Below are 113755 nucleotides of genomic sequence, written 5' to 3' on the forward strand. Positions count from 1 at the left end.
GCCTCGTCGATCGTGATCGCGCGCATCACGGCGCCAATGGCCTCCTGGTCGAATACGCGCTTCTGGTAGGCGGCATCCGCCGCGCCAAGGCGCTTGTCGCGTTCATTCCCGAAGCGCTTGGTGGCTTCCGCCAGGTTCTGGTGCAGCTCGTCGATGCGCGCGCGCAGCGTCAGCAGTTGTTCCTTCACGAACGGCAGCAGGGCGGCGCCGAACTTCAGGCCTTCGAGCTGGGTGCGCAGCACATACAGTTCCTGGTGCTGGGTAGCGATGTCCGAGAACAGCGCGCTGCGCTTGTCGGTCAGGTGCTTGCCGAAGAAACCGACACTGTTGAATTGTTCGTTGAGCTGCTGGGTGCGTCCCTGCACCGATTGCAGCGCGGCCGGCATCTTGGCGATGCGGTCGGCGTAAACACCCATGCGTTCGTCGACCAGCGCCACCAGCGCATCGGTGAGGTGGCGCAGCTGGATCAGCGACGCGCCGCCGGCGCGCCAGCGACCAAAGAAATCCTTCTCGATATGACGGCCGATATGGCGCGCCATCTCGAGCCGCGCATTGCCCTTGACCTCATAGAACTTGCGCACCCCACCCAGGGTCCGGTAGGTATCGTCGAAGACCTTGGCCAGGCGCGTATTGAGCGCCGACACCCAGGTAGTCTGCTCGAGAGTCGGGTCCGCCTTGATCTCGGGCACGAGGAGGCTGACGATCTGCTTCCAGTATTCCGGGCTCGGCTTCCAGTTCGCGTTGCGCGCGTCGTCCTCGAGAATGCCGCTTTCCAGCATCAGGTGGGCGTCGGTCAGCAGCAGCGACTGGGCGGTTTCGGGTTGGCGTGCCTGCGCGCCCCAGTCTTTTTCCACCGGTTCATCAGCATAGCCCTCACCCTGGCGGAAATTGTTGAACATCAGCTGGCGCGCCGCCTGCTCGGCAAAGCCATAGGCCAGGTATTCCTTGATTTCCTGCTCCGGCACGACCACGCGCTTGATGCCGAACGACAGGAACAGCTTGGCGCGGGCCTTGCCGATGTCCTCGTCGCTCTCGAAGTTCTTGATATCGTTCTCGCCTTTTTCCGCACGCCCCAGGCCTTCCCACTCCTTGTTCAGGGTTTTCTGGTAGATGAACTCGGCAACGATGTTCGGCACTTCCGACTCGACATCGAACTGGATATTGTGCTCATTGATATTGTTTACCAAGTAACAGCCGTTGAAATATGTGGCATGCTCCATTGGGGTTCCATCCAGCAAGTTCACCGGATGGTATTTGCCAACCGCCATCGCGTTCAGCTCGGACAGCGCGGCATAGCCGTTCGCATAATAGTTCTCGAAGCCAGCCACGTTCTTCACGCGTTTGGAATTCTTTTCTGGCAGCAGTGCGTACACCAGGATGCGGTACTGTTCGTAATGCGGATACTTGTGGCGGATCTGCGCGACCGCGTCGACCACCGAACCGCTGCCAGTGCCGCCGGCCAGGCCGCAAACCACGTGAATGGTCACGCCGACTTTGCCGGGACTGGCCTCGAGCTCCCTGACGCGGCCTTCCAACGCCTTGACGAAGCTGGATGCGTTCTGCGCGAAGACGAGACGGCCCAGCTTGCGGCGCTGGGCCGCGCCGGCCGTGCTCGGGTTGACGAAATCGAACACGCTGCGCGGCTCGACCCATTTCTTCAGGCCAGGGAATGAGTCGGGGTCGTCCAGCACCGGGCGTACATTGCTGGCGGTGTTGATCAGGTATTCGCTGCGGTTCAGGCCGACGTCCTTGCCGAGCACCTTCCACTCTTCCTTCTTGTCCAGCTCATCATTGGACGTGTCGATGTAGAGATAGCCGAAGCGGGCCAGCGAACGGTCCGGTTCCTGCGTGTCCTTGTTACGCTCGATGGTCTTGCGAATCTGGCGGATAATCTTGCCGCCGCTGCCGCCGAGGCCGATGATCAGGTGGTTGTGAGACATATCAGTTTTCCGTCTGGTAGTAGGGTGCGCGCCGCAGGCGGCTTATTCGTGGGCCAGCTTGATCTTCAGGAACAGCTTGCTGTCGGCCTTGCCGCTGGTCTTCTTGACGACGTACGAGGCCACCTGCCCACCGTCGCCCGGCGCCGGGTCTTCGCTGAAGGTGATCGCCTTCGAGGTATAGGCCGGGGCGGCGCAGGTTGCCGCGTCGTCCTTGTAGGTGATCGCCTTCGAGGTATAGCCGCTCGAGCCGTTGTCGGCCAGCAGCGGCGTGCCCGGCAGCGACTTTCCGCAGCTACCGTGGTCGACGCCGGCCACCAGGTCGGGCTGCGACTTGCCGAGCAGCTCATTGACGCCGCCGCGCATCGGGGTCGGCGACAGGAATACCAGCAGGTGTTCGGTGCCAGGGGTGGCGTCGAACTCGAACGCACCGCGGCTCGGCAGGAACACCGTGCCCATCGCATTCACGTAGTTATCCTGACCGGCCACCGGGAAGATCTGCGACAGCTGGCCATGCGGATCCTGGTTCAGGACATAGACGTAGGACGGGCGGTTGACCTTGACGCCGAGCTGGAAGCGGTCGCCGTTCCGGAAAGTACGGCTGGCCAGCACGTCGCTCGTGCTGCCGTCGGCGTTCTTCAGGCGAATGAAATAGCTGGCGCCGATCTGGCGTGCAGCCAGCGCTTTTTTCGGCTTGGCGGCGCTGTCCTGCCTGGCTGCCACGACCGGCTTGGCTTCGGTGCTCTTTTGCGCGGTAGATGCCGCGACAACATTGCCGTCTTCACCGAAAAACAGCGACTTGGCAGTGTAGCCATCCTGGGCCGCCGATGCGCCCGACAGGAGCAGAAGGCTGGCGGCAGCGAATGCGTATTTCATGTGAGTTCCTATTAGATGTATTGGCGCGTCAGAAGCGGTTGAGGATGGCGGTCTCGGTGGCGAAATGGCGCGGCACCTGCGTCATCCGTGCGCGACTCACTTTTCGCGCCATGTCGCTGGTAAATTGACGGGCTCGGTCAAACGCCGGCTCGACATGTCCTTTTTCTTCTTCCAGGAAAGCGAAGAAGGCCTGGGTGAAATACGATCCTTTGAGCTCGCGGTTACCGAGCATGAAGGTGCCGTTGCTTTCCGGCGCCAGCGACAATTCACCTTCGCTGGTCGCGGTGATGATGGCGTAGGCGCGATCGCCGGCAATATCAGCCTTGTCCTGCCGGACCTCGCCCGGTTGCGGCCGATCGTCGACGAACCGGATGGCCTTGGTGGTGTACGCGGCCCCGGTCCAGGACTGCAGCGGCAGGCCGGCGCGCTCGACCCGGCCACCATTGGCCGCCAGAATGTAACCGCCGCTTTGATCGGGGAAGCCGCGCAGCATGTCGCCGCTATAGCAGGTATCGATGAAGATGCGGGTGTTGCGAGTCGGTTTGCGCGCCAGATTCTGCACCAGCGTATCGGCCACCGACGTGCGCTGCAGATTGAGTTCCTGCTCGGTCCTGTCCGCGCCACCGGCGTTCGAATCCCATGCCACGATGGACATCTTGCGCTGATCGCCGCCCCTGGAGGTCGGCAATGGCGCGTTGCCATGGCTCGAGATATACACGAACAGCTGGTCTTGCGGGCGCAGCGTACGTTCGATCCTGCCAAGCTCGCGCTCGATGGCGGCCTTGGTGGCGCTGGACCCGAGCAGCTCGGTGACCTGGTAGCCCGCGCCGCGCGCCGCCTTCACCACCACCCGCGCGTCGTCCTCCCCCGGCACCGCCGATATCCGCGTATGGTCCTTGAAGGTATTGATGCCGACCACCAGGGCGATATTGCGGGCCGGCGCGCGGCGCTCGGCTTCCGACAGCGAGGCAACTTGCTGCTCGCGCACCTCGTCCTCGATGCGCTTGACGCGCACATCGGCCGGATAGAACGGCGAGGTCGACTTGATACCGACCACCGACTGGACAATCATGAATGCACGATCGACCTCGTCTTCGTTGGCATAGCTGCCGACGAGCTGCACCCTTCCAACCAGGTCGCGCTTGATGGTGGCGCCAGGCAGGCCGTGCTGGCGCAGCTTGGCCTGGATCGACTGCATCAGAGACTCGGGAACGTTGTAGGCGTAATAGGCATGCTGGTAGCCGTGCAGCTGGTTCGCGGCGCAGCCGGACAGAACGAGCGCCACCGCCACGACGGCGGCGCGCAGAAATGCGGATGTAATCATGGTATGGGGCCGGGGACGGCCGCACGCGGGCCGCGCCCGGCCATCCCGGCATTCAAGAAAGGCAGGTCAGGAAACAGTGACGTTCTTCGTCATCGTGACAGGCGATTTGCCGCCTGCCGATGCGCTCATGATCACGCGATAGACGGCGCCTGCCGGGGCCTCTGCCGACACCGGGAACGACAACTTCTCGACCGAACGGCCGGCTTCGACGGTGCGCTCGATCCGCGCCTCGTTCGGAATCTGGATTTCGACCTCGGTACCGTCGGTCGTCACGAACAGCTTGCGCTCGAAGACCACCGGGGCTTCGGCATCGGTTGGTGTCAGGACATCGTAGGTGGTATCGATCGCCAGCCGCTCACCCGGCCTGACCGATACAGGCACGCTCACGTCCTGCAAATGGACGAGCACGCCTTGGTTGGCTTTATAGTTGTGTTCCTTTTTCACCTGGGCCAGCGACTTGCCCGGATCGCGTACCAGGCTCGATGCGGTGATCCAGTTCGGATTCTGCTTGGTGCAGGTGTCGACCGCGGTGTAATAAGCGGTGGCCCATCCCGCAGCCAGACCGCCGGCAGCGCCCAGCAGGGCGGCTTTGCCAGCTTTCTCCTTATTGCCGGTCAACAAGGCGCCGCCCAGGCCGGAAAACAGGCCGATTGCAGCGCCTTTGACGGCCAAGCGGCGCTGCTCTCCCGTCGTGCAGGCATCCAGATCGGCATAAGCCGATTCTTGCGCCAGCGCCGGCACTGCAACAAGATTGAAACCAACAATAGCTAGCGCAACGCTCGCGGCGTATTTGATGACCTTCATGGCTTTACTCCCTGGTTTTATCTTTGTTTCGGCATAGCACTGTGTTGCCAGTGTTTTACCTAATTTTGACAGGAGTATCACACATATATATTTTAAGAAACTATCCAATAGTCACAAGCGGGTTGCATGTAACTGGTTTTCCCAAAAAATTGTTCAATATCTGCCTGAGATACAACAGTATTGGTCAGCGATACTGATACAACGGCCTTTGCACCACGATCGGCCGAATATCGAGCCGCACGTTATACACCGAATACGCTTCGCTGAACGCCGACTGGTAACCCACGCTCTCGCTCACGCGACTGAGCTTGAACTCGAAGCCCAGGTCGGGCCGCTCGGCGTTCGGGCTGTCCAGCGACAGGCCGATCGCGTCGACCTGGTCGCTGTCGATCAGCTTGGCCATCAGGTCGACCACCGTGCCGTTGCCGAGGATGTCGGCCGAGAACAGCGGGCCGCGCCAGTAAGGTTTCTTGGCGTCGACCTTGCCATGCGCCTTCTCGGGCGCCGGCATGAAGGTCTTGGTGGCCAGGTTGAAGCGGTCGCCATTGTCGAGGTAACTGAGGCGCCCGTTGGCGAGATTGAAGCTGCCGTCGCGGGTGGCGGCCTCGCTCAGGTCGACCAGCAGCGCGCCGCGGTAGCCGATCACCTCGACGTCGCGCCTGGCATTGACCACCATCGCCGTGTTCTCGTCGATCCCCAGGCCGATCTTGTAGCCCTTGGCCAGCATGGCCGGCAGCATGCGCGCGAAGCGCCCGCGCACCAGCAGGTGCTGGTCGATGAAGACGTCGTCGCCGATGAAGCCCAGGCCGCGCGTGATCTGGCGGCCGTCGTCGACGCCATGCTGGAGGGTGGACAGGATCGAGCGCGGGTGGCCGAACATGGTGCTGCTCATGATGGCGGCGCCGGCGCTCGAGCCGGCGATCACGCCGCCGCGCCGGTACATGTCCCACAGGGCGTCCAGCACCCGGGTGTTGCTGCCGTCGGCCCGGCGCAGGACGCCCGTGATGCGCCCCTGGTCGCCGCCCGAGAAATACGCGCCGCCGGCCGTGCGCACGGCTTCGGCCAGCTTGGGATCGTCGGCCGCGGCGCGGCCGTCGGCGCCGTCCAGGCGCTCGGCGACCGGGACGAAGAAGGCGTCGGCGCCATAGCGGTTCAGGCGCTCGACGAGATAATTGCCGGCGCGTTCAGGGCTCGCCGAGGCGGAGGCGAACACGGCGACGCGTGCGCCTTTGCCACCCGCGAGTTCGACGATACGTTCCCACACGGCATCATTGTCGGCGCGCAGGGCGCCGCCGATGATGACGAGCGAACCTTTCGGTGGCTTCGGTTCCGCGTCGGCGGCATGGCTGGCACTGCTCGCCAGCAATGCCAACGCGAGAATGGCATGGACGACGATCTGGAGCATAAGACTTCCTCTGATGAGCCATCAGCGTAAGCCTGATTCCAGATTCACGTCGCCATGTTGAGTCCGCTCAGGACAAATAGATGTTGGGAAAATACCGCTCCATCAATGTCTCTGGACGCAACGGTGGGGTAAAGCCGAAGCGCGCGTAGAGTTCGTGCGAGTCGGTGGTGGCCAGGGTGAAGCGGCGCAGTTTCTGCAGGCTGGGGTGGCGCAGCACCACGCCGATCAGTTGCTTGCCGTAGCCGTTCCCGCGGTACTCGGGCACGACGAACACGTCCACCAGGTTGGCAAAGGTGGCGTAGTCGGTGATCACGCGCGCGAACGCGATCTGGCGGCCGTCGAGGTAGCCGCCGAAGCACAGCGAATTCTCGATGGCGCGCTCGACGATCGGACGGGAAATGCCCACGGCCCAGGTCGACTGCTCACTGAGGAAGCGGTAGATCATCGGGATATCGAGCCGGGACTGGTCGGTACTGACCTGGAAGCTGGAATCGTTCGTAATCATTGGGCTTGCAAAGCTGGCAAAAAAACCATTCTAGCGCCGTTTGGCCCCATATCGGTTTCGATTGCGCTCTGCAGCGGGCTTTTTTTCGCTAGCTTTCTCCAGGTAATCTGCCCTCCGGAAGACGTAGCGGCGACGCGGTTTATAATCTTCGAATCCCCAACCGGAATTCCACCATGACCGAACAATTCTCCAAAAAAGCCGAAGCCTGGTCGGCCCGCTTCTCCGAACCCGTCTCCGATCTCGTCAAGCGCTACACCGCGTCCGTGTTCTTCGACAAGCGCCTGGCGCAATACGACATCCAGGGCTCGCTGGCGCACGCCGAGATGCTGGCGGCCCAGGGCATCATCAGCGAACATGATCGCGCCGAGATCGAACGCGGCATGGCCCAGATCCGGTCCGAGATCGAGGCCGGCAGCTTCGAATGGCTGCTCGACCTGGAAGACGTGCACCTGAACATCGAGAAGCGCCTGACCGAACTGGTCGGCGATGCCGGCAAGCGCCTGCACACCGGCCGCTCGCGCAACGACCAGGTCGCGACTGACATCCGCCTGTACGTGCGCGCCGCCATCGACGACATCCTGGCCCTGCTGAACGGCCTGCGCGGCGCCCTGACCGACCTGGCCGAACGCCACGCCGACACCATCATGCCGGGCTTCACCCACCTGCAGGTGGCGCAGCCGATCACCTTCGGCCATCACATGCTGGCCTATGTCGAGATGTTCGGCCGCGACGCCGAGCGCATGCAGGATGCGCGCCGCCGCGTCAACCGCCTGCCGCTGGGCGCCGCCGCCCTGGCCGGCACCACCTTCCCGATCGACCGCCTGCGCGTGGCCAAGACGCTGGGCTTCGACGACGTCTGCCACAACTCGCTGGACGCCGTGTCCGACCGCGACTTCGCCATCGAATTCACCGCTGCCGCATCGATCCTGATGATGCACGTCTCGCGCTTCTCGGAAGAGCTGGTGATGTGGATCAGCCCGCGCATCGGCTTCATCGACATCGCCGACCGCTTCTGCACCGGCTCGTCGATCATGCCGCAAAAGAAAAACCCGGACGTGCCGGAACTGGCGCGCGGCAAGACCGGCCGCGTCTACGGTCACCTGACCGGCCTGTTGACCCTGATGAAAGGCCAGCCGCTGGCCTACAACAAGGACAACCAGGAAGACAAGGAGCCGCTGTTCGACACCATCGACACCGTCCTTGATACGCTGCGCATCTTCACCGACATGGCGTCGGGCATCACGGTCAAGGCCGACAATATGCGCTCGGCGGCGCTGCAGGGCTACGCCACGGCGACCGACCTGGCCGACTACCTGGTCAAGAAAGGCCTGCCGTTCCGCGACGCCCACGAAGCCGTGGCGCATGCGGTGCGCGCCTGCGACCAGGCGGGCTGCGACCTGTCCGAGATGTCGCTCGAGACGCTGCAGGGCTTCTCGCCGCTGATCGAGCAGGACGTGTTCGAAGTCCTGACCCTCGAGGGTTCTGTGGCGGCGCGCGACCACGTGGGAGGCACCGCGCCGAACCAGGTGCGCGCGGCTATCGTGCGCGTGCGCCAGCAGCTGGCAGAGTAATCTACACCATTGCAGCGGGCCGGCGCTTTTCGCGTCCCGGCCCGCTTTTCATTTCTACTACCGATAGCTGAACCAATGACCGCCCTACCCGCACGCGACTACGCCGCCTTCCTGTTCGACATGGACGGCACCATCCTCACTTCGATCATCGCCGCCGAGCGCGTCTGGGCCGCCTGGGCCCGCAGCCACGGCCTGGACGTCGACGTCTTCCTGCCGACCATCCACGGCAAGCGCAGCATCGACACGGTGCGCAGCGTCGGCCTGCCCGATATCGATGCGGAAGCCGAGGCGCAGCGCATCACGCTGGCCGAGATCGAGGATGTCGAGGGCATCGAGGCGATCGCCGGCGTGGCGGCTTTCCTCGCCACCCTGCCGGCCGACCGCTGGGCCATCGTCACGTCGGCCCCGCGCGCGCTGGCCGAGGCGCGCATCGCCGCGGCCGGGCTGCCGACGCCGCCGGTGATGGTGGCCGCCGAAGACGTCCAGCGCGGCAAGCCGGCGCCGGATCCCTTCCTGCTGGGCGCCGAAAAGCTGGGCATGCGCCCGCAGGACTGCCTGGTGTTCGAGGATACGCTGGCCGGCCTGCAATCGGCCGAGGCGGCCGGGATGGACAGCATCGTCGTCACCGCCACCCATCACCAGCCGCTCGAGACGAAGGTCACCGGCGTGCCGGACTACGACGACCTGCGCGCCATCCGCACGCCGGAAGGCCTGCTGCGCTTGCAGCGTACGCGCTCCTGAATCGTGCTCCTGCATGATTCCGAACGTGGTCCCATAGTACGAACGACCGCATTATGGAGAAGGATCATGCAGCGCTACGCCAACCGAAGCGGCCATTCCGGCGTCGTCGCCTATGAGCTCGGGGCCGACTCGATCACGGTGAAATTCACGGGAGGCGACCGCTACCTGTACGACGTAGGCAGCACCGGCGCCGACCATATCGCGCGGATGCGCGAACTGGCGCGCGAAGGTCATGGCCTGTCGACCTACATCAGCCAGCATGTGCGCGACCGTTACGCGCGCAAGCTGGACTGAGGCCGGGCGCTAGGCGTCGCGTTTCGGATATGGCGTCCCGTCCTTGTGCAGATAGGCGTTCGACGCCTGCTCATAGCGCATGTCGATGTCCGCATAGGTCACCACGTCGGCCTTGTTGCGCGACCCGATCACGAGAAACACGCCCGGTCCCCAGCTGCGATTGACCAGCTGGTGGCCATTCGGACGCCCGGCCGGGAAAGCGGCGTGGTCGCCCGCGCGCATCACGGTCTCTCCCTCATCCGTGATGAGCACGAGTTCCCCCGAGATGACCGTGACGAATTCGTCCTCGTGCGAGTGCCAGTGGCGCTGCGACGATGCGGCGCCAGGCTGCAGCTCGACCAGGTTGACGCCGAATTGCGTCAGGCCGCCTGCATCGCCCAGCGCCTGGCGCGTGCGGCCGTCCACCGCCTCATGAAATGGCGCCGGATAGCCGGTGCCGCTCAACACCGGAATACTGTTCAGATCGAGTCTCGACATCGCACGTCCTTTCGGCTGCCCTGAATGAGTGAGGCGCGCGCTCAGGCGCGCTTCAGTACCAGCGTCAGGATATCGTAGCTCGCCACCAGCTCGTCGCGCTGGTTCGTCACCTGCACGTCCCACGCCACCACGCCCTGTCCCCTGCCCTGCTCGTCCGCGCGGTTGCGGTCGACCTTGCGCTTGCAGGTCAGGCGCGCGCGGATGGTGTCGCCGATCGCCACCGGCGCCACGAAGCGCAGGTTGTCCAGGCCGTAGTTGGCCAGCACCGGGCCCGGCGCCGGCGACACGAACAGGCCGGCCGCCGCCGACAGCACGAAGTAGCCGTGCGCGATGCGCTGGCCGAACTGCGTGTCTTTCGCCGCGATCTCGTCGAAGTGCATGTAGAAGTAGTCGCCCGAGACGCCGCCGAAATTGACGATGTCGGCTTCGCTCACCGTGCGGCGGTGCGTCAAGAGAGAGTGGCCCATCTCCAGGTCTTCGAAGTAGCGGCGGAACGGATGGATCTCGCTTTCCTTGACGGCGCCACCGCGCACGTACTCGCCAGTGACCGCTCCCAGCATGGTCGGCGAACCCTGCACCGCCGCGCGCTGCAGGAAGTGCTTGACGGCGCGGATGCCGCCCAGCTCCTCGCCGCCACCGGCGCGGCCCGGACCGCCGTGCTTCAGTTGCGGCAGCGGCGAGCCGTGGCCGGTGCTGTCCACCGCGGCTTCACGGTCCAGGATCAGCACGCGGCCATGCGAGGCCGCGGCAACCGGCACCGCATGCGCCGCGATTGCCGGGTCCCTGGTGGCGAGCGTCGTCACCAGGCTGCCCTTGCCGCGCGCGGCCAGCTCCAGCGCTTCGTCGATGTCGCGGTAAGTCATCAGGGTGCTGACCGGGCCGAAGGCTTCCACGTCGTGCACGGCGTCGTTGTCCATGGCGTTGCGGCACAGCAGCAAGGTCGGCGCGAAGAAGGCGCCGCTGGCGACGTTGTCGCCGACCGGATTGAAGCCGTCGCGCGCGCTGAACAGGACCTCGTTGCCGCGCGCGAGCAGCTCCACCCGCTCGCTGACGTCGCGGTGCTGGTCTTTCGAGGCCAGCGCGCCCATGCGCACGCCCTCCACTTTCGGATTGCCGACCGTAATCTTCGCCAGGCGTTCGCGCAGGCGTGCGCCGACCGTATCGACCAGCATTTCCGGCACGATCACGCGCCGGATCGCGGTGCACTTCTGGCCGGCCTTGCCGGTCATTTCGCGCGCCACTTCCTTCACGAACAGGTCGAACTCCGGGTCGTCGGGCGTGACGTCCGGCGCCAGGATCGCGCAGTTGAGCGAGTCGGCTTCGGCCGTGAACGGCACCGATGCGCGGATCAGGTTCTGGTTCGAACGCAGCTTGGCGGCGGTGTCGGCCGAGCCGGTGAAGGTGACGGCGTCGAATCCTCCCAGGCGATCGAGCAGGTCGCCGGTGCTGCCGATTACGAGCTGCAGCGCGCCGTCGGGCAGCAGATTCGACGCCATCATCATCCTGACCACGGCATGGGTCAGGTAGCTGGTGGCGGTGGCCGGCTTGGCGATGCAGGGCATGGCCGCCAGGAAGCTCGGCGCGAATTTTTCGAGCAGGCCCCAGATCGGGAAATTGAAGGCATTGATGTGCACCGCCACGCCGCCGCGCGGCACCAGGATGTGGGTGCCGGCGAAGCCGCCGCGCTTGCCCAGCGCCATGGCCGGGCCTTCGTGCAACACGTTCGACGACGGCAGCTCGCGCGAGCCCATGCTGGCATAGGCGAACAGGGTGCCGATGCCGCCTTCGACGTCGACCCAGCTGTCCTGGCGTGTGGCGCCGGTCAGGTGCGAGATGTCATACAGTTCTTCCTTGCGCTCCATGAGGTAGAGCGCCAGCGCCTTCAGGCATTGCGCCCGCTTCTGGAAGTCGAGACGCATCAGGCTCTTGTTGCCCGTCTTGCGCGCGAATGTGAGCGCCTCGTCGAAATCGATCTTCTCCGCATGCGTGTGATAGATCAGCGCGTCGTCGAGGGCGCTGTGCAGCGCGGTGTGCGCTTCCTGGCCGTGCCAGCGGCCGGCGATCAGGCTTTGTAGTGTCGGGATGTCACCCATGTTCTGTCTCCTCGTTTATCTCTTCAGACTCTCGGCTTGTGCATGCCGTCAGCGTCGAATGCGATGCGTTGTCTGTCCGGCTCCACTTCGGTATCCGCCTCGACCTCACGCATGGTCTGCAGCGAGCGCACGGCCAATTCGTGGTACTGGCGGGTGCCGAAGCTCTTCCATTGCACGTCTTCGTCCGTGAGTTCGCGCATCACCTTGGCCGGTGTGCCCATCACCATCGAGCGTGGCGGAATCACCATGCCTGCCTTCACGAAACTCATCGCGGCCACGATCGATTCTTCGCCGACGACAGCCTTGTCCATCACGACGGCGTTCATGCCGACCATCGCGTTGCGCTTGACGCGGCAGCCGTGCAGCACGGCGCCGTGGCCGATATGGCCGTCGACCTCGACGACGGTGTCTTCGCCCGGGAAACCATGCATCACGCAAGTATCCTGCAGGTTGGCGCCCTCTTCCAGGATCAGGCGGCCGAAGTCGCCGCGCAGCGAGGCCAGCGGCCCGATATAGCAACGCGGGCCGACGATCACGTCGCCGATCAATACCGCCGACGGGTGGACGTAGGCGCTCGGATGCACGACCGGACGCACGCCGTCGATTTCGTACACTTTTACCATCGATTACACCCGCTCCACGATCAGGGCGATGCCCTGGCCGACGCCGATGCACATCGTGCACAGGGCGTAGCGGCCACCCGTGCGGTGCAACTGGTTCACGGCCGTCATCACCAGGCGCGCACCGGAGGCGCCCAGCGGATGGCCGATGGCGATCGCGCCGCCGTTCGGGTTGACGCGAATGTCGTCGTCCGCCAGGCCGAGGGCGCGCGTGACGGCCAGGCCCTGGGCGGCGAAGGCTTCGTTCAGCTCGATCACGTCCATCTGGTCGAGCGAGAGGCCGGTCTGGGCCAGCAGCTTTTTCACGGCCGGCGTCGGTCCATAACCCATGATGCGCGGCGCCAGGCCAGCGGTGGCCATGCCGACCACGCGTGCGCGTGGCGTCAAGCCGTGGCGGCCGGCGGCTTCGCTCGACGCCAGCAGCAGTGCGCAGGCGCCGTCGTTCAGGCTCGAGGCATTGCCGGCGCTGACCGAGCCGTCCGGCGTCACCACGCCCTTCAATTTGGCCAGCGCTTCGATGCTGGTGTCGGGGCGCGGCTGCTCGTCGGTGTCGACCACGCGCGACTCGCCTTTCTTGAGGGCCACCGTCACCGGCACAATCTCGTCCCTGAAGAATCCCGCTTCGTTCGCGCGCGCCCAGCGCTGCTGGCTGCGCAGGGCGAAGGCATCCTGGTCGGCACGGGCGATGCCGAATTCGCGCGCCACGTTCTCGGCGGTCTCGGGCATCGAGTCGATGCCGTACTTCGCCTTCATCGCCGGGTTGACGAAGCGCCAGCCGAGGGTCGTGTCTTCGATCTTCGCCGCGCGCGAGAACGCGCTGTCGGCCTTGCCCATCACGAACGGCGCCCGGGTCATGCTTTCGACACCGCCGGCGATCACGAGTTGCGCCTCGCCGGCCTTGATGGCGCGCGCGGCGGTGCCCACGGCGTCCATGCCCGAGCCGCACAGGCGGTTGATGGTGTTGGCCGGCACGTCTTGCGGCAGGCCGGCCAGCAGCGCGGCCATGCGGCCGACGTTGCGGTTGTCTTCGCCGGCCTGGTTGGCGCAGCCGTAGAACAGGTCGTCGACCGCCGTCCAGTCGACATCCTTGTTGCGGGCCATCAGCGCCGCGATCGGCAGCGCGCCAAGATCGTCGGCGCGGATGCTGGACAGGGCGCCGCCGTAGCGGCCGAAGGGGGTGCGGACGGCGTCAACGATGAAGGCGTCGATCATGAAAATCTCCAGTTATGGTTTTGGACGGCGGTCGACCACGCGCCTGGCCTTGCCGGTCAGGGTGCGCTCGATGCCTTGCGGCGGCAGCAGGGTCACGCGGGTGGTCACGCCGACATAGGTCTTGATGCAGTGCTGGAGGTCGCGGCACAGCGCGTCGACGCTGTCCGAAGGCAGGCTTGAATCACGCAGCTCGCCCAGCACCTCGAGCGTGTCGAGATGGCCGTCGCGCGCCACCACCAGCTGGTACTGCGGCGCCAGTGCCGGCATCTTGAGAATCAATTCTTCGATCTGGCTCGGGAACACGTTCACGCCGCGGATGATCAGCATATCGTCCGAACGGCCGGTAATGCGGCCCATGCGGCGCATCGCACGCGAGGTCGGCGCCAGCAAACGGGTCAGGTCGCGCGTGCGGTAGCGGATGATGGGCAGCGCTTCCTTGGTGAGCGAGGTGAACACCAGTTCTCCTTCTTCACCGTCCGGCAGCACTTCGCCGGTGTCGGGGTCGATGATCTCGGGATAAAAATGGTCTTCCCAGATCACGGGGCCGTCCTTGCTCTCGATGCATTCGCTGGCCACGCCCGGCCCCATCACTTCGGACAGGCCATAAATGTCGACCGCATCGATGCCGGCGCGCGCCTCGATCTCGCGCCGCATCGCGTCGGTCCATGGTTCGGCGCCGAAGATGCCGACCTTCAGCGACGAGGTGGCAGGGTCGATGCCCTGGCGCGTAAACTCCTCGACGATATTGAGCATGTACGAGGGCGTGACCATGATGATCGATGGCTTGAAGTCGCAGATCAGCTGCACCTGCTTCTCGGTCTGGCCGCCCGACATCGGGATCACGGTGCAGCCCAGGCGCTCGGCGCCGTAGTGGGCGCCCAGGCCGCCGGTGAACAGGCCATAGCCGTAGGAGATGTGCACCAGGTCGCCCCTGCGCCCGCCGGCGGCGCGGATCGAGCGCGCCACGACGCTGGCCCAGGTGTCGATGTCGTTCTGCGTGTAGCCGACCACGGTCGGCTTGCCGGTGGTGCCCGACGAAGCGTGCACGCGCACCACCTGCTCGCGCGGCACGGCGAACAGGCCGAACGGGTAGTTGTCGCGCAGCGTCTTTTTCTCGGTGAACGGGAATTTGGCCAGGTCGGCCAGCGTCTTCAGGTCGCTCGGGTGCACCCCGGCTTCGTCGAACGCGGCGCGGTAGTGCGGCACGTTGTCGTAGGCGTGCTTGAGCGTCCACTGCAGGCGCTGCAGCTGGAGCGCCTGCAGCTCGTCGCGGCTGGCGCGTTCGATCGGTTCCAGCTCGCCATCAAGCGGAATGCGTTGGACCATCTCGATCTCCTTTATACGTGTTGATTCACGCGTCCAGCGGCACCAGGGTGCCGGCGACGCGGTGCGACTTGCCCCGGAACAGCGCGATCGTGCGCCCGTCCTGGTCCGTCACGGCGACGTCGTAGACGCCGGTCTTGCCCTGCAGCGCCTGCTCCACCGCCTCGGCCACCAGCACGTCGCCGGGACGCCCGGGAGCGAGGTAGTCGATGCTGCAGCCGGCGCCGACGGTATTGAAGTTGTGCGAGTTGCAGGCGAAGGCGAAGGCGCTGTCGGCCAGCATGAAGATGTAGCCGCCGTGGCAGGTGGCGTGGCCGTTGAGCATGTCGTCGCGCACCTTCATCGACATGCGCGCATAGCCGGGCCGGATCTCGAGCAGCTGCATGCCCAGGCCCTGGCTGGCCGGATCGCGTTCGTACATCGTGCGGCCGGCCAGCTCGGCCAGCCGTTGTGCGCTACTGTGCATGAAAACGCGCTCCCTGCGGGTCAAACGCCAGCTTGCGGCGCAATAGCGGCGAGACGCGGTAGCGGTCTTCGCCATAGGTGGCGGCCAGGTTGGCCAGCACGGTGACGACCTGGCGCAGGCCGATCGTGTCGGCCCAGGCCAGCGGGCCGCGTGGGTAGTTCACGCCCTTCTGCATCGCGATGTCGACCGCGCGGGCGCTGCACACGCCCTGGTTGACGGCGTCGGCCGCCTCGTTGGCCAGCATCGCCACGGTGCGCATCACGGCCATGCCGGGCACGTCGTCCAGCCGCGTCACGGCGAAGCCGGCGGCCTGGAACAGCCCGACCGCGGCCTGCCACGCACTATCGCTGCACTGGTCAGCGCGCGCCAGCGCGATGCGGGTGGCGCCCGCCGGGTCGAGCAGCAGGTCGAACAGGATCGTGTCGCGGTGGCCGTCGGCCTCGGCGCGCTCGGTGGCGCTGCGGCCATCGGTCAGGTAGATCGCGGCGCCTTCGCAATACAGGCCGGGCGCGGCCTCGATGGCGACCGGTTCCAGGCCGGCGCCGCGCAGGCGACCGGCGACCGCATCGACCGCACCTCGCGCACCGGCGTAGCGCACCGCCGACGGCTTGCTGCCTGCCGCCTCGGTCTGCGGCGCCGGCTTCGGGACATCGTCGCCATAGCGGTAGAAGCCGCGCCCCGTCTTGCGGCCCAGGAAGCCGGCGCTGACGAGTTCCTGCTGCAGGATCGAGGGCGTGAAGCGCGGGTCGTTGTAATAGGCGGCGAACACCGAGTTGGTGACCGAGAAGTTGACGTCGTGGCCGATCAGGTCCATCAGCTCGAAGGGCCCCATGCGGAATCCGCCGCAGTCGCGCATCACGGCGTCCAGCGTCGCCACGTCGGCGGCTTGCTCGAGCAGCAGGCGCAGGGCTTCGGCGTAATACGGCCGGGCCACGCGGTTGACGATGAAGCCGGGCGTCGACTTGGCGTGCACCGGGCTCTTGCCCCAGCTTTCCGCAACGGCGTGGACGACGTTCGCGACGTCGCGGCTCGTCGCCAGGCCGCTGATCACTTCCACCAGCGCCATCAGCGGCACCGGATTAAAGAAGTGCATGCCGACCAGGCGTTCGGGGTGCCGTAGTTGCGCGCCGATCGCCGTGACCGAGATCGAGGAGGTATTGGTGGCCAGGATGCAGTGCCGGCCGACGACGCCTTCGAGTTCGGCGAACAGGGCGCGCTTGGCGTCCAGGTTCTCGACGATGGCCTCGATCACGAGGACGGCGCCGGCGGCTTCCTGCAGTGACGCGATCAGCTTGAGGCGTTCGCGCGCCAGGTCGGATTCGACCGCGCCCATGCGGCCCTTCTCGACCAGCTTCGCATAGGTCTTGCCGATCTCGAGGATGGCCTTGTCGGCGGCGTCAGGCCGGGTATCGAACAGCAGGACCTGGTGGCCGGCGGTGGCCGCCACCTGGGCGATGCCGGCGCCCATGGCGCCGCTGCCGATCACCGCGACCGTGCTGCCTGGAGGGATGGCGTGCATGCTCACTCTCCCTTGAAGTGCGGCGTGCGCTTGGCCATGAAGGCGGCGACGCCTTCACGGTAATCGTGGCTGTAGCCGAGTTCGCGCATCATGCCGGCCTCGAGCTGCAACTGGTCTTCGAGCGAGTTGGCTTGGCTGGCCTGGAAGGCTTTCTTGGTGAAGGCCAGCCCTTTTGTCGGCGCGGCGGCGAAGTGCTCGGCCATCGCCATTGCTTCAATCATCAGGGCTTCGTCGGGCACGCAGCGCCAGATCAGGCCCCACTCCTCGGCTTTCTCGGCGCTGAGCTTTTCGCCCAGCATGGCCAGGCCCATGGCGCGGGCATGGCCGATCAGGCGCGGCAGGTGCCAGGTGCCGCCGGTGTCCGGGATCAGGCCCAGTTTGCTGAAGGCTTCGATGAAGCTGGCCGATTTGGCGGCCAGCACGATGTCGCAGGCCAGCGCCAGGTTGGCGCCGGCGCCGGCGGCCACGCCGTTGACGGCGCAGATGACCGGCATCGGCAGGTTCTTCAGGGCGAGCACCAGCGGGGCATAGAATTTTTCGACCGATTCGCCCAGGTCGACGCTGGGCGCGCCGGGGTCGACGGCGCGGTCGGACAAGTCCTGGCCGGCGCAAAAGCCGCGGCCGGCGCCGGTCAGGACCAGCACGCGGACCGATTTGTCGGCCTGCACGCGTTGCAGCGCATCGCGCACTTCGAGGTGCATGGCCTGGGTGAAGCTGTTCAGGCGGTCGGGACGGCTCAGCGTCAGGAGCGCGATGCCGTTTTCGATCTTGAACCCGATGGATTCGTAAGTCATGTCTGTCTCCGTTATTGGTTTCATGACGTCTCGATGCTCACTCGTGGATGTCGAAGTCGACGACGACCTTGTCGGTGACCGGGAAGCTCTGGCAGCTCAGCACGAAGCCGCGCGCCACTTCGTAGTCTTCGAGCGCGTAGTTCACGTCCATCTCGACTTCGCCATCGAGCACCTTGCAGCGGCAGGTCGAGCACACGCCGCCCTTGCACGAGTAGCGCATGTCCAGCCCGGCGCGCAGGCCGGCGTCCAGCAGCGATTCCTTGTCCTTGTCCATTGTGAAGCTGGCGGCGCTGCCGTCCATGATCACGGTCACTTCGGTCAGGTTTCGTGCCTCCGCTTGCGCGGCGCGCGGCTTGCGCTCGCGCGTTGGCGCGCTGGCGGCGAACAGTTCGATCCGGATCTGCTCCTTCGGCAGGCCGGCTTCCTGCAGCGCGCGCGAGACGCCGTGCATCATGTCTTCCGGGCCGCAGATGAAGGCGACGTCGATGTCCTTGATGTCGATCCAGTGGCGCAGGAACTGGCTGCACTTGTCTTCGGTGATGCGGCCGTTGAACAGCTCGATGTCCTGCTGCTCGCGGCTCATCACGTACACCAGGCGCAGGCGCCCCATGTACTGGTCCTTCAGGTCGGTCAGTTCATCCCGGAAGATCACGCTCGACGAAGCGCGGTTGCCGTAGACGATGGTGAAGCGGCTCTCGGGCTCGGCCTGCAGCGTGGTCTTCACGATCGACAGGATCGGCGTGATGCCGCTGCCGGCGGCGAAGGCCAGGTAATGGCGGCTGCTCGCGGCGTCGAGCGGCACGTTGAAGTTGCCGCTGGGCGGCATCACGTCCAGCGTGGCGCCGGGCTGCAGGCTGTCGTTGGCCCAGCCCGAGAACAGGCCGCCGCTGCAGCGCTTGATCGCCACCCGCAGCTGCGCGTCCTGCACGGCCGAGCAGATCGAGTACGAGCGGCGCACGTCTTCGCCGTCGATGGTGGTGCGCAGCGTCAGGTACTGGCCCTGGCGGTAGGCGAAGGTGTCCTTCAGCTCGGGCGGGACGTCGAAGGTGACGGCGATGGCGTCGCGCGTCTCGTGCTTCACCTTCGAGACGGTCAGTGGATAGAACTTGCTCATGCTGGCCTCATTGGACAACTCAGTGGCATTTGAAGTAGTCGAACGGCTCGCGGCAGTCGAGGCACTTGTACAGCGCCTTGCATGGGGTCGAGCCGAACTCGCTGGTCAGTTGGGTGTGCGGCGAGCTACAGTGCGGGCAGGCGACGTCGGGCGCGGCGCGGCGGCGGATGCCGGCGTGCAGGCCGCTGATGTCGATCGCCTGCTGCACCGGCGGCGCGATGCCGTAGCCTTTCAATGCCGCCTTGCCGGCCGCGCTCATCCAGTCGGTGGTCCAGGCGGGCGACAGGCGGCTCTCGATGCGGACCTCCTCGACGCCATGCGCGTTCAAGGCTGCGCTGACCGAATCGGCGATCACCCCCATCGCCGGGCAGCCGGAGTAGGTCGGCGTGATCGTGACCACGCATGCCTCGCCTTCCAGGCGCACGGCGCGCACGATGCCGAGGTCGACCACCGAGATCACCGGGATCTCCGGATCGGCGACCTCGCCGAGCCATTCCCACACCTGTTCGACCGAGACGTCGAGCGCGGTCATTACCAGGCCGCTCCGGGATAGGCGCGCTGCAGGAACTGCATCTCGGCCAGGATGAAGCCGAGGCGTTCGCTGTGGCGGCCCTGCTTGCCGCCGCGCTGCATCCAGGCGTCCGGCGACGGCATGGCCAGGGTGGCGTCGGCGAAGACCTCGGCCATGTGGTCGAGGGACTGCTTGCGCAGCAGCTCCACGGCCGGCGCCACGCCCTGCTCCACCATCGCGTTGTCGATCTCGTCGTAGAAGAACATCTCGCCGCTGTACATCCACAGCTCGTCGAGCGCCGTTTGCATCATGGCGCGGCTCTTGTCGGTGCCGTCGCCCAGGCGCACCACCAGGTCGCCGCTGCGGCGCAGGTGGTAGGTGATTTCCTTGATCGACTTGGCGGCGATTTCGCGGACGCGCTCGTCGCTCGAGCGGGTCAAGCCGTCCATCAGGAAGTAGTGCCAGGTGTCGAACAGGAATTGGCGCATCAAGGTGTCGGCGTAACTGCCATTGGGCTGCTCGACCAGCAGGCAGTTGCGGTACTCGATGGCGTCGCGGAGAAAAGCCAGCCGGTCTTCGTCGCGGCCCCTGCCTTCGAGTTCGCCCGCATACGTCAGCCACATGCGGGTCTGGCCCAGCAGGTCGAGGGCGACGTTGGACAGCGCCATGTCTTCTTCGAGCGCGGGGCCCTTGCCGACCAGCTGGCACAGTTGCTGCGACAGGATCAGGGCGTTGTCGCCCTGGCGCAGCAGGTACTGGAATTTGGCGTCCATCGCATTGGTCTCCACAGGGCTCACAGGTTCTTGACTTCTTCCGGCATCGGGAAGAAGGTCGGGTGGCGGTAGACCTTGCTGTTGGCCGGCTCGAACAGCGCTTCCTTGTCGGAAGGGCTGCTGGCGACGATGTCGGCGGCGCGCGCGACCCAGATCGAGACGCCTTCGTTGCGGCGGGTGTAGACGTCGCGGGCGTTGTCGATCGCCATCTCGGCGTCAGGGGCGTGCAGGCTGCCGACGTGCTTGTGGGCGAGGCCGTGCTGGCTGCGGATGAAGACTTCCCACAGGGGCCATTCTTTGCTCATTGTTGTCTCCGTTATTGCGGTGTGCGGGCGTCGGTCGGACGCGTGGACGGCGGAGCCGTCCACCCCACGGATTTCCGGCTGTTTTTATGCTGCGGTTTTTTTGACGGCTTGCTTGTCGGCGTGGGCGACCAGGGCGTCGCGGAACCATTCGCCGTCGTCCCAGGCTTTCACGCGCGTTCGCAGGCGCTCGCGGTTGCAGGGGCCGTTGCCCTTCAGGACGTTGTGGAACTCGGACCAGTCGATCTCGCCGAAATCGTAGGAGCCGCGTTCGGCGTTCCATTTGAGGTCGGGATCGGGAATCGTCAGGCCCAGGTATTCGGCTTGCGGCACGGTCTGGTCGACCATGCGCTGGCGCAGCTCATCGTTCGAGAACAGCTTGATGCGCCAGGCCGTCGATTGCGCGCTGTTGACCGATTCGGCGTCCGACGGACCGAACATCATCAAGGACGGCCACCACCAGCGGTTGAGCGCATCCTGGGCCATCGCCTTCTGCTCCGGCGTGCCCCTGGCCAGCGCCATCATGATGTCGTAGCCCTGGCGCGCGTGGAAGGATTCTTCCTTGCAGACGCGGACCATGGCGCGCGCATACGGCCCATACGAGCAGCGGCACAGCGGGATCTGGTTGATGATCGCCGAGCCGTCGACCAGCCAGCCGATCGCGCCCATGTCGGCCCAGCTCAGGGTCGGATAGTTGAAGATGCTCGAGTACTTGGCCTTACCGGCATGCAGGGCCTGCAGCAGCTCGTCGCGCGAGACGCCCAGCGTCTCGGCGGCGCTGTACAGGTACAGGCCGTGGCCGGCCTCGTCCTGGATCTTGGCCAGCAGGACCGACTTGCGCTGCAGGGTCGGCGCGCGCGTCACCCAGTTGCCTTCCGGGAGCTGGCCGACGATCTCGGAATGCGCGTGCTGCGAAATCTGGCGGATCAGCGTCTTGCGGTACGCTTCCGGCATCCAGTCCTTCGGTTCGATCTTGATCCCGGCGTCGATGCGCGCCTGGAACGCCTGCTCTTCGGCGCTCATGTCCTGTTCTGTGCGGACTTTCTTGAGGCCGGTCTCCACCATCTGTGCGTACATAGCTTCCCCCGTGGTTCTCACCAATTGCAAACCCGTCCAAATCATAATACGATACAAAAAACTTGATGTACACAATAATTTTGAATCATATCGCAGCACCAAAAATTGACCGGAATCATGAAACGACTGTCCAGCACTGAGTGGATCGCCCACGACCTGGCCCTCGATCCGCCGCGCCACAAGTCGCTGGTGGTGACCGTGTGCGGGGACACGATTGCCCCGCACGGCGGCGCCTTCTGGCTGGGCAGCATGATCGAGCTGGTGGGCCCGCTGGGCGTCGGCGACCGGCTGATGCGCACCAGCGTGTTCCGCCTGGTGCAGGAAGGCTGGCTGACGGCCAGCCGCGAAGGCCGGCGCAGCCGCTATGCGATCGAGCCGAAGGCGCTGCCGCGCTTCGAACGCGCCAACCGCCGCATCTATTCGGCGCCGGGCCTGGACTGGGACGGGCGCTGGACCTTCGTGCTGGCGCCGCATAGCAAGAGCGGCAGCATCGACAGCGAACTGCGCACCCTGCTGCGCAAGGAACTCGAGTGGGAGGGTTTCGCGATGCTGGCGACGGGGGTGATGGCGCATCCGGCGCCCGAGCGCGACACGCTGCGCGAGATCCTGGCGCGCGCGGAGGCCACCGAGAAGGTGTTCGTGTGCCAGGTCGACGAGCTGCCCGGCATGGACGCGCGTCCGCTGCCCGAGCTGGTGGGCGACTGCTGGAACCTGGATGCGGTGGTGGGCGCCTATCGCGGCTTCATCGACCGCTTCGCGCCGCTGCCCGACATGCTGGGCAAGGACGACGTGACGCCCGAGCATGCGTTCGCGATCCGCACCCTGCTGATCCACGCCTACCGCCGCGTGCAGTTGCACGACCCGATGCTGCCGCTGGCCCTGCTGCCGCAGCCGTGGCCCGGGGCCGACGCCTATGCGCTGGCGCGCGAGATCTACCGCCTGTGCCACGCGCGCGCCGAGGAGCACGTGCTGGCGATGCTGCGCAAGGAAGACGCGGCGACGCCCGAGGCTGACGCCGCCTATTACGGCCGCTTCGGCGGATTGCGGGACTGAGACCCGGCGCACAAGAGCACGTCCAAAAGCGGGTATCATCGATGCTTTGACGCCTTTCCCAACACAGGACAACACCATGTCTATCAAGATCAGCAGCCAATTCGACGCTGGCGCCATCGAGGTCGTGAACGCCACCAGCGCCAACGCCATCGACCTGAACATCCGCAAGGACTCGCACGCCGACATCATCCAGTGGTTCTACTTCCGCCTGCAGGGCGCGCAGGGCGAAGCCTGCACCATCCGCCTGCTCAACGCCGGCAAGGCCGCCTATCCGGCCGGCTGGGAAGGCTACCAGGCGATGGCGAGCTACGACCGCGTGAACTGGTTCCGCGTGCCGACCACGTTCGATGGCCAGGTGCTCACCATCGAGCACACCCCGGGCATGGACAGCGTCTACTACGCTTATTTCGAGCCGTATTCGTGGGAGCGCCACCTTGAGTTGCTCGACCGCGCCCAGATGTCTGAAAACGTGCGCATGCTCGACCTGGGCTCGACCGTCGACGGCCGCGACCTGAACATGCTGGTGATCGGCGAGCCGGCCGAAGGTAAAAAGAAAGTGTGGGTGATCGCACGCCAGCACCCGGGCGAGACGATGGCCGAATGGTTCGTCGAGGGCATGCTCGACGCGCTGCTCGATCCGGCCCACCCGTTCGGGCGCCAGCTGCTGAAAGAGTCGGTGTTCTACGTGGTGCCGAACATGAACCCGGACGGCTCGGTGCGCGGCAACCTGCGCACCAACGCAGCCGGCGCGAACCTGAACCGCGAGTGGCTCAATCCGAGCATGGAGCGCAGCCCCGAGGTGTTCCTGGTGCTGCAGAAGATGCACGAGACCGGTGTCGACCTGTGCCTGGACGTGCACGGCGACGAAGGCCTGCCCTATGTGTTCGTGGCCGGCAGCGAATCGCTGCCGAACTTCACGCAGGAGCAAGGCGAAGCGCAGGACCGCTTCATCGCCGACTTCAAGATCGCCAGCCCGGACTTCCAGGACGTGCACGGCTACGGCGCCACGCCGTACACCGCAGAAACCCTGACCATGGGTTCGCCGCACATCACCCACGCCTTCGGCTGCCTGTCGCTGACGCTGGAACTGCCGTTCAAGGACAACGCCAACGATCCGGATCCGCAAGTCGGCTGGGATGGCGCCCGCAGTGCGCGCCTGGGCGCGGCGGTGCTGCAGCCGGTGCTGAACGCGATCCGCGCGATCAAGTAAGCACGCCCCACTGTCGCGACGACGCCCCGCATGGCGGGGCGTTTTTTATTGGCGCCTGGGTCAGAGCGCCGCGCCGAACGGGGCCAGGCGCATGGCAGATACCGACCGTCTGCAGGGCGATCAGGAGCGCGACCGGCCTGGCCCACAGTCCCCCGCCAGCTCAGGCGGATCTAGCCGGCCATCGGATCGGCCATCGACCCGTGCGGGATGCCCAGCGCCTTGGGCAGGCCGTGGGTGAACATGGCGATGCCGAAGACGCAGCGCAGCAGGGCAATCCCGCACGGCGGTGCGTTCAGAGTGCGACGCCCAGATGGGTGTTGACCCAGGCGTTCGCATCCGCGCTGCTGTCGAAGTGCAGGGTCGCGATCGCGGTTTTATCGGACGCGAGGAAGGTGGCGTACACCTTGCGGCTGTCCGCACCGCTCGAGCTGAGCAGATCGGATTGCGGGGCCAGCTCGACGGTGGCCACCAGGTCGAGATTGAGCAGCACCGTCTTGGGGCTGCTTTCCTTGTCGATGCGGACGAATCGGCCCATGGCGCTCTCCTCTTCAGTTGCCGGCCACGACCATCTTCTCGATCAGGATCGAGCCGGTGGTCTTGTTGCCGCGTACGAGGGTGTCGTTACCGACGGCAACGATTTGCTGGAACATCTCACGCATATTGCCGGCGATGGTGATCTCTTCGACCGGATACTGGATGACGCCGTTCTCGACCCAGTAGCCCGACGCGCCGCGCGAATAGTCGCCGGTCACGTAGTTGACGCCCTGGCCCATCAGCTCGGTGACCAGGAGGCCCGTGCCGAGTTTGCGCAGCATGCCTTCGAAATCGTCGCTGCGGCGGGTGTCCCTGGAGACGATCTCGAGATTGTGCGAGCCGCCGGCATTGCCGGTGGTTTGCATGCCCAGCTTGCGCGCCGAGTAAGACGACAGGAAGTACCCCTGCAGCACGCCGTCGGCGATCACCTTGCGGCGCACGGTCTTGACGCCCTCTTCGTCGAACGGCGCCGAGCCGACCGCGCCGATCAGGTGCGGGTCTTCGACGATCTGGATGTGCGACGGGAACACCTGCTTGCCCAGGGTATCGAGCAGGAAGGTCGACTTGCGGTACAGCGCGCCGCCCGACACCGCTTGCACGAAGGCGCCCAGCAGGCCGGCGGCCAGCGGCGCCTCGAACAGCACCGGGCAGGTGCGGGTATTCAGTTTGCGCGCGTTCAGGCGCGCCAGCGCGCGCTCGGCGGCGTAGCGGCCCACTTTCTCGGGCTTGGCCAGTTCCTTGGGATTGCGCGACGAGGTGTACCAGTCGTCGCGCTGCATCTGATTGCCCTTGCCGGCGATCGGCGCCACCGAGATCGTGTGGCGCGAGAATGGATAGCCGCCGATGAAGCCGCGCGAGTTGGCGCCGACGAAATGCGATTGCTGGACGTAGACGCTGGCGCCTTCGCTGTTGGTGATGCGCTTGTCGACCTCGAAGGCGGCGTTTTCGCAGCGCTTGGCCAGCTCCACCGCTTCTTCGGTGCTGATCTGCCACGGGTAGAACAGGCGCAGGTCGCGCGGCGCGAGCTCGAGGAGATCGGCATCGGGCAGGCCGGCGCAATCATCCTCGGCGGTGAAACGGGCGATGTTGGCCGCCGCCTCGACGGTCGCCTTGAGCGAAGAGGTCGAGAAATCGGAGGTGCTGGCATTGCCGCGGCGCTGGCCCACATAGACGGTGACGCCCAGGCCCTTGTCCTTGTTTTGCTCGATCGTCTCGATGTTGCCTTTACGCACAGAAACCGACAAACCGCTCCCTTCGCTGATCTCGACCGAGGCGTCGGTCGCGCCCTGCTCGCGGGCGAACGCCAGCACGTCGCGCGCCAGCTGTTTGAGCTGATCCTGGGTGTGGGTAAAAGCGTTGTCGTTCATAGGTGTTTTTCGTGGCAGGCCCTAAAACAGTTATCATAGCAGCCGTTTACAGTTTTCACTGATCGGCCCCGCGCCAATCAAATCCATTCATATCATGCCTAATCCAAATCGCGGCTCGGTCGGCTTCCAGTCGAACGAGTTCGAACCCGAATACGACCGTCCTTCCAAGTCGGAACTCAAGCGCCAGTCGAACGAGCTGCAAAAGCTCGGCGAGCAACTGGTCGACGCGCCACGCGACCGCGTCAAGCGCGTGCCGATGCCGGAAGACGTGCGCGATGTCATCCTCGAAACCCAGACCATCACCAACCACGAAGGCCGCCGCCGCGCCCTGCAATTCGTGGGCAAGAAGATGCGCACCCTGGACGAGGAAGAAGTCGCCGCCATCCAGCGCGCCATCGACAGCTGGAAAGGCGCCTCGAAGTCCGAGACCGCCGCCCTGCACGCGCTCGAGCGCCGCCGCGAGAAGCTGCTGGCCGACGACAAGGCCCTGACCGTCCTGCTCGAAGAAAATCCCGAGCTCGACGTCCAGCACCTGCGCACCCTGATCCGCAACGCGCGCAAGGAAGTGGCCGAATCCAAGCCGCCGAAGGCCTACCGCGAGATCTTCCAGATCCTGAAGGACCTGAGCAAGAAGAAGAAAGCCGACGCCGACGCCGAAGAAGAAGGCAACGATGACGAATCCGACGACGAGTAATCAGGAGTTGGTGATCGGCCTGGTGTCGGTTTCCGACCGCGCCAGCGGCGGCGTGTACGAAGACAAGGGCATCCCGGCGCTGAACGAGTGGCTGGCGGGAGCGGTCACCACGCCATTTCGCGTCGAAACCCGGTTGATCCCCGACGACCGCGCCAGTATCGAAGCGACCCTGGTCGACCTGGTGGACAGCGCGCGCTGCCACCTGGTGCTGACCACCGGCGGCACCGGTCCGGCGCGGCGCGACGTCACACCCGAGGCCACGCTGGCGGTCGCCACCAAGGAGATGCCCGGCTTCGGCGAGCAGATGCGCCAGATCAGCCTGCGCTTCGTGCCGACCGCGATCCTGTCGCGCCAGACCGCGGTGATCCGCGAAACGGCGGACCACGCGGCCCTGATCATGAACCTGCCCGGCCAGCCGAAGTCGATCAAGGAAACCCTCGAAGGGCTGAAGGACGACGCCGGCAACACGGTCGTCGGCGGCATCTTCGCGGCCGTCCCCTATTGCATCGACCTGATCGGCGGCCCGTACATGGAAACCAATCCGGCGGTGAGCAAGACTTTCCGCCCCAAATCGGCATTGCGTCCGCCTGTCGCCTAACTGAAGGAAGCCATGAGCCAGCTGCTTGAGCATATCGAGATCGAAACCGCGCCGAACCCGTCCATTGCCATCGTCTGGCTGCACGGCCTGGGCGCCGACGGCAACGACTTCGTGCCGATCGTGCGCGAACTGGACTTGTCGGGCCTGCCCGGCATCCGCTTCGTGTTCCCGCATGCGAACACGATGCCGGTCACGATCAACGGCGGCTACGTGATGCGCTCGTGGTACGACATCGTCGCCACCGACCTGGTCCGGCGCGAAGACGAAGCCGGCCTGCGCGCCTCGCAGCTGCAGGTCGAGGCGCTGATCGCGCGCGAAAAGGCGCGCGGCATCCCGGCCTCGCGCATCATCCTGGCCGGCTTCTCGCAGGGCTGCGCGATGACCTTGCAGACCGGCCTGCGCCACCCGGAACCGCTGGCCGGCATGATGTGCCTGTCGGGCTACCTGCCGCTGGCGGGCGTGGCCGGCGCCGAGCGCATTGACGCCAGCCTGGCCACGCCGATCTTCATGGCGCATGGCGTGCAGGATCCGGTGGTGCCGTTCGCGCGCGCGGAAGATTCGCGCAAGGTGCTCGAGTCGCTCGGCTACCAGGTCGAGTGGCATGCCTACCAGATGCAGCACACGCTGTGCCTGGAAGAGGTGCAGGACATCGCCAAGTGGATTCGCAAGGTCGTCGCCTGACACCCGGCTCCATCGGCGGCGCGGTCACGTCGACAGCGCCGCCTCCACCGCATCGCTCAGGCGCGACACGATCTCCGACAGATCCGCCGGCGTCGCAATGAAGGGCGGCGCCAGCAGCACATGGTCGCCGTGCTGCCCATCGATCGTTCCCCCCATCGGATAGACCAGCAGGCCGCGCGCCATCGCCTCGGCCTTGATCGCCGCGTGCAGCTTGCGCTCGGGCGCGAACGGCTCCTTGGTCTCGCGGTCGCGCACGAACTCCAGCGCCAGCAGCAGCCCGCGGCCGCGGATGTCGCCGACATGCTCGTGCACCCCGAACACGTCGCCCAGCATGCGGCGCAGCACCGCGCCGCGGCTGCGCACCCGCGCCAGCAGGTCGTCGCGCTCGATCACCTGCTGCACCGCCAGCGCCGCGCTAGCCGCGACCGGATGGCCGATATAGGTGTGCCCGTGCTGGAACATGCCGCTGCGGCTGCGCAGGCATTCGACGATCGCCTTGTGCGCCAGCACCGCGCCGATCGGCTGGTAGCCGGCGCCCAGGCCCTTGGCCACGGCCACGATGTCGGGCGCCACGCCGTCCTGCTCGATCGCGTACATGGTGCCGGTGCGGCCCATGCCGCACATGACTTCGTCGGCGATGAACAGGATGCGATGACGGTCGCAGATCTCGCGCACGCCCTGGAAATAGCCCGGCGTGGGCGGAATCGCGCCGCCGGTCGCCCCCACCACCGGCTCGGCCACGAAGGCGATGATGTTCTCGGGGCCGGCGCGCAGGATGGTGGTCTCCAGTTCGTCCAGCAGGCCGGCGGTGTAGTCGTCGACGCTGACGCCGTCGGCGCGGCCGCGGTACTCGTAGCAGGCCGACACCCGCAGCGCATCCTTCAACAGCGGGGCGAAGGCGCGCCGCCGCCACTCGTTGCCGCCCACGCCCAGCGCGCCCAGCGTGTTGCCGTGATAGCTCTGGCGCCGCGCCAGGAAGCGGGTGCGCTGCGGTTCGCCCATCTCGACCCAGTACTGGCGCGCCAGCTTGAGCGCGGTCTCCATCGCCTCGGAGCCGCCGGAGACGAAATAGACGCCTCCCATGTCTTCCGGCCCGCCGTCGACCAAGCGCGCGGCCAGTTGCTCGGCCACGTCGGTGGTGAAGAAGGCGGTGTGGGCATAGGCGCAGCGGTCGATCTGGCGGTGCATGGCGGCGATCACGTCCGGGTGGCCGTGGCCCAGCGAAGAGACGGCGGCGCCGCTGCTGGCGTCGATATAGGTCTTGCCGTTGGTGTCGACGAGCGTAATGCCCTCGCCGCCGGCCGCGAGGGGCGGCACCTGGCGCAGACTGCGGTGGATGATGTGGCTCATGAAAGCTTACCTCCGATCTCCGATAGGGACGACACTTGACGATAAGCGCGGGAGAGCCGGCTTCTTTTGATTTTTAGCGCAGGCCGTGCGAATATTTTCTTGGGATCACTATTGGAACAACACATGAGCGAGCGCCTGGGCCCCATTCCCGACCATGAACTGAACGACGCCCAGCGCGCCGCCGCGCGGGAAATCGTCGCCGGCCCGCGCGGCGCCGTCTACGGCCCCTTCGTGCCGCTGCTGCGCAGTCCCGAGCTGATGAGCCATGCGCAGCGCATGGGCGAGTACCTGCGCTACCGCAGCGCGATCGGGGTGCGCCTGTCGGAGCTGGCGATCCTGGTCACGGCGCGCCAGTGGGACCAGCAGGTGGAGTGGGCGATCCATGCGCCGATCGCGGCCCAGGTGGGAATTCCGTCGTCGGTCATCGCGGCCATCGCGGCGCGCGAGCGGCCGGGCGACATGCTGGTGGACGAGGCGGTGGTGCACGACTTCTGCATCGAGCTGCACGAGCACAAGGCGGTGTCGGACCGGGTGTATGCCGACGCGCTCGCGCTGTTCGGCGATCAGGGCGTGGTCGACCTCATCGGGATCAACGGCTACTACACCCTGCTCGCGATGGTGATGAACACGGCGCGCACCAGCGTGCCCGAGGAGGGCGCGTGGCGCATGCCGGATTAGGGTTGAAGGTGTACTTGGACCCCCGCCTTCGCGGGGGCGACGCTTATTTCGGAAACGCCACCACTTCGGCCTGCTGCTCGCCCAGGCCCGCGATTCCCAGGCGCAGCTGGTCGCCCTTTTTCAGGAAGCGCTGCGGCGAGCGGCCCATGCCCACGCCCGGCGGGGTGCCGGTGGTGATGATGTCGCCCGGCTCCAGTGTCATGAAGCGCGACACGTAGCTGACGATCTGCGCCACGCTGAAGATCATGCTGCCCGTGTTCCCGGTCTGCATGCGCTTGCCGTTCAGTTCCAGATACAAGTCGAGGTCTTGCACGTCGTAGATCTCGTCGCGCGTGACCAGGAAGGGGCCGACCGGGCCGAAGGTGTCGCAGCCTTTGCCTTTATCCCACTGCGAGCCCATCTCGAACTGGAAGGCGCGCTCCGAGACGTCGTTGACCACGCAGTAGCCGGCCACGTACTTCAGCGCTTCTTCTTCGCTCACGTACTGTGCGCGGGTGCCGATGATGACGCCCAGTTCGACTTCCCAGTCGGTCTTCTTCGAGCCTTTCGGCAGCACGATCGCATCGTCAGGGCCGTTCAGGGAGCTGGTCGCCTTGGTGAAGAACACCGGCTCGCTCGGGGTGATGGATTTGGTTTCGGCGACGTGGTCGGCGTAGTTCATGCCGATGCCGATGAATTTGCCGACGCCCTTGACCGGCACGCCCAGGCGCGGATTGCCGCGCACCAGCGGCAGGGTCTTGTGGTCGATCTTCGCCAGCTTGCGCAGCGCCTTGTCGCCCAACACCGACGCATCGATGTCGTCGATGATGCCGGACAGGTCGCGCAGGCGGCCCTCTTCGTCGAACAGGCCCGGCTTCTCTTTGCCCGGGCGGCCATAGCGCACCAATCTCATGATTCTTCCTCGGTCGTGAACGCGCGGACCGTGGCGGTCCGCGTCAAACCGGCGATGATACCAAGGATCGGCTATTGAAGGATCGGCTATTGAAGGATCGGCTATTGACTGAGCAGATAGGCGCTGATGTCGATCGCATCGCGCTCGCTCACGCCCATGTTCGGCATCGCGTTGTCCGGATCGATCGCCTGCGGATCCATGATCCAGCGCACCAGGTTGTCCTGGGTATTGGGCACCTTGCCGGCGATGTAGCGGCGCTCGGCCATGTCGCCGAGCGGACGGCCGACGTACACCTTCGAGCCGGCGATGCTCGGCACCGTATGGCAGGAGTGGCAGGCGTACTGGGTCAGCGCGATCTTGCCGCGTTCGGGGTCGCCCTGGATGCCGGGCGCCGGCCGCGTCGGGCCGCAGGCCGCCAGCAGCACGGCGAGCGCCGTCATGGCCGGGATGCGTGCTGCGCTCATGGCTGCTCTCCTTGCGTAACGGTTGCGGGTGCGTCCCCGGGCGCCGTCATGCGCCGGAAATCGTCCGTCGTCATGTTCGGCATGGCCGACACGAACGCCACCACCGCCCAGATATCGTTGTCGCTCAGGTGATATTCCCAGGCCGGCATGCCGCTCATCTTGATGCCGTTGCGCGTGATCCAGTACAGCTCGCGCGTTTCCCAATTGAGGTCGGCGTCCACCAGCGGCCCGGGCACCGGCTGCATGCTCATGCCCTGCTGGAGCGGCGCGACGCCCGGCCCGCCGTGGCACTGGATGCAGTTGGCCCCGTAGACGGCGGCGCCGCGCCGCACCTGCTCCGGCGCGCCAAGTCCGGCGGGCACCTGGATGTCGTGCGCATGGTTCTGCACCGAGTACTGCAGGCCTTCCTCGAACACGGTGTAGATCAGCGGGTAGTGCTGCGCGGTCGCGGCGATATTGTAGAAACCGCCGCGCAGGACGATCAGGCCGATGACGGCGCCGATCAGCCCTGCCCCCAGCAGGGTCAGCACCATGGTCTTGACGATAAGTCGTGCGCGATTGGATAGCATAACCTAGGGCGTTCAGTTAAAAAAATGACATCTAATTTCTTGTATTATAAAAGCCACTGCTTTTTCACGAAAAACCAACCGTGCGCATGAATATCTGTCAATACGGCCGTCCTTTCCTTTTACGCGCCAGCGCCATGCTGCTGTGCGCGCTGCTGGCGAGCGGCTGCGGCAGCCAGGACAAGCCGAGCCGTGTCGAAGGGGGCGATCCGGAGCGCGGTCGCCTGCTGGCCCAGCAATACCAGTGCGCGGCCTGCCATTTCATTCCCGAGGTGCAGGGCACGAACGGCGACGCCGGCCCGTCGCTGCAGTACATGGGCCGCCTGAGTTATATCGCAGGCAGCATCCCGAACCAGCCCGAGAACATGGTCCGCTTCCTGCGGAACCCGCCCGCGGTCAAGCCCGGCACGCTGATGCCGGCGCTCGGCATTTCCGAAGAAGAGGCGCGCCATATGGCGGCCTTCATGTACACCCTGAAATGAACGACCTGCAATCCGTCCTCCATCCGGCCGGCGCCGACGCCGCCATCATCCACCAGTTCAGCTGGGTGCTGTTCGTCGGCGGCACGCTGATCTTCATCTTCGTGATGGCCTTGCTGACCCTGGCCATGCGGCGCCAGGCGCGCCCGATCCGGCCCGCCATCTGGATCTTCGGCGCCGGCATCGCCTTCCCGGTCGTGGTGCTCACTGCCCTCCTGGCCTGGAGCACCTGGCGCAGCGCGCAGCTGGCGCCGCAGACCTCGCACGATGCGCTGACGATCTCGGTCACCGGCAAGATGTGGTGGTGGGAGGTGCGCTACCGCGACCCGGCCACCAATCGCGAGATCATCAGCGCCAATGAGATCCACATCCCGGTCGGCGAATCGGTCTACCTCGGATTGACCGCGTCCGACGTGATCCACAGCCTGTGGGTGCCGTCGCTGGCCGGCAAGCGCGACATGATCCCGGGCCGCGTCACCGGCCTGACCCTGCGCGCCGACAAGCCGGGCGTCTACCGCGGCCAGTGCGCCGAATACTGCGGCGAGCAGCACGCGCGCATGGCCTTCCACGTGATCGCCCTGCCGCGCCCCGAATTCGACGCCTGGCTGGCGCGCCAGGCGGCGCCAAGCCTGCCGGCCGACACCACCGTGCTGCAGCGCGGCCGCGAGGCCTTCCTGGCGCAGCAATGCCAGGCCTGCCACACGATCCGCGGCGTCACCGACGTGCCGCCGTTCTCGGAGCAGGCAAGGATCGCCGACACGTCGCGCCTGGGGCCCGACCTGACCCACGTCGGCAGCCGCCGCGAGATCGCGGCCGGCACCCTGCGCAACCACCGCGGCACGCTGGCCGGCTGGATCGCCGACCCGCAAGCCATCAAGCCAGGCGTGTTCATGCCGCCTTCACAAGACCTGGACGGCGAAACCCTGCGCGCGCTGGCCACCTACCTCGAGCACCTGAAATGACGACGCGCGACGACGCTTTGCCGAATCCCCTGCCCCGCCCACCGCTGGAGCTGACCCGCCTCGAACAGATCTGGGAAACGCCCAGCGGCTGGCGCTTCTTCAAGTCGGTCAACAACACCAATATCGGCCTGATGTACATCGGGACGGCGATCCTGTTCTTCATCCTGGCCGGCATCCTGGCCCTGATCATGCGGGTGCAGCTGGCGGTGCCGGACAACGACCTGGTGGCCGCCAGCACCTACAACCAGATCTTCACGATGCACGGCACCGTGATGATGTTCCTGTTCGCGATCCCGATCGTCGAGGCGATCGCGGTCTACCTGCTGCCCAATATGCTGGGCGCGCGCGATCTGCCTTTCCCCCGATTGTCGGCCTACGCCTTCTGGGCCTATGCCTTCGGCGGCCTGGCCTTCTTCTGCACCCTGTTCTGGGGCCTGGCGCCGGACGGCGGCTGGTTCATGTATCCGCCGCTGACCGGCATGAAGTATTCGCCCGGCCTGAACGCCGACTTCTGGCTGCTGGGGATCGGCTTCATCGAGATCTCGGCGATCGCCGGCGCGATCGAGCTGATCGTCGGCATCCTGTTCACCCGCGCGCCGGGCATGACCCTGCGCCGCATGCCGGTGTATGCCTGGGCCATGCTGGTGGTGGGCGTGATGATCATCATCGCCTTCCCGGCCGTGATCGCCGGCACCGCGCTGCTCGAACTCGAGCGCGCCTTCAACATGCCGATCTTCGATGCCGAGCGCGGCGGCGACCCGCTGATCTGGCAGCACCTGTTCTGGTTCTTCGGCCATCCCGAGGTCTACATCATCTTCCTGCCGGCGGCCGGCATGATCTCGACCATGATCCCGACCATCGCCCAGAACCGCCTGGTGGGACGGCGCGTGATCGTGGTGGCGCTGGTCGGCGTCGGCATCTTCAGTTTCGGCCTGTGGGCCCACCACATGTTCACCGCCGGCCTGGGCGTGCTCGAGATGAGCCTGATCTCGGCGGCCAGCATGGCGGTGGCGATCCCCACCGGCATCCAGGTGTTCGGCTGGATCGCCACCTTATGGAGTGGCCGCATCAAGCTGAATGCGCCTACTCTATTCATGCTCGGCTTCATGTTCATCTTCGTGCTGGGCGGGCTGACCGGCGTGATGGTGGCCGTGATCCCGTTCGACTGGCAGGTGCACGACACCTATTTCATCGTGGCCCACCTGCATTACGTGCTGATCGGCGGCATGGTGTTCCCGGTGTTCGCCGCCATCTATTACTGGCTGCCGCTCATCAACGGCAACCAGATGTCGGAGCGCTGGGCCAAATGGATCTTCGCGCTGCTGTTCGGCGGCTTCAACATCACCTTCTTCCCGATGCACATCACGGGCCTGTACGGCATGCCGCGCCGGGTCTACACCTACTCGCACGAGATGGGCTGGGACTGGCTCAATATGCTCTCGACCGTCGGCGCCTTCATGTTCGCCCTCGGCATCGTGGCCATGATCGTCGACGCCACCCGCACCCTGCGCCGGCCAACCAAGGAAGTCGGCAATCCGTGGAACGCGGCGACGCTCGAGTGGCTGCCGTCCGAGGACTACGGCAACCGCAGCATCCCGATCGTCACGTCCGACGATCCGCTGTGGGACCAGCCGACCCTGTCGAAGGAGGTCGAAGAAGGCCGCCACTACCTGCCCAATACCGTCACCGGCCGCCGCGAGACGATCGCCACCAGCCCGGTGAGCGCGACGCCCAACTACCTGATGATCCTGCCCGGCGACAGCTGGCTGACCGTGATCGGCGCCGCCGGCACGGCCGGCTTCTTCCTGCTGCTGACCGTGAAGGCGATGGTGCTGGCCTCGATTTGCGGCGTCATCGCCGTCGCCTGCATCATCGGCTGGCTGTGGCAATCGGACCGCAGCGTCAACATGACCCACGCCCCGATCGGCGGCGGCATCAAGCTGCCGATCGGCGCGGTCGGCGTCGCCTCGCATTCGTGGTGGGGCACCTTCATCATGCTGATCGTGATCTACGGGATCTTCTGGTCTTTCGCCTACACCTACATCCACACCTCGATGCGGCTCGAGATCTGTCCGCCGCCGGGCGCCTCGCTGCCCGATGGAACGTACACCATCGCCGCCGCCGCCCTGCTGCTGCTTGGCTCCGCCCTGGTCTGGTTCAGTGGCCGCCTGAAGGGCCACGGCATGGCCTGGACGACACTCGCGGCGCTGGCCTGCACCACGGCCGCCTTCCTGCTCGACGTGCACAGCTGGCGCCTGGTGCATCTCGATGGCACCAAGGATGCCTGGAACGCCTCGATCGCGATCATGCTCGGTTTCCAGGGCGTGATGCTGTTCGTGCTGCTGCTGGCCGCGCCCTACCTGTGCGTGCGCGCCTGGCGCGGCCTTGTCAAGCCCGAAAACCGCGCCACGCGCGACAATATCGCGCTGATCTGGCATTACGTGACCCTGCAGGGCATCACCGCCATGGTGGTGATCCGCGGCCTGCTGCTGGTGATGGATTGAACATGGACGACCGATTCTTCCGGCGCGCCACGCGCGCCTCGCTTCCCCTCCTGGCCTGGGCCGCGCACTTTGGCTTCAGCTATATCGTGGCCGCGGCCCAGTGCACGCCGGGCGCCTGGCGGCCGGAAGGGCCGAACCCGTGGCTGCTGGGCGGCGCCACGCTGCTGGCGCTGGCCGTCTGCGTGTGGAGCGGCGCCGCCGCCGGCAAGCGCCTGCGGCTGGGCTCGACCGAGTTCGTGGATTACGTGGCGGCGGCCAGCGCGGTGCTGGCCTTCGTGGCGATCGCGTGGACCGGGATGCCGGTCCTGCTGGTCAGTGGATGCGCCTGACGGCGCATCAACCCGCGTCCGGCGCCACGCGCCAGATCACGTTGCCGACGTCGTCGGCCACCAGCACCGCGCCCTTCCTGTCGACCGCGACGCCGACCGGCCGGCCATGGGCCTCGCCATCCTGGTTGACGAAGCCGGTCAGCATGTCGACCGGCTTGCCGTTCGGCCGGCCATCCTTGAACGGCACGAACACGACGTTGTAGCCCGAGCGCGGCTTGCGGTTCCAGGAGCCGTGGTTGCCGACGATGGCGCCGTTCCTGTACTGCCCCGGCAGCAGCGATCCTTCGTAGAATGCCAGGCCCAGCGGGGCCACGTGGGCGCCCAGCGCGTAATCCGGCACGATCGCCTTTTCCACCAGGTCGGGACGCGGCGGCTTGACGCGCGTGTCGACGTGCTTGCCGAAGTAGCTGTACGGCCAGCCATAGAAACCGCCATCCTTCACCGAGGTCAGGTAGTCCGGCACCAGGTCGCTGCCGATCAGGTCGCGCTCGTTCACCACGGTCCACAACACGCCGGTCTCGGGCTGCCAGGCCATGCCGTTCGGATTGCGCAGGCCCGACGCGAACACGCGCGTCTTGCCGCTGGCGAGGTCGATCTCCAGGATCGCGGCCCGGTCCTGCTCCTGGTCCATGCCGTTCTCGGCGACGTTGCTGTTCGAGCCCGTGGTCGCGTACAGCTTCGTGCCGTCCTTGCTGGCGATGATGTTCTTGGTCCAGTGGTGGTTCAGCGGACCGCCCGGCAGCGGCGCCACCTGCTGCGGTTTGTCGAGGATTTCGGTCACCCCCTCCTTGTACGGAAAGCGCACCACCGCATCGGTATTGGCCACGTACAGCGTGTCGCCCACCAGCGCCATGCCGAACGGCGAATTCAGGTCTTTCAGGAACACGCGTTTCAGCTCGGCCACGCCGTCGCCATCGGCGTCGCGCAGCAGGCTGATACGGTTCGCGCTCGGCACGCCGGCGCCGGCGCGCGCCATGACCTTGCCCGTCACCCAGTTGCCGATGCCGCTCTTCGCCGGACGCTGCGGCGCATTGGTCTCGGCCACCAGCACGTCGCCGTTCGGGAGCACATAGACCCAGCGCGGATGGTCGAGCGCGGTGGCGAAGGCGTTCACCGCCAGGCCGGGCGCCGGGACCGGCGTCGTGTTCGCCGGCCAGCCTTTGGCCGGGGCGATGTGGACGGTCGGGATCAGGGTCTTGTTCGGCTCCTTCAGGGTCGGCTGCGAACCCATGTCGGCGCCGGCCGGCAAGGTCGATTTGTCGCCGCAGGCGGCCAGCAGGAGCATGGCGCCTGCGCACATGAACGGGAGTGGTTTGCGCATGACTTTCCCCAAGAGTATGGACTGGGGAAGTGTATATGACAAAGCCACCCATGCACGTTACGGCTGAGAACGCTCAGCCGTGCGCCGGCGCGCGAACCGCCACAGGCCGGGCAGCTGGATCGCCACCAGCAGGGCAAACGCGGCGCGATAGGCTTCCGGCGGCGCGCGGCCGAGCAGGTCGGGCTGCCACAGGCCGATCACCAGCCCGAAGCCGGCCTGCACCAGGAAGGCGCCGATGAAGATCAGGAGGTTCAGGAAAGTCGCGGCGCGTCCCGTCAGTTCGCGCGGCATCGACTGCGCCACGATGGCGTACTCGATGCCGGTGATCGTGCCCACCAGCGTGAACATCACCGACAGCATCGCGACACCGGGCCGGTAGCCGATGACCATGGCCGCCTGCACCAGCACGAAGAACGTGATGCCGGCCGCCGCCACGTCGAGCGGCGGCATACCGCGCCGCCCGGCCCATTCGGTGACCATGCCGACCGCGATCGCGCCGAACACCACCGCCGCCATCCCCAGGTAGAGCAGATAGGCGACCGCGGGCTCGGGGTAGCGCCCCACATCGGACAGCCAGCGCCCGACCCACAGGCCCTGCACGCCGAAGAACACCGCATGCGGGATCAAGACCAGCGAGGCGACCGCGCGAAAGCTCGGCGCGCGCCAGACTTCGCGCAGGGCCGGCAGCAGCGGACCGCGCTGCGCGGCCGGTCCCTCGGCCTTCGGGTACAGCAGCGCGATCAACAACCCGGTGCAGGCCACCAGCGCCGCCAGCAGGCAGAACAGGCCGCGCCAGTCGGTGTATTCCAGCACGGCGCGCACCGGCATGGTGGCGCTGGCGGCGCCCATGCCGCCGACCGCGATCAGGTAGCCGTGCACCGACGGCAGCCGGTTCGGAGCGATCCAGGTGGAGATCGCCTTGACCGCCGCCATGAAGCAGCCGCCCAGGCCGCAGCCCATGATGGCGCGCGCCGCCAGCAGGCCATAGAAGCCGCTGCAGTTTGCGAACAGCAGCGCGCCGCAGGACGCGAGCAGCATCATCGCCACCTGCACCCGGCGCGGCCCGTAGCGGTCCAGCGCCATCCCGACCGGCAGCTGGACCAGGGCGAAGGCGAAGAAGAAGGCGCTGGTCAGCAGCCCGAGCTTGCTAGGGGTGAGCGCCAGCGCGCCCACCAGGTGCGAGGCCAGCACCGCGTTCACGTTGCGCAGCAGCGAAGACAGGAAGTGCCCCAGCGCGAACGGCAGGAACACGTAGAAGAACACCCCCACGCCGGACAGGCGCAGGGGCGCTACGGACGCCAGGGCGCCTGGTTGCATCGTCGGACCCGCGCCTGGCATCAGGCCGCGTCGGGCTGGGCTTCGCCGCGCTGGCCGGCCGGCACCAGCGGGATCACCCGTCCGCCGGGGCCGCGCAGCGGGCCGCCGCTTTCCACTTCGAAGAAGAAGCGGTCGCGCCCGAACGCGGGCTTCAAATGATCGAGCCAGGTGGCGTTGGGGTCGAACTTGGCGAAGAACGGACGGCGCACCCAATCGGGATTGCGCGCCTGCAGGAACTGCAGGGCGAACAGCTTTTCGCCATTGATGGTCACCACCCCGTCGATCACGACCTTGCCGGGGAAGGCGCTCATCGACGGCCCGCGCACGGTGCGCGACAGGCCCGAGACCATCGAATAGGCTTCCTGGAAGATCTCGTGGGCGCGCGCCAGCGGCAGCGCGAAGTAGTCGCGCGGGCCGGTGTCGCGCTCGACGAACATGTAATAGGGAATGGCGCCCAGGCGCACGCCGGTGGTCCACAGTTCGGCCCAGCTCTTCGGGTCTTCGTTGATGTGGCGGATCAGCGGGCCCTGCATGCGCAGGGTGGCGCCGGTGCCGACGATGCGCTTGACCGCCTGCTGGGCTACGGCCGCGCGCAGTTCGACCGCGTGGTTGTAGTGGCCCATGATGGCCAGGTTCTTCCCGCTCGCCACCACTTTCTCGAACAGCCGCATCAGGTCGTCGCTGTCCTTGTCCGACACGAAGCGCTGCGGCCAATAGGCGACCGACTTGGTGCCGATGCGGATGTTCTGGATGTGGGCCAGCTCGGGCGCCAGCAGGGGTTCGAGGAATTCGGCCAGCGAACGGGTGTTCATGATCATCGGGTCGCCGCCGGTGATCAGGACGTCGGTCACGTCCGGATGCATCTTGAGGTAGGACACCAGCTCGCCGCACTCGCGCGCGTCGAACTTCATCTCGTCCATGCCGACGAACTGCGGCCAGCGGAAGCAGAAGGTGCAGTAGGCGTGGCAGGTCTGGCCGGCGCTGGGGAAGAACAGCACGGTCTCCTTGTACTTGTGCTGCAGGCCCTTGAGCGGCGCATCGTTCACGCGCGGGACGTTGTGCGTCATCTGGCCGGCCGGGTGCGGATTCATGCGCATGCGGATGTCGTGCACCAGGCGCGCGATGGCGGCGTCGTCCTTCTTGTGCAGCACCAGCTCGCGCAGCTGCTCGTATTCATGGGCCGGCAGCATGTCGCGGTGCGGGAAGGTCAGGCGGTAGATCGGATCGTCGGGCACGCGCTTCCAGTCGATCAGCTCATCCATCACATAGGCATTGGTGCGAAACGGCAGCACGTGCGATACCACTTGTACGGCTTCCTGCAGCTCGGGCGTGAGCCATTCCCATTGGCGCGCAGTCACAATGGACTGGCGCGTATATGGCTTGAACTTGGAAGGCGTCGATGCAGTCGTGGTCACGAGAATTCTCCAGTGAGATGACAGGCGGCAAGTTGCCGGGAAGCACTCATATTAGGGAGCCTGTATGCAACAGGAATTGCCTTCCATCAACCTCACTGTTGCTCGGACCGTGTTTAGAACAAACCCGCGACGCGACCTGGCGAAATGAGGCAAGGACACAACGCGACCGGCTCGCAGCTCCTGCCGTTGTGCGAACGCAATCCGGCACCGTCACGGCTCGGTACATTAGTGCGTGCACTTGAGAAATATCCTACCGAACACACCCGAAAGGAAAGCCATCCATGAAGATGATCGCCACCGCCGCCGCCCTCTGCCTGGGGCTGGCCGCCACCGCCGCCCACGCCAACGAACCGACCGCGAAGGACGCCATCGCGATGGCCGAGCGCGGCGCCACCGTCATCAAGACCAAGGGCAAGGCCGAGATGATGAGACTCATCAACGCCAAGGATCCGAGCTTCGTCCAGGGCTCGCTGTACGTCGACCTGCGCGACGTCAAGACCGGCATCGTGCTGGCCCATCCGTACAACCCGTCGATCGTCGGCAAGGACCTGACCGATGTGCCCGATGCGAACGGCAAGAAATACCGGCGCGAGATCATCGAGCTGGCTGCGGCCAAGGGCAAGGGCTGGGTCGACTACCAGTACAAGAACCCGACCACCGGCAAGATCGAGCCGAAGACCACCTATATCCTGCTGGTCGACGACGTGGTGCTGGAAGCCGGCATCTACAAGAAGTGATTGCCGTTGGCGTGCGGTGGACGTTGAATCCGTCCGCCGCACGCGTCTCTAGGAGTGACTCCCATGCTGAACAAACTGCGGATCGGCCAGAAACTGCTGCTGGCCCCGGGACTCGTGCTCGTCCTGCTGACCCTGCTTTCGGCGGCCGCCTACTATGGCATGGTGCGCCAGAATGCCTCGCTCGAACACATGGTGCAGGTGCGCGCCGCGCGCCTGCAGGCGGTGGCCGACGTCGCCGGCGAAGCGCGCTTCGCGCATGCCAACGCCTACCAGCTGCTAGCCTGGGTCAACGGCAGCTTCGCCCAGAACCGGCTGAGCGCCCTGACCGCCGACATCCAGCGCAGGCACGCCGCCATCGGCGACCAGCTGGGCAAGTTCGCGCAGGAGGCCGAACAGCACGAGCGCGCGCCGATCGAGGCCTCGCAAGCGGCGCTGGCGCGCTACCGCAAGGCGGTCGGCGAGACGATCGAGATGGCCTCGGTCGACCAGTCGATCGCCACCAACTCGATGCAGAAGGCCGAGCAGCAGTTCGTCGCGCTCGACGCCGAACTGACGCGCCTGGCCCAGCTCGAGAAAAAGATGAGCGAGGATGCCCACGCCGCCGCCAAGGCCGAGTTCCGCAGCCTGGGCTTGAGCATGGCCGGCCTGGTGCTGCTGTCGATCGGGCTGTCGCTGGCGGTGACGATGCTGGTGCGGCGCTCGATGCTGGGCGGGATCAACGCGATCGCGCGCACGGTCGGCGAACTGGCCGAAGGCCGGCTCGACGCGCCGCCCTTGCAGGCGAAAGGCCGCGACGAGATCGACGACACCGCACGGGCGCTGGACCACACCATCGCGCGCCTGAACGCCGCCCTGCACAGCGTGATGAACGCGGTGCGCTCGATCGACACCGCGTCGCAGGAAATCGCCAGCGGCAACCTCGACCTCTCGACCCGCACCGAGATGCAGGCCGGCTCGCTCGAGCAGACCGCCAGCACCATGGAGACCCTGACCACGGCGGTCAAGGACAATGCCAGCAATGCGCGCCAGGCCTCGGAGCTGGCGGCGCAAGCGTCGCAACTGGCGTCGCGCGGCGGCCAGGCGGTGCAGCAGGCGGTGACGACGATGGAATCGATCCAGGCCAGCTCGCGCAAGATCGTCGAGATCATCGGCGTCATCGACGGCATCTCGTTCCAGACCAATATCCTGGCCCTGAACGCGGCGGTGGAAGCGGCGCGGGCCGGCGAACAGGGACGCGGCTTCGCGGTGGTGGCCTCCGAGGTGCGCACCCTGGCCCAGCGCTCGGCGGCGGCGGCCAAGGAAATCAAGGGCCTGATCGCCGATTCGGTGAACATCATCGAGCGCGGCAACGCTTCGGTCAGCGAGGCCGGCGCCAGCATGGGCGACATCGTGTCCTCGGTGCGCCAGGTGAACGACATCATCGGCCGCATCAGCATCGCCAGCACCGAGCAGGCCGACGGCATCGCCGAGGTCAATCGCGCGGTCGGGCAGATGGACGGCATGACCCAGCAGAACGCGGCCCTGGTCGAACAGGCCGCGGCGGCGGCCGAAAGCCTGCACGAGCAGACCGTGAACCTGGCGAAGGCGGTGGCGATCTTCCGCGTCGCGCCCGGCCTGGACGCCGATGCGGCGGGCGTCGAAACGCAAGAGGAGACGAGCGCGGAAGAAGCGCCGGAATCCGGCTTCCAGGGCGTGGGCGAACGGCGCGCATCGGGCAGCGCGATGCGCGGCGGTCCGGTGCGCGCCCTGCCCGCGGCGCCCGCGGCGCCCACGCGGCGGCGCGCCTGAAGCGTGGTTCGGCTAGCGGAACGGCCGGCTGACGAAACGCGAGCCGGCCAGCCCGAACCGCCACGGCACGTCGACCGCCTTCGAGATGCCGATGCGCGGTCCTGCCACCAGCGACAGACCGGGCTCGGCCGGCAGCAGTTCGAATGGTCGTTCCGACAACGCCATGCCGTTGTGCGCACGGGTCACGCCCAGCGCCTGGCACAGCTTGCCCGGCCCGGAACACAGCAGGCGCTCGTCCAGCGCGTCGCGCCGCGCGCGCATGAGGTCCAGGCCCGCCACCGGCTCCAGCGCCCGGATCAGGACCCCGGCGCCGTGCCCGGCCTCCTGGCACACGAAATTCAGGCACCAGTGGATGCCGTACGACCGGTAGACATAGGCATGCGCGGGCGGCCCGAACATCGACGCATTGCGCTCGGTCGGCCCGGAATACGCGTGCGAGGCCGGGTCTTCATGGTCATAGGCTTCGGTCTCGACAATCCGGCCGCCGACGCCGTCGACCAGCACCGTGACGCCGATCAGCTGCTGCGCGACGACGTCCGCCGGCTTCGAGAAATCGATCCCTGCAATTGTAGAAATAGCCATGCGCCGATTCTAGCGCGGGACAGCATGACCCGCCGTTTTGGTGAAATTGACACAAGAATAGAGTGATAATGGCATTGCCTTGCTGCAATAACGAAATGACTCGGGTATAGTGGCAGCGTCCTCCGCATTTCCGCGAAGCCTATTCGCGCCTCCATCTCCATGAACACCGTCGTCGAGCCCATTCCGCAGATCGACCAGGTCGATGCCCTGATCAAATCGATCCGCATCCCGCCTCGGCCCAGCCTGCTCGCCGACCTGCAACGCGAACTGGCGGCGGAAGATCCGTCGCTGGACGCCATCGGCAAGATCGTGGCGAGCGACGTCGGCATGTCCGGCGCCCTCCTGAAACTTGCCAATTCGGCCATCTATGGCGGCCGGCGCAAGGCCAAGTCGATCGAACAGGCCATCCTGTTCCTCGGCATTAACCAGGTCGCGGCCATGATGACCGGCCTGCTGGCGCGCCAGGCGATTCCCGCCAACAGCGCGGCCCTGGCCAGCTTCTGGGACATCTCCACCCGCCGCGCGCAGGCGATGGTGTTCCTGTCGCGCCGCCTGCGCATGGGCGAAGCGGACGTGGCCCACACCTTCGGCCTGTTCTGCGACACCGGCGTGCCGCTGCTGATGGAGCGTTTCAAGGATTACAACGTCACCTATGGCGCGGCCTCGCTCGAAGCGGTCCGTCCGTTCACCGCGCTCGAAGTCGAGCGCCACGACACCAGCCACGCCGCCGTCGGCTGCCTGCTGGCGCGTAACTGGGGGCTGTCGGACCACGTGTCGTGGGCCATCCTGCACCACCATGACTACGCCGTGATCGAAGACGCGTCGACGGCATCGCCGGTGCGCTCGCTGGTCGCGCTGTCGCTGCTGGCCGAGAACGCGATCTGCCGCTACCAGGGCCACGCCGAATCGACCGAGTGGAACAAGGGCGGCGCCGCGGCCTGCGCCTATCTGGGATTGTCGAGCGAAGAAACCGCCGAGATCCTGGACGAATTGCTGGAAGCCTTCCACGAGGATTGAAGGCTTTTGACTTCTGCCTGACGCGAGCGGATACTGGGATGTAAATACCCGCGCGTACAGGGAGGAGACATGAAGCGCCTCGTGACCGGACTGCTGTCGCTGTCCCTGCTGCTGGGCGGCTGCGCCAGCACCGCTCCCACCTCCCCGCCATCATCCGCGCTGTTCGCCGACGAGCGTTTCGCGCCGCCGTCCGAACCGGTCGGCGCGCAGGGCCTGTTCACGCTCAGCCCCGCGATGCGCGATTACCTGCACAGCGCCGCCTTCACCCAGCGCCTGCGCAGCAAGGGCATGCGCCATGGCCTGCTGGACGCGCTGTACAGCAAGACCGACCTGAAACTCGAATACGAATCGCGCATCACGCGCACCGCCAGCGAAACCTATGAGGCGCGCATGGGCAACTGCCTGTCGCTGGTCATCATGACGGCCGCCTTCGCGAAGGAACTCGGCATGCCGGTGCGCTTCCAGAGCGTGGAGGTCGCGGACAGCTGGAGCCGCACCGCCGGCATCTACCTGTCGAGCGCCCACATCAACATCGGCCTGGGGCAGCATGCGTCCGAGGTCTTGCGCGGTTACGATCCCGAGCGGGTGCTGGTGGTCGACTTCATCCCGCGCGAGGAAGCGGCGAGCCTGCGCACCCGCGAGCTGGAAGAAGAAGACGTCGTCGCCCTCTACCTGAACAACCGCGCCGCCGAGGCGCTGATACAGGACCGTATCATTGACGCCTACTGGTGGGCGCGCGCGGCGGTGGCGGCGCGTCCCGGCACGGCGACCACGCTCAATACGCTGGCCGTGATCTACCACCGCCACGGCGAGCTGGCGCTGGCCGAGCGCGCCTATCAGGCCGCGCTGGCGCGCGAGCCCGAGAACCTGGCGGTGCTGCGCAACCTGGAGCCGCTGCTGGTGACGCTGGGCCGGCCGCTGGAAGCGCAGGCGCTGGCCAAACGCATCGCCGCGATCGAGCCGACGCCGCCGTACCACTATTTCGACAAGGGCATGGCGGCGCTCAAGGCGGGCGACTTCGACGCGGCCGTGGCGCTCTTCGCGCGCGAGGTGAAACGCTCGCCCTACAACGACGAGTTCAGGTTCTGGCTGGGAATCGCGCACCTCAAGCTCGGGCATCTGGGCGACGCGCGCGAGCATATCGCGCTGGCGGTCGATCACAGCACGCGGGGGGATATGCGCGAGGTGTATTCGGCCAAGCTGGCGCATTTAAGAAGGGTGGCGACGACGGGGACGCGGCTGCGCTGACCGCGCCGCCCGCCATGCCGGCGTCATCAGAACAGCGGCGACTGCGATACCGTCGGGCCGCGCTGCTCGTCGCCCCGTAGTCGCGACCAGACATCCAGCTTCTGCTCGAACGACATCGCCATATGCGCCGGCGAACTCGATGGCAACACGACGGTGCGATAGCCAGCCGCTGCGAATTGCGGCGCGAACTTGCCCGAGGCCTGGCCGTTGAAACCGACCGTGACAAGCCGCGGACACAGTTCCCGCAGTCGGTCGAAGTCATTGGCGGCGGGTTTGCGGATCGCCGAATCCAGGCTGCCGACCCGCTCGCATTCGCCCAGCACGTCCCACAGCCCGACGCCATGCGCCAGCAGGCGCGGCAGGCGCTCGGCGTAAGGCAGGGCCGCCAGGTCCTCGCCCACGACGCTGGAGATCAGGCGCCAGAACTGGTTGCGCGGATGGGCGTAGTACTGGCCCGCAGCCAGCGAGGCGGCGCCGGGAAAGCTGCCCAGGACGAGAATGCGTACGTTCGCGTCGAGAACCGGCGCCAGACCGATGAGAGTGGGAACAGTTGCATTCTGCATGGATGCATTGTAGCGGCCGGCCCGAATAACGCCTTGAAACTCTGTAGCGAAGGTGCTACCTTAGTAGCACCGCCCAGGATGACGCATACCATGTCGACAACATCACTCAAGCTTCCCGATGAGCTCAAGCAACGCGCAGTCAACGCTGCGCAGGAACTAGGCATCAGTCCCCACGCATTCATGGTGGACGCGATCCGCCAGGCCGCCCACGCTGTCGAGCAACGTGCGGCCTTCGTTACGCAGGCGCGTGAAGCAAGGACGGAAATGCTGGCACAAGGAGATGGGCATGCGGCCGAGGACGTTCGGGCGTATCTGCGCCGGCGGCTCGAAGACGGCCAGGTTGACAGGCCGCCCAAAAAACCATGGCGAGAATAAGCTATTCCCGTCGTGCGCTGGCCGATCTTGAACGTATCAGCGACTTTCTCGCGCCGGAAGGCGCGGGTGCGCAGCTTGAAGCACTCGATTTGATTGACGAAGCGGTGGCGGTGCTCGTCCGGCACCCACTCATCGGTCGTCTGGCAGAGCATGATTTACGTGAACTCATCATCTCGCAGGCGAAGACCGGATACATCGCCCTCTACAGCTATGAAGCGGAACAGGATGCCATCCTGATTCTCGCCATCCGACACCAGAGAGAAGTTGGCTTCTACGGCTAGCGCTCGATCGCATCCACCGCGCTAAATCCGGCTGCCGTGGATGGCAGCCGGCTACAACAAGCGGTTTTACTTGATCCACACCGCGTAATTATTCCCCGACGTCTGCAACGTCCACCCACTGCCCGCCGGACTCCAGCTGTTCGGCCCGATCTTCATCGCCAGCTGGCGCGTATTGCCGCTGATGATCGCCGCATACAGCCCCTGGGTCGCCTGCTGGATCGCCACCGGCGACGTCGAATGCACGCCTGCCGTACGGCGTGCCGCCATCAGCGCCGCAATCGGCGTCTTGAGGTTCCAGTTATAGATGTGCGGGTAGTACACGGTCGGGATGCCCGGATGGCTCAGCACATAGGCATACCCTTCCATCACCGAGCCGCACGGCACCGACCAGTGATTCTGGCCGTTGCCGCAGCTTTCGGACGGACCGGTGTCGTGGTTGTCGACGAAGGTCACCGCCATCGCCGGCCACCAGCCCAGCGCGCCCTGCGGCTTGCCGGACGCATCGCGCAGGCGCCAGTAATTGCCGTTGGCCAGCGCATCGTTGAGCAAGCCCTTGGTGGTGAAATCGAAGGCGCCGCAGCTACTCCCGGTGCCGTCGATCCAGTTCATGATCTGCTGGCGGTGGGCATCGATATTGTTCAGGTTCAGGTCGGTCCACAACTCGCCCACGCAGAACTCGGCGCCGAAGGCGTTCGCATACTGCCCGGCATAGCTCGGGCTGAAGCCCTTCACGTAATCGAAGCGAATGCCGCTGAAGCCGACCGGCTTGAGAGTGTGGTTGAGCCAGCCGATGATGCCGTTCTGGACTTCGCCCACGTTGCGATGGTCGATGTCGCGGGCGGCACTGAAGCCGTCGCCGGTGTCCGGGTTACCAAGCCCGCAATTGCACTCATCGTTATTGACGATGGCGTGCGTGGTCCAGTTCGGGTTGGTGAGATCCGACCACCCGGTGCTGCCCACGCGGTGGTTGACCACGATGTCGGCCACCGCCTTGATGCCATTATTGGTGAAGGCCCGCACCACATTGGTCAGCTCGGCCGAGCTGCCGTAGCGCGAACTGAGCACATTGAGCTGGCGCGGCAGGTAACCCTCGGCCGCCGCCGAGTCGGAAGGCGGTGGGAACCAGACGTGGGAGAACCCCATCGTTTTCAGGTCGGCCACGTTGGCGTGCAGCGTGTTATACCAGTTGGGGCTGCTGTAATTGGCGGAGTGCCAGTGAAAGCCCTGCAGCAGGACGGCCTGACTGTTGCCGGACTGGGCCGGCGGGGTCGCGGCGCCGGCGCCGGCGCACATGCCCATGACGCCTGCCGCGAGCATGGCGGTGATGCTCTTCTTCATGCTTTGTCTCCTTTTGTTTTGTGCGGTTCGAATGGATTTCTTCAACATCGCTTGGCGCCGACGCGCTTCTGCAAGACATACTGAGTAGGTTAATTACTTATTTCTTGAAATCATCTACGCAGTTGGCGAACTCGGCAGGGAAAGTCTCGTCCCGCCTCCTCAATGTGTCAATTGAATCCGGGTGAAATGTGTAGTTTTGCTACACCAAGCAAAAAAAAGCGGCGGTACGCTCGCACGCACCGCCGCAAAGGGCAAACAATCTGCCAGGAGGTAAGGAATCAGATCAACGCTGGGCCAGCGTCGTGCTTTCCGCCTGCGGCGCATCCCAGCCGCCGCCCAGCGACCGGATCAGCGCCACGGTGGTCAGCGCACGGTCACCGCGTAGCTGCACCGCGCTGCGTTCCACTGCCGCCAGGTTGCGCTGCGCGTCGAGCAGTTCCAGGTAGCTCGACCGGCCCGCGTCATACAGCTTCTGCGCCAGGTCGGCCGAACGGCGCGCCGAGACCACGGCGGCGTCGATCTGGGCCGACTGGCCGGCCAGGATGCGCAGGCCGGCCAGGCTGTCCTCGACTTCGGCGAACGCCACCAGCACGCTCTGGCGGTAGGCGCCGACCGATTCCTCGAGCGCGGCTTCGCTGCGCACCACGTTGTTGCGGTTGCGGCCACCGTCGATCAGCGGCATGGAGGCCAGCGCGCCGACCACCCATGAACGGCTGCTCCATTTGAAGACCTCGGAGAACACGCTGCCCACGCCGCCGCCGTCGGCGCTGATGGTCAGCGCCGGGAACATGGCGCCGCGCGCCACGCCGATGCGGGCGTTGGCCGCTTCCATCGCGCGCTGGGCGGCGACGATGTCGGGCCGGCGCTCCAGCAGCGACGACGGCAGGCCGGCAGGAATCGCCGGCATCAGGCTCGCATCGAGCAGCGGGCTCGGGCCGGCCACGTAGTCGGCCGCCGGTTTGCCCAGCAAGACGGCAAGCGCGTGCTCGGTGGTGGCGCGCTGGCGCTGCACGCCGATCGCCTCGGCGCGCGCCGTGGCCAGCTCGGTGCGGGCGCGCGACAGGTCGAATTCGCCGATGTCGCCCAGGTCGAAGCGGCGCTGGGTCACCTTCACGCTCTCTTCGCGCAGGCGCACGGTCTGGTCCACCGTCACGAGTTCGGCGTCCAGCGCGCGCAGCCTGAAATAGGTCTGGGCCACGTCGGCCTGCAGCGCCAGCAGCACCGAGCGGAAGTTCGCCTCGGAGGTTGCCGCGTCGCCGCGCGCCGCCGACACGCTGGCCGCCACGCGGCCGAACAGGTCGACCTCGTAGCTGGCCGACAGGCGCGCCGTGTAGCTGGTGTGGGCCTCGGTATCGCTGCCCTGCGCCTGGCCCGACTCCAGCGGCGACAGGCGCGCGCGCTTGGCGCCGATGCCGATGCCCACTTGCGGAATGCGGTCGGCTTCGGCGATGCCGGCGATGGCCCGCGCCTGCTTGACGCGGCTGGCCGCGACCGACAGGTTGGCGTTGTTGGCGGCGGCTTCCTCGATCAGCGCGGTGAGCGCCGGGTCGTTGAAGGCCAGCCACCACTGGCCACGCGACTGGGCTTCGGCCGGCTGCGCCGGCTTCCAGCGCGCGCCGTCGATGCCCGCCACTTCCACGTCGGCCGCCTTGGGGGCCTGCGATTCGCGGAAGGCGGCCGGGGTCGCCACTTGCGGCTGCACGAAATCGGGCGTGGCGCAGGCGGTCAGCAACAAGGCTGCCAGCAACGGGGCTACGCCGCGTCGAATGAATGGATTATTCATCTCAATGTACTCCTTCCGCGTTGTGCGCCACGGCGGGCGCCTTCGCAGGTTTTTCAAAGCGCTTGGCCAGCATGCGCAGCAGCACGTAGAACAGCGGCGTCAGGAACAGGCCGAAGAAGGTCACGCCCAGCATGCCCCAGAACACGGCGATGCCGATCGCGTGGCGCATCTCGGCGCCGGCGCCGCTCGAGAACACCAGCGGCACCACGCCGGCGATGAAGGCGATCGACGTCATCAGGATCGGACGCAGACGCAGGCGGCTTGCCTCCAGGGCGGCGTCGATCACGCTGCGGCCGTGGTCTTCGAGTTCGCGCGCGAATTCCACGATCAGGATCGCGTTCTTCGAGGCCAGCCCCACCAGCACGAACAGGGCGATCTGGGTGAAGACATTGTTGTCGCCACCCGACAGCTTCACGCCGGCCAGCGCGCACAGGATGGACATCGGCACGATCAGGATCACCGACAGCGGCAGGGTCCAGCTTTCGTACTGGGCGGCCAGCACCAGAAACACCAGCAGCACGCACAGCGGGAACACATAGATCATGGTGTTACCCGACAGGATGTCCTGGTAGGTCAGCTCGGTCCATTCGTACGACACGCCCTTCGGCAGCGTCTCTTTCGCGATCTGTTCCATGATGGCTTGCGCCTGGCCCGACGACACGCCGGGCGCCGCGCCGCCATTCATCTCGGCCGACACGTAGCCGTTGTAACGCGTCACGCGGTCCGGACCATAGGTGTCCTTCACGCGCATCACCGACGACAGCGGAATCATCTCGCCGCTGTTGCTGCGCACCTTCAGCTGCTCGATCTGCTCGCGGTGCGAACGGAACTCGGCGTCGGCCTGCACGCGCACCTGGTAGGTACGGCCGAACTGGTTGAAGTCGTTGACGTACACCGAACCCAGGTTGACCTGCAAGGTCTGGTTGATCTCGGACAGCGGCACGCCCAGCTGCTTGGCTTTCACGCGGTCGATGTCGGCGAACAGCTGCGGCACGTTGATCTGGAAGCCCGAGAACACGCCGGCCAGCTCCGGGGTCTGCCAGGCGCGTGCCTGCAGCGCCTGCACCGCGTTGTTCAACTCGTCATAGCCGACGTTGCCGCGGTCTTCGATCATCATCTTGAAGCCGCCGGTGGTGCCCAGGCCGTTCACCGGCGGTGGCGACAGCACCAGCACGAAGGCGTCTTCGACGGCGCCCATGCGCTTGTTGATCTCGGCCGCGATGGCGTCCGCGCTCATGTCCTTGCCCTTGCGATCCTTGAACGGCTTCAGGCTGGTGAACACGATGCCGGCGTTCGGCGCATTGGTGAAGCCGTTGATCGACAGGCCCGGGAAGGCGATCGACGATTCCACGCCCGGGATCTCCTTGGCGATCGCCGACATCTGGCGGATCACGGCTTCGGTGCGGTCGAGCGAAGCGGCGTCCGGCAACTGGGCGAAGCCGATCAGGTAGGCTTTATCCTGCTGCGGCACGAAGCCCGGCGGCACTGCCTTGAACATGAACACTGCGGCCACGGCCAGCGCCAGGTAGACGCCGATGGCGGCGGTCTTGCGGCGCAGGACGCCCTTCACGCCGCCTTCGTACTTCTCGGACGAACGGGCGAAGAAGCGGTTGAACACCGCAAAGAAACGCCCCAGGACTGCGTCGATCATGCGCGTCAGGCGGTCCTTCGGCGCGTGATGCGGCTGCAGGATCGAGGCCGACAGCGCCGGCGCCAGGGTCAGCGACACGAAGGCCGAAATCACGGTCGAAATCGCGATGGTCAGGGCGAACTGGCGGTAGAACTGGCCGGTCAGGCCCGCGACGAAGGCGATCGGCACGAACACGGCGCACAGCACCAGCGCGATCGCGATGATCGGGCCGCTCACTTCCTTCATCGCCTGGATGGTCGCGTCATGCGGCGTCAAGCCGTTGGCGATATTGCGCTCGACGTTTTCCACCACCACGATCGCGTCGTCGACCACGATGCCGATCGCCAGCACCAGGCCGAACAGCGACAAGGTGTTGATCGAGAAACCGAAGGCCAGCATCACGGCGAAGGTGCCGACCACCGAGACCGGCACCGCCAGCAGCGGGATGATCGAAGCGCGCCAGGTTTGCAGGAAGATGATGACGACCAGCGCCACCAGCACCACGGCTTCGAGCAGGGTCTTGATCACCGAATCGATCGACTCGCGCACGAACTGGGTCGGGTCATACACGATCGAATACTCGACGCCCTGCGGGAAGTCCTTCGCCAGCGCATCCATCGTGGCGCGCACGTTGGCCGACAACTGCAGGTCGTTGGCGCCCGGGGCGGCGAAGATCGGAATCGCCACCGCCGACTTGTTGTTCAGCAGCGAGCGCAGCGCATACGAGCTGGAACCGAGTTCCAGGCGCGCCACGTCCTTCAGCAGGGTCGTGCCGCCGTCGGCATTGGTCTTGAGGACGATGTCGCCGAATTCCTCGACGGACTGCAGGCGGCCCACCGTGTTGACGGTCAGCTGGAAGTCGGCGTCCTTGGCCGGCCCCTGGCCGATCACGCCGGCCGCGACCTGCACATTCTGCTCGCGGATCGCCGCGACCACGTCGCCCGCGGTCAGGTTACGCTCGGCCACCTTCTGCGGATCGAGCCAGACCCGCATCGCGTATTCGCCGGAACCGAACAGCTGCACCTCGCCCATGCCCTCGATGCGGGCCAGCTGGTCCTTGACGTTCAGCACCGCGTAGTTGCGCAGGTACAGGTCATCATATTGACCGTTGGGCGAATTCAGGTGCACCACCATGGTGATGTTGGGCGACGACTTCACCGTGGTCACGCCGATCTGGCGCACCTCTTCCGGCAGGCGCGGCAAGGCGCGCTGGACCCGGTTCTGCACCGCGGTCTCGGCCTGCTCGACGTTGGTGCCGATCTTGAAGGTGACGGTCAGCATCAGCGCGCCGTCCGATGTGTTTTGCGAGGACATGTACAGCATGTCCTCGACGCCGTTGATCTGTTCTTCCAGTGGCGTGGCCACGGTTTCGGCGATCACCTTCGGGTTCGCGCCCGGATACTGGGCGCGCACCACCACCGACGGCGGCACCACTTCCGGGTATTCCGAGATCGGCAGCTGGAAGATCGAAATCAGGCCGCCGACGAAGATGATCACCGACAGCACCGCCGCGAAGATCGGCTTGTCGACAAAGAATCTGGAAAAGTTCATGTTCGATTACTCCTTGACGTCGGCCAGCGCCACTTTGGCGTCCTTGGCTGCCGGGGCTGCGGCCGCAGGGGCCACCATCGGCACGGTTTGCGCGGCGATCGGCGCGCCGGGACGCACGCGCTGCAGGCCGTTGACGACGATCTTTTCGCCCGGCTTCAAGCCGTCGCGCACCACGCGCAGGCCATCGTCGAGCGGTCCGAGCTTGACGGCGCGGTACTCGGCCTTGCCGTCCTTGTCGACCACGTACACGAACTTGCGGTCCTGGTCGGTGTTGATGGCGCGGTCCTGGATCAAGATCTGCTGGCTCGGCGCGCCGCCGGCGATCTGCACGCGGGCGAACAGGCCGGGCGCCAGCTGGCGGTCGGCATTGGCCAGGGTGGCGCGCATGCGCACGCTGCCGCTGCGGCTGTCGAGCTGGTTGTCGACGAATTCCAGCTTGCCGCTGTGCGGGAAGCCTTCTTCGCCGGCCAGGCCGACCTTCACGTCGACCGGCTGGCCGGCATGGGTGCGGCGGCTCACGCGCAGATAAGTGCTTTCGTCGCCGTCGAAGCTGGCATAGATGCGGTCCAGCGACACCACCGAGGTCAGCACGGCGCTGGCATCGACCAGGTTGCCGAGGGTGATTTCGGCTTTCGAGACGCGGCCGTCGATCGGCGCGGTGACGCGGGTATAGGCCAGGTTCAGGCGCGCGGCTTCGTACTCGGCGGCGGCGGCGCGGGCGCTGGCGTCGAGCTCCTTCTGGCCGGCGTCGCGTTCGTCGAATTCGCGCTGGGCGATGGCTTTGTCAAGCAGCAGGCGCTCGGCGCGCTGCAGTTCCAGGCGCGCCAGGTCGGCCCTGGCGCGGGCGGCGGCCGCGGCGGCCTGGGTGCGGTCGGCCTCGGCCTGGTAAGGACGCGGGTCGATCACGAAGAGGACGTCGCCTTTCTTGACTTCGGCGCCGGGCTTGAAGTTGACGGCGGTGATGTAGCCCGAGACGCGCGAACGGATCTCGACCACGTCGATCGCTTCCAGGCGGCCCGAGAATTCCTGGGTCTCGAGGACGGGCTTTTGCACGACCACGGCGGCGGACACCGGCGGCGCGGGCGGCGCTGCCGGTGCATCGTTGCTGTTGGCGTCGGCGCAGCCGGTCAGGCCGGCGCCGACGAGTCCACTGAGCGCCAGTGCGGCCACGATCACGCGCAGGTTGCCCGGTAGTTTGCCCTGTTTTGGCTGGTTATTCATGATTAACCTTTCTTATTAACGACGATTGAAAAGACAATAAAACCCCGTCCGGCGTCGTCGACCTGTCGAGTCGAGCGAAACGCTGGCGAAAAACATCCCCTTCCGCGCCGTGGCGCGGAAAAAATCAGGAAATAAGTGAAACGCGGCCGGTCAGTTCATGCCGGCGGCGCCGGGCCTAGCCCCGTGGACAGTCGCGCGCTGCGTGCAACTGCCGGCCCTGTGCCTGCTCGTTGTGATTCATGGCGACCCTCCATTTTCGATTGACTCTTACTTACCCATCAAGACTGCATGAGACGCAGTTACAATGGGTCCCCCACCGGTGCGCCAGGCACGGTGTCTTGCGATACGCTTGCTGTATCCGGCGTGGCCGGGATCAGGTGGTTGATGCTGAGGTGTCAGGCGCCTCCACGCCCTTCCAGCCGCGCGAGGAAGCTGGAAATCTCGAGCATCGCCTGCACCTTGCAGGCGCATTCGTTGCGCCCGTTCGGATCCTGCAGGTCGGGTGCGGCCATGCGGCGCACGGTGGTGCAAATGCCGGCGTTGATCAGTTTGGCGCCGTATTGTTCAGCCTCGTCGCGTAATGGATCGTCTTCGGCCGACAGGATCAGCGCCGGCGCGAGGTTCTTGAGACGGCTCGAGTGCAGCGGCGCCGCATACGGATGCGAGCGGTCGGCCGCATGCGGCAGGTAGCCGCGGTAGGCGGCCGCGCATACGGTGGCCGCCTTCTCGCGATCGGCGCAATAGGTCATCTGGCGCATCGAACCGGTGGAGAGCGCCGGGTCGAGCATCGGCATGACCAGGATCTGGCCGGCCAGGGCCGGGCCGCCGCGGTCGCGCGACATCAGCGCGCATACCGCCGCCAGGTTGGCGCCGGCTTCGATGCCGGCCGTCACCAGGAGCTTGCCGCTCCAGCCCAGCTTGGTCTTGTTCTTCTTGGCCCACTGCAGCACCGCATGGGCGTCCTCGACCGCGGCCGGGAACGGACTCACGGTCGCCAGCGTATAGGTCGAAGCCAGCACCAGCGGCAGGTGGTCGCATTCGGCGAGGCTGCGCAGGAAGTCGTCGCACTCGTCCAGGTCGCCGCTGTCGAAGCCGCCGCCGTGGAAGTACACCACCAGCAGGTCGCGCTTGGCGACCGGGCCCGCGGCATACAGCCGCGCGGCCAGGGGACCGGTGGCGCCGCCTACCTCGAGGTCGCGTACCTTGAGGCTGCGGTCGACGGCGTCCAGCACGGCGCTCATCGGGCGGCTCCCTGTTTCTGGAGCTGGACGATGCGCTCGTCGACGTCGGCGCAATCGCCGGCGCAGCTCATCTGCATTTCCAGGGACAGCGCATGGAAACCACGCGCCTCGGCGCCGGCGGCGCGCGAGTAGGCATCGGTGCAGAGCAGTGCCGCCAGTGCGACGCCGCTCAGGGCGACTGCTACCGTGGTAAAGATTCCGTTCTGAATGTTCCGATGGCTCATGGCCGGCTCCGTCTTCCTGGTCAATACATTGTTGCGATGCACACATAATAGTCTTCATCTACAATCAGATAAAGATGGCAATACCGAATTGATTGTTCGGATTGCTGAACAATCGCACTGTTTTAATCCGAAGAAGACGATATGAACAAACTCCAGGCCATGGAAGTATTCGTGCAAGTGGTCGACGCCGGCAGCTTCACGCGTGCCGCCGAGACCCTGCAATTGCCCAAGGCAACGGTGTCGACCCTGGTACAGGCGCTGGAAACCTCGCTCGCCTCCAAGCTCTTGCACCGCACCACGCGCCATGTGTCGGTGACCTCGGACGGCGCCGCCTATTACGAGCGCTGCGTGCGCATCCTGTCCGACGTGCGCGACGCCGAGGAATCGCTGTCGCGCCACCGCTTCAGCCCCAGCGGACGGCTGCGGGTGGATGCGCCGACCGGCCTGTCGGCCGAGATCCTGATTCCCGCCCTGCCCGACTTCTTCGAGCGCTATCCGGACATCACGCTCGAACTCGGCACCACCGACCGCCCGGTCGACCTGGTCGAGGAAGGCGTCGATTGCGCCGTGCGCGGCGGGGAATTGCTCGATACCAATCTCATTGCACGTCGGGTCGGGGTGATCAACTTCGTCACCTGCGCCTCCCCCGCCTATGTGGAACGCTACGGCATGCCGATGCACCCGCGCGACCTGGAGCGGCACCGCTGCGTGAATTATTTCTCGGCGAGGAATGGCAAGATCTCCAGCTGGGACTACACCCGCGACGGCGAGCGCATCGACATGACCTTGCCCGGCGTGATCGCCCTGAACGATTCGAGCGCTTATATCCAGGCCGGCCTGTCGGGGCTGGGCGTGATCAATATGACGGATTATCTGCTCAACGAGCACTTGGCCACCGGCAAGATGGTGCGCCTGCTGCCCGAATGGCGCTGCGACCCGCTGCCGGTGCACGTCGTCTATCCACACAACCGCCACCTGTCGGCCAAGGTGCGGGTGTTCGTCGAATGGATCTCGGAACTGTTCGCGAACCATCCGAACCTGCGCCTGCAGCCGGCCGACACCGCGGCGCCCGTGCCGGCGCTGCCGTCGAATGCGCGGCAGACGGGACAAGGCGACTGAAGCGGGCGTAGAATCGGCGACACAATAACCGGAGACCGCCGTTATGGAATTTTCCTCTACGTCGCGCGATATCGACGTGTTGCTGGCCCGCTATGCCGAGAGCCACCGCAATCCCGTCAACGAACTGATCCACTTCGTCTGCATCCCCGCCATCGTGTTCAGCCTGCTGGGCATTCTGTGGGCAATTCATCCGTTCGTGGCCCTGGCTGTCGTGGGCGCCGCGCTGGTCTATTACACCAAGCTGTCCAGGCCGTTCGCGTTTGGGATGGCGGCGATGGCCGCCGTGATGCTGGGGCTGCTGAACATGCTGCCGGAAGGCACCGTGCTGGTGACCTCGATCGGGGTGTTCGTGCTGGCCTGGATCGGGCAATTCATCGGCCACCATATCGAGGGCAAGAAACCATCGTTCTTCGACGACCTGCGCTTCCTGCTGATCGGGCCATTATTCGTGCTGAGCTTTCTGTATCGGCGAATGCGGCTGGCCTATTGATCACCCGACGGCGATGTTGCGCTTTTGATACAGCGGAGCGCCCCGCCGCCGTAAAAGATGCCGGCAGGAACAAAGCGGGAGGACTATACTCCCGCGAATGTCTTCTCCCGTCCTCTTCATCATCGCCTCACTGATCTGGGGCTCGACCTTCTGGGCCATCACCTTACAGCTGGGACACACCGCTCCCGCCGTGTCGGTGGCCTACCGTTTCTTCCTGGCCGCCGCCGCCCTGTTCGCCATCTGCCTGGTGCGCCGCGACAGCCTGCGCCTGCCCTGGCGCACCCATCGCTGGATGGCGCTGCAGGGCGGGCTGACCTTCGGCATCTCGTATATCTGCACCTACGAATCGGAGCAGCACATCGTCTCTGGCCTGGTGGCGGTGATGTTCGCGCTGATGGTGTTCTGGACGCCGATCTGGAGTCGAATCTTCTTTGGCACCGAGGTCAAGGGACGCACCTGGGCCTGCGGCGGCATCGCCACCGTCGGCGTGGCCCTGCTGTTCTGGCACTCGATCAGCGACGCCTGGCAAGAATTGAAGACGGGCGGCGACGGCCATTTCCTGGCCGGCGTGGTGCTGGCGCTGGCCGCCACCCTGGCCAGCTCGGCCGGCAGCATCGTGGTCAACAAGGTCAAGGAACAATCGTCCAACCTGCCGCTGACGATGGCCTGGTCGATGTTGTGGGGCGCGTCGATGGTGGCGGTATGGTCGCTTGCCAACGGCAATGCCTTTACCCTGCCCGAGAGCCCCACCTACTGGGCGGGCCTGGTGTACCTGTCGATCTTCGGCTCGGTCATCGCCTTCTTCGCCTATTTCACGCTGATCGGCCGCATCGGCGCCAACAAGGCCGTCTACATCGGCGTCGTCACGCCCGTGCTGTCGGTGCTCCTGTCGGTTCAGCTCGAAGACTACCGCCCTGGCCTGCTCGAATTCCTGGGCATGGTGCTGTGCCTGGCCAGCGTCGCCTGGGCCGTGCGCGCGCCTGCCGCCAAGCGCGTGCAATCCGCTAACCTGAACAATGCCATTGAATCGCCATGAACGTTAACACCGCCTTTTCCATCCGCCCCGCCCAGCCGCAAGACGTCGCCCACATCCACGCCATGATCGTGGAGCTGGCGGTGTTCGAAAAACTCGAACACATGGTGGTCGCCACCGAAGCCCTGCTGCACGAAGGCCTGTTCGGCGCGCGCCCATCGTGCGAAGCGATCGTCGGTGAAGAAAACGGTGAAGTCGTCACCTTCGCCCTGTTCTTCCATAACTTCTCGACCTTCCTCACCAGGAAGGGCCTGTACCTGGAAGACCTGTATGTAAAACAGGCGCACCGCGGCAAAGGCTATGGCACGCAGATGCTGCAACGCCTGGCGCAGCTGGCGGTCGAACGCGGCTGCGGGCGTTTCGAATGGTCGGTGCTGGACTGGAACGAACCGGCCATCCAGTTCTACCAAGCCATGGGCGCGGACGTCATGCCGGATTGGCGCATCTGCCGCGTCACCGGCGACAGCCTGCTGTCGCTCGCGCAGCGCAGCTGAAGCACGCAATAAAAGCGACGCCCGAAAGAAAAACCCACGGGCCTTGGCACCGTGGGCAAACCCATTTTGGCAAATGGGGAGGGGAGATGGGAATCACATGAATGACTATAGTTGGCCATTCTTAATGATCCATTAAGGCTTACATTTGCTTACTGCTGTAACCGCCGTAGTAACCGTTTGTCGTTATCGCGTGTTGAATCCATCATCGGCCAGGCAAGAAAGCCAGGCTTGAGGGTGATCAAGCACTTACCCACCGTGGCTGCGAGTGTTGCGACAAAGGGACAAGTGTTGCCAAATTACACGGCAAGACCGGGCGCGCGCAGGACGCCGCCATTGACCACGGCCTGGCAGGGATTGAAGCCGATCGCATACGCCAGGTCGGCGGGACGGGCGATGTTCCACAAGGCCAGGTCGGCGCGCTTGCCGACCGTCAGGGTGCCGATCTCGGCCTGCAGGCCCAGGGCCAGCGCGCCATAGGCGGTCGCGCCGAGCAGGGCTTCCTGCGGCGTCAGGCGCCACAGGGTGCACGCCATATTCATCGCCAGCAGCAGCGACGTCATCGGCGAGGTGCCGGGATTGCAGTCGGTGGCCACCGCCATCGGCACGCCGGCTTCGCGCAGCGCGTCGATCGGCGGCATCACGGTCTCGCGCAGGAAGTAATAGGCCCCCGGCAGCAGCACCGCCACGGTGCCGGCGCGCGCCATCGCCGCGATGCCTTGCGGGCTCAGATGTTCCAGGTGGTCGGCCGACAGGCCTTCGTAGCGCGCCACCAGTTCCGCCCCGCCCTGGTCCGACAACTGCTCGGCGTGCAGCTTGAGCGGCAGGTCGAGCTTGCGCGCGGCGTCGAACACGCGCCCGGTCTGGGCGCGCGTGAAACCGATCCGTTCGCAGAAGGCGTCCACCGCGTCGACCAGGCCTTGCGCGGCGAGCGCCGGCAGCATGCGCTCGCACACTTCAGTCACGTAGTCGTCCTGGCGGCCGGCGAATTCCGGCGGCAGCGCGTGCGCGCCGAGGAAGGTGGTCGCCACCCGCACCGGCAGCAGCGCGCCGATGCGGCGCGCGGCGCGCAGCATGCGTTCTTCGGCGCCCTGTTCGAGGCCGTAGCCCGACTTGATCTCGAGCGTGGTCACGCCCTCGGCCAGCAGGGCGCGCACGCGCGGCAGGCTGGCCGCGACCAGGTCGTCGACACTGGCTGCGCGCGTGGCGCGCACGGTGGACATGATGCCGCCGCCCTGGCGCGCGATGTCTTCATAGGTGGCGCCGTTCAGGCGCGCTTCCCACTCGTTGCTGCGGTTGCCGGCGTGGACCACGTGGGTATGGCAGTCGACCAGGCCCGGCGTCATCCAGGCGCCGCCGCAATCGTGCACCCGGCTTGCCGGCGGGGCATCAAGGCGCTTGCCGATCCAGGCGATGCGGCCATCCTTCACCGCCAGCGCGGCGTCCGGCAGCTCGCCGTAGCCGTCCTCCATCGTCGCCAGGTGGACGTTGGTGAAGAGCAGGTCAGTCATACATCTCTGCGTCGTCGTCTTCCGAATAATAGTGGACGTCGACGATGAAGATCGTGGCCTGCCCCGCTTCCAGCGACCACACCGTGCCCTGGTCGAGGATCACGGCGTCGTAGCGCACCAGGCCGATGCGCTCGTCGTCGCTGGCCAGCTGCAGGCTGTCGCCCTCGGCCAGGAACAGCACCGTCACCTCGGCGCGCGCGACGAAGGTGGAGTCGCCGCTCAGGCGCCGCCGCCCGAACTGGTGCCAGCAGCGCTCGCTGCGCGACATGACGTTGAAGTCCAGGGTCGGCCCGCGATTGAGCCGCGCCTGCACCTCGGAATCGCCGTCGAACGCGATCACCGGTTCGGCGTCGCTGATCAGGGTCGGCTCGCCGTCGATCTGCAAGGTCAGGCCATGGCCGTCGACCAGCGCCAGGGTGCGGTCGACGCCGGGGAAGCGCGAGAACGCGCCGTCCTCGGCGATGGTCGCCAGGCTGACGCGCCAGTCGAAATCGTCGAAGCCGGCGTCCGGCGGGCCGATCGCGATCTCGATCGTGCTGCCGCCGCCGTTCTTCCACGGCGCCGGGGCCAAGCCTGCAAACGGAATCAAGACTGTCATTTCACACCTCCTGGGTCACTGCGCGCAAATCCCTGAGCGCCTGGCGGTAGCGCTGGGCGACCTCGTCCTGCGCCATGTGGCGCCCGTCCTCCACCACCCAGCGGCCGCCGCACAGCACGTCGCGCACCAGGTTGTCGTTGCCACAGAATACAACACGTCCGAGCACTTCGGATTCAATCACGCCATCGAGGTTCGGATGCTGCTCGTCCAGCACCAGCAGGTCGGCGCGCCGGCCGGCCTCGAGCAGGCCGACGCGGCGCCCCGTCGCCAGCGCGCCGCCCTGCAGCGCCGCCTGCCACAGATAGTCGCCCACGTCGCGCCGTTCACGGGTGTGCGCCACGTTGCGTTGCTGGTGCAACAGACGCTGGCCGTACTCGAGCCAGCGCAGCTCTTCGACCGGGCTTTGCGACACGTGGCTGTCGCTGCCGACGCCGAAGCGCCCGCCCGCCTCGATGAAGGGCGCCAGCGGGAACAGGCCGTCGCCCAGGTTGGCCTCGGTGGTCGGGCACAGGCCGGCCACCGCGCCGCTGCTTGCCAGCGCCACGACTTCGTTCTCGTTCAAATGGGTCGCGTGCACCAGGCACCAGCGCGCATCGAGCGCGACGTGGTCCATCAGGTATTCGACCGGGCGCCGGCCGGCATGCGCCAGGCACTGCGCCACCTCGCCCTGCTGCTCGGCGATGTGGATGTGCAGCGGACGCCCCGGCGGCAAGCCGCCCGCCAGCGCCCGGATCTGATCGATGGTGGCGGCGCGCAGCGAGTGCGGCGCGGCGCCGACTTCCAGCTGGCCGCCGCGCAGCGGGCCCAGGGCCTCGACGATGCCGAGCACCTCGTCGACGTCCGTGCGAAAGCGCGCCTGCGCCGGCGCCAGCGGCTTTTCGCCGAAGCCCGCATGGCTGTACAGCACCGGCAGCAGGGTCAATCCCATGCCGGTCGCCTGTCCCGCCGCGGCCACCCGCTCGGCCGTCTCGGCCGGCCGCGCATAGGCGGCGCCGTCGGCGTCGCGCTGCAGGTAGTGGAACTCGCACACCGAGGTGTAGCCGTGGCGCAGGCACTCGGCGAACAGCTGGGCCGCGATGGCCTCGATCTGGCCTGGGGTGATGCGGGCGGCGAAGCGGTACATCAGGTCGCGCCAGGTCCAGAAGCTGTCCGGCCCGTCGCCGGCGCGTTCGGTCAGGCCGCCCAGCGCGCGCTGGAAGGCGTGCGAATGCAGGTTGACCATGCCGGGCAGGACGTATTGCGCCTGCCGCATGCCGGGGGAAGCGGTGGCGCCGGGCGCCACCCGGGTCAGGTCGCCGTGCGCATCCCATTCGAGCAGGACGTCGCGCTGCCAGCCTTGCGGCAGCAGCGCATGGCGCGCGAACAGGGCTGTCGTCATGGACGCACCCAGTTCACCGCGGCCATGACCATGTCGCGCAGCAGCGGTTGCAACTGAGCGGCGACGTCAGGGCGATAGTCGAACGGCGGCGCCTCGTCCATGTACAGGCACTGGCATTTCTCGAGCTGGATCGCATGCACGCCGTGCGGCGGCTGGCCGTAGTGGCGCGTGATATGGCCGCCCTTGAAGCGGCCGTTCAGGGCGATCGTGTAGCGCTCCTGGGCGCGCGCCACGCCCAGGACCGCCTCCTCCAGTCCCGGGTCGCACGACTTGCCTTCGGCGGTGCCGAAGTTCAGGTCGGGCAGCTTGCCCTCGAAAAAGCGCGGCACGATCGAGGCGATCGAATGCGCTTCCCACAGCACCACGCGGCCATGTTCGGCTTTCAGGCGATCGAGTTCGGCGCGCAGTTGCGCGTGATATGGCCGCCAGTAGCGTTCCAGGCGCCGCCCTACCTCGGCCTGGTCGGGCTCCATGCCCTCCCGGTAAAGACGTTCGCGCCCGAAGGTGTCGAGCGGGCACAGGCCGGTCGTGTCCAGGCCCGGATACAGGTTGGTGTTCTCTGGCGGGCGGTTCAGGTCGATCAGGTAGCGCGACCAGCGCGCCGAGATGGTCGAGATGCCCATCTCTTCCAGGAAGCCGTACAGTTCCGGCAAGTGCCAGTCGGTGTCGGCGCGCGCCGCGGCGCAGGGCGCCAGCGTGTCCGCCACCTCGTCGGGGATGTCAGTGCCCGCATGCGGCATCGACACCAGCATGGGAAGCCTGCCTGCCTTGAACCGGAACTCCATCTTGCCTCCTTTGTGTTTACGGGTGCAGTACGGTGAACAACTCCTTGCACGACGCCGACAGCGCGCCGTCGACCACCAACCTGCGCGCGGCCTCGATATCGGGCGCGAAGAAGCGGTCGGCATCGTAGGGCGCGACGTGCTGGCGCAGCTGGGCATGCACCGATTCCAGCGTCTCGGAGCTTTTCAAGGGGCGGTGGAATTCGATGCCCTGGCTTGCTGCCAGCAGCTCGATCCCGACGATGACCGCCGTATTGTGCGCCATCTGGTCGAGACGGCGCGCAGCGAAGGTCGCCATGCTCACGTGGTCTTCCTGGTTGGCCGACGTCGGCAGGCTGTCGACGCTGGCCGGATGGGCCAGCGACTTGTTTTCGGAGGCCAGCGCGGCGGCGGTCACGTGGGCGATCATGAAGCCCGAGTTCAGCCCCGGTTCGCGCACCAGGAAGGCCGGCAGGCCGGACAGGTTGGCGTCGATCAGCAGCGCGATGCGGCGCTCGGCCAACGCGCCGATCTCGGCGATCGCCAGCGCCAGCGTGTCGGCGGCGAAGGCCACCGGCTCGGCGTGGAAGTTGCCGCCAGAAATGATCTCTCCGCCCTCGAACAAGAGCGGATTGTCGGTCACGGCGTTCGCCTCGATCAGCAGGGTGCGGCCGGCATTGGCGATCAGGTCCATCACGGCGCCCATCACCTGCGGCTGGCAGCGCAGGCTGTACGGGTCCTGCACCCGCTCGTCGCCCACCAGGTGCGAGGCGCGGATCGCGCTGCCCGCCACCAGTTCGCGGTAGATCTTCGCCGCCGCGATCTGGCCCGGCTGGCCGCGCACCGCGTGGATGCGCGGATCGAACGGCGCATCGCTGCCGCGCGCCGCATCGACCGACAGCGAGCCGGTGACCATCGCCGCCTCCAGCAGGCGTTCGGCCATGAACAGGCCATGCAGCGCCAGCGCGGTCGAGACTTGCGTGCCGTTGATCAGGGCCAGGCCCTCCTTCGCCGCCAGCGTCACCGGTTCGATGCCGGCCGCGCGCAATGCGTCGACGGCTTCCACCAGCACGCCATCGTGGCGCACCTGGCCCACGCCCAGCATCGCCAGCGTCATATGGGCCAGCGGCGCCAGGTCGCCCGAGGCGCCGACCGAACCCTGCGAGGGAATCGCCGGCATGATGTTGGCGTTGTACAGGGCGACCAGAGTCTCGACGATGATCGGACGCACGCCCGAATAGCCGCGCGCCAGGCTGCCGATCTTGGTCAGCAGGATCAGGCGCACGATGGTGTCCGAAAGAAGCTCACCGGTGCCGACCGCATGCGACAGGATCAGGTTGCGCTGCAGGGTGGCCAGCTGGTCGTTGGGAATATGGGCCTTGGCCAGGATGCCGAAGCCGGTGTTGATGCCATAGGCCGGGTCGCCCTTGGCGACGATGGCGTCCACGGTGGCGGCGGAGGCCGCGATGTCGTCCCATGCCTTGGCCGCCAGGTCCAGTCGCTGGTGGCCGCCCCAGACGGCGCGCAGGTCGCTGAGCGCCAGTGCGCCGGGTTGCAGGGTGAGGCGTTGAAGAGTGTCGTTCATGGTCGCTGCTGGGTTTATTTGATCATTGGAAGGTTCAGGCCATTGCGCTTGGCGCAGTCGATGGCGCTGTCATAGCCGGCGTCGGCGTGGCGCATCACGCCCGAGGCGCTGTCGTTCACCAGCACCCTTGCCAGGCGTTTCGCCGCGGCCTCGGTGCCGTCGGCCACGATCACCACGCCGGAATGCTGCGAGTAGCCCATGCCCACGCCGCCGCCGTGGTGCAGCGAGACCCAGGTGGCGCCGCCGGCCGTGTTCAGCAAGGCGTTCAGCAGCGGCCAGTCCGAGACGGCATCGGTGCCGTCGCGCATCGCCTCGGTCTCGCGGTTCGGGCTGGCCACCGAGCCGGTGTCGAGGTGGTCGCGGCCGATCACCACCGGCGCCTTCAGCTCGCCCGTGCGCACCATCTCGTTGAAGGCCAGGCCGGCCAGGTGGCGCTCGCCCAGGCCCAGCCAGCAGATGCGCGCCGGCAGGCCCTGGAAGGCGATCCGTTCGCGCGCCATGTCGAGCCAGCGGTGCACCCGCGCGTCGTGCGGGAACAGCTCCTTGATCCTGGCGTCGGTTTTATAAATGTCTTCCGGGTCGCCTGACAGCGCCACCCAGCGGAACGGGCCGCGGCCCTCGCAGAACTGCGGCCTGATATAAGCCGGCACGAAGCCCGGGAAGTCGAAGGCATCCTGCACGCCCTCGTCCTTGGCCACCTGGCGGATATTGTTGCCGTAGTCGACGGCGTGGGCGCCGAGCGCCTTGAAGTCGAGGATGGCGCGCACGTGGATCGCGCACGATGCCGCCGCTTCGGCCTTCAGGCGCGCATGCTGGCCCGGGTCCGCCTGCGCCGCCTTCCACTGTTCGACGCTCCAGCCGATCGGCAGATAGCCGTTGATCAGGTCATGGGCCGAAGTCTGGTCGGTGACGAGATCCGGCGCCAGGCCGCCCTCTTTCGCGCGGCGCACCAGTTCCGGCAGCACCTCGGCCGCATTGCCGAGCAGGCCGATCGAGATGGCCTCGCGCGCGTCCTTGTGCTGGCGGATCATGGCGAGCGCTTCGTCGATGTCGCGCGCCTGCTTGTCCAGGTAGCGGGTGCGCAGGCGGAAGTCGATGCTGCTCTGCTGGCATTCGACGGTCAGCGAGACGGCGCCGGCGAAGGTGGCGGCCAGCGGCTGGGCGCCGCCCATGCCGCCCAGGCCCGCCGTCAACACCCAGCGGCCGGCCATATCGCCACCGAAGTGCTGGCGGCCCGCCTCGGCGAAGGTTTCATAAGTGCCCTGCACGATGCCCTGGGTGCCGATATAGATCCAGCTGCCGGCCGTCATCTGGCCGTACATGAACAGGCCCTTGCGATCGAGTTCATTGAAATGTTCCCAGTCGGCCCATTTCGGCACCAGGTTCGAGTTCGCCAGCAGCACGCGCGGCGCATCCGGGTGGGTCTGGAACACGCCGACCGGCTTGCCGGACTGGATCAGGAGGGTCTGGTCATCCTCGAGCGCGCGCAGCGAGGCCAGGATCTGGTCATAGCATTCCCAGTTGCGGGCGGCGCGGCCGATGCCGCCGTAGACCACCAGGCGCTGCGGGTTTTCCGCGACCTCGGCGTCGAGGTTGTTCTGGATCATGCGGTAGGCGGCTTCGGTCAGCCAGCTCTTGCAGCTGAGCTGGTTGCCGCGTGGCGCTTGAATGACGCGGGTCGGGTCGAAACGCGGGTCGTCGAGAGGACGGGTATCTTGGGACATGGCGGCTCCTTCGGTCGGGGATACGGCGCGCGCTATCCGCGCGCCGCAAAGCTGCTCTGAAGTCTAGGTTGTCTATACAACCTCGTCAAATCATTTCTTGAAGACCTGGCGTCCCGCCACCCAGGTTTCCAGCACGCCGGTCTTGTGGATGTCGTAGGTCGGCATGCGGAACAGGTCCTGGTCGATCACGATGAAGTCGGCCTGCTTGCCCGGCTCCAGCGAACCCAGGTCTTTCTCCTGATGCCCGGCCCAGGCCGCATCCAGCGTGAAGCAGCGGAAGGCTTCCTTGAGCGACATCGCCTGGTTCGGATACCAGCCGGCCACCGGCTGCCCTTGCGCATCCTGGCGCGTGACGGCGGCGTGGATGCCGAAGAACGGATTCGGCGACTCGACCGGGAAATCCGAACCGCAGGCGATGCGCGAGCCCTGGTGCAGGAAGCTGCGCCAGGCGTAGGCGCCCTTGATGCGATCGGGTCCGATGCGGGTCTCGGCCATGTTCTTGTCCGAGGTCGCGTGGGTCGGCTGCATCGACGGAATGATGTCCAGCGTCTTGAAGCGCGGGATGTCGGCCGGGGTCACGACCTGGGCGTGCTCGATGCGGTGGCGTTGCGCCGCGCTGCCCGTCGCCTTCAACTCCTTCTGGTAGATGTCGAGGATCTGCTTGTTGCCGGCGTCGCCGATCGCGTGGACGTTGACCTGGTAGCCCTTGCGCATGGCCTTGGCCATCATCGCGTCCATCTGCGCGGTCTTGTAGAACAGCAGGCCGTGCGAGTGCGATTCGTCGCTGTAGGGCTTGATCAGGGCCGCGCCGCGGCTGCCCAGGGCGCCGTCCGAGTACAGTTTTACGGAACGCAGCGCATACATGCCGTTGCCGTAGTCCTTCAGCGGGCCTTTCACCGCCAGCTGGTCGAAGTCCTTGTCGGTGCCGGCGATCATGCCGTACACGCGGGTGGTCAGCTTGCCGTCGTCGGCATAGGCGCGGTACAGGCGGTCCTGGGCCACGTCGACGCCGGCGTCGTGCACGCTGGTCAGGCCCACGCGCGCCAGTTCGCCCAGTGCGCGGTCGAGCATGACGCGACCCTCGGCCTCGGTCTGCTGCGGCAGCACCTTGGTCAGCAATTCCTGGGCGGTGTCGACCAGCACGCCGGTCGCCTCGCCGTTGGCGTCGCGCACGATCTTGCCGCCGACCGGGTCCGGGGTCGACCTGGTGATGCCGGCCAGCGCCAGGCCGCGGCTATTGGTCCAGCCGGCGTGGCCGTCGACGCGCTCCAGCCATACCGGGCGGTCGGCGACGACGCCATCAAGCTCCTTCGCCGTCGGGAAGCGGCCCAGCTTCCAGTTCTCCTGGTTCCAGCCGCGGCCGCGGATCCAGGCGTGGCTTGGGTTGGCGCGCGCATAGCCGCCGATCGACTTCAGGGCGCCGTCGAGCGACGTGCTGTGGAACAGGTCGAGCTGGGTCAGTTGCTGGCCCAGGCCGAACACGTGGCCGTGGGCGTCGATCAGGCCGGGCAGCAGGGTGCGGCCTCCCATGTCGATGCGCTTCGCATTTGGAGCCTTGGCGGCGACGTCGGCGCCACTGCCGACGGCGATGATGCGGCCCTTGTCGTCGAAGGCGATCGCCGTGAACTGGACCAGCTCACCCTTCCCGTTCAGGGTATAGCCGTTGGCGTTGTCGACCAGGGTGTCGGCGTGTGCCGACAGGCTGCCGAGGGCAGCCAGGACAAATAGGGAACACTGCAGGGAAATCTGGCGCGCGCGCATGCTTTTTCTTCTCTCCGATAGATGGTTTTCCGCGCTTCGTGGGCACGGTGTGGAGAGTGTACTGCATGAGGGCGGCAGCCCTTCAGGTGGCGTCGTGGAAGATGATCCCCAAGGTATGGCGCAGGCCCTGCCGCACGCGGCTGACGCCATGCCGCATCGCCACCCGGTAGACGCCGCGCGTGCCCTGCACCGGCCGCTGGTTGACGGCGAACACGACGGCGTCGCCCTGATTCAGGCTCACGACTTCGGCGCGCGACTGCATGCGCGGCCGCTGCTCGGTGAGCACGAATTCGCCGCCCGTGAAATCCTCGCCGGGACGCGACAGCAGCACCGCCACCTGCAGCGGAAACACCTGCTCGCCATACAGGTCCTGGTGCAGGCAGTTGTAGTCGCCGGCGCGGTAGCGCAGCAGCAGCGGGGTCGGGCGCAGCTGGCCTGCCGCATGGCATTGCGCGAGAAAGTCGGCATGCTCGCCTGGAAAGCGCGCGTCCAGCCCGAGCGCGGCCTGCCAGCGGTTGGCGATGCGCGCCAGCGGCGGATACAGAGTGGCGCGCAACGCGGACAGCGGCTCCGGCAGCGGATACCCGAAATACTGGTATTCGCCGCGGCCGAAGCCGTGGCGCTCCATCACCACCCGGCTGCGAAAGCGCTGCGGCTCGTCGTAGGCGGCAATGAAGCGCGCGCAGTGGCGCGCATCGAGCAGGCCCGGCATCACGGCGCAGCCGGCGTCGTCGAGCTGGGCGCCGACGTCATCCCAATCGATGACGGTCACTGCTGCGCCTCGCGCTCGAGCAGCGCGCGCTTGCGCTCGATGCCCCAGCGGTAGCCGGACAGCGCGCCGCCGGTACGCACCACGCGGTGGCAGGGAATCGCCACCGCCACCGGATTGGCGGCGCAGGCGCCGGCCACGGCGCGCGCGCCATCGGGCAGGCCGACCCGTTCGGCCAGTTCGGCATAGGTCACGGTCTGGCCCGGGGGAATCGCGCGCAGGGCCTGCCACACGCGCTGCTGGAAGGCGGTGCCGCGCACGTCGAGCGGCAGGTCCAGGGACGGGCCGATGCGCGGTTCCTCGACCAGGCCGATCACCAGCGCCACGGTGCGCTCGAAGCCTTCTTCGGCGCCGCGCAGCTCGGCCCTGGGAAAGCGCGCCTGCAGGTCTTCCAGCAGCGGTTCCGGCTGGTCGCCGATCAGGATCGCGCAGATGCCGCGTTCGGTGGCCGCGACCAAGGTGGCGCCCAGCGAGCATTCGGCCACGGCGAAGCGGATCGTTTCGCCCTGCCCGCCGGCGCGGTAGTTCGACGGCTGCATGCCCAGCACCTCGTTCGACGCCGCATAGAAGCGACCGCTGGAGCCATAGCCGGCGCCGTACAGGGCGTCGGTGACCGTGGCGCCCCCCGTCAGTTCCTGGCGCACCCGGGCGCCGCGCCTGGCCGCCGCATAGGCCTTGGGCGTGATCCCGGTGCGGGCCTTGAACACGCGGTGGAAGTGGAAGCGGCTCATGCCGGCGGCCTGGGCCAGCGCATCCAGATCCGGTTCGTCCTCCGATTCCTCGATCAGGCGGCAGGCGCGCGCCACCGCGTCCGCCTGGCGCTCGGCCAGCGGCGGCAGGTGCGGCGCGCAGCGCAGGCAGGGCCGGAAGCCCGCCGCCTCGGCCGCCTGGCTGCTGGCGTGGAAGGCGACGTTAGCGCGCTTGGCCCCGCGCGACGGGCACGAGGGCCGGCAATAGACGCCGGTGGTGCGCACCGAATAATAAAAACTGCCGTCGGCGCCGGCATCGCGCCGCTGTACGGCGTCCCAGCGCGCATCGTCGCCGATACTGTCGATCTCGTCGCTATCCAATGTCGTCATGATGGTGTCCTCCTTCAGCAATAGCGCCATCCTGAAGCCGATGCCGCCAGGCCGCACTCCGGGTCTTGCTTTCGAATCCCCGATGCTAGAATCGGGCGTGGCCACGACAGGCCAGGCATTCGGAGATTGAGTTTGGAAGCACAGACCGCGCAAGACAGCATGCAGGAAAAGTCGCCCATTTTCCAGCAGATCAAGGATTATCTGGTTGGCGAAATCGCCTCCGGCCGTTGGAAAGAGGGCGAGCTGGTGCCGTCGGAGCAGGCGCTGGTGCGCCAGTTCGGCGTCTCGCGCATGACCGTCAACCGCGCCGTGCGCGAACTCACGGCCGAGCAGGTGCTGGTGCGGCGCCAGGGCTCGGGCACCTATGTGGCTCCCCAGAAGTACCAGGGCACCCTGGTCGAGATCCGCAACATCGCCGACGAGATCCGCGCGCGCGGCAAGCTGCACGCCAGCCGCGTGCTGGCGCTGGAGGCAAGAAGCGCCGACGACACGCTGGCCGCCGAGTTCGACCAGGAGCCGGGCGCCACCCTGTTCCATTCGCTGATCGTCCACTTCGAGAACGAGACGCCGGTCCAGCTCGAGGACCGCTGGGTCAACCCGGCCTGCGCCCCGGCCTACCTGGAGCAGGATTTTGCGCGCATCACGCCCAACGAGCACCTGATGGCGGCCGCGCCGTTGCAGGGGGCCAGCTATACGATAGAGGCCCAGCCGGCGCCGGCGGAAGAGGCGCGCCTGCTGGCGATCGCGGCCGGCGCCCCGTGCCTGGTGCTGCACCGGCGCACCACCTCGGCCGGCCGGGTGGCGTCAGTGGCCACCATGTGGCATCCGGGACACCTGGCGCGCTTCACCGGCAGTGTTTGATAAATAAATGCGGTTTCGGACAACCCGGCTTGCCAGTTTTTCGCGATAATGGCCGTCGATCCGATTGTCCCATTCCAGCCAATGTCGCCCATGCCTCCCGACGCCGCCGACCCGCCTTTCGCGCAACTGCGCGTGCTGGTGCTCGACGACGACCATCTGCTGCTGGAAGTCATGCGCGAGATGCTGGCGACCTGCGGCCCGTGCCAGATCGTCCTCGAACTCGATGCGCGCCAGGCCCTGGCCCGGCTCGACGAAGCCATGCCCGACGTCCTGATCTGCGACCTGGTGCTGCCCGAGATGGACGGCATCGAGTTCCTGCAGGCCGCGGCCAGCCTTGGCTATGCCGGCAGGGTGATCCTGCTGTCGGCGCTCGAGGACGAAGTGCGCGAGGCGGCCGCCGAACTGGCGCGCGCCCTCGGCCTGCGGGTAGTGGGCTCGTTCCGCAAGCCGCTCACGCCCGAGCAATTGCGTCATGCGCTGGAATGTTGAGATTTTGTACAAGGCCCTGAACACTTTTTAAAAAAATGGGGTATTATTCGCCTCATTCCCCGCCTGACACCCTCTTGCCGTTCTTCCAATATTGAAATTCGCACACAGTGCCTCCACCATTGTGTAGCAGCAATATTGGCAAGGCAGTACACACGGTAGCCGGTCGAGACGTCCCGCATGACTTGTCTCAAGGCGTTAATAACGATTCTTACCTCACATTGAGGAAACCATGAGCGAAAACATCAAACACATCAGCGATGCATCCTTCGAAGCCGACGTGCTCAAGTCCGAGCAGCCGGTGCTGGTCGATTTCTGGGCCGAGTGGTGCGGTCCTTGCAAGATGATTGCCCCGATCCTGGAAGAAGTGGCCAAGGAATATGCAGGCAAGATCACGATCGCCAAGATGGACGTCGACGCGAACCAGGCCGTGCCGGCCCAGTTCGGCATCCGCGGCATCCCGACCCTGATCCTGTTCAAGAACGGCCAGGTCGCAGCCCAGAAAGTGGGCGCCGTCGCCAAGGGTCCGCTGACCGCTTTCATCGACAGCAACATCTGATCCAAGTAATATAGCGGCGACGGCGCGCCCGCGCAGTCGCCACGCAGTCACAATATTGGCCGGGAGTCACCCTCCCGCCTTGATTAACCCACGCAGTCCCCTCCCCTACCATATTCACCCGTCACGGGTCACCCACACACATGCATTTATCTGAACTGAAGGCGATGCACGTTTCCGCGCTGTTGGAAATGGCAATCGGCCTCGACATCGACAACGCAGCCCGCCTGCGCAAACAGGAACTGATGTTCGCGATCCTGAAGAAGCGCGCGAAGCAGGGCGAACAGATCTTCGGCGACGGCGCCCTCGAGGTCTTGCCTGACGGTTTCGGTTTCCTGCGCTCGCCGGACGCGAGCTACATGGCTTCGACCGACGACATCTATATCTCGCCGTCGCAGATCCGTCGTTTCAACTTGCATACGGGTGACTCGATCGAAGGTGAAGTGCGTACGCCGAAGGACGGCGAGCGTTACTTCGCACTGGTCAAGGTCGACAAGGTCAACGGCGAATCGCCGGAAGCCTCGAAGCACCGCATCCTGTTCGAAAACCTGACCCCGCTGCACCCGAACGAGCCGCTGCGCCTGGAGCGCGACATGAACGGCGCCGAGAACATCACTGGCCGCATCGTCGACCTGATCTCGCCGATCGGCAAGGGCCAGCGCGGCCTGCTGGTGGCGTCGCCGAAGTCCGGCAAATCGGTCATGCTGCAGCACATCGCGCATGCGATCACCGCGAACCACCCCGACGTCACCCTGATCGTGCTCTTGATCGACGAACGTCCGGAAGAAGTGACCGAGATGCAGCGTTCGGTGCGCGGCGAAGTCGTCGCCTCGACCTTCGACGAACCGGCCACCCGCCACGTGCAGGTCGCCGAGATGGTGCTCGAGAAAGCCAAGCGCCTGGTCGAAATGAAGAAGGACGTGGTCATCCTGCTGGATTCGATCACCCGCCTGGCGCGCGCCTACAACACCGTGATCCCGGCCTCGGGCAAGGTGCTGACCGGTGGTGTCGACGCCAACGCGCTGCAGCGTCCGAAGCGCTTCTTCGGCGCCGCCCGTAACGTCGAGGAAGGCGGCTCGCTGACCATCGTCGCGACCGCGCTGATCGAGACCGGCTCGCGCATGGACGACGTGATCTACGAAGAATTCAAGGGCACCGGCAATATGGAGGTGCACCTGGAGCGCCGCCTGGCCGAGAAGCGCGTCTATCCGGCGATCAACCTGAACAAATCGGGCACCCGCCGCGAAGAGCTGCTGATCAAGCCGGATCAGCTGCAGAAGATCTGGATCCTGCGCAAGCTGCTGTACTCGATGGACGAGATCGAGGCGATGGAGTTCATCCTCGACAAGATGCGCGCGACCAAGAACAATGTCGAATTCTTCGACATGATGCGCCGCGGCGGCTGACCAGCCCCAGCGCAACGCGTGCAGAGGCAGCCTTCGGGCTGCCTTTTTGTTTGGCATTGCCTGACGCCGGAAACCGCTTTATAATCTCCGGTTCAGTCCAACCCCTGGCAAGTGATCGGCAATCGGGTCAAGAAGCTGTTCGACCGACGAAGTGCTGTTTGGCTACCAACTCAATAGAAAGCAGAACCATGAAGACCGATACCCATCCAGATTACCGCGAAGTCGTCTTCCACGACCTGTCGTGCGACTTCAAATTCGTGACCCGTTCGACCATCAACACCCGCGAAACGATCACCCACGAAGGTAAAGAATACCCACTGGTCAAGATCGAGGTGTCCGCTGAATCGCACCCGTTCTTCACCGGCAAGCACAAGATCGTCGACACCGCTGGCCGCGTCGAGAAGTTCCGCCAGAAGTTCGGTTCGGTCGGCTCGAAGACCTCGGTCGCCAACGGCTAATTGCCGCAGTAGAATCTTCGAAGCCTTCGGGCTTCGCGAAAGAAGCCGGCCTGCCCGGCTTCTTTTTTTTCGCAGCTATACTGCGCTTTATTTTATCCATCAGATTCGCCGATGAAACCAGTCCGTCTCCCCGCCGCCGCCACCCTGGCGCTGCCCCGCTGGGCCCTGCTTGCGCTGGGCATGCTGTACATCCTGCCCGGCATCATCGGCCGTGATTTGTGGAAGGAAGACGCGGGCAGCTTCGGCATCATGTGGACCATGGCGCACGGTGGCCTGGATGACTGGCTGTACCCGAACATTGCCGGCCTGGCCAGCGTCGACGAGGGCCCGCTGGCCTTCTGGCTGGGCGCCATCTGCATCAAGCTGTTCGGCTGGATCCTGGGCGACGTGCTGGCCGCGCGCGTCTCGACCATCGGCATCTTCGTGCTGGGCACGATGTCGCTGTGGTACACCGCCTTCCACCTTGGCCGGCGCGCCGAGGCGCAGCCGCTGCGCCTGGCCTTCGGCGGCCAGCCCGAGCCCGACGACTATGGCCGCACGCTGGGCGACACCGCCGTCCTGATCTACCTCGGCAGCCTTGGCCTGCTGCTGCAAAGCCACCTGACCCTGGCCGCGACCCTGCAGGGCGCGCTGCTGGCCTATTTCCTGTACCGCGCCGTGCGCTACGTCGAGCACACCAGCACCCGCAATGCGGTGCTGGTCGGCGTCGCCCTGGGCGCCCTGACCCTGACCCAGGGCTTCCTGCCGCCGCTGGTGCTGATCGTGGCCCTGTTCGCCTGCACCCGCTACCTCGACATGCCGGCCGGCCAAGCGCTGCGCCACCTGCTGGTGGCGGCCGGCGTCGGCTTCGGCCTGACCCTGGTGTGGATCCTGCCCGCCGTCGTCGTGCAGCCGTATGGCCTGCCGCCGGTGGCCGACTGGCTGGCCTGGAACGCGGAGCAGTTCGGCCTGCCCGGCTGGGTGGCGGTGAAGACCTTCTTCCGCATCGGTGTCTGGTTCTTCTGGCCGGCCTGGCCCTTCGCGATCTGGGCGGTCTGGGCCTGGCGCCGCCAGCAGCAGATGCTGCACATCGTGCTGCCGGTGTTCTTCTTCCTGGCCCTGGTGCTGCAACTGCTGTGCGACCCGGTGCCCGAGAACAGCGACTTCCTCAAGATGCTGCCGCCGCTGGCCCTGATGGCCGCCTTCGGCCTGCCGACCATGAAGCGCGGCGCGATCAACGCCATCGACTGGTTCTCGGTGATGGTGCTGACCATGCTGGGCGCCACCATCTGGCTGTTCTGGATCGCCAAGCTGACCGGCTGGCCGGCCCAGCTGGCCAAGAACGCGCTCAAGCTGGTGCCCGGCTTCACGCCCGAAATCGGCATCGTCACCTTCACCGTGGCCGCCGCCGCCAGCGTCGGCTGGGTGATGCTGGTGCACTGGCGCCTGTCGCGCCAGCCGGCGGTGCTGTGGCGCGCGGTGGTGCTGTCGTCCGGCGGCCTGATCCTGCTGTGGGTGCTGTTGATGACTCTGTTCCTGCCCGACCTGAACTACGGCAAGAGCTACGCCGGCGTGGCCCAGCAGATCGCGGCGCGCCTGCCGGCCGACACCGACTGCATCGAGACCAATGTCGGCCCGGCCCAGCGCGCCTCGCTGGCCTTTTACGGACGCCTGCCTTTCGTCACCCTGGCCGGCGGCAAGTGCGACTACGTGCTGCTGCAGGACAGCCTGCGCAGCCGCAATGACCGCGCGCTGCTGCGCAAATGGGGCGTGCGCAATACGATCCCGCTGTGGGAAGGCCGGCGCGCCTCGGACCGCGATGAGCGCTTCAGGGTGTTCCGCCGTACCCAGTAAAAAGCATGCACCTCGACAAGCCGCACACCGTGCGGCTTGTTCGTTTTAAGGAGCTTGCAGGCAACGAACTTCACCTGTGCGCGGCATGTGTTGCCAATATGAGAACCTGTTTGCAAAGGATGCGTGTTTGCGCGGAGTCAAGCACCGGCCGGGGGCCGCTCGTCACAATGGGCGAGTCGATGCAGATCAATTACCGGGCTGAATGGGGTGTTGCGTCACTATAAATTGAGGCGTCAACATGGACCGTTGCACAAGATGCTGTGAGGGAGAGATCACCATGAAGAGTGTGACGTTTTCAGAAATCGTACGCGTCCGGGAGCGACCCGGGTTTCTACGGCGCATCGACACCTGGCGCCAATCCCTGCCCTGGGCGCTGACCCTGCTGGGCGGGCTGCCGCTGCTGGTGCTGGCGCAGCATGTGATCGACTCCGACACGCCGTTGCCCTACCTGGTGCTGCCGGCCATCGTGGGCGGTCTGCTGCCCGTCTGGATGCTCGGGCCTGGCCGCTTCGAGATGCGCACCCGCTTCGATGCCCACTACATGATCAGCACGCTCGACGAAGCGCTCGGCGCGCTGGGCTACCGGCGTACCGCGACCGACAGCACCAGCATCCGCTACTTCCGTCCGCGCCCCTGGCTGCGCGGGCAAGAAGGCGCGATCAATGTCGCGGTGCGCGAGCACGTGCTGGAGATCGTCGGGCCGGTGGGGAGCTTGCGGTTGTTGCAGCATCGGATCGCGCGCTGAGCCATTGCGCCGGGCCTGGCTTGGCTGCGTGCGCAGGGGTGAGTTGAAGCCGCGTTGTGCCAATTTCTTTCGCACACTGGTCAGTTGTGTGCGCCATGTGCTAAGATTCGCGCCTGCTATTGGGCCTCTGTGGCGGAATTGGTAGACGCACTTGACTCAAAATCAAGCGCCGAAAGGCGTGCCGGTTCGATTCCGGCCGGAGGCACCACTGATAGACAGTATTAGCGAAACCCGCACACTTCTTCGGAAGAGCGGGTTTTTTGCTTTTCAAGCTGGGCCGCTTGCTAGCGTACGATGTGCCACTAGCGGCAAGCGGATCGCAAACGCCATCCCGCCCACCAAAAAGCGACAGGAGCACGTCTGACAATCGGACACGGGCTCAGCAGTTATTGCCCAATACCCGGGATTACTGTAGAGGCCATGTCCGATTGTCAGACGTGACCCTCCGGATGTGCTAGCGGCAAGCGGATCGCAAACGCCATCCCGCCCACCAAAAAGCGACAGGAGCACGTCTGACAATCGGACACGGGCTCAGCAGTTATTGCCCAATACCCGGGATTACTGTAGAGGCCATGTCCGATTGTCAGACGTGACCCTCCGGATGTGACCCTCCGGATGTGTTGCTGAACTATCTGAAGCTGTACGACCACCAGATTCCACAACAGGCCACTGGCAGGAAAACGTCGATGCTGGCACTCAATGACTGGCATAGAGAATAGCCCTAGCTATTCGTTAAATGCGTCTATGATCAGACGGGAATTGACTACTAGGATTCGAATCGATCCGAGCAGCAAACGCGTCCTCGTCAACTCATGGCACGCTACGGGGCATCACTTCTCTATCGACATCGTCATGTTCGTTTTTCCGAACAGCAAGTAAAGCATCTGAAATAAAGGGAGTAGCATTTTCCGGTTTCTTCTTCCGCGCCCAGGTGCTATTCAAGTAGTTCCTGGCGGGCGCCTCAATTAGATAATACGACAATACTCCGGCAAGCAATGCCAAAAGAAACGCAGCCGAAGTTGAAATTAGTCCTTTATTCTTCAGTGCATAAAATGGCTGTTGCCATAAGTACAGTGAATATGACCATAACCCAAGCTTGCGCAGTGCGGGAAGCGAAAGGGCTCGCAGCATCCACTCAGGTGCTTTATGGAGAATGTTTACTGTCAGCGCCAGCGAGACCAGGCCGACCACCATAGTCACTGCGGGTGGAGCACTTGTGCTATAAGTTACTATCGCAATGATCGGTAGCGTATAAAAAACGAAGGGCGGGATCGATCTATTAATCCCGTTTCGCAGGCATAGAAGCAAAAATCCGGAGAAGAAGATGCCGAACGCGGCAACTTCCGTGTGGATCAACTTCTCGCGGTAAAGCGCAGGGCCGGAAAATTTTATCGTATATACCGCTGCCATGATGATGCAGCAGAATGAAAGCATTCCCAGTGCAATCCGTTGTCTCTCGATTTTACTTGGAAAAAAAATCACAAGCGCCGATAATACTATATAGCTGTGCTCTTCGACCGACAGTGACCATATATGATCGAAAGGAAGCGCATTTCCGAATCCGACAGGATAATAATTTCTTATGAGCGCGGTAGCGCCTAGTGCCGTCCCCCACGACACAGGAAGTCCCGCGATCAAATAGGAAATAATCGTTATCGCGATAAAGGCATATAGAGCGGGGAAAATCCTCGAAATTCGTCGCTTATAGAACGTCGGAAGCGGGGTTTCGTGTAGGAAAAGCTGCTTTGCCATAAGGAAACCCGACAAAACAAAGAAAAAATGCACGCCAGCAGTTCCACAAAATTTGAGTTGCCAGTAGGGAAAGAAATGTCCGACCAGCAGTAGTGAAATAGCGATTCCCCGCCATCCGTCCAAGTAGTCCAATTGCTGACCACTCGCCAGATGGCTGCTGCCTGATGTATTTGTATTTTGCACAGTTCCCCCTTCGCGGGTTAGATGGCCCAATCGACCCTCGAACATTTTTGTTCATGCTGAGGAAAGACCGAGATAGCCGCATTTCTATCGAAAGCACGCCAGACCATGTGACATCGCTATCGCAGTATCGACGGGGAGTGTACAGACATGATTTCTTTTTAACAAGAAAATTCGTTGCGTAGAATTACGAGTGCTGTGTCCTGTGATGCGACTCAAGTGTCGGCATAGGCAGGATAGGTCGTCCGCCCCTGATCGATAGTGAAATGAGCGCAGCAACGCGCCAAATGCATGATCGCGTGAGGGTTGCCCGCTTGCAGGGAGCCCTATCCATCCGTGAAGCAAACCCATTACAGGGGTCAGTCGCGGGGTCACATCTGACGATCCCCTGTGTCACGCTAGTTGTCACTTTATTATTTGGGAGAGACATAAGTAAAGGGTATCTGCAGCTTTCATCGAGCAAACCTTGGTGAAGGTTGGAGTTGGAATCGTCGGCAAATAACCACTCCCCAAAATTACGCACCGATCCACTAAGCATCTGATTATTATGGATTTCAGATTCCGGCCGGAGGCACCAACCTAACCAAGCTTGAAACCCGCGTCCTTCCCCGGACCAGCGGGTTTTTTGTTATCCAGCCCGCGCATGCCCTCTCCTTGACCCCCGCCCGCGTCTTACCCTAATGTAGCGCCATGAGCACGCTCCCCCCCAGCGCCGACGTCCTCCAGATCGTCGACCAGGCCATGCAGGCCGCACACCACGAAACCGAAGCGGGCAACCTCGAGCAGGCGCTGGCCCTGTACGGGGCGGTGCTCGACCTCCAGCCCGGCCACGCCGGCGCCCACCACGCCGTGGGCGTGCTGGCCAGCCGCGCCGGCGATGCCGAGACGGCGATCCCGCATTTCGCCGCCGCCCTGGAAGCCGACCCCGGCCAGGAGGCGCACTGGCTGGCCTATCTCGCCGCCCTGATCGAGGCGCGCCAGTTCGCCGCCGCCGCTGAACTGCTTCAGCTCGGCCGGACCCACGGCCTGCAAGGTCTGGCGATCGACGACATCGAACGGCAGCTGGCCAGCTCGGGCGCGCCCGATAGCAGCGAGATCGACGCCGCCGCCGCCTTGTTCGCCCAGGGACGCAACGAGGAAGCGGAGCACGCCGCGCGTGCGCTCGTCGAGCGCTTCCCCCAGCACTCATTCGGCTGGAAATTATTGGGTGGCATTTATCATCGGCGCGGCGACGCGCATGGGGCCCTGAATGCCATGGCCATGTCGGCCAGGTTCGACCCCGACGATGCCGAAACGCTCAGCAACCTGGGCATGCTCTTGATGCGCGCCAACCGGCTCGACGAATCGGAGAACGTGCTGCGGCGCGCCCTGGCGCTGCGCCCCGGCAACGTGGATGCCCACAACCACCTGGCCATCACCCTGGCCGAGCGTGGACGGCTGTCCGAGGCGCAGGCCAACGCCAACGCGGCGCTGGCGCTCGATCCGCGGCATGAAAAGGCGGCCATCACGCTTGCGCTGATCCTGCAGACCCAGGGCCGGCTGGTCGAAGCGGTGGCCGTCTATCGCGACTTGTTGGAGCGAAATCCGGAGCAGACCGATGCCCACAGCAATATGCTGTTCTGCCTGAGCGAAATGCCCGGGCTTGCGCCGGACGCACTGTTCGCCGAGCACCGGTTGTACGGCAGGCTGGTCGAACAAAGGACCGCGCCGCCCGCCGCCCTGGACAACACACCGGAGCCGGAGCGGCGCCTGCGCGTCGGCTTCGTGTCGGGCGACCTTCGCAACCACGCGGTCGCCTCCTTCATCGAACCGGTCTTCGAGCGCCTCGGGCAACGCCCCGGGCTGACGCTGCATGCCTACTACAACCATACCCTGGTCGACGCGGTCACCGAACGCCTGCGTGGCCACCTGCCCCATTGGCGCGATGTCGCCGCGCTCGACGATGAGGAACTGGAGCGGCAGGTGCGCGCCGACGGCATCGACATCCTGATCGACCTGTCGGGCCACACCGCCTTCAATCGGCTGCCCGCCTTCGCGCGCCGGCTGGCGCCGGTCCAGGCGTCCTGGATCGGCTATCCCGGCACCACCGGCCTGGCGGCGATGGATTACTACCTGGTCGACCGAAAATTCCTGCCTCACGGACAGTATGACCACCTGTTCGTGGAAAAACTGGTGCAGTTGCCGCTGTTGATACCCTTCGAGCCGGTGGCCGGCGCGCCCGACGTCGGCCCGTTGCCCGCCCTGGCCAACGGCTACGTCACGTTCGGCAGCTTCAACCGTCTCAGCAAGTTCAACAGCGAAGTGATCAAGGCCTGGGGGATGCTGCTGCGCGCGCTGCCCGATGCGCGGCTGCTGGTAGGCGGCATGCCGGAACAGCACGACCATGCCCAGCTGCGCGCCTGGCTGGACCACGAAGGCATCGCCGCGCACCGGGTCGACTTCCATGGCCGCATCGGGCTGAACGATTACCTGAAGCTGCACCAGCAGGTCGACCTGTGCCTCGACACCTTCCCGTACCCGGGCGGCACCACGACCATGCACGCCGGCTGGATGGGCGTGCCGACCCTGACCCTGGACGCAGGCACCGTGACCGGACGACAAACCGCCTGCTTCCTCGAGCATTGCGGGCTGCACCATTTCGTCGCGCACAGCGCCGACGATTTCGTCGCCAAGGGCCTGGCCATCTGCGGCGACCTGGCGGCGCTGGCGGCGCTGCGCGCCACTCTGCGCGAACGTTATGTGCTACCCACGTCGGACTCCATGACCCGGGTCGCCGACGGCATCGAGCACGCGCTGCGCCTGATGTGGCGCCGCTGGTGCCAGGGCCTGCCGCCGGCCAGCTTCGAGGCGACGCTGCCGCCCGGCCCGGCCGACGCCACGCGATAAGCGGCGCCGGGACGCCCGATTCGCCGGGCGCGCCGTCCCGCGCGCTCCGGCATGCCAAGACCATAATCCTTGAACAAGGAATGCACAAAAATGGTCGCTCAGGCGCTACAAAACCGCGCCAATCGTCTGTTCATTCCGGTCGCCAACAACATTTCCAGCCGGGAAAATGCCATACTTCGTGGTCATGCCTTACGGACAGAACTCTCCTGTCTTGACTACCCACGAATTCATGTTGCAACTATTTAACGCCCCTACCGACCCGTCCATGCTCGCCTATGGCGTCTATGAGCCACGCCTGGTCGTGCTGTCGCTGCTGGTGGCGATCTTTTCTTCCTGGATGGGCTTGCAGATCACCGGTCGCGCCAGCAGCAATCCCGCGCATCGCGCCATCGTGCTCGGCGCCGGCAGCCTGGCGCTGGGCGCCGGCGTGTGGTCGATGCATTTCATCGGCATGCTCGCCTTTAACCTGTGCACGCCGGTCCATTACGACCATGGCATCACCCTGCTGTCGGCCCTGCCCAGCATCGGCGCGTCCTGGGTCGCGCTCAACCTGATCTCGCGTCCCCAGCTGCGCCTGGCGCACCTGCTGGTGGGCGGGGTGCTGGTCGGCGCCGGTATCGGCGCCATGCACTACACCGGCATGGCCGGCATGCGCATGCGCCTCGACCTCCACTACGATCCTGCCATGTTCGCGCTGTCGATCGTGGTCGCGGTGGTGCTGGCCACGCTGGCGCTGGGCGTGCGCCATGGCCTGTCGCGCTGCAAGTCGATGACCGATGCGCGCCGCCTGCTGATCGCGGCGGTGGTGATGGGCTGCGCCATCGCCGGCATGCACTACACCGGCATGGCGGCGGCGCGCTTCTCCGGCGAGGTCGACCCGCTGGGCCTGAACGGTTCCAACAGCGACTTCCTGGCGCTGTCGATCACGCTCATCACGGTGGCGTTGTCGCTGGGCGTGGTGGCCACCAATGGCCTGCTGCGCTACCGCGAGATGTACCTCGGCCTGGCGCGCAGCGAAGCCTGGATGCGCGCGCTGCTCACCACCACCGTCGACGGCGTGATCACGGTCGGACGCGACGGCGCCATCACCGAATTCAACGCCTCGGCCGAGCGCATCTTCGGCTGGAAGCGCGACGAGATCGTCGGCCGCAACATCGCTGTGCTGCTCAACGAAAATGACCGCAAGTCCGAGCGCGGCCTGCTGTACGTGCTGTCCCGGGGCAGCCTGGAAGGCGTCAACACCAGCACCGAGACCTTCGGCCTGCGCAAGGACGGCAGCCTGGTGCCGGTGCGCGGCGCGATGGGGCACGCCAAGCTGGGCGACCAGGACATGTTCGTCTGCTTCGTCACCGACATCAGCGAGCGGCGCGCCATGGAAGGGGCGCTGCGCGACAGCGAGCAGCAGTTCCGTTCCCTGATCGGCAACATCCCCGGCATCTCCTACCGCAGCAAGCTCAGTGGCGACTGGCCGATGGTCTTCATCAGCGACGCGGTCGAGCGCGTCACCGGCTATCCGGCCGCCGACTTCCTGGGCGAACCGCCGCGGCGCGTGTTCGGCGCCCTGATCCATGCCGAAGACCGCATCCGGGTGGCGAAGGCGACCGGCGCCGCGCTGCGCGAAGGCCGGCCCTACCTGGTCGAATACCGCCTGCTGCACGCCGACGGCGGCGTGCGCTGGCTGTGGGAAAACGGCACCGCGGTGCGCGACGAGGCCGGCGACGTGCAATGGCTGGACGGCGTCATCCTCGACATCACCGAGCGCCGCCAGATGGAAGAAGCGCTGCGCGCCGCCAAGGAAACCGCCGAGCAGGCCGCCGCCGCGCGCGCGACTTTCGTGGCCAACATGAGCCACGAGATCCGCACCCCGATGAATTCGATCCTGGGCTTCACCGACGTGCTGCTGGACGGCGACCTGGACGTGGAGCAGCGGCGCCACCTGGACACCATCCGCAGCGCCGGCCGCGCCCTGCTGCGCCTGCTCAACGAGATCCTCGACACCGCCAAGCTCGAAAAAGGCGCGGTGGAGCTGGAACAGAACGACTACAACCTGCTGTCGCTGATCGACGAACTGTCCTCGACCCTGGCCGCGAACGCCCGCGCCAAGGGCCTGCACCTGGACATCCAGTACGATCCGGCGCTGCCGACCGGCCTGCGCGGCGACGAGCTGCGCATGCGCCAGGTGCTGACCAACCTGCTGGACAACGCGATCAAGTTCACCGCCAGGGGCAGCGTGACGCTCAAGGTCGGCGCCGAAGGCGACCAGCTGTGCATCGCCGTGATCGACACCGGGATCGGCATCGCGCCCGAGCGCCTGGCCGCCATCTTCGACCCGTTCACCCAGGCCGACGCCTCGATGACGCGCCGCTTCGGCGGCACGGGCCTCGGCACCACGATCAGCAAGCAGCTGGTCGAGCTGATGGGCGGCCGGATCTGGGCCGAGAGCGAGCTCGGATGCGGCACCACCTTCCACGTGCGGGTGCCGCTGGTGCTGGCGCGCTTTGCCAGCCAAGCGCCGCGCGTGCGCAGCGCCGCCGTGCTGCCGCCGCTGCGCGTGCTGGTGGCCGACGACGTGCCGCAGAACCTGGAACTGATGCAGCTCCTGATGACGCGCCGCGGCCACACCATGACCGCGGTGCGCGACGGCGCCGCCGTGGTCGAACTCGCGGCCAGCGGGGAGTTCGACGTGGCGCTGATGGACTTCCAGATGCCGACCATGGACGGCCTGGCCGCCACCCGCGCGATCCGCGAGCAGGAACAGGCCAGCGGGCGCAGTCGCCTGCCGGTGATCGCGATGACGGCCAGCGTGCTGGCCGAACACCGCCAGGCCAGCGTCGACGCCGGCATGGACGGTTTCGCCAGCAAGCCGGTCGACTGGTTCGCGCTGTCGCACGAAATCGCGCGCGTGCTCGGACTGCCCGGCAGCGCGCCGGACGCACATGCCGCGCCCAATGCGGCGCGCGAAGTGCTGAACCGGCGCGCCGGCCTGCACCGCTGGAGCAACCGCGAGGACGCCTATGCCGAGGCGCTCGAGCACTTCGCCCGCCAGTACGCCGACCTGGGCCAGGCGCTGCGCCTGCATGCGGCCGGCGGCGAGCACCAGCAGCTGCGCATGTTGGCGCACAAGGTGCGCGGCGCGGCCGCCAACGTCGGCCTCGAGCTGCTGGCCGACTCCCTGGCCGGCCTGGAGCAGGCCACCGACGCGGTGCCGACCGATGCGCGCCAGGTCGCCAATGCCCTGGTGATGGCGAACAATGCGCTGGACGCGGCGCTCGAGGCGCTGCGCAGCGTCGCCGCGACGCCCGCGCCAGTCGCGCCGGGCAGCACGGTCGACCTGGCGCGCGCGCGGCGCGCCGCCGGCGTGCTGCTCGAGGCGCTGCGCCGCGGCGCCCTGAACGACGGCGCCATGGCCAGCCTGGCCGCGGCGCTGGCGGCGCATCCGGCCGCCACCCGCGTGACCCAGGTCCAGTCGGCGATCGCCGACTTCGACTTCGACCTCGCCCTCGGGCACCTGGAAGCCGTCATCGGCCTGCTGGGTGATGGGGCGCTTGACGACGTTTCCAACGAATCCCCAGCATGAGCCAACCGAATACCCGCCCGTTGATCCTCGCGGTCGACGACGAAGCCAGCAACCTGCAGCTGCTGCGCCAGATCCTGCAGGACCACTACCGCCTGCTGTTCGCCAAGGACGGCGCGCGCGCGCTCGAACTGGCGCGCCAGGAGCAGCCCGACCTGGTGCTGCTGGACGTGATGATGCCCGGGATGTCGGGCTACGAAGTGTGCGCCGCCCTCAAGGCGCACCCCGCCACCGCCTCGACCCCGGTGATTTTTGTCACCGCCCTGACCGAGACCGCCGACGAAGTCGAAGGCTTCGAGGCCGGCGCGGTCGACTACATCACCAAGCCGGTCAGCCCGCCGGTGGTGCGCGCGCGCGTGCGCACCCACCTGTCGCTGGTGCGGATGGAAGAGCTGCGCGCCAGCCGCCTCGAGATCGTGCAGCGCCTGGGCCTGGCGGCCGAGTACAAGGACAACGAGACCGGCCTGCACGTGATCCGCATGAGCCACTTCTCGCGCATCCTCGGCATCGCCGCCGGCATGACGGAGCATGAAGCCGACGACCTGCTGCACGCGGCGCCGATGCACGACGTGGGCAAGATCGGCATCCCCGACCGCATCCTGCAGAAACCGGGGCCGCTCGACGCCGAGGAATGGAAGATCATGCAGGGCCACGTGACGATCGGCGCCGAGATCATCGGCGAGCACGATGGCGGCATGCTGGCGCTGGCGCGCCAGATCGCGCTGACCCACCACGAGAAATACGATGGCAGCGGCTATCCGAACGGCCTGGCAGGAGAGGATATTCCGCTGGTGGGCAGGATCGTGGCGATCGCCGACGTGTTCGACGCGCTGACCTCGGTGCGGCCGTACAAGAAGGCCTGGACCGAAGAAGAAGCGGTGAATTTCTTGCGTGAACAGAAGGGCCGCCACTTCGATCCGCAGCTGGTGGAGCTGTTCGCCGACCAGATGCCGGCGATCCGCGAGATCAGGTCGAGGTGGGCGGAGACGGCCTGACTGACCCCGGGTCGGCGACCGTGCCGCTCGGCTTGACGGCGCGCCGCGCCACCAGCTCGTGGTACAGCGCCGTGTAGTTGGCCGCCATCTGCTCGGACGTGAACAGCTCTTCGAAGCGCTGCTCGGCGCGCCGGCCCATGGCGCGCGCCATGTCCGGGTTGTCCCACAAGGTGCGCATCGCCGCGCGCAGCGCCTGCGGGTCGGACGGCGGCACCACCAGGCCGGTGTCGCCATCGACGTTGATATAGGTGGTGCCGGTGCCGATCTCGCTCGAGATCATCGGCTTGCCGTACATCGCGCCTTCGAGCAGCGAGATGCCGAAGGCTTCCGAGCGCAGGTGAGACGGGAAAGCCACGGCATAGCACAGGGTCAGCAGCGCCGCCTTGTCCGGTTCGTCGATCGCCCCGACGAACATCACGTTGGACAGGCCCAGGCGCGCGGCCTGTTCCTTGAGCTCTCCCTCGATCGGCCCGGCGCCGACGATCACGATCGGATAGTCGAGACCCCTGGCCGCCTCGAGCAGGATGTGCAGGCCCTTGTAGTAGCGCAGCACGCCCACGAACAGGAAGAACTTCGGACCCACGCGCTCGCGCCAGTGCGCCAGGCGGGCCGGCTCGGGCTGCGGATAGGTGCCGCGGTCCAGGCCGAAGGGAATGACCGAGGTTTTTTGCCTGTAACGCGCCAGCACGGTCGACGACCCGAGGTAGTTGGGCGAGGTGGCGACGATCGCGTCGACGCTCTTGAGGAAGCGGTGCTTGAGCGGCTGGTACAGGCGCAGCAGGTGGCGCTGGCGCACGATGTCGGAGTGGTAGGTGACCACCGTCGGCTTGTCGACCCGGGCCATGAAATGGGCCAGGTCCATGAACGGCCAGGGGAAGTGGTAGTGCACCACGTCGGCCTGCTTCGCCAGGCGCGCCAGCGCGCCGATCGACTGCACCGAGATGGCGTTGGACGCGATCTCGGCATTGAGCGGCACGCGATGGACCATATGGCCTTCGAATTCGAACGGGTCCAGCTTGTCCTGGCGCGACAGCGACAGCACCGTATTGCTCACGCCGAGGCGGCCGGTGCCCACGCACATCTGGCGGATCACCTGTTCGACCCCGCCCACCGAATCCGGGTGGTAGGTCTTGTAGAAATGAAGGACACGCATAATCAGCTCAGCTTACTGCGAAAGGACGGCACGGTACACCTCCGCCGTCAGGCGTGCGGTGTTTTGCCATGTCAGTTGTTCGGCGCGAGCGCGTCCGGCGGCGATACAGCGCGCGCGCGCAACACCGTCCGTGGCCAGGATGCGCATGGCGTCGGCGATGGCTCCGCTCGACAGCGGATCGACCAGCAGCGCCGCATCGCCCGCGACTTCCGGCAGCGAGGTCGTGTTCGAGGCCACCACCGGCACGTTCGAGGCGAAGGCTTCCAGTACCGGAATGCCATAGCCCTCGTACAAGGAAGGAAAAACGAAGACGCCGGCGCCGGCATACAGGTCGCGCAATTGCCCATGGTCGGTCAAGCGATCCAGCCATACCACGTCCTCGCCCGCCGCCTGCGCCGCCCTGATCGACGCCACCAGGGCTTCGCTGCGCGCGCCGGGCGCGCCGACGATCACCAGGCCGCGCTCGCCGCGCAAGGGCGCGGGCAGCGCGAGATACGCTTCCAGCAGGCGTTCGACATTCTTGCGCGGTTGCAGGGTGCCAACGAAGAAGAAATAGCCAGGTTGCAGGCCGTAGGCATCGAGGGTTGCCTCCACTGCCCGCGGCTCGGGTGCGGCGAGCCATTCCTCGTCGACGCCGCAGGGCACCACCGAGATGCGCCGCTCGTCGACGCCGAAGCATTCGACCAGTTCGTCGATGGCGAAGTGCGACAGCGCGATCACGTGGTCAGCCTTGCGCGCCGCCTTGGCCTGGAGCCAGTTCTTGAGCTTGCGCAGGCGCGGGTTGCACCATTCCGGATGCTTGATCGGCAGGGCATCGTGCAGGCTGGCCACCACCGGGCAATCCATGCGCACCACGCGGTAATCGGTCACGTGGAAGATGTCGGCCGGCATGTGGACACGGTGCGCGCCGGGCGTCACCAGGTCGGTCAGGGTCGCCGCCTCGAACGATCGGGGGAAGGCCTGGCCGATGGAGATACCCGCATCGCCCTGGCGCAGGCGGGGCCAGGAAAACGGCGCCACCTCGCAACCCGTTGCGGGCAGGTGCTGCATCAGGGCCCGGGTGTACACGCCGATGCCGTCCAGCCGGCCACCGGTCAAACCGGGCTCGACCATGGTCGTGCCCAGACCGACCTTGATGACTGCCGGTTTCACGCCCTGTACATCCAGTCCAGCGTCTCGTGCAGCGGGGTCGGCGCCAGGTCGCCGATCACGGCGGCCAGCTTGCGATTGCTGCCAGTCAGTTGAAGCACGTCGTTGGCGCGCACGAAGGCGGGATTCACCTGCACGTCGATGCGGTAGCCGGCGATCTCGCCCATGGTCTCGATGACGCTCGAGAGCGAGTGCGGGGTGCCCGAGCAGACGTTGAAGGCTTCGCCGGCGGGCGCCGCCGCCAGCAGGCGGCGATAGCTGCGCGCCACCATGCGCACGTCGGAGAAATCACGCGCGATGGCGAGGTTGCCCAGTTCGATGCGTTGTTCGTTGCGGCGGAAGTGGTTGACGATCTTGGGCAGCAGGAAATTCTCGGCCTGGCCCACGCCGGTGTAATTGAATGGACGCACGATCGTGATCGGCAGCTTGTCCATCCACAGGCGCGCCATGTATTCCATCGCCAGCTTGCTGACCGCGTAGTCGTTGGCCGGCGCCGGCGGCACGCTTTCGTCGATCACCGGCACGTTGGCATTGCCGTAGATATTTGCCGACGACGCCAGCAGCACGCTGGTGGGACGATGCGCCCCGGCGGCCAATGCCTCCAGCAGGTTGCGCGTGCCCACCACGTTGACGCGGTAGATCGCCTCGACGTTGGCATGGCCGACGAAGGCGATGCCGGCCAGGTGGGCCACGACGTCGGGCCTGGCCTCGGCAACCATGGCGGCCACCGCGTCACGGTCGCACAGGTCGACCGCGAACATATCCGGCCCGGTTTCCTCGCCCGGCATCACGGTGCCGAACACACGGTAACCCGCGGCCGTGAGTTCTTGCGCCAGGTAATGGCCGGTGAAGCCGCGCAGGCCCGTGATCAGGGCGCGGCGGCCCTCCCCTTCGCGCCCGCTCGCCTGCTTGGCGAGGGCGGAAACGTCATCCGTGGCCAGGCGCGTCATATCAGAACGAGAAGCCCTGTTCGTTGCGACGCAGGTCGGCGTCGACCATCATCTGGCACAGCTCTTCGAGCGTGGTCTTCGGCTCCCAGCCCAGCTCGCGCTTGGCTTTCTCGGGGTCGCCGATCAAGAGGTCGACTTCGGCCGGACGGTAGAACTTGGGCGAGACGCCCACCAGCTTCTTGCCGCTCTGGCTGCAGTGGGCGACCTCTTGCTCGCCCGAACCGCTCCAGTCGAGCGTGACATTGGCCGCCTTGAAGGCCATGGTGACGAAGTCGCGCACGGTCTCGGTGCGGTTGGTCGCCAGCACATAGGTATCGGGCTTGTCGGCCTGCAGCATGCGCCACATGCCTTCGACATATTCCTTGGCGAAGCCCCAGTCGCGCTTGGCGTCCATATTGCCCAGCTCCAGCAGCTCCAGCTTGCCCTGCACGATCTTGGCCACCGAATCGGTGATCTTGCGGGTCACGAACTCGCGGCCACGCAGCGGCGACTCGTGGTTGAACAGGATGCCCGAGGAACCGAAGATGTCGTACGACTCGCGGTAATTGATGGTCATCCAGTGCGCGTACAGCTTGGCCACGCCATACGGGCTGCGCGGGTAGAACGGCGTATCTTCTTTTTGCGGGATGGCCTGCACCTTGCCGAACATTTCCGAGGTCGACGCCTGGTAGAAGCGGATCTTCGGATTGACGATGCGGATCGCTTCGAGCAGGTTGACGGCGCCCAGGCCGGTGATCGAGGCGGTGGTCACCGGCTGGTCGAAGGACACGCCAACGAAGCTCTGCGCCGCCAGGTTGTACACCTCGCCCGGCTGCGACGTTTCGATCAGGCGCAGGCTCGAGGCCAGGTCGGTCAGGTCGTATTCGACCAGCGACAGGTTCGGATGCGAGGTGATGCCGAGCTCATCGATGCGCCAGAAATTGACCGAGCTCGAACGACGGTAGGTGCCGGTGACGTGATAGCCTTTTTCCAGAAGCAACTGGGCCAAATAGGCGCCATCCTGGCCGGTGATACCGGTGATGAGGGCTCGTTTGTTTTGCATGTTCTTGGATGGATATGAAGTGGTCTTGCGGGCGCCACGTACTACCTGACGAGCCCGGCGAAAGCAAGGATTGTAACAGAGGAGGTCGGTTTGCCTAATTGCACGCCAGAAATGTGTGCAATTAAATCAACACTTATCTGAACATTATGACCCGAAAATGACGCGCTGCGATCGTCGCTTACGGTTTGTTACCAGTGTCTTTGCAAAACGACAAACAGCGACAGCTGGAGACAGGTGCAGACAAAAACGCCTGCCCCGGCGCAAGGCGCGCGAGGCAGGCGTCAAGTACAAACCGGCTGAATGATTTACCGCTGGGACACTGCGTCCACCACGGCCAGCGCCGTCATATTGACGATCCGGCGCACCGTCGCCGACGGGGTCAGGATGTGGACCGGACGCGCGCAGCCGAGCAGGACCGGGCCGATCGCGATGCCGTTGCCGGCCGCCGTCTTGAGCAGGTTGTACGAGATATTGGCGGCATCGATGTTCGGCAGCACCAGCAGGTTGGCGTCGCCCTTCAGGGTCGATTCCGGCATGATCTTGGCGCGGTTCTTGGCGTCGAGCGCGGCGTCGCCGTGCATCTCGCCGTCGACTTCCAGTTCCGGCTTCTTCTGCTGCACCAGGGCCAGGGCGGCGCGCATCTTCTGCGCCGACTCCGTATTGGCGCTGCCGAAGTTCGAGTGCGACAGCAGGGCCGCGCGCGGGCTGATGCCGAAGCGCTCCAGCTCTTCGGCCGCCATGATCGTGATCTCGGCCAGCTGCTCGGCGTTCGGGTTCTCGTTGACGTGGGTGTCGACCATGGCCAGCTGGCGTTCCGGCGTGATGATGAAGTTCATCGCCGCATAGACGTTGGCGCCGGCGCGCTTGCCCAGCACCTGGTCGATGAAGTCCAGGTGCATCTGGGTGGTGCCGTAGGTGCCGCAGATCATGCCGTCGGCTTCGCCCTTGTGGATCATCATGGCGCCGATCAGGGTGTGGCGGCGGCGCATGGCCAGCTTGGCCAGGTCCTGGGTCACGCCCTTGCGCATCACCATCTGGTGGTAGGTCGTCCAGTAGTCGCGGTAGCGCTCGTCGAAGTCGGGATTGATGACGTCGAAGTGCACGCCCAGCTTGAGGCGCAGGCCGAACTTCTCGATGCGCTGCTCCAGCACCGCCGGACGGCCGACCAGGATCGGGCGCGCCAGCTTTTCGTCGACCACCACCTGCACCGCGCGCAGCACGCGCTCGTCCTCGCCCTCGGCGTAGACGATGCGTTTCAGTTCGGCCGGGGCATCCTTGGCGACCTGGAACAGCGGCTTCATGAAGGTGCCGCTGCGGTACACGAACTGCTGCAGGTGTTCGGCGTAGGCCGCCAGGTCCTCGATCGGACGGCTGGCGACGCCGCCATCCATCGCGGCCTTGGCCACGGCCGGCGCGATATGGGTCAGCAGGCGCGGGTCGAACGGCATCGGGATCAGGTATTCCGGACCGAAGGACAGGTTCGAAATGCCGTAGGCCGAGGCCACGATGTCCGACTGCTCGGCATGGGCCAGGTCGGCGATCGCGTGCACCACCGCGATTTCCATCTCGCGCGTGATGGTGGTCGCGCCGCAGTCCAGTGCGCCGCGGAACATATAGGGGAAGCACAGGACGTTGTTGACCTGGTTCGGATAGTCCGAACGGCCGGTAGCGATGATGGCGTCGCCGCGCACCGCCTTGACGTCTTCCGGCAGGATTTCCGGATTCGGATTGGCCAGCGCCAGGATCAGCGGGTTCGGGGCCATCTTGGCCACCATGTCCTGCTTGAGCACGCCGCCGGCGGACAGGCCCAGGAAGATGTCGGCGCCGGGGATGACGTCGGCCAGCGAACGGTGCGGCGTGTCTTGCGCAAAGCGTTCCTTGTCCGGGTCCATCAGCTCGACGCGACCTTTATAGACGACACCGGCCAGGTCGGTGACGAAGATGTTCTCGATCGGGAAGCCCAGGTCGACGATCAGGTCGAGGCAGGCCAGCGCGGCCGCGCCGGCGCCCGAGACCACCAGCTTGCATTCCTTGATGCTCTTGCCGACGACTTTCAGGCCGTTCAGGATGGCGGAGCCGACGATGATCGCGGTGCCGTGCTGGTCGTCGTGGAAGACCGGGATCTTCATCCGCTCGCGCAGCTTGCGCTCGATGTAGAAGCACTCGGGCGCCTTGATGTCTTCCAGGTTCACGCCGCCAAAAGTCGGCTCGAGCGCGGCGATGATGTCGACCAGCTTGTCGGGATCGGTCTCATTGATCTCGATGTCGAACACGTCGATCGCGGCGAACTTCTTGAACAGCACGCCCTTGCCTTCCATGACCGGCTTCGACGCCAGCGGACCGATATTGCCCAGTCCCAGCACGGCGGTGCCGTTGGAGATCACGGCGACCAGGTTGCCGCGCGCGGTGTACTTGTAGGCGGCGGCCGGATCCTTGACGATTTCCTCGCAAGGGGCGGCCACGCCCGGCGAATAGGCCAGCGCCAGGTCGCGCTGGTTCAGCAGGCCCTTGGTGGGCGCCACGCTGATCTTGCCGGGACGGGGGAACTGGTGATACTCGAGCGCTGCTTGACGCAGTTGCTGACGTAATTCTTCTTTTTTGTCAGATGACGAATCCATGCTGGGCAGCCTTCCTGAAGCAAAACGGGACTTTCGATTCTATCAGACAGCATGTTGTCAATGGCTACGTATTTTCACCACACTTATGTGCGGTTGCAGCAATTCCCGGCAGGCCAACGGGGGGCGGTACAATCGCCGCCATGCTTTCCGAATTCGACCTCATCAAGCGCTTTTTTCACCGCGAGCGCCCCGGCCGCCCTGATGTCGCGCTGGGCATCGGCGACGACTGCGCCCTGCTCGCCCCGACGCCCGGCCGCCAGATTGCGATCTCGTCCGACATGCTGGTCGAAGACCGCCATTTCTTCGCCGGCGCCGATCCCTTCATGCTGGGCCACAAGGCGCTGGCCGTGAACCTGTCGGACCTGGCCGCGATGGGCGCCCGGCCGGTCGCCTTTACCTTGGCGCTGGCCTTGCCGCGCGCCGACGAGGCATGGCTCGACGGTTTCTCGCGCGGCCTGTTCGCGCTGGCCGACGAACACGGTTGCGAACTGATCGGCGGCGACACCACCAAGGGGCCGCTGAATATCTGCATCACCGTGTTCGGGGAACTGGCGCCCGGCCATGCGCTGCAGCGCGCCGCGGCGCGGCCGGGCGACGACATCTGGATCTCGGGCACGCTGGGCGATGCGCGCCTGGCGCTGGCCGGCTATTGGAAAGAGGTCGAACTCTCCCCGGAGGCGCATGCGCAGGCCGCGCCAAGGCTGCACATGCCCACGCCGCGCGTGGCCCTGGGCCTGGCCCTGGCCGCGGCGCCGATTGCGCACGCCGCGCTCGACATCTCGGATGGCCTGGTGGGCGACCTGGGGCACATCCTGGCGGCGTCAAGCGTCGGCGCCACGCTCGACGTCGACGCATTGCCGGCGGGCCCGGCGCTGGCGCGCCACGACCGCGCACTGCGGCGCCGCTTCACCGCGGCCGGCGGCGACGATTACGAACTGTGCTTCACGGCCCCCGTTGCACGGCGCGCGGCGGTGCTGGAAGCCGCGGCGCTGGCCGCCACGCCGGTCACCCGGGTCGGCGCGATCGAGACCGCCCCCGGCCTGCGCCTGGTCGACGCGCACGGCGCGCCGCTCGACCTGGGCCTGACGGGCTGGGATCACTTCAGCGGCATCTGAATATCTCAGTGCGATGGCGCGCACGCCGGATTGACACTTCGCTTGACTTACCTCCCTACCAGAAGGTAGGATTCCAGCATGAAGAAGCTGTCCAACACCTCGGAAGACATCCTGACCTGCGCGCGCGCCCTGATCGTGGCCGGTGGCTACAACGGATTCAGCTATGCGGACATCGCCGACGTGGTCGGCATCCGCAAGGCCAGCATCCACCACCACTTCCCGAACAAGCTCGACCTGGTCAAGACCATCGTGGTGCAGCACCGCCAGGCCACGGCCGAGGGAATCGAGCGCCTGCAGCAGGCGATTCCCGATCCGCTGGGGATGCTGCGCGCCTACATCGACTACTGGGAAAAGTGCATCGCCGACCTGAGCGCGCCGTTCTGCGTGTGCGCCCTGCTGGCCGGCGAACTGCCGATCCTGCCGGCCGAGGTGGCGGTCGAGGTGCGCGGCTACTTCCGCTTCCTGTCGGGCTGGATGGCATCGGTGCTGGAACGGGGCGTCCAGCAAGGCACGATCCGGCTGATGCAGCCGCCCGAGGTCGAAGCCGAGGTCTTCATGGCCACCGTGCACGGCGCCATGCTGTCGGCACGTGCCTACGGCGATGCGAAGGTGTTCGGCGCCATTACGGCCGCCCAGCTGGCGCGCGTCCAGGCGCCGGCTTGAAAACGATTCCGGTCCGGCAGACCGGCTTTTTTTAACCCAACAGCCTACCAACTAGTAGGTAAATAAATGGAGGACATCATGAACCACGACACCAACCTTGCCGGCGGCACCCATGAAGGCTGGCTCAAACGCTACTACTTCGTGCGCGCCGTCTTTTCCAGCGCCTGGGTGCTTGCGGTGCTGGGCGTCGCCCAGCATTCGACGCTCGCCGGCGCGGTGCTGCTGGTCGCCTATCCAGCATGGGATGCCTTCGCCAACCTGGTCGACGCTCGCCGCAGCGGCGGACTGGCGGCGAACCGCACCCAGTTGCTGAACGTCGTCGCAAGCCTGGTCGTGGCGCTGGCGCTGGCCGTCGCCCTGCCCGACATGCACCGCGTGCTGGCCGTGTTCGGCGCCTGGGCCATCCTGTCCGGCCTGCTGCAACTGGGCACCGGAGTACGGCGCTGGAAAACCCATGGCGCCCAGTGGGCGATGGTCCTGAGCGGCGCACAGTCGGCGCTTGCCGGGGCCGTATTCATCGGACAGGCGCGCATGCCGGCCGAGCCGACGGTCGCCACCGTGGCCGGCTACGCGGGCTTCGGCGCTTTCTACTTCCTGGTCTCGGCGCTGCTCTTGCACTTCCGCCCGCGGCGCCTCAGGGCCGGCTAGCGCATGGCGCTGGAATCGCATCCCGTGGTCACGCCGCTCGGGCCGCGCTTCATCCACGGCGCGGTCGAGATCGATCAGTCGTTTCGCGCCAACCCGGGTCCAACTGCAGCAGATGCAGCAGATGTACCAATCGAATTCAGACAGACCGGCCTTGCGCACTGCGCTGCGTACGGGTTAATTTGAAAACCGCTGCTACTGCCAACAAGTAACAAGCCAGACCCTAGGCCGCCGCCTCGCCGCGCTGGTCCTCCTCGCGCGGCGTCTTGCGATCGTCATACGGCCCGTACGTCATCCAGTAGTGCCGGAACGCGAGACGGACATTGTCGCGCAGCTGCTGGTCGTCCCACGGTTTGGTGTAGAAGCGGTAGATCGCGCCGCGGTTGATCGAATCGAGCACCGAGTCCACTCCGGTATAGCCCGACAGGATGATGCGGATGGTCTCGGGATACATCTCCTTGACCTTGCTGAGGAATTCGGTGCCGCTCATCACCGGCATGCGCTGGTCGCACAGGATCACGTGCACGCGGTACAGCGCCAGCAATTCGAAGCCCTCGGCCGGCGACGACGCGGTCAGCACGCGGTAGCCGTCGCGCCGGAACAGGCGGTGCAGCGCGGTGAGCACGTTCGGGTCGTCGTCGACGACGAGCAGGGTCTGCACCTTGTCGTCGGCGGCCTGCTTTTCTTCGGGCTTGGCGCGGTTGGACAGCACCATCTCGGCCAGCTGGTCGGCCGGCAGCGCGCGCGAGAAATAAAAGCCCTGGATCTGGTCGCAGCGGTGGCGCCGCAGGTAGGCCATCTGGGCGCGCGTCTCGACGCCCTCGGCGATCACCTGCATGTGCAGGCTGTGCGCCATGCTGATGATGGCCAGCGCGATGGCCGCGTCGTCCGGATTGTTGACGATGTCGCGCACGAACGCGATGTCGATCTTGAGCTTGTCGATCGGGAAGCGCTTCAGGTAGGCCAGGCTCGAGTAGCCGGTGCCGAAATCGTCGATCGCGATGCGGATCCCGAGCGCCTTCAGGCGCGTGAGCACCTCGGTGGTGCGCTCGGCGTTCTGCATCAGCGCGCTTTCGGTCAGCTCCAGCTCCAGCAGCCCCGGTTCGACGTCGTGGCGCGCCAGCGCGTCCCTGATCACGCCCTCCAGGTCGCCCTCGACGAACTGGCGGCTCGACACGTTCACCGCCACCCGCACGTCGCGCACGCCGGCCGCGTTCCAGGCCGCGATCTGGCGGCAGGCTTCGTCGATGATCCAGTCGCCGACCCGCACCACCAGGCCCGTCTCTTCCATCACCGGCACGAATTCGGCCGGATACACCAGGCCGTAGCCGGGGCGGTGCCAGCGCAGCAAGGCCTCGGTGCCGGCGATGCGGCCGGTGTTCAATTCCATCTTGGGCTGGAAGTGCAGCACGAACTGGGAATCTTCGAGCGCGCCGCGCAGGGCCAGCTCGAGGTCCAGGCGCGCCAGCACCTGCACGTTCATGCCGGCCGTGAAGAAGCGGTAGCCGTCGCGGCCGGCCTCTTTGGCGCGCACCATGGCGGTATCGGCGTACTTGACCAGCGCGCCCGGATCGGTCGTGTCGTCCGGGTACATGGCGATGCCGATGCTGGCCGTCAGCGCGGCCGGCTGGCCGTGCAGGTCGAACGGCAGGCGCAGGGAATCGCGCACGTCGTTGGCCATGTTCACCGCGTCCTGCTGCTCGCGCGGCATGGTGAGGATCAGCGCGAACTCGTCGCCGCCCAGGCGGCCGACCGAATCGCGCACCTTCACGCAGCGCACCAGGCGCGTGCTGAACTGGCGCAGCAGCTCGTCGCCGCCGCGCGTGCCGAGCGTGTCGTTGATCACCTTGAAGCGGTCGAGCGTGATGCACAGGACCGCCACGCGCCAGTTCTTGTCCTGGGCCAGCTCGATGGTGTCGCGCAGGTTTTCGAAGAACAGGGTGCGGTTCGGCAGGCCGGTCAGGGCGTCGTAGCTGGCCGCGTGGCGCAGGTTTTCCTGGGCCTGCAGGCGCTCGCTGATGTCGCGCGCCACCGCGATCAGCATGCGCTGCGCGGCGTGCCCGACGTCCTGTTCCTGCAGCTTCCAGCTGATCTCGACCGCCACCGAGCCCTCGCCGCCGGCGCGCAGCAGTTCGGTCTCGACGATGTCGGCCTCGGACTCGGACTCGCCATCGTGGGCGGGGCGGCCGCCCAGCAGGCGTTCGAGCTGGGTGCGCGTGGCCAGGCCCAGCGCCACCGGGTCGATGCGCAGCAGCGCGTCGCGCGAAAATCCCAGCATGCGGCAGGCGCCTTCCGACACGTCGACCATCGCCATGCTGGCGGTGTCGATCAGGAACAGGGCGTCGGGCGTGGCGTCCATCGCGCCGCGAAAGCGCGCCAGTTCGGCGGTGCGCTCGCGCACCTGGCGCTCCAGCTGGCTGCCGTAGTCGAGCGACTCGCGGTGCAGCAGGCGCACCTCGAGCAGGTTGCGGATGCGCGTCATCACCTCGACCGTGTCGATGGGCTTGCCGATGAAGTCGCGCGCGCCGGCTTCGAGCGCCGCCAGCTTCTTGTCCGGCTCGGCCGTCACCACCAGCACCGGCAGCCAGGAATCGCTTTCCAGCGGCTTCAGGGCCTCCATCACCTCGAAGCCGTCCATGCCCGGCATGTGCAGGTCGAGAATGATCAGGTCGAAGCGGTGCTTGAGGTGCAGCGCCACCACCTGGCGCGGATCGTAGGTGGAGCTGACGTTCTCGTAGCCGGTGGTCTTGAGGAGGTATTCGAGCAGCTGCACGTTCACCGGCTCGTCGTCGACGACGAGGATGCGCGCGCGCCGGATGTCGGACAGGGAAATCATCTGGGCTTCCTTTCGCCTGGCTGGCCCGTCCCGGGCTGCTGCGCCAGCGTACTGTTGATCGCTTCGGTGAATTTGTCGATGTCGATCGGCTTGGTGAGATAGCGGTGGAAGCCCGCCGCCATGCCGCGCTCGATGTCGCGCGGCATGGCGTTGGCCGTCAGCGCGATCACGGGGATCCAGGTGGTCTCGGGATCGGCGCGCAGCTGGCGCAGCACCTCGAAGCCGCTCATCCCCGGCAGGTTCAGGTCCATCAGGATGACGTCCGGGCGGTGCGCCTTGGCCAGCTCCAGGCCGAGGTGGCCGTCGGGGGCCGACAGCAGGCGCAGGTCGCGCCGGAAGGCGACGATTTCCTCCACCAGCCGCAGGTTGGCCGGATTGTCCTCGACGTACAGCACCAGGTGCGGCTCGCCTTCGGTGGGCGGGGCGCTCGGCGCGGTCTCGGCCTCGGGGCCGCGCTCGGGCAGCGCCGACGCCAGCGGCGCGGTGCTGGCCAGCTCGATCGAGAACACGCTGCCCACGCCCGGGCTGCTGGTGACGCCGATCTCGCCGCCCATCAGTTCCACCAGTCGCCTGGTCACCACCAGGCCGATGCCGGTGCCTTCCTGGGCGCCGGCTTCCTGGCCCAGGCGGTTGAACGGCTGGAACAGGTTGGCCAGCTGCTCCGGATTCAGGCCGTGGCCGGTGTCCTGCACCGACAGGCGCAGGCGCTCCGGCCCCGACTGCTCGCAGGAGACGACGACCGCGCCCTCTTCGCGGTTGTACTTGACCGCGTTCGACAACAGGTTGAGCAGCACCTGTTTCAGGCGCGTGCGGTCGGCCATCACCACCGCGCCGTCCACCGCCGGGAACAGGGCGCGCACCTTGCGGGTGGCGGCGATCGGCTCGATCATGGTGCGCACTTCGAGCAGGATGTCGGCCAGGGCCACCGGTTCCATCGACAGCGTGATGGTGCCCGATTCGACCTTGGCCAGGTCGAGGATCTCGTTGATCAGGGTGAGCAGGTGGCGGCCCGACTTGAGGATGTGGTTCGCGAATTCCTTCTTCTGCTCCAGGGTCGAGGGCAGCGTGTCGGAGGTGAGGATCTGGGCGAAGCCGAGGATCGCGTTGAGCGGGGTGCGCAGCTCGTGGCTCATCGAGGACAGGAAGGCCGACTTGGCCTGGTTGGCGCTCTTCGCCTCCTCGTTGGCGTTGGCCAGTTCGGCGTTGGCCAGCGCCAGCTGCAGGGTACGCTCATCGACTCTTTGTTCCAGCTGCTCGTTCAGGCGCATCACTTCCTGCTGGGCGCGCGTGCGCTGCTGGGCTTCGCGCAGGATGGTGCTGTGCGTGTCTTCCAGCTCGCGGGTGCGGCCCTCGATCTCGGTCAGCATGGCGTTGAAGGAGTCGGCCAGCTCGGCCGCCTCGTCGTCGCCGATGCGCGGCGCGCGGCGCGAATAGTCACGCGTGGCCACCACCTCGCGCGCCACCTCGGTGACCGCAAGGATCGGCGCCGTGATCACGCGTCCCAGGCGCCACATCAAGAGGTAGGCGATCGCCATCGCCAGCAGGGTCACCCCGGCGGCGATGGCGAGATAGTCGAGGGTGCGCGCCAGCAGCCGGTTCTCGGCGCGCAGCACGACGGTGCCCACCGTGTCGCCATTCTCGACGATGGGCTGGCGCACCACCAGTTCCGCGCTGTTTTCGCCGGGCAGGCTCGCCGCGTCCAGGCGTCGGGGAATATCGCGTGGCTCGCCGGCGGCGGCGTAGGAAGCGAACAGCTTGCCCCGGGAATCGTAGATGGCGGCGGCGCGCACCAGGGGACTGGTGCGCAGCAGCGCCAGGTTCTCGTTGGCCAGGCGCGGATCGTCGAAGCTCAGCGCGGCGGACGTCATGTGGCCGACCAGTTCGGCCTGAGTCGAGAGGTCGTTGACCAGGGCGCGGTGGTAACTGCGCAAGTCATAGCCGATCACGATCGCGATCGAGACCAGCAGCGCGACGAACGTGGTCATCATCACCACCGCCACCAGCTTCTTGCGGATAGAGCGCTGGCGGCTCATGCTTCCTCCACGGACCGCTCACGGGAACGCATGCGCGGCATGTAAAAGTTCTAACAAAGACGAGAAATCGGGCGTCCCAGCATAGCAGCACGCTTGTGCTGTGTGTCGCACGAAACATTTATCAAGCCGGGCCGGGACAAGAGCGCGGCTGGCACTGTAAACGTTCGCATGCGGTTTGGGTAGGCATTTTTGAAATTTTGGCATGTCGTGCGCTCGTGCAGCGCGCTAGAATGAAGCAAGTCCGACCGGTTTCCCGACGTGGCACTCGCCCGGCCGGCGGCTTGCAAAGGAGACGCACGTGACGAACGAACTCATCGATCTTGCCCAGAAAGTCAGCGACGCCCTCGGCCCCAAAAACCTGATGCTGGCCGCCGCCGAATCCTGCACCGGCGGCGGCATCGCCTACACGCTCACCGCCATCCCCGGCTCGGGCGACTGGTTCGACTGCGGCTTCGTGACCTATTCGAACACCGCCAAGAACGAGATGCTGGACGTGCCCGACGCCGTGATCGCCCAGTTCGGCGCGGTCAGCGAAGAAGTGGCCGCCGCCATGGCCGCGGGCGCCGTGGCCAACAGCAATGCCGACATCGGCGTCTCGACCACCGGCATCGCCGGGCCGACCGGCGCCGTGCCCGGCAAGCCGATCGGCACCGTGTGCTTCGGCTGGGCGCGCGGCGACCATGTCCACACCGAACGCCTGGTGTTCCCGGGCGACCGCGAGGCGGTGCGCGAGCAGGCCATCGCCCATGCGCTGCGCGGCATCCTGCGCCTGGTGGAATAAGGCGGGCGATGGCGCCAGCATCCGGCCCGGTCGCGGGCGCCATCCTGCTGACGCTGGCCTTGTTGCCGTGCGTCGCCCAGGCGGATGCATCCACGGCGCATACAGTCTACGCGGCCGGCGACATCGCGCGCTGCAAGCATCCCGATCCGCGCTGGTCGGGCGCCGCCGCCACCGCGACCCTGGTCGAATGGGCGCTGCGCGCCGACCCCAGGGCCGTGGTGCTCACCCTGGGCGACCACACTTATCCGAATGGCACGGCGCGCGAATTCGCCGACTGCTATGGCCCGACCTGGGGGCGCTTTCGCGAGCGCACCTGGCCGACGCCGGGCAACCACGAGTACAACACCAGGGACGCCCTGCCCTACTTCGACTACTTCGGCGAACGCGCGCGCGGGGTCGACGGCAATGGCTATTACAGCCTGAGGTTGGGTTCGTGGCTGCTCGTTTCGCTCAACAGCAACCTGGAGGGCGAGCGGCACGCGGCCCAGCTGGCGTGGCTGCGCGCCGAGCTGGACCGCAGCACGGCCTCTTGTACTCTGGCGTTCTGGCACCATCCTGCCTTCAGTTCCGGCGGCCACCGCGGCCCCGGGCGCATGCACGATGCCTGGGACATCCTGCACCGGGCCGGGGCCGAGCTGGTGCTGTCCGGCCACGACCACGACTACGAGCGCTTCGCGCCGCAGGATGCCCGGGGGCGGCCGGACCGCGCGCGCGGCCTGCGCCAGTTCGTGGTCGGCACCGGCGGCGCCTACGCCACGCCTTTCCTCCGTATCCGGGATAATAGCGAGGTGCGCGAAGCCAGCTTCGACGGCGTGCTGCGTCTGCGGCTGCTGGAGAATGGCTATGAGTGGCAATTCCTGGCCGCCGACCCGGAGCGGGTGCCGGCCGGGGCGACGCTCGACCGCGGCCTAGGTGCTTGTCATTGAATTACGGAGAGTATTTGAACATTCCCACCCTGATGGTCCCGCTGATGCTGGCCGCAGCTTCGGCCACCACCGCGGCGTCCGGCCAGGCCCAGGAGCCGCCTCTGGCGCCGGCATCGGCGCCGGTCCCGTCGATCGCCTTCGAAAAAACCGTGCTGCCCAACGGCCTGCAGCTGATCCTGGTCGAGGACAAGCGCCTGCCGATCGTGGCCGTCAACCTGTGGTACCACGTGGGCCCGGCCAACGAGGCGCCCGGCCTGACCGGCTTCGCCCACCTGTTCGAGCACATGATGTTCGCCGCCACCCGCCACATCCCGCGCGGCGAGGCCGACCGCCTGCTCGAAGGCGCCGGCGCAACCGACAGCAATGGCGGCACCGGCTTCGACAGCACCAGCTACTACGACACGGTGCCGAGCAACCAGCTGGAACTGGCGCTGTGGGTGCATGCCGACCGCATGGGCTACCTGCTGGACGTGCTCGACCAGCAGGCCTTGAGCAACCAGCAGGACGTGGTGCGCAACGAGCGCCGCCAGACCGTCGAGGGCGAGCCGTATGGCCTGGTCGAGGAAGCGCTGCTGCAGACGCTGTTCCCCAAGGGCCATCCATACGCGGCCTCGATCATCGGCTCGCATGCCGACATCCAGGGCGCGCGGCTGGAAGACGTGCGCGCATTCTTCACCAATTACTATGGCCCCAACAACGCCAGCCTGGTGATCGCCGGCGACATCGACAAGGGCAGGACGCGCGAACTGGTGCAGCGCTATTTCGGCAGCCTGCGGCGCGGGCCGGACGTCGTGCGTCCCACGGTGGTCACGCCTTCGATCACGGCCGAGCGCCGCGTCGTGGTGCGCGACCGGGTCGAGCTGCCGCGCGTGTTCATGGGCTGGCTGACGCCAGCCGCCTACCAGCCGGGCGACGCCGAGCTGGCGGTGGCCGCCACCATCCTCGGCGGCGGCAAATCGAGCCGCCTGTACAAATCGCTGGTGTACGAACGCCAGATCGCGCAAGACGTGTCGAGCACCCAGACCTCGCTGGCCTTGAGCTCGACCTTCGTGGTCGACGTCACCGCGCGCGCCGGCCACACGCCGCAGGAACTGGAAGCGGCGATCGACGCCGAGCTGGAACGGCTGCGCAAGGACGGCCCGACCGAACGGGAAGTCGAACGCGCCCGCAACAGCCTGGAGACGGCCCTGCTGGCGTCGCTCGAAAAGCTCGGCGGCGACGGCCTGGCCGAGCAGCTCAACCACTACAACCTGTACACGGGCGACCCGGGCTACCTGGCCAGGGACCTGGCGCGCCTGCGCAGCATCGACGCGGCGGCCGTGCAGCGCGCGGTGCAGACCTGGCTCAAGCCGGAGGCGCGCGCCGTGGTGACCGGCGTGCCCGGCAAGCCGAAGGTCGACGATCCGCGCGCGTCCAAGCCGGTCAAGACCGCGCCGCAGCCCGCCCAAGCTGCGCTCAACGAGGCCGAACCGTGGCGTGCGACGCCGCCCGTGGCCGGCCCGACGCCAAAGGTGACGCTGCCGCGCGGAGAGAGCTTCAAGCTCAAGAACGGTTTGACTGTGATCCACCACCACAATCCGGCGCTGCCGCTGGTCTCGAGCCAGCTGGTGGTGAAAAGCGGCGGCGCGGCCAATCCGGTCAAGCTGCCCGGCCTGGCCGGCTTCACGGCCCAGATGCTGGAAGAAGGCACGGCCACGCGCAGCGCCCTGGACATCGCCGACGAGATCGCGCAACTGGGCGCCTTCATGGACACAGGCAGCAGCGACGACGTCTCGACCGTCTCTCTGCTGGCCCTGCGCGCGACCTTCGCGCGCGCGCTGGAGATCGTCGCCGACATCGTCCAGCATCCGTCGTTCCCGGCGGCCGAGATCGAGCGCCAGCGGCAGGATCGCCTGGGCTCCCTGACGCAGCAACGGGACGATCCAGAGACGGTGGCGGCGCTGGCGGCGGCGGGCGCCCTGTTCGGCAGCGGCCATCCGAAGGCCCATGGCCAGCTGGGGCTCGAACACGCGATCCGCGCCACCACGCGCGAAGACATCGCCGGTTTCTGGAAGCGCCACTACGTGCCGTCCAATGCGGCGCTGGTGGTCACCGGCGACATCACGCGCGCCGAACTGGAAGCGCTGGCCGAGGCGCAGTTCGGCGCCTGGCCGGCCGCCGCCGCGCCCGAGGTGAAGCCGGCCGAGACCCGTCCCACGCCGGCGCGCCTGGTGCTGGTCGACCAGCCGGACGCAGGTCAAACGGCGCTGCAGGTGGCGTGCATGGGCCCCGCGCGCGACACGCCCGACTTCCCGGCCCTGCAGGTGATGAACGGCGCGCTGGGCGGCATGTTCTCGAGCCGGCTCAACAACAACCTGCGCGAAACCAAAGGCTATACCTACGGCATCTACTCGCACTTCGACTACGACCGCACCCCGGCGCCGTTCTCGGTCGAGGCCAGCGTGCAGCAGAACGCCACCGGAGAGTCGGTGCGCGAGATCCTGCGCGAGATCGCGGCCATGCGCGAACAACCCTTGTCCCAGGCCGAACTCGACGCGGCGCGCAACGCCCAGTTGCTGTCGCTGCCGGGCCAGTTCGAGACCAATGCCGACATCGGCGCCAGCCTGACCGAGTTGTTCGTGTATGGCCTGGCGCCGGATTACTACGACAGTCTGGCGCGGCAGCTGGCGCAGGTCGGCGTGGACGACGTGCGCAGAGTCGCGCGGGAGTATCTCGATCCGGAGCGGATGATCGTGGTGGCGGTCGGCGAGCGGCGCAAGATCCTGCCGCAGCTGCAGAAGCTCGGGCTGGGGCAGCTCGAAGAGCGCGACGACGACGGCCAACCGATCGACAAGAAACGACACTGAACAAGACCGCGCTTGCCCGGCGCGGTTGTTTTCGCCTAACATATGAACATCTATTCACATGTTAGAGCCAAACTTGACGACCGCACACCCGCCTGCCCAACCGATCGCCCCACCGCCCGAGGAAGCGATCGGCCAGCTGGCCGACCTGTTCCACCTGCTGGGCGACCCGACCCGGCTGCGCATCGTGCTGGCTTGCCTGGCCCAGCCGACTGCGGTGGGCGATATCGCGGCCGGCCTGATGCTGTCCAGCTCGCTGGTCAGCCACCACCTGCGCCTGCTGCGCGCGGCCCGCATCGTCAAGGCCGAGCGCCAGGGCAAGCAGGTCTTTTATTCGGCTGCCGACGCCCACATCAGCAGCCTGCTCTCCACCATGTTCGAACACATCGCCGAACCCGCCAACGGAATGGACGCATGAACCACGCACACGACCACCAGCACGGACACGATCATCACGACCACGATCACGGCCATTCCCATGGCTTCGGACACCACCACCACCACATGCCCTCGCCCGATGGCCACGGCCGCGCCTTCGCACTGGCGATCGGCCTGAACCTGGCCTTCGTCATCGTCGAGTTCACCTACGGCTTCATCGCCCACTCCACCGCGCTGATGGCCGACGCCGGCCACAACCTGTCCGACGTGCTGGGCCTGATGCTGGCCTGGGGCGCCGCCCTGCTGGCCAAGAGCGCGCCCAAGGGCCGCTACACCTATGGCCTGCGCGGCTCGTCGATCCTGGCGGCGCTGGGCAACGGCCTGCTGCTGATGGTGGCCTGCGGCGCCATCGCCTGGGAGGCGGTGCAGCGCATCGCCGAGCCGGCGCCGGTGGCCGGCGCCACGGTCTCGATCGTGGCCGCCATTGGCGTCGTCATCAACGGCTTCTCGGCCTGGTTGTTTTTAGCCGGCAGCAAGGGCGACCTGAACATCCGCGGCGCCTACCTGCACATGGCGGCCGACGCCGCGCTGTCGCTGGGCGTGGTCATCTCGGGCCTGGCGATCATGTATTCGGGCTGGACCTGGATCGATCCGATCGTGAGCCTGGGGATCGTGGTGGTGATCGTGATCGGCACCTGGTCGCTGCTGCGCGAGTCGGTGCAGCTGTCGATGGCGGCCGTGCCGCCGAACGTCGACGCGGGCAAGGTGCAGGCCTTCCTGGCCGGCCAGCCCGGCGTGACCGAAGTCCATGACCTGCATATCTGGGCCATGAGCACGACCGAGACCGCGCTCACCGCCCACCTGGTGATCCCGGGCGGCTACCCGGGCGACGCGACGCTCGACGCCATCGAACACACGTTGCGCGAAAAGTATGCGATCCACCACTCCACGCTGCAGGTGGAACAGGGGACGATCCATCACCACTGCACCTTGCAGGGCCACGCGCACTGACGAGGTTCAGCCTGCCAGGTTGGCGTACAGTGCCGTGCTGAGGTAACGCTCGCCGAACGAGGGGATGATGACGACGATCAGCTTGCCTGCGTTCTCCGGCCGGCGCGCTACCTGGATCGCGGCCCACAGCGCCGCGCCCGACGAGATGCCGACCAGCAGCCCCTCCTCGCGCGCCGCGGCGCGCGCCGTCTCGAAGGCATCCTCGTTCTTCACGCAAATGACTTCGTCGTAGGACGCGGTATTCAGGACCTGCGGCACGAAGCCGGCCCCGATGCCCTGGATCGGGTGCGGGCCCTTGCTTCCCTTCGACAGCATCGGCGACGCCTCGGGTTCCACGGCGATCGCCTGGAAGCCTGGGCGGCGCGGGCGGATAGACTCGCTGACGCCGGTGATGGTGCCGCCGGTGCCGACGCCCGCCACCAGGATGTCGATCTTGCCGTCGGTGTCGCGCCAGATTTCCTCGGCCGTGGTACGGCGGTGCACCTCGGGGTTGGCGGGATTGTTGAATTGCTGCGGCATGAAGGCGCGCGGATCGTTCGCGACGATCTCTTCGGCGCGCCGGATGGCGCCCAGCATGCCTTCGCTGCCGGGCGTGAGCACCAGCTCGGCGCCGTAGGCGCGCAACAGCATGCGCCGCTCGTTGCTCATGGTCTCGGGCATCACCAGCTTGCAGCGGTAGCCGCGCGCCGCGCACACCATCGCCAGCGCGATGCCGGTATTGCCGCTGGTGGGCTCGACGACCGTGGTGTCGGGGGTGATGAGGCCGGCCGCCTCGGCGGCCTCGATCATGGCCAGGCCGATGCGGTCCTTGACGCTGTGCGCCGGATTGTGGAATTCGAGCTTGCCGACCAGGTCGGCTGTGCTCCCCACCGCCAGCTTGCGGATGCGCACCAGCGGGGTATTGCCAATCAGTTCAGTGACATCGTTCGCGATTCTCATGCCGCCTCCCGTTGTCGAACAAATTTTGACGTTATCGGACGTCCAGCAGTTCCACGTCGAAGATCAGGTCGGAATCGGGCGGGATCACGCCGCCGCCCGCGCCGCGCTTGCCGTAGGCCAGCGCGCTCGGGATGATCAGGGTGCGCTTGCCGCCGACCTTCATGCCGGCCACGCCCTGCTCCCAGCCCTTGATGACGCGGCCCGCGCCGAGCTGGAACTCGAGCGGCTCGCGGCCTGGCTCGAGCGAGGAGTCGAATTTGCGGCCGCGCTGCTGCCGGGCCAGCGGCTTGTGGAACCAGCCGGAGTAGTTGACCACGACATTGCTGCCCAGCGTCGCTTCCTTGCCGGTGCCGACCACGCGGTCGACGATCTCGACCTGGGGCGCCGGGGCCTCGGCCACCGGCGCCGGAACCTGGTTGTCAGGCGGCGCGACCGGCGGCGTGCTCGACTGCTGCACGTCCGGCGGCGGCTGGGTGGTCGGCTTGCTGGCGTCCTGCGCGCCTTCCTGCGCCTGGACGCTCGCGGCGGCCAGCAGCAGTGCAATGAATGCGGATCGACGAATCATGAGTGCTCTTCCAAGAATAGGCAACCGGACGGTTGCAACAATCTTATGATAACAAGGCCGCTTCGGCTTGCACAGTTTGCCCTGCCGGGACAGCACTGGCCTCCAGGGCCGCCTCTGCATTGGCTGCCTCAGCCAGGCGGCGCAGCACCTGTCCGGCCGTCACCATGCCGAAGGTGGCGGTGACCACCATGCTCGAACCGAAGCCGGCGCAGTTCAGGCCCGTGATGCTGTTCGGATCGACATCGCAGGCATCGCCAGCGTCGGGATAGCGCAGCGGTTCCATCGAGAACACGGCATCGATATGGTATTTCTGCTTCTCGCCGCGCGAAAAGCCGTATTGCGCGCGCAGGATCTTGCGCACTTTCTTGAGCAGCGGTTCTTGCTCGGTGCGGGCCAGGTCGCGGATCTCGACCTTGGTCGGGTCGATCTGGCCGCCCGCGCCGCCCACCACCACCAGCGGCATCTTGTTGGCGCTGCACCAGGCGATCAGGGCCGCCTTCGGTTTCACGCTGTCAATGGCGTCGACGACATAATCGACATTCTTATCGGCGATCATTGCCGGGATATTCTCGACGTCGATAAAATCCTCGACCAGCGTGACCTGGCAGAATGGATTGATCTGGGCGATGCGCTGCTTGAGCGCCTCGATCTTGGCCATGCCGACGGTCGACGACAGCGCCTGGATCTGGCGGTTGATGTTCGACTCGGCCACATTGTCGAGATCGATCAGGGTCAGGCGGCCGACCGCGCTGCGCGCCAGCGCCTCGACCACCCACGAGCCGACGCCGCCGACGCCGATCACGCAGACGTGCGCCGCGCGGAAACGTTCCAGCGCACGCTCACCGTACAGGCGTGCGATGCCGCCGAAGCGGCGCGCAAAGTCGACTTCTTCGTCCAACGTTGCCGAAAAGAGCTGAGTGTTGATCTGGTTCATTCCAATATTGTAGCGGACAGCACTTTCGCATCTGCACTAAAATACCTCTTAGATAATCAAATATTTTGCGTGTCGCCAACACGTTACGAGAACGCCATGAGCTCCCTCCTGCACGACGCCGCCCCCGATTTCACCCAGCCGATCGCCGTGCTCAAGCACTGCCATGGACGCATCCGCAAACAGCTCGCGACGCTGGAAAAGCTGCTGGCGCACCTGCCCCAGCACGGCGCCGACGAGCAGGCGCGCCAGGCGGCGAGCGCGGTGCTGCGCTACTTCGACAAGGCGGCCCACCTGCACCACGACGACGAGGAGCAAGACCTGATTCCGATGCTGCGCGCCACTGCGCAGGGAGAGGACGCCGCCATTCTGCAGGCGATGGCGCCGACCATCCTGCAGGACCACAAGGATATGGATGCGCTTTGGCAAGACCTGCATGAGCAGCTGACCGCCATTGCCGAAGGCACGGGCACGGTACTGTCGGAAAGCCAAGTGCGGCGCTTCGTGGCCAGCTATACCTCCCATATGGAGCGCGAAGAGGGCAACATCGCGCCGATGGCGCTGCGCCTGTTCTCGCCGGAGCAGATGGCGCGCCTGGGCCAGGCCATGCAGCTGCGGCGCGGCATCGCGGTGCCGACTACTCCGCTGTCACCGGCCCTGGGCCAGGCCGTGGCCGACCTGCGCAAGGACTATGGCCAGGCCAGCCTCGACGAAGCCGACGTGCTCGATGACCCGATCGACCAGTTCACGGCCTGGTTCGAGCAGGCCCTGAAGGCCGAGGTGAATGAACCGAATGCGATGTCGCTGTCCACCGTGGCCGCCAATGGCCGCCCGAGCTCGCGCATCGTGCTGGTCAAGCAATTCGATGCGCGCGGCTTCTCGTGGTACACGAATTACGACAGCAAGAAGGGCGCGGATTTGCGCGACAACAGCTACGCCGCATTGCTGTTCTTCTGGAGCGAACTCGAACGTCAGGTACGCATCGAAGGACGTGTGGAGCGCACGGCGCCTGACGAAAGCGACCGCTATTTCCGCAGCCGTCCGCTCAAGAGCCGGCTGTCGGCGATCGCCTCGAAGCAGAGCGCGCCGATCGCCAGCCGTGCGCAACTCGAACAGAACTATGACGTCGTGGCGCAGGGGGCCGGCGAGGATCCGGCGCGTCCCGACAACTGGGGCGGCTACCGCCTGATCCCCGACCGTATCGAATTCTGGCAAGGCCGGCGTTCGCGCTTCCATGACCGCATCGTCTACGAGCGGCGGGAAGACGGCGGCTGGACGCGCCAGCGTTTGCAACCGTAGTTTGCAACCGTAACCGGCCAGGAGCCGCGGCCGGCTACGCCTTTGATAAAAAGGGGTGGACCGTGTTCGATCAGATCAAGCTGTCGGCCTGGCAAGCAGGCCTGCGCGGCAAATTGCCGCAACTGTCACTGCCGCTGCGCGTGGAGCTGTGGAACGGTGAACGCATCGACCTGTCGCCCGATCCGCCACGGGTCACCATCCGCATCCCCGGCCCCGCCGCGCTGCGCTACCTGCGCTCCCCTTCCCTGTACAGCCTGGGCCGCGCCTACGTCGAAGGCGCGATCGAGGTGATGGGGCGTGCGGCCGACATCATCGCCATCGGCAATGCGCTGGCGGCGTCCGGCGCGGCCGACACGAGGCGCGGCCGCCTGGCCGATGCGCTGGGCTTCCGGAAAAACCACACGCGCGAATCCGACCGCGACGCGATCCGCTACCACTACGACGTCTCCAACGAGTTCTACGCCGCCTGGCTCGATCCCGGCATGGTGTATTCCTGCGCCTACTTCGAGGGCGGCGACGAAGACCTGGCCACCGCGCAGATCAAGAAGATCGACCACATCCTGCGCAAGATTGACCTGCGCCCCGGCCAGACCCTGCTCGATATCGGCTGCGGCTGGGGCGCGCTGACGCTGCGCGCGGCCGACAAATTCGGCGCGCGCTGCGTGGGCATCACGCTGTCCGAGAACCAGGCCGCGCTCGCGCGCGAACGGGTCATCAAGGCCGGGCTGCAGGACCGTGTCGAGATCCGGCTGCAGGACTACCGCGACGTCGACGGCAATTTCGAGCGCATCACCAGCGTGGGCATGTTCGAGCACGTCGGCGTGCAGCACCTGAAGGACTATTTCGCCCAGGTGGCGCGCCTGCTGGCGCCGGGCGGCGTGGCGATGAACCACGGGATCACCACCACCGACGTCGACAATGGCGCGACGCCCTACGGCGGCGGCCAGTTCATCGACGAATACGTGTTCCCGCAGGGAGAATTGGCGCACCTGGCGACCGTGGTGCGGGCGATGCAGGAAGGCGGCCTGGAAGTGCGCGACGTGGAAAACCTGCGCCGCCACTACGCCCATACCTGCGCGCTCTGGACCGACAATTTCGAGAGCAACGCCGCCCACATCCGCACCCTCACCGATCCGAAGCGCTTCCGCATCTGGCACGTGTACCTGGCCGGCTGCGCCTACGCCTTCGCCCACGACCGGATCAGCCTGTACCAGATCGTGTGCGGCAAGGCAGGAAGCGACGTGGCGCAGCTGCCGTGGTCGAGGAGGTATATGTATGCCTGAATGTCTGCCTGAATCTCTGCCTGAGCTTCAGGCCTTCAGGCGATCCGTGAAGGTCTTGCGGAACTTGGCCACCTTCGGCGCCACCACGAAGGCGCAATAGCCCTGCAGCGGGTGCTGGGCGAAATAGTTCTGGTGATAGTCCTCGGCCTTGTACCAGGTTTCCTGGGGCTTGACCTCGGTGACGATCGGCGCATCCCACACCAGGCCCATCTCGCCGATCACCTTGTGCGCGATCTCGGCCTGTTCCGGCGAGGTGGTAAAGATCACCGAGCGGTACTGCGTGCCGACGTCATTGCCCTGGCGGTTCAGGGTGGTCGGGTCGTGGATGGTGAAAAAGATCTCGAGGATGTCGCGGTAGCTGATCACGGCAGGATCGAATTCGAGACGCACCACCTCGGCGTGGCCGGTGGCGCCGCCGCACACCGCCTCATAGGTCGGATGGTCGACCTGGCCGCCCATATAGCCGGATTCGACGCGGGTGACGCCGCGCGCCTCGAGGTAAACCGCTTCGACGCACCAGAAGCATCCTCCGCCGAGGATGGCGACTTCGGCTGCTTTTTGCTCACTCATAGTTCACCTTGGCATTTGTCAGATTAGATATCCTTTAATGTAGCGCAAAGTGCCCCATCCTGCATCGAACTGCCTGCATACGCGGCAAGGACTCCCCCGACGATGGCATAATGAGCGCCAACGTTCAGGAATCGCATGAATACACTTTCCGCCCGCGCCACGACGCGCGGCTTCGATACAACACATTTCCGCCACGCCCTGTCGCAATTCGCGACCGGCGTGACCGTCATTACCACGCGCCTGGCCGACGGCAGCTTCCGCGGCCTGACCGCCAGCTCCTTCAATTCGGTCTCGCTCGACCCGCCGCTGGTCTTGTGGAGCCTGGGCGCTGGCGCCAACAGCCTGCCCATTTTCAGCGGCAACTCGCACTACGTGATCAACGTGCTGTCGGCCGGCCAGCAAGAACTGGCGCTGCGCTTCTCGCGCCGCACCGAGAATCCATTCGAGGGCGTCGAGTACGAACTGTCGCGCACCGGCCTGCCGATCCTGAAAGGCGTGTCGGCGTGGTTCGAATGCCACAACCGCAGCCGCTATCCCGAAGGCGACCACGTCATCTTCGTCGGCGAGGTCGAGGAGTGCCAGGTCCATCCGCAATCGGCCCTGATCTTCCACGGCGGCAAGTTCGGCAGCACGGCGCCGCGCTGACCTTGTCAGCTTGCCGTCAGCACGGCAGGATGCATCGATAAAAAATGAAAATGCCTGTCGCAGTTTCAAAAGATGCGGGTGCGGCACGTTTCTATAATGTCCAGGCGCGCCGCGCGTGCTACCGACCAAACTAGAACTTAGAGACAGGATTTTGCGATGACCCGTACCGACTCGTCCAAGAAAGCTTCTTTCCACTGGGATGACCCGCTGCTGCTGAACAGCCAGCTGACTGACGACGAGCGCATGGTGCGCGACGCGGCGGCGGCCTATTGCCAGGACAAGCTGCAGCCGCGCATTCTCGAGGCGTTCCGCCACGAGACCATGGACGTCTCGATCTTCCGCGAAATGGGCGAGCTGGGCCTGCTGGGCCCGACCATTCCCGAGCAGTACGGCGGCCCCGGCCTCAACTACGTCGCCTATGGCCTGATCGCGCGCGAAGTCGAGCGCGTCGATTCCGGCTACCGCTCGATGATGAGCGTGCAATCCTCGCTGGTGATGGTGCCGATCCACGAATTCGGCAATGAGGAAACGCGCCAGAAATACCTGCCGAAGCTGGCCACCGGCGAATGGATCGGCTGCTTCGGCCTGACCGAACCCAACCACGGCTCGGACCCGGCCTCGATGGTCACCCGCGCACGCAAGGTGGACGGCGGTTACAGCCTCACCGGCAGCAAGATGTGGATCACCAATTCGCCGGTCGCCGACGTGTTCGTGGTGTGGGCCAAGGACGACGAAGGCGCGATCCGCGGCTTCGTGCTCGAGAAAGGCTGGAAAGGCTTGAGCGCGCCGGCGATCCACGGCAAGTTCGGCCTGCGCGCCTCGGTCACCGGCGAAATCGTCATGGACAATGTGTTCTGCCCGGAAGAAAACGCCTTCCCGGACGTGCGCGGCCTGAAGGGCCCGTTCACCTGCCTGAACTCGGCGCGCTACGGCATCGCCTGGGGCGCGCTGGGCGCGGCCGAAGACTGCTGGCACACCGCGCGCCGGTACACGATGGACCGCACCCAGTTCGGCAAACCCCTGGCGGCGAACCAGCTGGTGCAGAAGAAGCTGGCCGACATGCAGACCGAGATCACCCTCGGCCTGCAAGGGTGCCTGCGCCTGGGCCGCATGAAGGACGAAGGCACGGCGGCGGTCGAGATCACCTCGATCATGAAGCGCAACTCGTGCGGCAAGGCGCTGGACATCGCCCGCGTCGCGCGCGACATGCTGGGCGGTAACGGCATCTCGGACGAGTTCGGCATCATCCGCCACATGGTCAACCTCGAGGTGGTCAACACCTATGAAGGCACGCACGACATCCACGCCCTGATCCTGGGCCGCGCCCAGACCGGCATCGCGGCGTTCTGATCAACGTTGGGCGACGCGCCGTGCGGCCTGGGCCTGCGGCGTATCGCCAAGCGGCGCCAGCGCGGCGCCCCGCGCCAGGGCGCGCACCAGGGCCGCTTCGCCGAAACGCAATCCCCGCCCGCGCAGCTGCGGCAGCGAGCGCACCGGCTCGGGCGTGATCTCCACCGCGGCGCGCACCAGCAGGCGCTGCAATGGACGCAGGGGCGCCGGCACGATGGGGGCCGCGCCCATGATCCGCATGAAATCCGCGAGGATGCCTGATCCTTCC

At 66.1% G+C, this 113755-nt stretch carries 104 protein-coding genes and 1 tRNA gene (2 of these 105 running past the window's edge); 47 read left to right on the plus strand and 58 right to left on the minus strand.

Annotation, left to right across the window (positions count from 1 at the left end; translation table 11 throughout):
* The 6 genes from KY496_RS15330 to KY496_RS15355 all read right to left on the minus strand — a co-directional run.
* Positions 1 to 1940, minus strand: the 5' portion of a protein-coding gene (locus KY496_RS15330; protein WP_005665193.1) for a tubulin-like doman-containing protein. Its footprint begins 1063 nt before the window's first position; only the first 1940 of its 3003 coding nucleotides appear in the window; it begins with the start codon at positions 1938 to 1940; its stop codon lies off the left edge, out of view.
* A 42-nt stretch (positions 1941 to 1982) separates the two neighbouring features.
* Positions 1983 to 2813: a DUF4384 domain-containing protein gene (locus KY496_RS15335; RefSeq protein WP_005665192.1), complete on the minus strand. Its 831-nt coding sequence runs from the start codon at positions 2811 to 2813 to the stop codon at positions 1983 to 1985.
* A gap of 28 nt (positions 2814 to 2841) precedes the next feature.
* A complete protein-coding gene (locus KY496_RS15340) occupies positions 2842 to 4137 on the minus strand; it encodes a caspase family protein (protein ID WP_219861387.1) in 1296 nt (431 codons plus the stop codon).
* Positions 4138 to 4203: 66 nt separating this feature from the next.
* Positions 4204 to 4941: a hypothetical protein gene (locus KY496_RS15345; RefSeq protein ID WP_005665189.1), complete on the minus strand. Its 738-nt coding sequence runs from the start codon at positions 4939 to 4941 to the stop codon at positions 4204 to 4206.
* A 184-nt stretch (positions 4942 to 5125) separates the two neighbouring features.
* Entirely contained in the window at positions 5126 to 6346 is a 1221-nt protein-coding gene (locus tag KY496_RS15350; RefSeq protein WP_219861389.1) for a cyanophycinase, read from the minus strand.
* Positions 6347 to 6413: 67 nt separating this feature from the next.
* Positions 6414 to 6851, minus strand: coding sequence for a GNAT family N-acetyltransferase (locus KY496_RS15355; RefSeq protein ID WP_071361347.1), 438 nt, complete (start codon positions 6849 to 6851; stop codon positions 6414 to 6416).
* 173 nt (positions 6852 to 7024) lie between these two features.
* Here KY496_RS15355 and argH point away from each other — a divergent pair, with 173 nt between their 5' ends.
* From argH to KY496_RS15370, 3 genes are all read left to right on the plus strand, one after another.
* Positions 7025 to 8422: an argininosuccinate lyase gene (argH, locus tag KY496_RS15360; RefSeq protein ID WP_184236814.1), complete on the plus strand. Its 1398-nt coding sequence runs from the start codon at positions 7025 to 7027 to the stop codon at positions 8420 to 8422.
* A gap of 75 nt (positions 8423 to 8497) precedes the next feature.
* A complete protein-coding gene (locus KY496_RS15365) occupies positions 8498 to 9163 on the plus strand; it encodes an HAD-IA family hydrolase (RefSeq protein ID WP_219861391.1) in 666 nt (221 codons plus the stop codon).
* 66 nt (positions 9164 to 9229) lie between these two features.
* Entirely contained in the window at positions 9230 to 9457 is a 228-nt protein-coding gene (locus KY496_RS15370; RefSeq protein ID WP_219861393.1) for a hypothetical protein, read from the plus strand.
* 9 nt (positions 9458 to 9466) lie between these two features.
* Here the strand turns inward: KY496_RS15370 and KY496_RS15375 are convergent, their stop codons facing one another.
* The 13 genes from KY496_RS15375 to paaA all read right to left on the minus strand — a co-directional run bounded on the left by KY496_RS15375 (position 9467) and on the right by paaA (position 21738).
* Entirely contained in the window at positions 9467 to 9934 is a 468-nt protein-coding gene (locus tag KY496_RS15375) for a cupin domain-containing protein (RefSeq protein WP_219861394.1), read from the minus strand.
* 41 nt (positions 9935 to 9975) lie between these two features.
* Complete coding sequence (gene paaZ, locus KY496_RS15380; protein ID WP_219861396.1) at positions 9976 to 12027, minus strand: phenylacetic acid degradation bifunctional protein PaaZ; 2052 nt, start codon at positions 12025 to 12027, stop codon at positions 9976 to 9978.
* A gap of 23 nt (positions 12028 to 12050) precedes the next feature.
* A complete protein-coding gene (gene paaY, locus KY496_RS15385) occupies positions 12051 to 12650 on the minus strand; it encodes a phenylacetic acid degradation protein PaaY (RefSeq protein ID WP_219861398.1) in 600 nt (199 codons plus the stop codon).
* Between the two features lie 3 nt (positions 12651 to 12653).
* On the minus strand, positions 12654 to 13859 hold the full coding sequence (gene pcaF, locus KY496_RS15390; protein ID WP_219861399.1) for a 3-oxoadipyl-CoA thiolase: 1206 nt from the start codon (positions 13857 to 13859) through the stop codon (positions 12654 to 12656).
* Between the two features lie 12 nt (positions 13860 to 13871).
* Positions 13872 to 15185: a phenylacetate--CoA ligase PaaK gene (gene paaK, locus KY496_RS15395; RefSeq protein WP_219861401.1), complete on the minus strand. Its 1314-nt coding sequence runs from the start codon at positions 15183 to 15185 to the stop codon at positions 13872 to 13874.
* Positions 15186 to 15210: 25 nt separating this feature from the next.
* The gene (gene paaI / locus KY496_RS15400; RefSeq protein WP_219861403.1) at positions 15211 to 15648 is read right to left on the minus strand and encodes a hydroxyphenylacetyl-CoA thioesterase PaaI; all 438 of its coding nucleotides are present in this window, start codon (positions 15646 to 15648) and stop codon (positions 15211 to 15213) included.
* A complete protein-coding gene (paaH, locus tag KY496_RS15405) occupies positions 15638 to 17167 on the minus strand; it encodes a 3-hydroxyacyl-CoA dehydrogenase PaaH (RefSeq protein ID WP_219861405.1) in 1530 nt (509 codons plus the stop codon). The genes paaI and paaH overlap by 11 nt, the downstream gene beginning before the upstream one ends.
* Before the next feature lie 2 nt (positions 17168 to 17169).
* Positions 17170 to 17961 (minus strand): 2-(1,2-epoxy-1,2-dihydrophenyl)acetyl-CoA isomerase PaaG, encoded by a 792-nt coding sequence (paaG, locus tag KY496_RS15410; RefSeq protein ID WP_184236792.1) that lies wholly within the window; start codon positions 17959 to 17961, stop codon positions 17170 to 17172.
* A 37-nt stretch (positions 17962 to 17998) separates the two neighbouring features.
* Complete coding sequence (gene paaE, locus KY496_RS15415; protein WP_219861407.1) at positions 17999 to 19075, minus strand: 1,2-phenylacetyl-CoA epoxidase subunit PaaE; 1077 nt, start codon at positions 19073 to 19075, stop codon at positions 17999 to 18001.
* Between the two features lie 19 nt (positions 19076 to 19094).
* Entirely contained in the window at positions 19095 to 19607 is a 513-nt protein-coding gene (gene paaD / locus KY496_RS15420; protein WP_219861409.1) for a 1,2-phenylacetyl-CoA epoxidase subunit PaaD, read from the minus strand.
* The gene (gene paaC / locus KY496_RS15425; protein ID WP_219861411.1) at positions 19607 to 20359 is read right to left on the minus strand and encodes a 1,2-phenylacetyl-CoA epoxidase subunit PaaC; all 753 of its coding nucleotides are present in this window, start codon (positions 20357 to 20359) and stop codon (positions 19607 to 19609) included. The genes paaD and paaC overlap by 1 nt, the downstream gene beginning before the upstream one ends.
* A 20-nt stretch (positions 20360 to 20379) precedes the next feature.
* Positions 20380 to 20664, minus strand: a complete 285-nt coding sequence (gene paaB, locus KY496_RS15430) for a 1,2-phenylacetyl-CoA epoxidase subunit PaaB (RefSeq protein WP_219861413.1) — start codon at positions 20662 to 20664, stop codon at positions 20380 to 20382.
* Positions 20665 to 20748: 84 nt separating this feature from the next.
* Positions 20749 to 21738 (minus strand): 1,2-phenylacetyl-CoA epoxidase subunit PaaA, encoded by a 990-nt coding sequence (paaA, locus tag KY496_RS15435; protein ID WP_219861414.1) that lies wholly within the window; start codon positions 21736 to 21738, stop codon positions 20749 to 20751.
* Positions 21739 to 21855: 117 nt separating this feature from the next.
* Here paaA and paaX point away from each other — a divergent pair, with 117 nt between their 5' ends.
* Positions 21856 to 22791 carry a phenylacetic acid degradation operon negative regulatory protein PaaX gene (paaX, locus tag KY496_RS15440; protein ID WP_219861416.1) on the plus strand — a complete coding sequence of 312 codons (936 nt, stop codon included), beginning with the start codon at positions 21856 to 21858 and terminating at the stop codon, positions 22789 to 22791.
* Between the two features lie 76 nt (positions 22792 to 22867).
* A complete protein-coding gene (locus KY496_RS15445; RefSeq protein ID WP_005665149.1) occupies positions 22868 to 24001 on the plus strand; it encodes a M14-type cytosolic carboxypeptidase in 1134 nt (377 codons plus the stop codon).
* A 292-nt stretch (positions 24002 to 24293) separates the two neighbouring features.
* On the opposite strand, the gene KY496_RS15450 is transcribed toward KY496_RS15445, so the two are convergent.
* Together KY496_RS15450 and pmbA are read right to left on the minus strand one after the other, a co-directional pair.
* Positions 24294 to 24536, minus strand: coding sequence for a hypothetical protein (locus KY496_RS15450; RefSeq protein WP_219861418.1), 243 nt, complete (start codon positions 24534 to 24536; stop codon positions 24294 to 24296).
* Positions 24537 to 24549: 13 nt separating this feature from the next.
* On the minus strand, positions 24550 to 25902 hold the full coding sequence (pmbA, locus tag KY496_RS15455; RefSeq protein WP_005665146.1) for a metalloprotease PmbA: 1353 nt from the start codon (positions 25900 to 25902) through the stop codon (positions 24550 to 24552).
* Positions 25903 to 25996: 94 nt separating this feature from the next.
* On the opposite strand from pmbA, the gene yjgA reads away from it, so the two are divergent.
* Genes yjgA through KY496_RS15470 form a run of 3 tightly spaced genes read left to right on the plus strand, consistent with a single transcriptional unit; the run spans position 25997 to position 27875 of the window.
* The gene (yjgA, locus tag KY496_RS15460; protein WP_005665145.1) at positions 25997 to 26596 is read left to right on the plus strand and encodes a ribosome biogenesis factor YjgA; all 600 of its coding nucleotides are present in this window, start codon (positions 25997 to 25999) and stop codon (positions 26594 to 26596) included.
* Positions 26574 to 27194 carry a molybdopterin adenylyltransferase gene (gene mog / locus KY496_RS15465; RefSeq protein ID WP_219861420.1) on the plus strand — a complete coding sequence of 207 codons (621 nt, stop codon included), beginning with the start codon at positions 26574 to 26576 and terminating at the stop codon, positions 27192 to 27194. Before yjgA ends, mog begins: the two co-directional genes overlap by 23 nt.
* 12 nt (positions 27195 to 27206) lie before the next feature.
* Positions 27207 to 27875 carry an alpha/beta hydrolase gene (locus KY496_RS15470; RefSeq protein ID WP_219861422.1) on the plus strand — a complete coding sequence of 223 codons (669 nt, stop codon included), beginning with the start codon at positions 27207 to 27209 and terminating at the stop codon, positions 27873 to 27875.
* A 24-nt stretch (positions 27876 to 27899) separates the two neighbouring features.
* Here KY496_RS15470 and KY496_RS15475 read toward each other — a convergent pair whose 3' ends face one another.
* Positions 27900 to 29225, minus strand: coding sequence for an aspartate aminotransferase family protein (locus KY496_RS15475; RefSeq protein WP_219861423.1), 1326 nt, complete (start codon positions 29223 to 29225; stop codon positions 27900 to 27902).
* A gap of 123 nt (positions 29226 to 29348) precedes the next feature.
* On the opposite strand from KY496_RS15475, the gene KY496_RS15480 reads away from it, so the two are divergent.
* Positions 29349 to 29903: a carboxymuconolactone decarboxylase family protein gene (locus tag KY496_RS15480; protein WP_005665141.1), complete on the plus strand. Its 555-nt coding sequence runs from the start codon at positions 29349 to 29351 to the stop codon at positions 29901 to 29903.
* Positions 29904 to 29946: 43 nt separating this feature from the next.
* Here KY496_RS15480 and KY496_RS15485 read toward each other — a convergent pair whose 3' ends face one another.
* The 3 genes from KY496_RS15485 to KY496_RS15495 form a co-directional block, all read right to left on the minus strand.
* Complete coding sequence (locus KY496_RS15485) at positions 29947 to 30795, minus strand: fumarylacetoacetate hydrolase family protein (protein ID WP_005665140.1); 849 nt, start codon at positions 30793 to 30795, stop codon at positions 29947 to 29949.
* A gap of 101 nt (positions 30796 to 30896) precedes the next feature.
* A complete protein-coding gene (locus tag KY496_RS15490; RefSeq protein WP_219861425.1) occupies positions 30897 to 31259 on the minus strand; it encodes a cytochrome c family protein in 363 nt (120 codons plus the stop codon).
* Positions 31256 to 31828 (minus strand): cytochrome c, encoded by a 573-nt coding sequence (locus KY496_RS15495; RefSeq protein WP_219861427.1) that lies wholly within the window; start codon positions 31826 to 31828, stop codon positions 31256 to 31258. Before KY496_RS15495 ends, KY496_RS15490 begins: the two co-directional genes overlap by 4 nt.
* Before the next feature lie 86 nt (positions 31829 to 31914).
* Here KY496_RS15495 and KY496_RS15500 point away from each other — a divergent pair, with 86 nt between their 5' ends.
* From KY496_RS15500 to KY496_RS15515, 4 genes are read left to right on the plus strand one after another with little or no spacing between them, the layout of a single operon-like run.
* The gene (locus KY496_RS15500) at positions 31915 to 32307 is read left to right on the plus strand and encodes a cytochrome c family protein (protein WP_005665137.1); all 393 of its coding nucleotides are present in this window, start codon (positions 31915 to 31917) and stop codon (positions 32305 to 32307) included.
* Positions 32304 to 33266 (plus strand): cytochrome c oxidase subunit II, encoded by a 963-nt coding sequence (gene coxB, locus KY496_RS15505; protein WP_219861429.1) that lies wholly within the window; start codon positions 32304 to 32306, stop codon positions 33264 to 33266. The genes KY496_RS15500 and coxB overlap by 4 nt, the downstream gene beginning before the upstream one ends.
* The gene (ctaD, locus tag KY496_RS15510) at positions 33263 to 35770 is read left to right on the plus strand and encodes a cytochrome c oxidase subunit I (protein WP_219861430.1); all 2508 of its coding nucleotides are present in this window, start codon (positions 33263 to 33265) and stop codon (positions 35768 to 35770) included. The genes coxB and ctaD overlap by 4 nt, the downstream gene beginning before the upstream one ends.
* A 2-nt stretch (positions 35771 to 35772) precedes the next feature.
* Complete coding sequence (locus KY496_RS15515; RefSeq protein WP_184236765.1) at positions 35773 to 36099, plus strand: hypothetical protein; 327 nt, start codon at positions 35773 to 35775, stop codon at positions 36097 to 36099.
* Between the two features lie 7 nt (positions 36100 to 36106).
* Here KY496_RS15515 and KY496_RS15520 read toward each other — a convergent pair whose 3' ends face one another.
* Genes KY496_RS15520 through KY496_RS15530 form a run of 3 tightly spaced genes read right to left on the minus strand, consistent with a single transcriptional unit; the run spans position 36107 to position 40152 of the window.
* Positions 36107 to 37420, minus strand: a complete 1314-nt coding sequence (locus KY496_RS15520) for a sorbosone dehydrogenase family protein (protein WP_219861432.1) — start codon at positions 37418 to 37420, stop codon at positions 36107 to 36109.
* Between the two features lie 57 nt (positions 37421 to 37477).
* Positions 37478 to 38737 carry an MFS transporter gene (locus KY496_RS15525; RefSeq protein ID WP_157225445.1) on the minus strand — a complete coding sequence of 420 codons (1260 nt, stop codon included), beginning with the start codon at positions 38735 to 38737 and terminating at the stop codon, positions 37478 to 37480.
* A gap of 20 nt (positions 38738 to 38757) precedes the next feature.
* Positions 38758 to 40152, minus strand: a complete 1395-nt coding sequence (locus KY496_RS15530) for a KamA family radical SAM protein (protein ID WP_219861434.1) — start codon at positions 40150 to 40152, stop codon at positions 38758 to 38760.
* A gap of 281 nt (positions 40153 to 40433) precedes the next feature.
* Between KY496_RS15530 and KY496_RS15535 the strand changes: the two genes are divergently transcribed.
* Together KY496_RS15535 and KY496_RS15540 are read left to right on the plus strand one after the other, a co-directional pair.
* A complete protein-coding gene (locus KY496_RS15535) occupies positions 40434 to 40889 on the plus strand; it encodes a cache domain-containing protein (RefSeq protein WP_005665130.1) in 456 nt (151 codons plus the stop codon).
* Between the two features lie 63 nt (positions 40890 to 40952).
* A complete protein-coding gene (locus KY496_RS15540; protein WP_005665129.1) occupies positions 40953 to 42677 on the plus strand; it encodes a methyl-accepting chemotaxis protein in 1725 nt (574 codons plus the stop codon).
* Between the two features lie 12 nt (positions 42678 to 42689).
* Here KY496_RS15540 and KY496_RS15545 read toward each other — a convergent pair whose 3' ends face one another.
* Positions 42690 to 43259: a DNA-3-methyladenine glycosylase gene (locus KY496_RS15545; protein ID WP_005665128.1), complete on the minus strand. Its 570-nt coding sequence runs from the start codon at positions 43257 to 43259 to the stop codon at positions 42690 to 42692.
* 159 nt (positions 43260 to 43418) lie between these two features.
* Between KY496_RS15545 and KY496_RS15550 the strand changes: the two genes are divergently transcribed.
* Both KY496_RS15550 and KY496_RS15555 read left to right on the plus strand, forming a co-directional pair.
* Positions 43419 to 44276, plus strand: coding sequence for an HDOD domain-containing protein (locus tag KY496_RS15550; protein WP_005665126.1), 858 nt, complete (start codon positions 43419 to 43421; stop codon positions 44274 to 44276).
* Between the two features lie 69 nt (positions 44277 to 44345).
* Positions 44346 to 45524 carry a M48 family metallopeptidase gene (locus KY496_RS15555; RefSeq protein WP_005665125.1) on the plus strand — a complete coding sequence of 393 codons (1179 nt, stop codon included), beginning with the start codon at positions 44346 to 44348 and terminating at the stop codon, positions 45522 to 45524.
* A gap of 26 nt (positions 45525 to 45550) precedes the next feature.
* Here KY496_RS15555 and KY496_RS15560 read toward each other — a convergent pair whose 3' ends face one another.
* A complete protein-coding gene (locus KY496_RS15560; protein WP_005665123.1) occupies positions 45551 to 46087 on the minus strand; it encodes a DNA-deoxyinosine glycosylase in 537 nt (178 codons plus the stop codon).
* A 90-nt stretch (positions 46088 to 46177) separates the two neighbouring features.
* Between KY496_RS15560 and KY496_RS15565 the strand changes: the two genes are divergently transcribed.
* Positions 46178 to 46462: a hypothetical protein gene (locus KY496_RS15565; RefSeq protein ID WP_040775165.1), complete on the plus strand. Its 285-nt coding sequence runs from the start codon at positions 46178 to 46180 to the stop codon at positions 46460 to 46462.
* The gene (locus KY496_RS15570; RefSeq protein ID WP_005665122.1) at positions 46450 to 46743 is read left to right on the plus strand and encodes a type II toxin-antitoxin system RelE/ParE family toxin; all 294 of its coding nucleotides are present in this window, start codon (positions 46450 to 46452) and stop codon (positions 46741 to 46743) included. The genes KY496_RS15565 and KY496_RS15570 overlap by 13 nt, the downstream gene beginning before the upstream one ends.
* Positions 46744 to 46809: 66 nt before the next feature.
* On the opposite strand, the gene KY496_RS15575 is transcribed toward KY496_RS15570, so the two are convergent.
* From KY496_RS15575 to KY496_RS15600, 6 genes are all read right to left on the minus strand, one after another.
* On the minus strand, positions 46810 to 48081 hold the full coding sequence (locus KY496_RS15575) for an alpha-amylase C-terminal beta-sheet domain-containing protein (RefSeq protein WP_005665120.1): 1272 nt from the start codon (positions 48079 to 48081) through the stop codon (positions 46810 to 46812).
* 283 nt (positions 48082 to 48364) lie between these two features.
* Positions 48365 to 49864: an efflux transporter outer membrane subunit gene (locus tag KY496_RS15580; protein WP_219861435.1), complete on the minus strand. Its 1500-nt coding sequence runs from the start codon at positions 49862 to 49864 to the stop codon at positions 48365 to 48367.
* 1 nt (position 49865) lies between these two features.
* Positions 49866 to 53045 (minus strand): efflux RND transporter permease subunit, encoded by a 3180-nt coding sequence (locus KY496_RS15585; RefSeq protein WP_219861437.1) that lies wholly within the window; start codon positions 53043 to 53045, stop codon positions 49866 to 49868.
* A gap of 6 nt (positions 53046 to 53051) precedes the next feature.
* Positions 53052 to 54266: an efflux RND transporter periplasmic adaptor subunit gene (locus KY496_RS15590; protein ID WP_184236750.1), complete on the minus strand. Its 1215-nt coding sequence runs from the start codon at positions 54264 to 54266 to the stop codon at positions 53052 to 53054.
* Positions 54267 to 54661: 395 nt separating this feature from the next.
* Positions 54662 to 55507: an alpha/beta hydrolase gene (locus KY496_RS15595; RefSeq protein WP_005665114.1), complete on the minus strand. Its 846-nt coding sequence runs from the start codon at positions 55505 to 55507 to the stop codon at positions 54662 to 54664.
* Entirely contained in the window at positions 55504 to 55731 is a 228-nt protein-coding gene (locus KY496_RS15600; protein ID WP_005665113.1) for a hypothetical protein, read from the minus strand. The genes KY496_RS15595 and KY496_RS15600 overlap by 4 nt, the downstream gene beginning before the upstream one ends.
* 141 nt (positions 55732 to 55872) lie before the next feature.
* On the opposite strand from KY496_RS15600, the gene KY496_RS15605 reads away from it, so the two are divergent.
* From KY496_RS15605 to KY496_RS15620, 4 genes are all read left to right on the plus strand, one after another.
* Entirely contained in the window at positions 55873 to 56850 is a 978-nt protein-coding gene (locus KY496_RS15605) for a LysR family transcriptional regulator (protein WP_184236746.1), read from the plus strand.
* Between the two features lie 43 nt (positions 56851 to 56893).
* Complete coding sequence (locus KY496_RS15610; RefSeq protein ID WP_184236743.1) at positions 56894 to 57340, plus strand: DUF962 domain-containing protein; 447 nt, start codon at positions 56894 to 56896, stop codon at positions 57338 to 57340.
* Positions 57341 to 57437: 97 nt separating this feature from the next.
* On the plus strand, positions 57438 to 58376 hold the full coding sequence (locus KY496_RS15615) for a DMT family transporter (RefSeq protein ID WP_219861439.1): 939 nt from the start codon (positions 57438 to 57440) through the stop codon (positions 58374 to 58376).
* Entirely contained in the window at positions 58373 to 58867 is a 495-nt protein-coding gene (locus KY496_RS15620; protein ID WP_005665106.1) for a GNAT family N-acetyltransferase, read from the plus strand. The genes KY496_RS15615 and KY496_RS15620 overlap by 4 nt, the downstream gene beginning before the upstream one ends.
* A gap of 296 nt (positions 58868 to 59163) precedes the next feature.
* Here KY496_RS15620 and hutI read toward each other — a convergent pair whose 3' ends face one another.
* The 9 genes from hutI to ada form a co-directional block, all read right to left on the minus strand.
* On the minus strand, positions 59164 to 60375 hold the full coding sequence (gene hutI / locus KY496_RS15625; RefSeq protein WP_219861441.1) for an imidazolonepropionase: 1212 nt from the start codon (positions 60373 to 60375) through the stop codon (positions 59164 to 59166).
* Positions 60368 to 60973 carry a HutD family protein gene (locus KY496_RS15630; protein ID WP_005665102.1) on the minus strand — a complete coding sequence of 202 codons (606 nt, stop codon included), beginning with the start codon at positions 60971 to 60973 and terminating at the stop codon, positions 60368 to 60370. Before KY496_RS15630 ends, hutI begins: the two co-directional genes overlap by 8 nt.
* Position 60974: 1 nt before the next feature.
* Positions 60975 to 62351: a formimidoylglutamate deiminase gene (locus KY496_RS15635; protein WP_219861442.1), complete on the minus strand. Its 1377-nt coding sequence runs from the start codon at positions 62349 to 62351 to the stop codon at positions 60975 to 60977.
* Positions 62348 to 63136: an N-formylglutamate deformylase gene (gene hutG / locus KY496_RS15640; RefSeq protein ID WP_219861444.1), complete on the minus strand. Its 789-nt coding sequence runs from the start codon at positions 63134 to 63136 to the stop codon at positions 62348 to 62350. The genes KY496_RS15635 and hutG overlap by 4 nt, the downstream gene beginning before the upstream one ends.
* 16 nt (positions 63137 to 63152) lie before the next feature.
* On the minus strand, positions 63153 to 64697 hold the full coding sequence (hutH, locus tag KY496_RS15645; RefSeq protein WP_005665096.1) for a histidine ammonia-lyase: 1545 nt from the start codon (positions 64695 to 64697) through the stop codon (positions 63153 to 63155).
* A 14-nt stretch (positions 64698 to 64711) separates the two neighbouring features.
* Positions 64712 to 66421, minus strand: a complete 1710-nt coding sequence (gene hutU / locus KY496_RS15650; protein WP_005665094.1) for a urocanate hydratase — start codon at positions 66419 to 66421, stop codon at positions 64712 to 64714.
* Positions 66422 to 66511: 90 nt separating this feature from the next.
* Positions 66512 to 68182 (minus strand): amidohydrolase, encoded by a 1671-nt coding sequence (locus KY496_RS15655; protein WP_219861446.1) that lies wholly within the window; start codon positions 68180 to 68182, stop codon positions 66512 to 66514.
* Positions 68183 to 68264: 82 nt separating this feature from the next.
* Entirely contained in the window at positions 68265 to 68894 is a 630-nt protein-coding gene (locus KY496_RS15660) for a 2OG-Fe(II) oxygenase (protein ID WP_229520543.1), read from the minus strand.
* 56 nt (positions 68895 to 68950) lie between these two features.
* Positions 68951 to 70030 (minus strand): bifunctional DNA-binding transcriptional regulator/O6-methylguanine-DNA methyltransferase Ada, encoded by a 1080-nt coding sequence (gene ada / locus KY496_RS15665; protein WP_219861449.1) that lies wholly within the window; start codon positions 70028 to 70030, stop codon positions 68951 to 68953.
* Positions 70031 to 70189: 159 nt separating this feature from the next.
* On the opposite strand from ada, the gene hutC reads away from it, so the two are divergent.
* The 8 genes from hutC (at position 70190) to KY496_RS15705 (ending at position 76583) form a co-directional block, all read left to right on the plus strand.
* A complete protein-coding gene (gene hutC, locus KY496_RS15670) occupies positions 70190 to 70891 on the plus strand; it encodes a histidine utilization repressor (RefSeq protein ID WP_005665086.1) in 702 nt (233 codons plus the stop codon).
* A 90-nt stretch (positions 70892 to 70981) separates the two neighbouring features.
* The gene (locus tag KY496_RS15675; RefSeq protein WP_005665084.1) at positions 70982 to 71380 is read left to right on the plus strand and encodes a response regulator; all 399 of its coding nucleotides are present in this window, start codon (positions 70982 to 70984) and stop codon (positions 71378 to 71380) included.
* Positions 71381 to 71609: 229 nt separating this feature from the next.
* Positions 71610 to 71936 carry a thioredoxin TrxA gene (trxA, locus tag KY496_RS15680; protein WP_005665082.1) on the plus strand — a complete coding sequence of 109 codons (327 nt, stop codon included), beginning with the start codon at positions 71610 to 71612 and terminating at the stop codon, positions 71934 to 71936.
* Between the two features lie 140 nt (positions 71937 to 72076).
* Positions 72077 to 73339 (plus strand): transcription termination factor Rho, encoded by a 1263-nt coding sequence (gene rho, locus KY496_RS15685; protein WP_005665081.1) that lies wholly within the window; start codon positions 72077 to 72079, stop codon positions 73337 to 73339.
* A gap of 188 nt (positions 73340 to 73527) precedes the next feature.
* Positions 73528 to 73797, plus strand: a complete 270-nt coding sequence (locus KY496_RS15690; RefSeq protein WP_005665079.1) for a type B 50S ribosomal protein L31 — start codon at positions 73528 to 73530, stop codon at positions 73795 to 73797.
* Between the two features lie 111 nt (positions 73798 to 73908).
* Positions 73909 to 75630: a glycosyltransferase family 39 protein gene (locus tag KY496_RS15695; protein WP_219861451.1), complete on the plus strand. Its 1722-nt coding sequence runs from the start codon at positions 73909 to 73911 to the stop codon at positions 75628 to 75630.
* Positions 75631 to 75907: 277 nt separating this feature from the next.
* A complete protein-coding gene (locus KY496_RS15700) occupies positions 75908 to 76375 on the plus strand; it encodes a hypothetical protein (protein WP_184236721.1) in 468 nt (155 codons plus the stop codon).
* Positions 76376 to 76498: 123 nt separating this feature from the next.
* A tRNA-Leu gene (locus KY496_RS15705) sits at positions 76499 to 76583 on the plus strand.
* A gap of 602 nt (positions 76584 to 77185) precedes the next feature.
* Here KY496_RS15705 and KY496_RS15710 read toward each other — a convergent pair.
* Positions 77186 to 78340, minus strand: a complete 1155-nt coding sequence (locus KY496_RS15710) for an acyltransferase (protein ID WP_219861453.1) — start codon at positions 78338 to 78340, stop codon at positions 77186 to 77188.
* 657 nt (positions 78341 to 78997) lie between these two features.
* Here KY496_RS15710 and KY496_RS15715 point away from each other — a divergent pair.
* The 3 genes from KY496_RS15715 to KY496_RS15725 all read left to right on the plus strand — a co-directional run bounded on the left by KY496_RS15715 (position 78998) and on the right by KY496_RS15725 (position 85762).
* Positions 78998 to 81193: a tetratricopeptide repeat protein gene (locus KY496_RS15715; RefSeq protein ID WP_219861455.1), complete on the plus strand. Its 2196-nt coding sequence runs from the start codon at positions 78998 to 79000 to the stop codon at positions 81191 to 81193.
* Between the two features lie 229 nt (positions 81194 to 81422).
* Positions 81423 to 84770: an MHYT domain-containing protein gene (locus tag KY496_RS15720; RefSeq protein ID WP_229520286.1), complete on the plus strand. Its 3348-nt coding sequence runs from the start codon at positions 81423 to 81425 to the stop codon at positions 84768 to 84770.
* Complete coding sequence (locus tag KY496_RS15725; RefSeq protein WP_005665061.1) at positions 84767 to 85762, plus strand: two-component system response regulator; 996 nt, start codon at positions 84767 to 84769, stop codon at positions 85760 to 85762. Before KY496_RS15720 ends, KY496_RS15725 begins: the two co-directional genes overlap by 4 nt.
* Here the strand turns inward: KY496_RS15725 and KY496_RS15730 are convergent.
* The 5 genes from KY496_RS15730 to KY496_RS15750 all read right to left on the minus strand — a co-directional run bounded on the left by KY496_RS15730 (position 85734) and on the right by KY496_RS15750 (position 92674).
* Positions 85734 to 86915: a glycosyltransferase family 4 protein gene (locus KY496_RS15730; RefSeq protein WP_005665059.1), complete on the minus strand. Its 1182-nt coding sequence runs from the start codon at positions 86913 to 86915 to the stop codon at positions 85734 to 85736. The two genes, KY496_RS15725 and KY496_RS15730, sit on opposite strands and share 29 nt — an antisense overlap.
* A 12-nt stretch (positions 86916 to 86927) precedes the next feature.
* Positions 86928 to 88067, minus strand: a complete 1140-nt coding sequence (locus tag KY496_RS15735; protein ID WP_229520287.1) for a glycosyltransferase family 1 protein — start codon at positions 88065 to 88067, stop codon at positions 86928 to 86930.
* Positions 88064 to 89014 (minus strand): GDP-mannose 4,6-dehydratase, encoded by a 951-nt coding sequence (locus tag KY496_RS15740; RefSeq protein ID WP_083415275.1) that lies wholly within the window; start codon positions 89012 to 89014, stop codon positions 88064 to 88066. Before KY496_RS15740 ends, KY496_RS15735 begins: the two co-directional genes overlap by 4 nt.
* A gap of 1 nt (position 89015) precedes the next feature.
* Positions 89016 to 90056, minus strand: coding sequence for a GDP-mannose 4,6-dehydratase (gene gmd / locus KY496_RS15745; RefSeq protein ID WP_219861458.1), 1041 nt, complete (start codon positions 90054 to 90056; stop codon positions 89016 to 89018).
* A 305-nt stretch (positions 90057 to 90361) separates the two neighbouring features.
* Complete coding sequence (locus KY496_RS15750) at positions 90362 to 92674, minus strand: NADP-dependent malic enzyme (RefSeq protein WP_071361282.1); 2313 nt, start codon at positions 92672 to 92674, stop codon at positions 90362 to 90364.
* Positions 92675 to 92814: 140 nt separating this feature from the next.
* Between KY496_RS15750 and thiL the strand changes: the two genes are divergently transcribed.
* From thiL to KY496_RS15770, 4 genes are all read left to right on the plus strand, one after another.
* The gene (gene thiL / locus KY496_RS15755; RefSeq protein WP_219861460.1) at positions 92815 to 93789 is read left to right on the plus strand and encodes a thiamine-phosphate kinase; all 975 of its coding nucleotides are present in this window, start codon (positions 92815 to 92817) and stop codon (positions 93787 to 93789) included.
* 78 nt (positions 93790 to 93867) lie between these two features.
* Complete coding sequence (locus KY496_RS15760; protein ID WP_005665046.1) at positions 93868 to 94452, plus strand: TetR/AcrR family transcriptional regulator; 585 nt, start codon at positions 93868 to 93870, stop codon at positions 94450 to 94452.
* Positions 94453 to 94530: 78 nt separating this feature from the next.
* Complete coding sequence (locus KY496_RS15765) at positions 94531 to 95100, plus strand: hypothetical protein (protein WP_005665044.1); 570 nt, start codon at positions 94531 to 94533, stop codon at positions 95098 to 95100.
* A gap of 3 nt (positions 95101 to 95103) precedes the next feature.
* Positions 95104 to 95283, plus strand: coding sequence for a hypothetical protein (locus KY496_RS15770; RefSeq protein WP_157225442.1), 180 nt, complete (start codon positions 95104 to 95106; stop codon positions 95281 to 95283).
* A 37-nt stretch (positions 95284 to 95320) separates the two neighbouring features.
* On the opposite strand, the gene KY496_RS15775 is transcribed toward KY496_RS15770, so the two are convergent.
* Positions 95321 to 97933 carry an EAL domain-containing protein gene (locus tag KY496_RS15775; RefSeq protein WP_219861462.1) on the minus strand — a complete coding sequence of 871 codons (2613 nt, stop codon included), beginning with the start codon at positions 97931 to 97933 and terminating at the stop codon, positions 95321 to 95323.
* Complete coding sequence (locus KY496_RS15780; protein ID WP_219861464.1) at positions 97930 to 99966, minus strand: ATP-binding protein; 2037 nt, start codon at positions 99964 to 99966, stop codon at positions 97930 to 97932. The genes KY496_RS15775 and KY496_RS15780 overlap by 4 nt, the downstream gene beginning before the upstream one ends.
* A gap of 298 nt (positions 99967 to 100264) precedes the next feature.
* Here KY496_RS15780 and KY496_RS15785 point away from each other — a divergent pair, with 298 nt between their 5' ends.
* From KY496_RS15785 to KY496_RS15805, 5 genes are read left to right on the plus strand one after another with little or no spacing between them, the layout of a single operon-like run.
* Complete coding sequence (locus KY496_RS15785) at positions 100265 to 100747, plus strand: CinA family protein (RefSeq protein WP_184236687.1); 483 nt, start codon at positions 100265 to 100267, stop codon at positions 100745 to 100747.
* Between the two features lie 8 nt (positions 100748 to 100755).
* A complete protein-coding gene (locus KY496_RS15790) occupies positions 100756 to 101673 on the plus strand; it encodes a metallophosphoesterase (RefSeq protein WP_219861466.1) in 918 nt (305 codons plus the stop codon).
* A 14-nt stretch (positions 101674 to 101687) separates the two neighbouring features.
* Positions 101688 to 104519 (plus strand): pitrilysin family protein, encoded by a 2832-nt coding sequence (locus KY496_RS15795; RefSeq protein ID WP_219861468.1) that lies wholly within the window; start codon positions 101688 to 101690, stop codon positions 104517 to 104519.
* 58 nt (positions 104520 to 104577) lie between these two features.
* The gene (locus KY496_RS15800; protein WP_005665031.1) at positions 104578 to 104934 is read left to right on the plus strand and encodes a helix-turn-helix transcriptional regulator; all 357 of its coding nucleotides are present in this window, start codon (positions 104578 to 104580) and stop codon (positions 104932 to 104934) included.
* A complete protein-coding gene (locus KY496_RS15805; protein WP_005665030.1) occupies positions 104931 to 105905 on the plus strand; it encodes a cation diffusion facilitator family transporter in 975 nt (324 codons plus the stop codon). The genes KY496_RS15800 and KY496_RS15805 overlap by 4 nt, the downstream gene beginning before the upstream one ends.
* A gap of 6 nt (positions 105906 to 105911) precedes the next feature.
* Here KY496_RS15805 and cysK read toward each other — a convergent pair whose 3' ends face one another.
* From cysK to tcdA, 3 genes are read right to left on the minus strand one after another with little or no spacing between them, the layout of a single operon-like run.
* Positions 105912 to 106844: a cysteine synthase A gene (gene cysK / locus KY496_RS15810; RefSeq protein ID WP_184236676.1), complete on the minus strand. Its 933-nt coding sequence runs from the start codon at positions 106842 to 106844 to the stop codon at positions 105912 to 105914.
* Positions 106845 to 106875: 31 nt separating this feature from the next.
* Positions 106876 to 107409 (minus strand): FKBP-type peptidyl-prolyl cis-trans isomerase, encoded by a 534-nt coding sequence (locus tag KY496_RS15815; protein ID WP_005665028.1) that lies wholly within the window; start codon positions 107407 to 107409, stop codon positions 106876 to 106878.
* Positions 107410 to 107452: 43 nt separating this feature from the next.
* Positions 107453 to 108343: a tRNA cyclic N6-threonylcarbamoyladenosine(37) synthase TcdA gene (gene tcdA, locus KY496_RS15820; RefSeq protein WP_219861469.1), complete on the minus strand. Its 891-nt coding sequence runs from the start codon at positions 108341 to 108343 to the stop codon at positions 107453 to 107455.
* 96 nt (positions 108344 to 108439) lie between these two features.
* On the opposite strand from tcdA, the gene pdxH reads away from it, so the two are divergent.
* Entirely contained in the window at positions 108440 to 109639 is a 1200-nt protein-coding gene (pdxH, locus tag KY496_RS15825; RefSeq protein ID WP_219861470.1) for a pyridoxamine 5'-phosphate oxidase, read from the plus strand.
* Between the two features lie 62 nt (positions 109640 to 109701).
* Positions 109702 to 110922 carry a cyclopropane-fatty-acyl-phospholipid synthase family protein gene (locus KY496_RS15830; protein ID WP_219861472.1) on the plus strand — a complete coding sequence of 407 codons (1221 nt, stop codon included), beginning with the start codon at positions 109702 to 109704 and terminating at the stop codon, positions 110920 to 110922.
* A gap of 27 nt (positions 110923 to 110949) precedes the next feature.
* Here KY496_RS15830 and msrA read toward each other — a convergent pair whose 3' ends face one another.
* Positions 110950 to 111492: a peptide-methionine (S)-S-oxide reductase MsrA gene (msrA, locus tag KY496_RS15835; protein ID WP_005665023.1), complete on the minus strand. Its 543-nt coding sequence runs from the start codon at positions 111490 to 111492 to the stop codon at positions 110950 to 110952.
* A gap of 135 nt (positions 111493 to 111627) precedes the next feature.
* On the opposite strand from msrA, the gene KY496_RS15840 reads away from it, so the two are divergent.
* Together KY496_RS15840 and KY496_RS15845 are read left to right on the plus strand one after the other, a co-directional pair.
* Complete coding sequence (locus KY496_RS15840; RefSeq protein ID WP_005665021.1) at positions 111628 to 112137, plus strand: flavin reductase family protein; 510 nt, start codon at positions 111628 to 111630, stop codon at positions 112135 to 112137.
* A gap of 156 nt (positions 112138 to 112293) precedes the next feature.
* Complete coding sequence (locus tag KY496_RS15845; protein ID WP_219861474.1) at positions 112294 to 113487, plus strand: acyl-CoA dehydrogenase; 1194 nt, start codon at positions 112294 to 112296, stop codon at positions 113485 to 113487.
* On the opposite strand, the gene KY496_RS15850 is transcribed toward KY496_RS15845, so the two are convergent.
* A protein-coding gene (locus KY496_RS15850; RefSeq protein WP_229520288.1) for an oxygenase MpaB family protein crosses the window boundary here: on the minus strand, positions 113488 to 113755 show its final stretch. Its footprint extends 557 nt past the window's final position; the window shows 268 of its 825 coding nt (coding positions 558-825); its start codon lies beyond the right edge, outside the window; it ends in the stop codon at positions 113488 to 113490.

It is taken from the genome of Massilia sp. NP310 (assembly GCF_019443485.1).
GTDB lineage: Bacteria > Pseudomonadota > Gammaproteobacteria > Burkholderiales > Burkholderiaceae_D > Telluria > Telluria timonae.

Bases quoted from the DNA above. Each gene is read 5' to 3' on its own strand.
- KY496_RS15335 (WP_005665192.1), bottom strand. From the start codon at position 2,813: ATGAAATACGCATTCGCTGCCGCCAGCCTTCTGCTCCTGTCGGGCGCA.
- KY496_RS15340 (WP_219861387.1), bottom strand. From the start codon at position 4,137: ATGATTACATCCGCATTTCTGCGCGCCGCCGTCGTGGCGGTGGCGCTC.
- KY496_RS15345 (WP_005665189.1), bottom strand. From the start codon at position 4,941: ATGAAGGTCATCAAATACGCCGCGAGCGTTGCGCTAGCTATTGTTGGT.
- KY496_RS15350 (WP_219861389.1), bottom strand. From the start codon at position 6,346: ATGCTCCAGATCGTCGTCCATGCCATTCTCGCGTTGGCATTGCTGGCG.
- KY496_RS15355 (WP_071361347.1), bottom strand. From the start codon at position 6,851: ATGATTACGAACGATTCCAGCTTCCAGGTCAGTACCGACCAGTCCCGG.
- argH (WP_184236814.1), top strand. From the start codon at position 7,025: ATGACCGAACAATTCTCCAAAAAAGCCGAAGCCTGGTCGGCCCGCTTC.
- KY496_RS15365 (WP_219861391.1), top strand. From the start codon at position 8,498: ATGACCGCCCTACCCGCACGCGACTACGCCGCCTTCCTGTTCGACATG.
- KY496_RS15370 (WP_219861393.1), top strand. From the start codon at position 9,230: ATGCAGCGCTACGCCAACCGAAGCGGCCATTCCGGCGTCGTCGCCTAT.
- KY496_RS15375 (WP_219861394.1), bottom strand. From the start codon at position 9,934: ATGTCGAGACTCGATCTGAACAGTATTCCGGTGTTGAGCGGCACCGGC.
- paaZ (WP_219861396.1), bottom strand. From the start codon at position 12,027: ATGGGTGACATCCCGACACTACAAAGCCTGATCGCCGGCCGCTGGCAC.
- paaY (WP_219861398.1), bottom strand. From the start codon at position 12,650: ATGGTAAAAGTGTACGAAATCGACGGCGTGCGTCCGGTCGTGCATCCG.
- pcaF (WP_219861399.1), bottom strand. From the start codon at position 13,859: ATGATCGACGCCTTCATCGTTGACGCCGTCCGCACCCCCTTCGGCCGC.
- paaK (WP_219861401.1), bottom strand. From the start codon at position 15,185: ATGGTCCAACGCATTCCGCTTGATGGCGAGCTGGAACCGATCGAACGC.
- paaI (WP_219861403.1), bottom strand. From the start codon at position 15,648: ATGCACAGTAGCGCACAACGGCTGGCCGAGCTGGCCGGCCGCACGATG.
- paaH (WP_219861405.1), bottom strand. From the start codon at position 17,167: ATGCACGCCATCCCTCCAGGCAGCACGGTCGCGGTGATCGGCAGCGGC.
- paaG (WP_184236792.1), bottom strand. From the start codon at position 17,961: ATGACTTACGAATCCATCGGGTTCAAGATCGAAAACGGCATCGCGCTC.
- paaE (WP_219861407.1), bottom strand. From the start codon at position 19,075: ATGAGCAAGTTCTATCCACTGACCGTCTCGAAGGTGAAGCACGAGACG.
- paaD (WP_219861409.1), bottom strand. From the start codon at position 19,607: ATGACCGCGCTCGACGTCTCGGTCGAACAGGTGTGGGAATGGCTCGGC.
- paaC (WP_219861411.1), bottom strand. From the start codon at position 20,359: ATGGACGCCAAATTCCAGTACCTGCTGCGCCAGGGCGACAACGCCCTG.
- paaB (WP_219861413.1), bottom strand. From the start codon at position 20,664: ATGAGCAAAGAATGGCCCCTGTGGGAAGTCTTCATCCGCAGCCAGCAC.
- paaA (WP_219861414.1), bottom strand. From the start codon at position 21,738: ATGTACGCACAGATGGTGGAGACCGGCCTCAAGAAAGTCCGCACAGAA.
- paaX (WP_219861416.1), top strand. From the start codon at position 21,856: ATGAAACGACTGTCCAGCACTGAGTGGATCGCCCACGACCTGGCCCTC.
- KY496_RS15445 (WP_005665149.1), top strand. From the start codon at position 22,868: ATGTCTATCAAGATCAGCAGCCAATTCGACGCTGGCGCCATCGAGGTC.
- KY496_RS15450 (WP_219861418.1), bottom strand. From the start codon at position 24,536: ATGGGCCGATTCGTCCGCATCGACAAGGAAAGCAGCCCCAAGACGGTG.
- pmbA (WP_005665146.1), bottom strand. From the start codon at position 25,902: ATGAACGACAACGCTTTTACCCACACCCAGGATCAGCTCAAACAGCTG.
- yjgA (WP_005665145.1), top strand. From the start codon at position 25,997: ATGCCTAATCCAAATCGCGGCTCGGTCGGCTTCCAGTCGAACGAGTTC.
- mog (WP_219861420.1), top strand. From the start codon at position 26,574: ATGACGAATCCGACGACGAGTAATCAGGAGTTGGTGATCGGCCTGGTG.
- KY496_RS15470 (WP_219861422.1), top strand. From the start codon at position 27,207: ATGAGCCAGCTGCTTGAGCATATCGAGATCGAAACCGCGCCGAACCCG.
- KY496_RS15475 (WP_219861423.1), bottom strand. From the start codon at position 29,225: ATGAGCCACATCATCCACCGCAGTCTGCGCCAGGTGCCGCCCCTCGCG.
- KY496_RS15480 (WP_005665141.1), top strand. From the start codon at position 29,349: ATGAGCGAGCGCCTGGGCCCCATTCCCGACCATGAACTGAACGACGCC.
- KY496_RS15485 (WP_005665140.1), bottom strand. From the start codon at position 30,795: ATGAGATTGGTGCGCTATGGCCGCCCGGGCAAAGAGAAGCCGGGCCTG.
- KY496_RS15490 (WP_219861425.1), bottom strand. From the start codon at position 31,259: ATGAGCGCAGCACGCATCCCGGCCATGACGGCGCTCGCCGTGCTGCTG.
- KY496_RS15495 (WP_219861427.1), bottom strand. From the start codon at position 31,828: ATGCTATCCAATCGCGCACGACTTATCGTCAAGACCATGGTGCTGACC.
- KY496_RS15500 (WP_005665137.1), top strand. From the start codon at position 31,915: ATGAATATCTGTCAATACGGCCGTCCTTTCCTTTTACGCGCCAGCGCC.
- coxB (WP_219861429.1), top strand. From the start codon at position 32,304: ATGAACGACCTGCAATCCGTCCTCCATCCGGCCGGCGCCGACGCCGCC.
- ctaD (WP_219861430.1), top strand. From the start codon at position 33,263: ATGACGACGCGCGACGACGCTTTGCCGAATCCCCTGCCCCGCCCACCG.
- KY496_RS15515 (WP_184236765.1), top strand. From the start codon at position 35,773: ATGGACGACCGATTCTTCCGGCGCGCCACGCGCGCCTCGCTTCCCCTC.
- KY496_RS15520 (WP_219861432.1), bottom strand. From the start codon at position 37,420: ATGCGCAAACCACTCCCGTTCATGTGCGCAGGCGCCATGCTCCTGCTG.
- KY496_RS15525 (WP_157225445.1), bottom strand. From the start codon at position 38,737: ATGCAACCAGGCGCCCTGGCGTCCGTAGCGCCCCTGCGCCTGTCCGGC.
- KY496_RS15535 (WP_005665130.1), top strand. From the start codon at position 40,434: ATGAAGATGATCGCCACCGCCGCCGCCCTCTGCCTGGGGCTGGCCGCC.
- KY496_RS15540 (WP_005665129.1), top strand. From the start codon at position 40,953: ATGCTGAACAAACTGCGGATCGGCCAGAAACTGCTGCTGGCCCCGGGA.
- KY496_RS15545 (WP_005665128.1), bottom strand. From the start codon at position 43,259: ATGGCTATTTCTACAATTGCAGGGATCGATTTCTCGAAGCCGGCGGAC.
- KY496_RS15550 (WP_005665126.1), top strand. From the start codon at position 43,419: ATGAACACCGTCGTCGAGCCCATTCCGCAGATCGACCAGGTCGATGCC.
- KY496_RS15555 (WP_005665125.1), top strand. From the start codon at position 44,346: ATGAAGCGCCTCGTGACCGGACTGCTGTCGCTGTCCCTGCTGCTGGGC.
- KY496_RS15560 (WP_005665123.1), bottom strand. From the start codon at position 46,087: ATGCAGAATGCAACTGTTCCCACTCTCATCGGTCTGGCGCCGGTTCTC.
- KY496_RS15565 (WP_040775165.1), top strand. From the start codon at position 46,178: ATGTCGACAACATCACTCAAGCTTCCCGATGAGCTCAAGCAACGCGCA.
- KY496_RS15570 (WP_005665122.1), top strand. From the start codon at position 46,450: ATGGCGAGAATAAGCTATTCCCGTCGTGCGCTGGCCGATCTTGAACGT.
- KY496_RS15575 (WP_005665120.1), bottom strand. From the start codon at position 48,081: ATGAAGAAGAGCATCACCGCCATGCTCGCGGCAGGCGTCATGGGCATG.
- KY496_RS15580 (WP_219861435.1), bottom strand. From the start codon at position 49,864: ATGAATAATCCATTCATTCGACGCGGCGTAGCCCCGTTGCTGGCAGCC.
- KY496_RS15585 (WP_219861437.1), bottom strand. From the start codon at position 53,045: ATGAACTTTTCCAGATTCTTTGTCGACAAGCCGATCTTCGCGGCGGTG.
- KY496_RS15590 (WP_184236750.1), bottom strand. From the start codon at position 54,266: ATGAATAACCAGCCAAAACAGGGCAAACTACCGGGCAACCTGCGCGTG.
- KY496_RS15595 (WP_005665114.1), bottom strand. From the start codon at position 55,507: ATGAGCGCCGTGCTGGACGCCGTCGACCGCAGCCTCAAGGTACGCGAC.
- KY496_RS15600 (WP_005665113.1), bottom strand. From the start codon at position 55,731: ATGAGCCATCGGAACATTCAGAACGGAATCTTTACCACGGTAGCAGTC.
- KY496_RS15605 (WP_184236746.1), top strand. From the start codon at position 55,873: ATGAACAAACTCCAGGCCATGGAAGTATTCGTGCAAGTGGTCGACGCC.
- KY496_RS15610 (WP_184236743.1), top strand. From the start codon at position 56,894: ATGGAATTTTCCTCTACGTCGCGCGATATCGACGTGTTGCTGGCCCGC.
- KY496_RS15615 (WP_219861439.1), top strand. From the start codon at position 57,438: ATGTCTTCTCCCGTCCTCTTCATCATCGCCTCACTGATCTGGGGCTCG.
- KY496_RS15620 (WP_005665106.1), top strand. From the start codon at position 58,373: ATGAACGTTAACACCGCCTTTTCCATCCGCCCCGCCCAGCCGCAAGAC.
- hutI (WP_219861441.1), bottom strand. From the start codon at position 60,375: ATGACTGACCTGCTCTTCACCAACGTCCACCTGGCGACGATGGAGGAC.
- KY496_RS15630 (WP_005665102.1), bottom strand. From the start codon at position 60,973: ATGACAGTCTTGATTCCGTTTGCAGGCTTGGCCCCGGCGCCGTGGAAG.
- KY496_RS15635 (WP_219861442.1), bottom strand. From the start codon at position 62,351: ATGACGACAGCCCTGTTCGCGCGCCATGCGCTGCTGCCGCAAGGCTGG.
- hutG (WP_219861444.1), bottom strand. From the start codon at position 63,136: ATGGAGTTCCGGTTCAAGGCAGGCAGGCTTCCCATGCTGGTGTCGATG.
- hutH (WP_005665096.1), bottom strand. From the start codon at position 64,697: ATGAACGACACTCTTCAACGCCTCACCCTGCAACCCGGCGCACTGGCG.
- hutU (WP_005665094.1), bottom strand. From the start codon at position 66,421: ATGTCCCAAGATACCCGTCCTCTCGACGACCCGCGTTTCGACCCGACC.
- KY496_RS15655 (WP_219861446.1), bottom strand. From the start codon at position 68,182: ATGCGCGCGCGCCAGATTTCCCTGCAGTGTTCCCTATTTGTCCTGGCT.
- KY496_RS15660 (WP_229520543.1), bottom strand. From the start codon at position 68,894: ATGCCGGGCCTGCTCGATGCGCGCCACTGCGCGCGCTTCATTGCCGCC.
- ada (WP_219861449.1), bottom strand. From the start codon at position 70,030: ATGACGACATTGGATAGCGACGAGATCGACAGTATCGGCGACGATGCG.
- hutC (WP_005665086.1), top strand. From the start codon at position 70,190: ATGCAGGAAAAGTCGCCCATTTTCCAGCAGATCAAGGATTATCTGGTT.
- KY496_RS15675 (WP_005665084.1), top strand. From the start codon at position 70,982: ATGCCTCCCGACGCCGCCGACCCGCCTTTCGCGCAACTGCGCGTGCTG.
- trxA (WP_005665082.1), top strand. From the start codon at position 71,610: ATGAGCGAAAACATCAAACACATCAGCGATGCATCCTTCGAAGCCGAC.
- rho (WP_005665081.1), top strand. From the start codon at position 72,077: ATGCATTTATCTGAACTGAAGGCGATGCACGTTTCCGCGCTGTTGGAA.
- KY496_RS15690 (WP_005665079.1), top strand. From the start codon at position 73,528: ATGAAGACCGATACCCATCCAGATTACCGCGAAGTCGTCTTCCACGAC.
- KY496_RS15695 (WP_219861451.1), top strand. From the start codon at position 73,909: ATGAAACCAGTCCGTCTCCCCGCCGCCGCCACCCTGGCGCTGCCCCGC.
- KY496_RS15700 (WP_184236721.1), top strand. From the start codon at position 75,908: ATGAAGAGTGTGACGTTTTCAGAAATCGTACGCGTCCGGGAGCGACCC.
- KY496_RS15715 (WP_219861455.1), top strand. From the start codon at position 78,998: ATGAGCACGCTCCCCCCCAGCGCCGACGTCCTCCAGATCGTCGACCAG.
- KY496_RS15720 (WP_229520286.1), top strand. From the start codon at position 81,423: ATGTTGCAACTATTTAACGCCCCTACCGACCCGTCCATGCTCGCCTAT.
- KY496_RS15725 (WP_005665061.1), top strand. From the start codon at position 84,767: ATGAGCCAACCGAATACCCGCCCGTTGATCCTCGCGGTCGACGACGAA.
- KY496_RS15730 (WP_005665059.1), bottom strand. From the start codon at position 86,915: ATGCGTGTCCTTCATTTCTACAAGACCTACCACCCGGATTCGGTGGGC.
- KY496_RS15740 (WP_083415275.1), bottom strand. From the start codon at position 89,014: ATGACGCGCCTGGCCACGGATGACGTTTCCGCCCTCGCCAAGCAGGCG.
- gmd (WP_219861458.1), bottom strand. From the start codon at position 90,056: ATGCAAAACAAACGAGCCCTCATCACCGGTATCACCGGCCAGGATGGC.
- KY496_RS15750 (WP_071361282.1), bottom strand. From the start codon at position 92,674: ATGGATTCGTCATCTGACAAAAAAGAAGAATTACGTCAGCAACTGCGT.
- thiL (WP_219861460.1), top strand. From the start codon at position 92,815: ATGCTTTCCGAATTCGACCTCATCAAGCGCTTTTTTCACCGCGAGCGC.
- KY496_RS15760 (WP_005665046.1), top strand. From the start codon at position 93,868: ATGAAGAAGCTGTCCAACACCTCGGAAGACATCCTGACCTGCGCGCGC.
- KY496_RS15765 (WP_005665044.1), top strand. From the start codon at position 94,531: ATGAACCACGACACCAACCTTGCCGGCGGCACCCATGAAGGCTGGCTC.
- KY496_RS15770 (WP_157225442.1), top strand. From the start codon at position 95,104: ATGGCGCTGGAATCGCATCCCGTGGTCACGCCGCTCGGGCCGCGCTTC.
- KY496_RS15775 (WP_219861462.1), bottom strand. From the start codon at position 97,933: ATGATTTCCCTGTCCGACATCCGGCGCGCGCGCATCCTCGTCGTCGAC.
- KY496_RS15780 (WP_219861464.1), bottom strand. From the start codon at position 99,966: ATGAGCCGCCAGCGCTCTATCCGCAAGAAGCTGGTGGCGGTGGTGATG.
- KY496_RS15790 (WP_219861466.1), top strand. From the start codon at position 100,756: ATGGCGCCAGCATCCGGCCCGGTCGCGGGCGCCATCCTGCTGACGCTG.
- KY496_RS15800 (WP_005665031.1), top strand. From the start codon at position 104,578: ATGTTAGAGCCAAACTTGACGACCGCACACCCGCCTGCCCAACCGATC.
- KY496_RS15805 (WP_005665030.1), top strand. From the start codon at position 104,931: ATGAACCACGCACACGACCACCAGCACGGACACGATCATCACGACCAC.
- cysK (WP_184236676.1), bottom strand. From the start codon at position 106,844: ATGAGAATCGCGAACGATGTCACTGAACTGATTGGCAATACCCCGCTG.
- KY496_RS15815 (WP_005665028.1), bottom strand. From the start codon at position 107,409: ATGATTCGTCGATCCGCATTCATTGCACTGCTGCTGGCCGCCGCGAGC.
- tcdA (WP_219861469.1), bottom strand. From the start codon at position 108,343: ATGAACCAGATCAACACTCAGCTCTTTTCGGCAACGTTGGACGAAGAA.
- pdxH (WP_219861470.1), top strand. From the start codon at position 108,440: ATGAGCTCCCTCCTGCACGACGCCGCCCCCGATTTCACCCAGCCGATC.
- msrA (WP_005665023.1), bottom strand. From the start codon at position 111,492: ATGAGTGAGCAAAAAGCAGCCGAAGTCGCCATCCTCGGCGGAGGATGC.
- KY496_RS15840 (WP_005665021.1), top strand. From the start codon at position 111,628: ATGAATACACTTTCCGCCCGCGCCACGACGCGCGGCTTCGATACAACA.
- KY496_RS15845 (WP_219861474.1), top strand. From the start codon at position 112,294: ATGACCCGTACCGACTCGTCCAAGAAAGCTTCTTTCCACTGGGATGAC.